The organism is Citrobacter sp. CK191, from assembly GCF_030333435.1.
GTDB lineage: Bacteria > Pseudomonadota > Gammaproteobacteria > Enterobacterales > Enterobacteriaceae > Citrobacter_B > Citrobacter_B koseri.
In genome coordinates this window covers 57,672-173,014 of the sequence record NZ_JAOWFX010000021.1, presented here as the reverse complement: position 1 = coordinate 173,014, position 115,343 = coordinate 57,672, and the positions used below count along the sequence as shown (strand labels likewise).

Genomic DNA, 115,343 nt, shown 5'->3' with positions numbered 1-115,343 from the left:
TGAAACCGCGCGCGCCGCACAGGCGCTTAACAGCCCCGCGCCGGGCGGCTTCCTGATTATCAGCGATGAAGGCAGCGATCTGGTTGATCAGCCGTGGCCGTCGATGTCCCTGTACGATTACCCCGCGCAGGAACAGTGGGGCGCATTCCAGCGCCTGGCGCAGATGTTAATGCAAACACCGTTTAGCGCCGAAGGGATCGTCACCCGTGTCTACACCGACGCCAACGGCACGCAGCACATCGGTCTGCACCGCATCCCGGATCGTTCCGGTTTATGGCGCTACCTTGGCACGACGTTGCTGATGCTCACCATGCTGGGCTGCGCCGCTTACAACGGCATTCAGGCGTTCAGACGTTATCAGCGTAACCGCACCCGTATGGCGGAAATTCAGGAATATTATGAAAACTGCCTGAATCCAAAGCTGATCGCCTCCCCGGAAAGCCTCATCTGACAGCTCACGGTATGCTACCCTGTAGCGCATATCCGGCAAAAGCCGCCAGGATTTGGCGGCAATCTCATCTGGAGAATTCCCATGCATATTGATATTGCCTGGCAGGACGTCGATACCGTTTTGCTGGACATGGACGGCACGCTGCTCGATCTGGCATTCGATAACTATTTCTGGCAGAAACTGGTGCCGGAAACCTATGGCGCACAGCAGGGAATCACAGCACAGGAAGCCCAGGACTATATTCGCCAGCAGTATCATGCCGTGCAGCATACGCTAAACTGGTACTGTCTTGATTACTGGAGCGAGCGGCTGGGTCTGGACATTTGCGCTATGACGACGGCACAGGGGCCGCGCGCCGTGCTGCGCGAAGATACCGTGCCGTTTCTGGATGCGTTAAAAGCCCGCGGTAAACGCCGCATTCTGCTGACCAACGCGCACCCGCATAACCTGGCGGTGAAGCTGGAACATACCGGTCTGGCATCACACCTTGATTTATTACTTTCCACCCACACATTTGGTTATCCCAAAGAGGATCAGCGGTTATGGCACGCAGTGGCTGAAGAAACGGGAATAAGCGCAGAGAAAACGCTGTTTATCGACGACAGCGAACCGATTCTCGACGCCGCCGCCCAATTCGGCATTCGTTACTGCCTCGGCGTGACCAATCCCGACTCCGGCATTGCAGAAAAGCAGTATGCACGCCATCCGTCGTTGAATGATTACCGCCGGCTGATCCCCTCACTGATGTGAAGGAGACGCCATGAAAGAAAAGCCCTCTATTGAGGTCCGACTGGATAAATGGCTGTGGGCCGCACGCTTTTATAAAACCCGTGCATTGGCCCGCGAAATGGTTGAAGGCGGTAAGGTGCACTATAACGGGCAGCGCAGCAAGCCGGGCAAGATTGTCGAGCTGAATGCGACGCTGACCCTGCGCCAGGGCAACGACGAGCGGACGGTAATCATTAAAGGCATTACCGAGCAGCGCCGTCCGGCGAGCGAAGCCGTTACGCTGTATGAAGAAACAGCGGAGAGCGTGGAAAAACGCGAAAAAATGGCGCAGGCACGCAAACTTAACGCATTAACCATGCCGCACCCGGACAGGCGACCGGATAAAAAAGAGCGCCGCGACCTGTTACGATTTAAACACGGCGACAGTGAGTGACTGTCACCCGCAAGAGAGATGATTATGCCGCAACATGACCAATTACATCGTTATCTGTTTGAAAACTTTGCCGTGCGCGGCGAACTGGTGACCGTATCGGAAACCCTGCAACAGATCCTCGAAAACCACGCCTATCCGCAGCCGGTCAAAACCGTGCTGGCCGAGCTGCTGGTCGCCACCAGCCTGCTGACTGCCACGCTGAAATTTGCCGGTGACATTACCGTGCAGCTACAGGGCGACGGCCCACTGAGCCTGGCGGTGATCAACGGCAATAACAACCAGCAGATGCGCGGCGTCGCTCGCGTACAGGGCGAAGTGCCGGAAAACGCGGATCTGAAAACGCTGGTGGGCAACGGCTATCTGGTGATCACCATTACGCCGGAAGAAGGCGAGCGTTATCAGGGCGTGGTCGGTCTGGAAGGCGACACGCTGGCAGCGTGTCTGGAAGATTACTTCCTGCGTTCCGAACAGCTGCCGACACGCCTGTTCATCCGCACTGGCGAGGTGGAAGGCAAACCGGCGGCGGGCGGAATGCTGCTACAGGTAATGCCCGCGCAGAACGCGCAGGCGGACGACTTCGATCACCTGGCGACGCTGACCGGAACCATCAAAACCGAAGAGTTGCTGACTCTTCCGGCTAACGATGTGTTGTGGCGTTTGTACCATGAAGAAGAGGTCACGCTCTACGACCCGCAGGACGTTGAGTTCAAGTGTACCTGTTCTCGTGAACGCTGTGCGGGCGCGCTGAAAACGCTACCGGATGAAGAAGTGGACAGCATCCTGGCGGAAGAAGGCGAGATCGATATGCACTGCGATTACTGCGGCAGCCACTATCTGTTCAACGCGATGGACATTGCGGAAATCCGCAACAACGCCTCCCCTGCCGACCCGCAGGTGCATTAATCACTAGTAAAAAGCCTGATGGCGAATCGCTCATCAGGCTTACTCATTTACAGGTCAGATAAGACGCATCCGCGTCGTCATCCGGCCTGCTCCGCAAAATTCCGCACTTTTTGTTCATTTTTTCCTTCGTGGTGAATCGATATTTTATATGTAAGAGTTTCGTAAATTTCTTACATGAATGCGATTACACTCACAACATTCCCGCAGAATACACTCATTTTTAACGTTTTAAGAACATTTTCCACAACAAAAAAGGGTTCTCTGCCATAATAAGCGCCGCTTCGTGACAGGAGTCACAGCGTTTTCGGTCAATCGTGATTTTGTCCAGATACGTAAATCTATGAGCCTCGTCGCGGTTAACAAACCCTAAAAAACCCTACAATTTCAGGTAATACATATTGGCTAAGGAGTAGTGACATGCGCGTTAACAGCTTAACCCCGCAAGATCTCAAGGCTTATGGTATCAATGACGTTCAGGATATCGTTTACAACCCCAGCTACGACCTGCTGTACCAGGAGGAACTCGATCCTACTCTGGAAGGTTACGAGCGCGGCGTATTAACGAATCTGGGCGCCGTTGCCGTTGATACTGGTATCTTTACCGGACGTTCGCCGAAGGATAAATACATTGTCCGTGACGACACCACGCGTGACACGCTCTGGTGGTCCGACAAAGGCAAAGGCAAGAACGACAACAAACCGCTGTCCCAGGAAACCTGGCAGCACCTGAAAGGGCTGGTAACTCAGCAACTCTCCGGCAAACGCCTGTTCATCGTTGACGCCTTCTGCGGCGCTAACGCGGACACCCGTCTCTCCGTTCGCTTCATCACGGAAGTCGCCTGGCAGGCGCATTTTGTCAAAAACATGTTCATCCGTCCTGCGGACGAAGAACTGGTGGATTTCAAACCAGACTTTATCGTGATGAACGGCGCGAAATGCACCAACCCGCAGTGGAAGGAACAGGGGCTGAACTCTGAAAACTTCGTAGCCTTCAACCTGACTGAACGCATTCAGTTAATTGGCGGCACCTGGTACGGCGGCGAAATGAAAAAAGGGATGTTCTCCGTCATGAACTACCTGCTGCCGCTGAAAGGCATTGCCTCCATGCACTGCTCCGCCAACGTGGGTGAGAAAGGCGACGTCGCGGTCTTCTTCGGGCTTTCCGGCACCGGGAAAACCACCCTATCCACCGACCCGAAACGCCGTCTGATCGGCGATGACGAACACGGCTGGGATGACGACGGCGTGTTTAACTTTGAAGGCGGCTGCTACGCGAAAACCATCAAGCTGTCTAAAGAAGCCGAACCGGAAATCTACAACGCTATCCGTCGCGATGCGCTGCTGGAAAACGTCACCGTTCGCGAAGATGGCTCCATCGATTTCGACGATGGTTCCAAAACCGAGAACACCCGCGTCTCCTACCCGATTTATCATATCGATAACATCGTTAAGCCGGTATCAAAAGCGGGCCATGCAACCAAAGTCATCTTCCTGACTGCCGACGCTTTCGGCGTGCTGCCGCCGGTTTCTCGCCTGACGGCTGACCAGACGCAGTACCACTTCCTGTCTGGCTTTACCGCTAAACTGGCCGGTACTGAGCGCGGCGTTACCGAACCGACGCCAACCTTCTCTGCCTGCTTCGGCGCGGCGTTCCTGTCGCTGCACCCGACGCAGTACGCTGAAGTGCTGGTCAAACGCATGCAGGCATCCGGCGCACAGGCGTATCTGGTAAACACCGGCTGGAACGGCACGGGCAAACGTATCTCCATCAAAGATACGCGCGCGATTATCGACGCCATCCTGAACGGCTCTCTGGATAATGCGGAAACCTTTAATCTGCCGATGTTTGACCTGGCGATCCCGACCGAGCTGCCGGGCGTAGAGACACGTATTCTTGACCCGCGTAACACCTACGCGTCACCGGAACAGTGGCAGGAAAAAGCCACCGCGCTGGCGAAACTGTTTGTCGAGAATTTCGAGAAATACACCGATACCCCAGCCGGTGAAGCGCTGGTCAGCGCCGGGCCGAAGCTGTAAAAAAACACGCCGGATGGCGGCTACGCCTTATCCGGCCTACGGAGCACACGCTGTTGTAGGCCCGGTAAGCGTAGCGCCACCGGGCGCTGAGAAACGAAAAGGGAGGCATTTCGCCTCCCTTTTCTTATGCGTCTTTCGTCGAACCCGGTACGCGAGTGACCGGAATCGGCAGCCAGGCGCGAATAGAAAGCCCACCGCGCTCGCTGGAGCCAATCTCCAGCATACCGTTATGGTTATCCACAATACGCTGCACAATCGCCAGACCCAACCCGGTGCCGCTGGTGCTGCGCGCGCTGTCGCCGCGCACAAACGGCTGGAACAGGTGCTTACGCTGTTCCGGCTTAATGCCCGGCCCATCGTCTTCAACCTGGAACCAGGCGCGATGCGGTTCCGTACCGCTGCTGACCTTGATCCAGCCATTGCCATAACGGGCGGCGTTGACCACCATATTGGCGATCGCGCGTTTAATCGACAACGGATGCATTTTCACCTGAATACTGCCCGGTTGTAGCGCGGTATCAATTTCCCGCTCGTAGCCGCTTTCCGCCGCAATAACCTCACCCAACACGGCATTCAGATCGGCCATCTCCATTGGCATTTCCTGACCGGTACGCAGGTAATCGATGAATTGTTCGATAATGGCGTTGCACTCTTCTATGTCCTTATTAATGGACTCCGCGAGATAGCCGTCCTCTTCACCCATCATTTCGGTAGCCAGGCGGATACGCGTCAACGGTGTGCGCAAATCGTGGCTCACGCCCGCCATCAGCAAGGTACGGTCATCAGCCAGTTGCTTCACGCCCGCCGCCATATGGTTGAAGGCGCGGGTTACAGAGCGCACCTCCGACGCGCCATACTCGCGCAGCGGCGGTGGAATCATGCCTTTCCCCACCTGCAACGCGGCATGTTCAAGATCGACCAGCGGTCGGTTCTGGATACGAATAAACAACCATGCGCCGCCTATCGCCAGCAGCATAATCGCCAGCGTATAGCGGAACAGCGGGGAGAAATCGCCCTGATGGATTTCCGTCAGCGGCACGCGCACCCAGATATTGGGCGACAGCCAGGTTTTCAGCCAGACCACCGGCGAACTTTTGTTGACCTCAACGCGCACTTCCGTCGGGCCGCCCAGCTGCTGCGCCATCTGATGGCTTAAGAATTCATAGTGTTGCGCCCAACGCAGCCCGGCCTCTTCGGCAGCCTCGTTGGAATAGAGAGAAATCCCCAGCTCACGATAGATTTCCCGGCGGAACGCAGGCGGCACCACCAGTTGCGTGCCGTCCTCCAGTTGCAGCTTATCGGTCATCAGCATACGAACTTCGTAGGCCAGAACCTTATTAAACTGCTGGAGGCTCGGCAGAATCGCAAAGTTCAGCACCACCAGATAAGTCGTCACCAGGCTGACGAACAGCAAGGTGACGATGAGCAGTAGCGTGCGGGCAAATGAACTTCGCGGAGAGAAGCGCATTCGCCTCATGCTTTAGAACCGTCCGGTACAAAGACGTAGCCCAGGCCCCAGACGGTCTGAATGTAACGCGGATGCGCCGGATCTTCTTCCACCATGCGGCGCAGACGGGAGATCTGCACATCGATGGAGCGTTCCATCGCAGAGTATTCACGACCGCGCGCCAGGTTCATCAGCTTATCGCGGGAAAGCGGTTCGCGCGGGTGGCTGACCAGCGCTTTCAGTACCGCAAATTCACCGCTGGTGAGCGGCATCGGTTCGTCTTCGCGGAACATTTCGCGGGTGCCGAGGTTCAGCTTGAACTTACCGAAAGCGATTACCGCTTCTTCCTGCGAAGGCGCGCCCGGCAGTTCGTTCGCCTGACGGCGCAGCACAGCGCGAATACGCGCCAGCAGTTCACGCGGGTTGAACGGCTTCGGAATGTAGTCGTCGGCACCGATCTCCAGACCCACAATGCGGTCCACTTCTTCACCCTTCGCCGTCACCATGATGATCGGCATAGGGTTGCTCTGGCTGCGCAGACGGCGGCAAATTGACAGGCCATCTTCGCCAGGCAGCATGAGGTCCAGTACCATAAGGTGGAAGGACTCACGGGTCAGCAGACGATCCATTTGCTCGGCGTTTGCCACGCTTCGAACCTGGAAGCCCTGCTCGGTCAGATAACGTTCCAGTAGCGCGCGCAGGCGCATATCGTCATCCACCACCAGAATCTTATAATTCTCTTGCATTGTTTTACTCCCAAAGGTTCGCAACAATTGAATGTGTGTATTCTTAAAAAAGCTTACGTTCGTCACCAGCGAATTCTGGTATAAATTCCAGGCTAAATTGTTACAAAGCATATTTAACAGCAGCTTAAGTATACAATTAATCTTGCGACACATTATTTATTCTGCTGCGGCGATCACGTAATACGTATTGTGCGCATCGCCAAATAGTCAAAGGTAAATCAACGAGATGAAAACGCCCCTGATTACCCGGGAAGGGTACGAAAAACTCAAACACGAGCTGAATTATCTCTGGCGGGAAGAACGCCCGGAAGTCACCAAAAAAGTGACCTGGGCTGCGAGTCTTGGGGACCGCAGCGAAAATGCCGACTATCAGTATAATAAAAAGCGCCTGCGTGAGATCGACCGTCGTGTTCGTTATCTGACCAAATGCTTGGAAAACCTGAAAATCGTCGATTATTCCCCGCAGCAGGAAGGCAAAGTGTTCTTCGGCGCGTGGGTGGAGATCGAAAACGATGAGGGCGATATCCGCCGCTTTCGCATCGTCGGCTACGATGAAATTTTCGGTCGTAAGGATTACATCTCCATCGACTCGCCTATGGCGCGGGCGTTGCTGAAAAAAGAAGTGGGCGATCTCGCGGTAGTACACACGCCCGCTGGCGAGGCCAGCTGGTACGTTAATGAGATCGAATACGTAAAATAGCGCCGGAACAATCCGAAGCCCCCGCTGATGACTGGCAATTTTGCCAGTCAATCCGTATAACTATCCCCTGATTTTTTACTCAGATGAAACTAAATCCATGATGAATGATTCTTTCTGCCGCATTATCGCGGGTGAAATTCAGGCACGCGCCGAACAGGTAGACGCTGCCGTTCGCCTGCTTGACGAAGGGAACACCGTGCCGTTTATCGCACGTTATCGTAAGGAGATCACCGGCGGGCTGGATGACACGCAGTTGCGTAATCTGGAGACCCGTCTGGGATATCTACGTGAACTGGAAGACAGACGTCAGGCCATTCTCAAGTCCATTTCCGAGCAAGGCAAGCTGACCGATGAGCTGGCTAACGCCATCAACGGCACGTTAAGTAAGACCGAACTCGAAGACCTCTACCTGCCCTACAAACCCAAGCGTCGCACACGCGGGCAAATCGCCATCGAAGCCGGACTTGAACCGCTGGCTGACCTGCTGTGGTCAGATCCCTCCCACACCCCGGAAACGGAAGCGGCAAAATACATCGACGCTGACAACGGCGTGGCGGATGCCAAAGCAGCCCTTGATGGCGCACGTTATATCCTGATGGAGCGTTTTGCCGAAGACGCGGCGCTGCTGGCGAAAGTGCGCGATTATCTGTGGAAGAACGCCCATCTGGTCGCGACCGTCGTGAGCGGCAAAGAGGAGGAAGGGGCGAAATTCCGAGATTACTTCGATCATCACGAACCGATCGCCACCGTCCCTTCACACCGTGCGCTGGCGATGTTCCGTGGCCGCAACGAAGGCGTGCTGCAACTGTCGCTGAATGCCGACCCGCAATTCGATGAGCCGCCCAAAGAGAGCCACTGCGAGCAGATCATCCAGGATCACCTCGGCCTGCGTCTGAACAACGCTCCGGCGGATAGCTGGCGCAAAGGCGTGGTGAGCTGGACATGGCGTATAAAAGTCCTGATGCATCTCGAAACCGAACTGATGGGCACCGTGCGTGAACGCGCGGAAGATGAAGCCATTAACGTCTTTGCCCGCAATCTCCACGATCTGCTGATGGCGGCGCCTGCTGGCCTGCGCGCGACTATGGGTCTCGATCCGGGTCTGCGTACCGGCGTGAAGGTTGCCGTAGTGGACGGCACCGGTAAACTGGTCGCCACCGACACTATTTATCCACATACCGGTCAGGCGGCTAAAGCCGCGGTGGCGGTTGCCGCACTGTGCGAAAAACACAACGTTGAGCTGGTGGCGATTGGTAACGGCACGGCATCGCGCGAAACCGAGCGCTTCTTCCTCGACGTGCAGAAACAGTTCCCGAAAGTGACGGCGCAGAAAGTGATCGTCAGCGAAGCCGGAGCATCGGTGTATTCCGCTTCCGAGCTGGCGGCGCTGGAGTTCCCGGATCTGGACGTTTCGCTGCGCGGCGCAGTCTCTATCGCCCGTCGTCTGCAAGACCCGCTGGCGGAGCTGGTGAAAATCGATCCGAAATCCATCGGCGTCGGCCAGTATCAGCACGACGTCAGCCAGACCCAGCTTGCCCGTAAGCTGGATGCCGTTGTGGAAGACTGCGTAAACGCCGTCGGCGTCGATCTCAATACCGCGTCCGTACCGTTGCTGACCCGCGTGGCAGGCTTAACGCGCATGATGGCGCAGAATATCGTCGCCTGGCGTGATGAAAACGGTCAGTTCCAGAACCGCCAGCAGTTGCTGAAAGTGAGCCGTCTGGGGCCGAAAGCCTTTGAACAGTGCGCGGGCTTCCTGCGCATCAACCACGGCGATAACCCGCTGGATGCCTCTACCGTTCACCCGGAAGCCTACCCGGTGGTCGAGCGTATTCTTGCCGCCACCCAACAGGCGCTGAAAGCGCTGATGGGCAACAGCAGCGAGCTACGCAATTTGAAAGCGGTGGATTTCACCGACGACAAATTCGGCGTGCCAACCGTTACCGACATCATCAAAGAGCTGGAAAAACCGGGCCGCGACCCGCGTCCAGAGTTCAAAACCGCGCAGTTTGCTGATGGCGTAGAAACCATGAACGATCTGCAACCGGGCATGATTCTTGAAGGCGCCGTAACCAACGTCACCAACTTTGGCGCGTTTGTGGATATCGGCGTACATCAGGACGGTCTGGTGCACATCTCTTCCCTGTCGAATAAGTTCGTCGAAGATCCACACACCGTGGTGAAAGCGGGCGACATCGTGAAGGTGAAAGTGCTGGAGGTTGACCTGCAACGTAAGCGCATCGCGCTGACCATGCGTCTGGACGAGCAGCCGGGTGAAACCAACGCCCGTCGCGGCGGCAGCAACGATCGCGCCCAGGGCAACCGCCCGGCGGCAAAAGCGGCGAAGCCGCGTGGTCGTGACGCGCAGCCTGCGGGCAACAGCGCCATGATGGACGCGCTGGCGGCCGCAATGGGTAAAAAACGCTAATCAAGCCTTATGCTTGTAGGCCGGATGAGGTATCTATACCGCCATCCGGCCGTTATATTTGAAATTAACAATTAAATCTTACGAATTAAATTGCTTAATTCATTACCCGCCTGTTGCCAGTACTGGTAATTATCAATTCATTAACAGATGAAACCTTAATTAAACATTAGCAACGCTGAATAATGTTTAAATCAACACGTTCTTTTTAAGACGAATAAATGTTGAGCCATGTCAAAACTGACTCAATTTATTATCCATTTCTACATTCCGTCACATTTTAATCATTGATGATAAAAACCATTCTCATTATCATTGTCTTGTTGATTATTTAATCTTTCTTTCGTTGGCTAATCATCTGGTCTTATGCCGCCTTCTGAGCGCGCATGAGGTATACGTCCAGTTAGCGAGAAACAAGTAGGCCCCCTATGCAATTCATTCCAGACACGGCGTGGAAAATTACCGGCTTTTCCCATGAAATCAGCCCGGCATACCGTCAGAAACTGCTTTCACTCGGCATGTTGCCAGGTTCTTCATTTAACGTAGTGCGTGTCGCCCCATTAGGCGATCCTATTCATATCGAAACTCGCCGCGTGAGCCTGGTATTACGTAAGAAAGATCTGGCGTTATTAGAAGTGGAAGCGGTTTCCTGTTAATTCGGTGAGTCTATAAAAATGAAAAAATTAACCATTGGTTTAATTGGTAATCCAAATTCCGGCAAGACAACATTATTTAACCAGCTCACCGGCGCGCGTCAGCGTGTGGGGAACTGGGCGGGTGTTACCGTTGAACGCAAAGAAGGTCAGTTCGCAACAACCGACCATCAGGTCACGCTGGTCGATTTACCCGGCACCTATTCACTGACCACCATTTCGTCAGAAACTTCCCTCGATGAACAAATCGCCTGCCATTACATTCTGAGCGGCGACGCAGACCTGCTGATCAACGTGGTGGATGCCTCTAACCTTGAGCGCAACCTCTACCTGACGCTGCAACTGCTTGAGCTGGGCATTCCCTGCATTGTGGCGCTCAACATGCTCGACATCGCGGAGAAACAGCAGGTTCGCATTGATATCGACGCGCTGTCCGCACGCCTTGGTTGCCCGGTTGTGCCGTTGGTTTCCACACGCGGCCGTGGGATTGAAGCCCTGAAACTGGCTATCGATCGCTATAAAGAAAACGAAAACGTTGAGCTGGTACATTATGCCCGGCCGTTGCTGCGCGAGGCCGAATCGCTGGCCGACGTCATGGCGGCGGATATGCCGGCGCAACAGCGCCGCTGGCTGGGCTTGCAGATGCTGGAAGGCGATATCTACAGCCGCGTTTACGCCGGTAATGCCGCGCAAAACCTTGAGGCGTCGCTCACTCGCCTGAGCAAAGAGATGGATGACCCGGCGCTACACATCGCTGATGCGCGTTATCAGTGCATCGCCGCAATTTGCGACGTGGTCAGCAACACCCTGACGGCGGAACCCAGCCGTTTCACCGCAGCGGTAGATAAGGTCATCCTGAACCGTTTCCTCGGGTTGCCGATTTTCCTGTTCGTCATGTACCTGATGTTCCTGCTCGCCATTAACATTGGCGGCGCGCTGCAACCGCTGTTCGACGTGGGTTCCGTGGCGCTCTTTATTCACGGCATCCAGTGGATCGGCTACACGCTGCACTTCCCGGACTGGCTTACCATTTTCCTCGCGCAAGGGCTGGGCGGCGGTATCAATACCGTTCTGCCGCTGGTGCCGCAGATCGGCATGATGTACCTGTTTCTCTCTTTCCTGGAGGACTCCGGCTACATGGCGCGCGCGGCGTTCGTTATGGACCGTCTGATGCAGGCACTAGGGCTGCCGGGTAAATCGTTCGTACCGCTGATTGTCGGCTTTGGCTGTAACGTCCCGTCCGTGATGGGCGCCCGTACCCTGGACGCGCCGCGTGAACGCCTGATGACTATTATGATGGCGCCGTTTATGTCCTGCGGCGCACGTCTGGCGATTTTCGCCGTGTTTGCCGCCGCGTTCTTTGGGCAAAACGGCGCGCTGGCGGTTTTCTCGCTGTATGTACTGGGTATCGTGATGGCGGTACTGACCGGCCTGATGCTTAAACACACGATTATGCGCGGCGAAGCCTCTCCGTTCGTGATGGAACTGCCGGTCTACCATGTGCCGCACATCAAAAGCCTGGTGATCCAGACCTGGCAACGCCTGAAAGGCTTTGTGCTGCGTGCCGGTAAGGTCATCATCATCGTCAGTATTTTCCTCAGCGCGTTTAACAGCTTCTCCCTGAGCGGAAAAATCGTCGATAACATCAACGACTCTGCGCTCGCGTCCATCAGCCGCGTGATTACGCCTGTCTTTAAACCGATTGGCGTTCATGAAGATAACTGGCAGGCGACCGTTGGCCTGTTCACCGGCGCAATGGCGAAAGAGGTGGTGGTAGGGACGCTGAACACCCTCTATACCGCTGAAAATATTCAGGAAGAAGAGTTTAATCCGGCTGACTTCCATCTCGGCGACGAGCTGCTGGGCGCGGTCGATGAAACCTGGCAAAGCCTGAAAGACACCTTCAGCCTTAGCGTACTGGCTAACCCAATCGAAGCCAGCAAAGGCGACGGTGAAATGGCGACCGGGGCGATGGGCGTGATGGACGCGAAGTTTGGCAGCGCCGCTGCCGCATACAGCTATCTGATTTTCGTTCTGCTGTATGTACCGTGCATCTCGGTGATGGGGGCTATCGCGCGTGAATCCAGCCGCGGCTGGATGAGCTTCTCGATTCTGTGGGGGCTGAATATCGCCTACTCGCTGTCTACCCTGTTCTATCAGGTTGCAAGCTTTAGCCAGCATCCGACCTATAGCCTGGTCTGCATTCTGGCGGTCATCCTGTTTAACATCGTGGTGCTGGGGCTGTTACGGCGCGCCCGTAGCCGGGTGGATATCGAACTGCTGGCGACGCGTAAAACGGCCAGCGCCTGCTGCGCAAGCCCTGCCGGCAACTGTCACTAAGGTTGAGAACAATGGCGTCACTTATTCAGGTTCGTGATTTACTGGCTTTGCAGGGGCGTATGGAGGCAATGCAGATTAGCCGCACGCTGCATACGCCGCAGCCGATGATCGACGCGATGCTGAATCAGCTGGAGAATATGGGCAGGGCCGTGCGGATTCAGGAAGATCCCGACGGCTGCCTGTCCGGTAGCTGCAAAAGCTGCCCGGAAGGAAAAGCCTGTCTCCGGGAGTGGTGGACGCTGCGTTAACGTTCTGCCGGATGGCGAACGGTAGCTAACATGTAGGCCGGATAAGGCATTTACGCCGCTATCCGGCACTGCATAGACAATAATTATATCTTCTGCTTTAACGCCATCAACGCCTGACAAAATTCGCCGGGATGCGAAATAAACGGCGCATGGGCGGCCTTTGCAAACACCTGCGATTCACTCTCAGGCCATGCGGCATCCAGCATCGGCACGACTTTGCGCGGCACCAGACCATCCAGATAACCATACAGACGCAGGAACGGCATGGTCAGCGATTTAAGCGGCTCGCGCAGGTCGGCCGTTTTCAATATCTCCAGCCCACCGTTCAGCACCGCAACCTCCGGCATCGGCAACGCCAGCACGGCACTTTTCAGCGTGCGGGCATCCTGACGCGCGGTTTCGGTGCCCAACGTTTGCAGCGCCAGAAAACGTTCCACCGTACGCTGGAAATCTTCGCTGAGCTGCTGTTGAAATCCCGCCAGGATATCCGGCTTAATACCCGGCCACGCTTCGCGAGCGCTGAAACAGGGCGATGACGCGACGGTCACCAGCGCCTGAACGCGTTCAGGATGAGTTAACGCCACCTGGCTCGCCACCAGCCCTCCCAGACTCCAGCCAAGCCAGACGGCTTTATCAGGCGCCTGTTTCAGCACATGCTCCGCCATCTGCTCCAGCGACATCGCGCCAAAACCCTGGCTGCGGCCAAATCCGGGTAAATCGACAAGATGCAGCGTGAAATGCGCGCTGAGTTCCTCACGAATGCAATTCCACACTTCCGCATTCAGTCCCCATCCGTGCAGCAGCACAAGATGGCAATTTCCCTGACCTTCAGTCTGCCACCAGATGTCATTCATCAGTTACTGTTCTCTTTTGGCTAACAAGGATGAACATATGCTAACAGTACCGGGATTATGCTGGCTATGCCGAATGCCGCTGGCGTTGAGTCACTGGGGGATTTGTTCGGTTTGCACGAGAGCGGCGCGTCGCCGCGTCAGCCTGTGCCCACAGTGTGGATTACCCGCTGCGCACGCCGCCATTCCCTGCGGGCGTTGTCTGCAAAAACCCCCGCCGTGGCAGCGTCTGGTGACGGTCAGCGACTACGTACCGCCGCTGAGTTTACTTATCCACCAGCTAAAATTCTCTCGCCGCAGCGACGTCGCCGCCGCCCTTTCACGCCTGCTGTTGCTGGAAGTCTTACACGCGCACCGCGCATCGACGCTTCCGCTACCGGATCGCTTAGTCAGCGTGCCGCTCTGGCAGCGCCGCCACTGGTGCAGGGGATTTAACCAAAGCGATCTGCTGTGTCGCCCCCTGGCGCGCTGGCTGGGCTGCGGCTGGGACAGCCGAAGCGTCACGCGCCTTCGCGCCACCGCCACTCAGCACCATCTCAGCGCCCGATTGCGCAAACATAACCTGAAAAATGCGTTTCGCCTTGAATTGCCGGTACAGGGACTCCATATGGTCATTGTGGATGATGTCGTCACTACCGGAAGTACCGTCGCGGAGATCGCGCAGCTGCTTTTGCGCAACGGCGCGGCGACTGTCCAGGTATGGTGCCTGTGTCGAACCTTGTAGAGCCTCGATGATGGGCGTATTATAACCAAGTAAAATAGTCAACTATTAGGCCATTACTATGATCCATATTTCCGATGCTGCACAAGCGCACTTTGCCAAACTGCTGGCAAATCAGGAAGAAGGGACACAAATCCGTGTATTTGTGATCAATCCCGGTACGCCTAACGCTGAATGCGGCGTTTCTTATTGTCCGCCGGACGCCGTGGAAGCAAGCGACACTGCCCTGAAATTTGACCTGCTGACCGCTTATGTTGATGAACTGAGCGCGCCGTATCTGGAAGATGCCGAGATCGATTTCGTCACCGATCAGCTGGGTTCTCAGCTGACGCTGAAAGCGCCAAACGCCAAAATGCGTAAGGTTGCTGATGATGCGCCGCTGATGGAACGTGTGGAGTACATGCTGCAATCGCAGATCAACCCGCAGCTTGCCGGTCACGGCGGTCGCGTCTCTCTGATGGAGATCACCGACGAAGGCTACGCCATTTTGCAGTTTGGCGGCGGCTGTAACGGTTGCTCGATGGTCGATGTGACCCTGAAAGAAGGGATCGAGAAGCAGCTGCTGAATGAATTCCCTGAGCTGAAAGGCGTTCGCGATCTGACCGAACACCAGCGCGGCGAGCACTCTTACTACTAAGATTCTGCCCGGTGGCGCGCCGCTTACCGGGCCTGCAATGCGTATCCCGTAGGCCGGATAAGGCGTTTACGCCGCCATCCGGCGTTTTGCCCGGTGGCGCGTCGCTTACCGGGCCTACAATGCATATCCCGTAGGCCGGATAAGGCGTTTACGCCGCCATCCGGCGTTTTGCCCGGTGGCGCGTCGCTTACCGGGCCTACAATGTATATCCCGTAGGCCGGATAAGGTGTTTACGCCGCCATCCGGCGTGATGATATCTTCCGCTTTTCTCCTCCGATAACATGACCTGCCTCTCATAATTTAAATTTTGCCTGCCAGGGTGATTCTCAATCGCTATATGTTACCCGTATCATTCATATGGGCACCAAACATCCCCATAACAGCTGACTAAACCAGATAGTGTTAAAGTCAATCAGTGTTGGTGCCGTTACGCTTCTGTTCCCGGTTGGGACAAGCGGAATTTTTCGTCGACACACCGACGTTACCCATAACAAATGAAAGGCCAGGTAAATCATGCCATTAGTCATCGTCGCTATCGGTGTAATTTTGTTATTACTCCTGATGATCCGCTTCAAAATGAACGGTTTCATCGCTCTCGTCCTGGTGGCACTTGCTGTTGGATTGATGCAAGGAATGCCGCTGGATAAAGTCATTGGCTCTATTAAAGCTGGTGTTGGTGGTACTCTTGGTAGCCTCGCCCTGATTATGGGTTTCGGCGCCATGCTGGGCAAAATGCTGGCAGACTGCGGCGGCGCACAGCGCATCGCGACCACGCTGATTGCCAAATTTGGTAAAAAACACATCCAGTGGGCAGTGGTATTAACCGGCTTCACGGTAGGTTTCGCACTGTTCTATGAAGTGGGCTTCGTGCTGATGCTGCCGCTGGTATTCACCATCGCAGCGGCGGCCAGCATTCCTTTGCTGTATGTCGGCGTACCGATGGCGGCAGCGCTGTCCGTTACCCACGGCTTCCTGCCTCCGCACCCGGGCCCGACCGCCATCGCCACGATCTTCCACGCCGATATGGGTAAAACCCTGCTGTTCGGTACGATTCTGGCTATCCCGACCGTAATTCTCGCAGGCCCGGTATTTGCCCGCTTCCTGAAAGGCATCGATAAGCCGATCCCGGAAGGTCTGTACAGCGCAAAAAACTTTACTGAAGAAGAGATGCCTGGCTTTGGCGTCAGCGTCTGGACTTCTCTGGTGCCGGTTATTTTAATGGCCATGCGCGCCGTTGCAGAAATGGTGCTGCCAAAAGGTCATGCCTTCCTGCCGGTTGCTGAGTTCTTTGGCGACCCGGTAATGGCAACGCTGATTGCGGTACTGATTGCGATGTTTACGTTCGGTCTGAACCGTGGCCGCTCAATGGATCAGATTAACGACACGCTGGGTTCCTCAATCAAAATCATCGCGATGATGCTGCTGATCATCGGCGGCGGCGGCGCATTCAAGCAGGTACTGGTTGATAGCGGCGTAGACAAATACATCGCGTCCATGATGAACGAAACCAACGTTTCTCCGCTGTTCATGGCATGGTCCATCGCAGCCGTACTGCGTATCGCGCTCGGTTCTGCCACCGTGGCCGCGATTACCGCGGGTGGTATCGTGGCGCCGCTGATTGCGACGACGGGCGTAAGCCCTGAGCTGATGGTTATCGCCGTCGGTTCCGGTAGCGTCATTTTCTCTCACGTAAACGATCCAGGCTTCTGGCTGTTCAAAGAGTATTTCAACCTGACCATCGGCGAAACCATCAAGTCCTGGTCAATGCTGGAAACCATTATCTCCGTCTGCGGCCTGATTGGGTGTCTGCTGCTGGGAATGGTGGTGTAACCGAGACGGCCTGTAGGCCGGATAAGGCAAAGCTGCCATCCGGCAATGTGCGCCAGAATTGTCTGATGGCGCTGCGCTTATCAGGCCTACGTGTTGTCACCATAAAAAAGCCGGGAAATTCCCGGCTTTTTTTACTTCTTCTTCGCGGTCGCTTTTCGCCGCTTGTCCAAATCCTTAAGCAGTTTATTCACCTTGTCATCGGCAAACATCTTCTCAAGCGTCGTGGACAACTTGCGCCGCCAGTTCTTGTACTGGTCGCTGGTGCCTGGAATATTGACCGGCTCCGCCATGTCCAGCCAGTCTTCCGGCTGCAACCCCAGCAATGCGCTATGGCTGTCCGCGATGTAACGCTGCATTCCACGGTTGAGGATCGGCGTCATCGACATCAGCGACGCCTTATGCCCGGCGCGTTTCGGCAGGCAACCGTATTTGTGCAACGCGTCCAGCAGACCCTGCTTCGCCAGCTCACGATCCTGATACAGCCCACGCAATATCACTTCATCCGGGTAAAGCCCCAGCGTTTTGCCGAGCGTCAGGTCGCCGCTGTCCCAGTAGCCACGCAGCGTAGGAAGGTCATGCGTCGTCGCGACTGCCATTGATTGTTCCGGGTACGCTTTCGGCGCGCGGAAGTTCTTCTCATGATCATTCTCGAAATAGAGCACTTTATACGAGTAAACGCCGCTGTCACGCAGTTTACCCACGATTTCCACCGGCACCGTCCCCAGATCTTCGCCAATCACCATGCAGCGATGACGTTTACTTTCCAGCGCCAGAATAGAGAGCAGGGCGTCCACCGGGTAATGCACATATGCCCCGTGATCCGCCGTTTCACCGTAAGGAATCCACCACAGACGCAGCATCGACATAACATGATCGATACGCAAAGCGCCGCAGTTCTGCATATTGGCGCGCAGCAGTTCAATAAACGGCTCATAGGCGCGAGCGGCGATGATGTGCGGGTCCATCGGCGGCAGTCCCCAGTTCTGCCCCAGAGGGCCGAGGATATCCGGCGGCGCGCCCACCGACGCTTTCAGGCAATACAGCTCACGGTCGCACCAGGTTTCCGCCCCACCTTCCGCAACCCCTACCGCCAGATCGCGATACAGGCCAATCGGCATATCATAACCCTGGCATACCGCCCAACAGGCGGCAAACTGGGTATACGCCAGCCACTGTAACCAGAGGTAAAAGTCCACCTCATCGCGGTGATCTTCACAGAACTGTTTCACTTCCGGCGAGTTCACTGACTGATACGCTTCCGGCCAGACCGGCCAGCCCCAGCGCAACTCATCCTCCTTCACCTGATGCGCGTGCAGCGCGTCAAATGCCGCCTGCCAGTACAGGCTGTCGCCTTCCTGGGCGACAAAGTGGCGAAACGCCGCCATCTGTTCGTCATCACGAAGCGCAAAACCTTTCCATGCCATCCGCAGGGCGGTCATTTTCAGCGCGGTAACAGCAGAATAATCAACCCATTCGGCATCCCGTGCGCGCTGCAATGTCTGCTGCGTCGCCGGCATGTTCCACCAGGCCTGCGCCTCTTTGCTCAACCGGAAATCGTCAACGGCATTCACGTCGATATAAATGACATTCAGCCAACGGCGGGATGAGGGGCTGTACGGGCTGGCGCTCTCCGGGTTTGCCGGGTAGAGGGCGTGAATCGGGTTCAGGCCAATAAATGCGCCGCCGCGTTTCGCAACATCCGTCAGCATCGACTGGAGATCGCCAAAGTCGCCAATCCCCCAGTTTTTTTCCGAACGCAGGGTATAAAGCTGAACGCACGCCCCCCACAGCTTCTGTCCGGTCAGCAGCGCCTGCGGCTCATAGCAGCGTTTCGGCGCCACGATGATCCGGCAGTGCGTGCGCTGTTCGCCCTGAGTCAGGGTCAGCGTGTGATACCCCTCCGGCAGCTTTGCCGGAAGCGTAAAGGCTTTACCACCGGTGGCGTGCCCCTTGTGCTGTACGCCCTCCTCGGTGGTCAGCAGCCAGCTAAAATCGCCGCTGCCTTCTACCGCCAGCGGCATCTTCTTGCCTGCGGTATACACCATCACATTCGGCACTGCCGTCACCGCCACCTTCGTGGCGGCGGTGGCGCGGTGCATCGCATCAAGCAAACGCCGTTTGGTTTCGGCGCCAATCGACTGCGGTTTACCGTGGGCATTGATGTAATTGGGGCTGATCCCCGCCGCCAGCGCGGCATTATCCAGACGTTTGCGTTCCATGGCGCTTCCTTAGCGTTTTGCCTGCCAGATACGAGCCTGATAATCGCGGATGGAGCGATCCGAGCTGAACATCCCGCAACGCGCGGTGTTCAGGATCGTCGCCCGGGTCCAGGCATCCTGGTCGCGATACAGCACGTCCACCTGCTTTTGTGCCGCAACGTAGGCGGCAAAGTCCGCCATCACCAGGTACGGATCGCCCCCCTGTTTGCCAATGCTGTGCAGCATCTGATCAAAAGCGTGCTTGTCGCCGTTGCTGTATTTGCCGCTTTCCAGCTCCTTCAGCACCGCATCCAGCACTTTGTCTTTCTTACGCCATTTCACCGGGTCGTAGCCCTTGGCCTTCAGCCGTTTCACCTCTTCCACGGTATGACCGAAGATAAAGATGTTCTCGTCCCCGACCTGTTCGGCGATCTCAACGTTCGCCCCATCCAGCGTACCGACCGTCAGCGCGCCGTTCAACGCCAGCTTCATATTGCCGGTGCCGGAGGCTTCTTTACCGGCAGTAGAGATCTGCTCAGAGACGTCCGCCGCCGGGATCAGCATTTCCGCCGCCGAAACGCAGTAGTCCGGCAGGAAGACCACTTTCAGCTTATCGCCGACTTTCGGGTCGTTGTTGATGGTTTCCGCCACCTTGTTAATGGCGAAGATGATGTTTTTCGCCAGATAGTAGCCCGGCGCCGCTTTTGCGCCAAACAGGAACACGCGCGGCACGCGGTCTGCTTTCGGATTTTCGCGGATCTCTTTGTACAGCGCCAGAATATGCAGCAGGTTCAGGTGCTGGCGCTTATATTCGTGCAGGCGCTTAATCTGGATATCGAAAATCGCCTGCGGGTTGATTTCAATCCCGGTGCGCATTTTCACAAATTCGGCCAGGCGGACTTTATTCGCCTGTTTAATCTCACGATACGTTTTGCGGAACGCCGCGTCGTCGGCGAATTTCTCCAGGTTGATCAGCTGATCGAGGTCGTTAGCCCACTCTTTCTTCAACGACTTATCCAGCAGCGCCGCAAGTGCCGGGTTGCACTGTTTGATCCAGCGACGCGGCGTAATGCCGTTGGTCACGTTGTGGAATTTGTTCGGCCACAGCTGGTGATATTCCGGGAACAGATCCTTCACCACCAGATCGGAGTGCAGCGCCGCAACGCCGTTGACCGCAAAGCCGCTGACCACGCACATATTGGCCATCCGCACCTGCTTGTCGTGCACTACCGCCAGCTTCGCCCACACCTGCTTATCGCCCGGCCAGGTTTTATCAACCTGTTTCTTAAAGCGGTCATTAATCTCTTTGATGATCTGCATATGGCGCGGCAGCAGCGCTTTCACCAGTTTCTCATCCCAACACTCCAGCGCCTCCGGCATCAGCGTATGGTTGGTGTAGGCGAACGTTTTACTGGTGATGGCCCAGGCGTCGTCCCAGCTTAGCTGGTGCTCATCGAGCAGCACGCGCAGCAGTTCAGGGATAGCGATGGTCGGGTGAGTATCGTTGAGTTGAATGACCTCATACTCCGCCAGCTCATGCAGTTTGCGCCCCGCCAGGTGGTGACGACGCAGAATATCCGCTACCGAGCAGGCGCACTGGAAATACTGCTGCATCAGGCGCAGCTTTTTGCCTGCGGTGTGGTTGTCGTTCGGATAGAGGACTTTCGTCAGTTTTTCCGCGTCGATACCCTGCTGCTCCGCACGCAGGAAATCACCGTCGTTGAATTTGGTCAGGTTAAACGGATGCGCATGCGCGGCCTGCCACAAACGCAGCGGCTGTGCGACGCCGTTCCGGTAGCCAAGCACCGGCAAGTCCCACGCCTGCCCGGTGATCACAAAACCCGGTTCCCAACGCCCGTCTTTCGTCACTTTACCGCCAATACCGACCTGAACATCAAGCTGTTCATTGTGACGGAACCACGGGTAGCTACCGCGATGCCAGTCATCCGGCGCTTCCATCTGTTGCCCATCGACAAAAGACTGACGGAACAGCCCATACTGGTAGTTCAGACCATAGCCCGTTGCGGACTGGCCTACCGTCGCCATAGAGTCCAGGAAACATGCCGCCAGACGTCCTAAACCACCGTTGCCCAGCGCAGGATCAACCTCTTCCTCCAGCAGGTCGGTCAGGTTGACGTCGTGCGCTTTCAGCACATCGCTCACCGCCTGATACCAGCCCAGATTCAACAGGTTGTTCCCGGTCAGGCGGCCAATCAGGAATTCCATCGAGATGTAGTTAACATGACGCTGGTTTTTAGCCGGTTTCGCCGCAGGTTGCGCGCTGAGCAATTCAGCCAGTGCGCCGCTAACGGCCTGCCACCACTGGCGAGATGTCATCTCATGAGCCGACAGTAAACCGAAACGCTGCCACTGACGCATCAGGGCAGCCTGAAAGTGATCTTTGTTGAAGGTAGGCTGTGACATAGAAATTCCGAATCCTCAGGTAATAAAACAACGTTATCGTTAGTTTGCCTGGCTCGATGTTGACCTTCCTCATCCCACCCGGGATTAGGCAGGGAGGAGTAGTGGGGATGAGCATAAAAGTGTGATCGCCGCCACTTTTTATCTTTAATACTGTCTACAGGTTGGTTAACTTCTTAGGTCCTACTTTATCCGATACTCATGATCTTTTATTAAAATATCGTAAATTTAATTTTAGGATGAAAACCCCTGTATCAGGGGGAGTTATTACAGCAATAACTAAAACCATCTCCATTAATAAAAACAAATCTATTGAAATAATAAAAACCCAAGAGCACACTGAAATAATAGCATCTCTAATACATTTACAACACAAATATTTCAAAAGAGAATAATATGTCAAATTTATCGTGGATTATACTTAAAGGCGAACTGCAAGGGGACATATCTACAAGTTGCGGCTCCAGAAACTCTATAGGAAATAAATCTCAGACGAATCATATCAATCAAATTATGATTTATGGTCTGGAGCATGAAACAACGCGTCAGCAGAACGTTAATCATCACGAACTTCAGATCATCAAACCCGTTGATCGTTCGTCCCCTTTGCTGAACAAAGCGATCAACGATAACGAAACGCTGGAGTGCGAAATATTCCTCTATCGCACCACACCTACAGGAATGCAAGAAGTCTATTATAAAATTAAATTATTCAAAGCACATATATCAAACATTAAACTAATAGTTCCTCACAATATTATTGAAAACGGAAACGAAGCACAAGAACGCGTTTCTTTTATTTATGAATCGATTAGTTGGGAACACTGCATGGCAAGTACCAACGCTTATAGTTTATGGAGTGAACGTACTTTCTGACGCCAGACATCTCTTAATAAGGAAATATCATGCGTAAACGTAATTCCATGTTAAATGGCAACTCACTCAGGTTTCGGGACGAAAGACCGCAGGCAAGTGATTTTAGTCGTTGGCATACCATGAATCCTGTGCAGCGCGATATGGCCTTTATGGACGGCTCATTTATCACACAAAGCCATCACATCTTGCTGCTCACGCTCGAAGAAGCACAGCAGGTGGCGGACGATTTAATGGGTGGAGTGGATAAATTTTTTTCTTACCGCGCAGCACCAGGTAATATCAAAGATGGCCTGGATGGCTTCCGCAGTCTCTCTAAGCTCACTACTTATTACAATTCCGCACAAAAGCTGGTCTTTAATTTCAGGGCAATCCGCATTCAAGCCATTGAATACAAAGTCGGCGGTAAAACCTATATCAAAATTACTGGATATCCTGCCCTGCGCCGGATTCTTAACGGAACCCGCTACGGGGCAAGCCATCCACAGATGCTGGAAATGGCATTGGGTAAACGTGGGCTTTATAACAATATCCGAAATGGTGTTAAATATTGCATCTACTTCTCACTTGCCTGGCGGGCAATTGAACTGATTTTTAAGTCTGATTATGATCTGGTGGATTTTTTGGTAGATATCTCAATGGATGCCGCAAAGGCGGTGGTGTCGGGGGTAGTGATTGGGGTAATTGGCGGGATAGCGATATTATTTAGTGCACCAATACTCTTTACTACTGTCTGCATCGTTATATCAGGATTCGTTCTTAATGCAAAATTAAACTCTCTTGATGAAAACGCAGGATTGTCAGATTCATTAAAAGAAAAATTGCGAAATTATATTTTTCATCACAAACATACAATTGAATATTATGATTTCAATTCACCATACTTTTACTCTTTTTAAGGAAATGATATGAATAATATCTATATGCGCTTGATAGCTATTCTTGTCATTGCTTTTTTCCTTTGGATTCTTGACACACAATTCTTTGGATACGTAATGACTGATTTTTTATCTATCATAAAAATGGGTGATATTGTTTCCTATAATCATACATTTGTACTGATAGGCGGAATACCTACGATGATTTTGATGACTATCAGTTTCGTCAGAATACTGTTCAGCAAAAGCTTAAAATATAAAAACTTTCCCAAATCGATTGAGACTTGGGTTACATGTGCCGTCATTATACCTTTTGCAATAGGTTTGATTGCTGACTGTATTGTACCTTTTTTTTTCTGGCATCGTCATACACCCGCTGCCCCCAGGAACATTTGGATGATTATCATGTCGTTGACATTTCACTCTGCGAAACCATCATAGATAACCGAAGATTTTGGTAATCGTCTCATGCAGATGCTTCTTTTGTGCATAACAATACCGATCTTTAAGTCTGATTATGATCTGGTGGATTTTTTGGTAGATATCTCAATGGATGCCGAAAAGGCGGTGGTGTCGGGGATAGTGATTGGCATATTTGCTGGAGGGCTTACGCTAGTGAGCGCGCCCATCATTGTGACTACTTTTGTCATCGTAGCCTTAGGTTTATTTCTTAATAATAGATTGAACTATATTGACGATGAAACCGGATTATCTACGGAGTTAAAAACCAGAATTCGTGATTATTTCCGCAAAATGGAAAGAAGAGGTCCTGATTATAGATTCAACTCTCAATACTTTTACTCATTCTAGCAAGAGATGGCATGAAAATAATATACGTACGAGCATGGATTTTTATTATGATAATTTCCCTAACAGCTGTGCTTTACAGCTTATTATTTGGCAGAACGATGACTGAGTTTTTATCGTTAATAAAAATTGACGATATTATACCTTATAACAAAACATGCGAACTGATAGGTTCAATACCATTAATAGGTTATACAGTAATTGCTCTCATCAGAGTTTTGCTTAGTCAAAATGTACAGTACCGTTCACTTCCCGATCCTTTTGAAAGTTTAGTACTCACTACTATCACTGTTTCCTTTGTTATTGGACTTATTGCAAACTGTATTATTCCTTTTTTTCTACTGGCATTCTCATACACATCCTGCCCCCAGAAGAAGCTTCATGATTTCTACGTTACAGATATCGAACTATGCAAAACTATCGTAGATAAACGCGGCTTGTGGTAACGGATTCATCATATTTTTATTCTTTTTAAGGAAGTGATATGAATAAAATCTATATGAGCTTGATAGATTCCATTCTCTCAACCCTAGTGATTTACATCCTAACATCTCATATCGGGTTCATTAATGAGTAATAGTTATCTCTAATAAAAATGGGTATAGAACTCTGCAAAAATTATAGTCACTAATGATTTACATTAAAAATTATCACTAACAGTAACAATTAAGATAATTCTATAAGCGCAAATCATGCCTCGTCAGAGGGTGTTCAATCACCGCCCCTGGTCAAACACTTCAACAGCAGCGCATCCTGACACCGGTTTCAGTACGTGTCTATCATCTTAAGATTTTGTGACCAAGTGCAAAATAAGACAGTCCAATGCCGGACATAACTTGCAATAAATCTTAATCTGTCCGACCTTATATCTATTAATTACGAAGCGCAAAAAAAATCGCATTTCCCCATTTCCTCACAGTGAAGTGATTACTATGTTGATTCCGTCTAAATTAAGTCGTCCGGTTCGACTCGACCATACGGTGGTTCGTGAGCGCCTGTTGGCTAAACTTTCCGGCGCGAACAATTTCAGGCTGGCCCTGGTAACAAGCCCTGCGGGCTATGGGAAAACCACGCTTGTTTCACAGTGGGCAGCCGGGAAAAACGAGTTAGGCTGGTTCTCGCTGGATGAAGGCGACAACCAGCAGGAGCGATTCGCCAGTTATTTAATTGCCGCGCTTCAGCAGGCAACGGGCGGGCATTGCTCCACCAGTGAAGTCATGGTGCAAAAACGCCAGTACGTCAGCCTGACCTCCCTTTTCGCGCAACTCTTTATTGAGTTGGCTGAGTGGCATCGCCCGCTTTATCTGGTCATTGATGATTACCATCTGATCACAAACCCGGTGATCCACGACGCGATGCGCTTTTTCCTGCGTCATCAACCCGAAAATCTCACGCTGGTCGTGCTGTCGCGTAATTTACCGCAGCTCGGCATCGCTAACCTGCGCGTTCGCGATCAGCTGCTGGAAATCGGCAGCCAGCAATTAGCCTTTAACCATCAGGAAGCAAAACAGTTCTTTGACCGCCGTCTGTCCTCGCCTATCGAAGCCGCCGAGAGCAGCCGGATGTGCGACGACGTCGCCGGTTGGGCAACCGCGCTACAGCTTATCGCCCTTTCCGCCCGCCAGAACAATAACTCCGCGCACCAGTCTGCGCGACGCCTGGCGGGAATCAACGCCAGCCATCTGTCCGATTACCTGGTCGATGAAGTGCTGGACAACGTGGACGTGAGTACCCGGCATTTTCTGCTGAAAAGCGCCATCCTGCGTTCGATGAACGATGCGCTGATCGTGCGCGTGACGGGCGAAGAGAACGGGCAGATGCGTCTGGAGGAGATTGAGCGTCAGGGGCTGTTCCTGCAACGCATGGACGATACGGGCGAATGGTTCAGCTATCACCCGCTGTTTGGCAGTTTCCTGCGTCAGCGTTGCCAGTGGGAACTGGCGACCGAGCTGCCGGATATCCACCGCGCTGCCGCCGAAAGCTGGATGGCGCAAGGTTTCCCCAGCGAAGCCATTCACCATGCCCTGGCGGCGGGCGATGCGCATATGCTGCGCGATATCCTGCTGAATCATGCGTGGGGGCTGTTTAACCACAGTGAGCTGGCGCTGCTGGAAGAGTCGTTAAAGGCCCTGCCGTGGGAAAGTTTGCTGGAAAACCCGCGGCTGGTTCTGTTGCAGGCATGGCTGATGCAAAGCCAGCACCGCTACAGCGAAGTGAATACCCTGCTGGCGCGCGCTGAGCAAGAAATTCAGGGCATGATGGACGGTACGTTGCATGCGGAATTTAACGCCCTGCGCGCTCAGGTCGCGATTAACGACGGCAACCCGGATGAAGCGGAACGGCTGGCAAAACTGGCGCTGGATGAGCTGCCGATCGCCTGGTTTTACAGCCGTATTGTCGCCACCTCCGTACACGGCGAAGTGCTGCACTGTAAAGGCGATCTCTCCCGTTCACTGTCGCTGATGCAGCAAACTGAGCAAATGTCGCGTCATCATGACGTCTGGCATTACGCCCTCTGGAGCCTGCTCCAACAAAGTGAAATTCTCTTCGCCCAGGGCTTTTTGCAGGCCGCCTGGGAAACCCAGGAGAAAGCGTTCCAGCTGATTAAAGAGCAACATCTCGAACAGCTGCCGATGCACGAGTTCCTGATGCGCATTCGCGCGCAGCTTCTGTGGGCATGGGCGCGTCTTGACGAAGCGGAAGCCTCCGCCCGCAGCGGTATTGATGTGCTTTCCGCATTCCAGCCGCAGCAGCAATTGCAGTGTCTGGCGCTGCTGGTGCAGTGCTCGCTGGCGCGCGGCGATCTGGATAATGCCCGCACGCAGTTGAACCGTCTGGAGAACCTGCTGGGCAACGGCCAGTATCACAGCGACTGGATTTCCAATGCCGATAAGGTTCGCGTGATTTACTGGCAGATGACGGGCGATAAGAAATCCGCCGCCAACTGGCTGCGTCATACGCCGAAACCAGAATTTGCCAACAACCACTTCCTACAAGGCCAGTGGCGTAATATCGCCAGGGCGCAGATCCTGCTGGGTGAGTTTGAATCCGCAGAGATTGTGCTGGAAGAGCTAAACGAGAACGCCCGTAGCCTGCGTTTAATGAGCGATCTTAACCGTAACCTGCTGTTGCTTAATCAACTGTACTGGCAGGCCGGACGTAAAAACGACGCCCAGCGGGTATTGCTTGATGCGCTGCAACTGGCGAACCGTACCGGTTTCATCAGCCACTTTGTGATTGAAGGCGAAGCGATGGCGCAGCAACTGCGTCAGTTGATTCAGTTGAATACGCTGCCGGAGCTTGAACAACATCGCGCACAGCGCATCCTGCGGGAAATTAACCAGCACCATCGACATAAGTTCGCCCATTTTGACGAAGGCTTTGTGGAGCGGCTGTTAAATCACCCGGACGTACCGGAGCTGATCCGCACCAGCCCGCTAACGCAGCGTGAGTGGCAGGTTCTGGGGCTGATCTATTCCGGCTACAGCAACGAGCAAATCGCTGGCGAGCTGGCGGTTGCGGCCACGACCATCAAAACGCACATTCGCAATTTATATCAGAAGCTCGGCGTCGCGCATCGTCAGGACGCCGTACAACATGCGCAGAGGCTTTTGAAAATGATGGGGTACGGGGTGTGATGATTGCCCGGTGGCGCTTACGCTTACCGGGCCTACAATCACGATGATCAGCACAACTCTAACTGAATATGGTGGTCGGTAAGCACCTGCAATACCCCTGCTGGCGGCGTCATATCGGTATAGACGGCATCCACCAGGCTAATGCTGCCCATATTCACCATCGCATTACGACCAAACTTAGAGTGATCCACAACCAGCATCACATGGCGTGAATTTTCAATAATCGCGCGTTTCGTGCGTACTTCGTGATAATCAAATTCCAGCAGCGACCCGTCGCTGTCGATACCGCTGATCCCCAGAATGCCAAAATCCAGGCGGAATTGAGAGATGAAATCGAGCGTCGCTTCGCCAATAATGCCGCCGTCACGGCTGCGAAGCTCACCGCCAGCGAGAATAATGCGAAAATCCTCTTTCACCATCAGCGTGTTCGCCACGTTGAGATTGTTGGTCACAATGCGCAGGTTACTGTGATCCAACAAGGCATGCGCCACCGCTTCCGGCGTCGTGCCGATATCGATAAACAGCGTTGAACCGTTGGGGATTTGCGTGGCGACTTTCCGCGCAATACGTTCCTTCTCCGCCGTTTGCGTCGCTTTACGATCGTGCCACGGCGTGTTTACCGAGCTGGAAGGCAACGCCGCGCCGCCGTGGTGGCGCAGGATCATATTCTGCTCCGCCAGGTCGTTGAGATCCCGACGAATGGTTTGTGGGCTGACGGAGAAATGTTCCACCAGTTCTTCAGTGCTGACGTATCCCTGCTTTTTTACCAGTTCGATGATAGCGTCATGACGTTGTGTCTGTTTCATTGTTATTCCCTGGAATTTTGCCGGATGGCGACGCCTGGCGTTTTATCCGGCCTACCGACCGTGCATTTTTAGTAGGCCGGATAAGGCGTTTCGCCGCCATCCGGCGCAACCCCAATCATGTTCGTTTTCGCGCATTCACCGTGTCAGCAAATGCCATCGCCAGCCCCACGGCCAGCCCGGCGATGTGCGCACCGTTCGCCATCGACATGCCAAACACATCAAACCACCCGGCAACAATCCAGATCAACGCAAAAGCAATAAGCCCACGCTGTAGATATATGCCGCTTTGCGGATCGCGTTCACCACGTAGCCAGGCGTAGCCCATCAGCGCGTAAACCACGCCGGAAAGCCCACCAAACCACGGGCCGCTGAACTTCTGCTGTACATAACCGCTCAGCAATGCGCTGATGACGGTAATAACGATCAGTTTTCCGCTGCCCAGACGTTTTTCCACCGCCCCGCCGATATACCACCACCACAACAGGTTGAAGAGGATATGCATTAACGAGAAGTGCATAAACGCATGGGTGAAATAGCGCCAGAACTCAAATTTCAGTGACGGATCAAACGGCCACGCCAGCCACACCATGACGCTCTGCGCGCCGACGATGCTCATCACAACGAACACCAGGATACAGGCGATCATAATAAGCCAAGTGACCGGGCCCGCCCTCTCGCGCAATGTGGCGATAAACGGGAAACGGCGATAGTGCAGCCCACTGCCGGTATGACCGGACTGCCAGCTTGCCGCCAGATAACGCGGATCGGCGGGATTTTCCAGAAAGCGCGCCAGCTCCGCCCGCACGCGCTCGGCCTGAGATTCGTCCGCCAGCCAGACATCGCTTTGATGATGTTGTTGAATCGTCAGGATAACGCCCTGCGTCGCCATGTAATCAACAAATGCCTGCGCCACGCGGGGGTTAGCAAAAGAGGTAATCATCAACATTGTTGCTATCGCTTAGTCCACACAAAAGAGGACAGTATATAGGCCCTTCCGGCTTCAGGCTGCATCTTTGTGGGCTTAAGCGCCAAATGCCACCTCTGAGGGGAAATGGCGGTGCCAGGCATCAAACCCGCCATCAATACTGTAAACCGCGTCATAACCCTGTTGTAGCAGGTACTGTGCCGCGCCTTTGCTGCTATTGCCGTGATAGCACATCACCATCACCACGGTATCGAAATCATGGTCGCGCATAAACGCGCCCAGCGTATCGTTGGTCAGATGGAACGCCTGCGGCGTGTGGCCCATCGCATAGCTTTGCGGATCGCGGATATCCACCAGCACCGCCGTTCCCTGGTGCAGTTTCTGGTGAGCTTCTTCGACATTAATACATTCAAACTGATCCATGAGTCTCTCTTTCTTTTATATGCAGGCTTTATATGCAGATGGCTATTTTACCGTTCAGTGTACGTCGCCGGGGTAAGTAAACGCCATAATGTTATATGTATCACTCTAAAATGTTTTTTCGATGTTACCACCAGCTCGTTTTTTTGCTATTATGCTCGATAACGAACATTTTTGAGCTTTAACGAAAGTGCAAGAGGGTAGCATGGAAACCAAAGATCTGATTGTGATAGGCGGGGGCATTAACGGTGCGGGTATCGCGGCAGACGCCGCCGGACGTGGTTTATCCGTGCTCATGCTGGAAGCGCAGGATTTGGCCTGTGCAACCTCTTCCGCCAGCTCTAAATTAATTCACGGTGGCTTGCGCTACCTTGAACACTACGAATTCCGCCTGGTCAGCGAAGCGCTGGCCGAACGTGAAGTGCTGCTGAAAATGGCGCCGCACATCGCCTTCCCGATGCGCTTCCGCCTGCCTCACCGCCCGCACCTGCGCCCGGCATGGATGATCCGAATTGGTCTGTTTATGTACGATCATCTGGGCAAACGCACCAGTCTGCCCGGTTCAACCGGTTTGCGTTTTGGCGCAGATTCGGTGCTGAAACCGGAGATCGTGCGCGGTTTCGAATATTCTGACTGCTGGGTAGACGATGCGCGTCTGGTTCTGGCAAACGCCCAAATGGTGGTGCGTAAAGGCGGGGAAGTGTTAACCCGTACCCGAGCGACCTCTGCCCGCCGTGAAAACGGTCTGTGGATCGTAGAAGCGGAAGATATCGATACCGGTAAAAAGCACACCTGGCAGGCGCGTGGTCTGGTCAACGCCACGGGGCCGTGGGTAAAACAGTTCTTCGACGACGGTATGCACCTGCCTTCACCCTACGGCATTCGTCTGATCAAAGGCAGCCACATTGTGGTGCCGCGCGTGCATACGCAGAAACAGGCTTATATCCTGCAAAACGAAGATAAGCGTATCGTATTTGTGATTCCGTGGATGGATGAGTTCTCAATCATCGGCACCACTGACGTTGAGTACAAAGGCGATCCGAAGGCAGTGAAAATTGATGAAAGCGAAATCAATTACCTGTTGAAGGTCTATAACGCGCACTTCAAGAAACAACTGGGCCGCGACGATATCGTCTGGACCTACTCCGGCGTGCGTCCGCTGTGCGATGACGAGTCCGATTCTCCGCAGGCGATCACCCGTGACTACACGCTGGATATCCACGATGAAAACGGCAAAGCGCCGCTGCTGTCGGTATTCGGCGGTAAGCTGACCACTTATCGTAAGCTGGCCGAACACGCGATGGAAAAACTGTCGTCCTATTACCAGGGCATTGGCCCGGCCTGGACTAAAGAGTGCGTGCTTCCTGGCGGGGATATCGGCGGCGATCGTGAAGATTACGCGGCCAAACTGCGCCGCCGCTATCCGTTCCTGACGGAGTCGCTGGCGCGTCATTATTCCCGCACCTACGGCAGCAATACCGAGTGGATCCTCGGCGAAGCCACCTCCGTTGCCGAGTTAGGTGAAGATTTCGGTCACGAACTTTACGAAGCGGAGCTGAAGTATCTGGTGGATCACGAATGGGTACGTCGTGCGGACGACGCGTTGTGGCGCCGCACCAAAGAAGGGATGTGGCTCAACGCCGAACAGCAGTCCCGCGTGAGCCAGTGGCTGGCGGAATATATTGGCAAACGTCAGTTGTCGCTGGCGTCATAATGACAATGCCGGATGGCGGCTACGCCTTATCCGGCCTACAAAACAGTCCACAGGCCCGGTAAGCGTCAGCGCCACCGGGCCTTTTGCCGGATGGCGACTAACGCCTTATCCGTCCTACAGGTAGTCCTGTCCCTTGTTACAACCTTACCGAATCAATGTGCCAGATATTTTCGGCATACTCCTTGATCGTCCTGTCGGAGGAGAAATACCCCATATTGGCGATATTGAGCATCGCTTTCGCGGTCCACTCTTCGGGATGACGATACAATTCATCCACCTTATCCTGACAATCAACATAGCTACGATAATCCGCCAGCACCTGATAGTGGTCGCCAAAGTTAATCAACGAATCCACCAGATCACGGTAGCGCCCCGGCTCTTCCGGGCTGAACACGCCGCTGCCGATCTGCGTCAGCACCTGGTGCAGCTCCGTATCTTTTTCGTAATACTCGCGCGGTTTATAGCCCTGCTTGCGCAGTTCTTCCACTTCTTCCGCCGTATTACCAAAGATAAAGATATTCTCCGCCCCCACATGCTCCAGCATCTCGACGTTTGCGCCGTCCAGCGTACCGATGGTCAGCGCGCCGTTAAGCGCAAACTTCATGTTACTGGTGCCGGACGCCTCCGTACCCGCCAGCGAAATCTGCTCAGACAGGTCGGCGGCAGGAATAATGACCTGCGCCAGGCTCACGCTGTAGTTCGGGATAAACACCACTTTCAGCTTATCGCCAATCTGCGGATCGTTGTTGATCACCTTAGCAACGTCATTGATCAGGTGAATAATGTGCTTCGCCATGTAATAGGCCGAAGCCGCCTTACCGGCAAAGATATTCACGCGCGGCACCCATTCCGCCTCAGGATCTTCCTTGATGCGGTTATAACGCGTAATCACATGCAGCACATTCATCAACTGACGTTTGTACTCGTGAATACGTTTAATCTGCACATCAAACAACGCCTTCGGATTGACCACCACGTTCAACTGCTGAGCGATGAGTATTGCCAGCCGTTTTTTGTTTTCCAGCTTCGCCTGGCGCACCGCGTGATTCACCAGCGGGAAATCGCAATGCTGCTGTAGTTCGCTTAGCTGGCTGAGATCCGTACGCCAGGTGCGCCCGATATTTTCGTCCAGCACCTCAGAAAGCGACGGGTTCGCCAGCGCCAGCCAGCGGCGCGGCGTCACGCCGTTGGTCACGTTGCAGAAGCGGGTCGGGAAGATACTCGCAAAATCAGCAAACAACGACTGTACCATCAGGTTAGAGTGCAGCTCCGACACGCCATTCACTTTATGGCTCACCACCACCGCCAGCCACGCCATACGGACGCGACGACCGTTGGACTCATCGATAATCGACGCCCGCCCCAGCAGAGCGGTATCGTTGGGATACTGCTCCTGCAACGTTTTCAGGAAGTAGTCGTTAATCTCAAAGATGATCTGCAAATGACGCGGCAGGATTTTACCCAGCATATCCACCGGCCAGGTTTCCAGCGCTTCGCTCATCAGCGTGTGGTTGGTGTAGGAGAAGACCTGGCAGCACACCTCAAACGCATCGTCCCAGCTGAATTTGTGCTCATCAATCAACAAGCGCATCAGTTCCGGGATCGACAGCACCGGGTGGGTATCATTGAGGTGAATGGCGATTTTATCCGCCAGGTTGTCATAGGTTTTATGCAGTTGGTAGTGACGGCTCAGAATGTCCTGTACCGTTGAGGAAACCAGGAAGTACTCCTGGCGCAGGCGCAGTTCGCGTCCCGAATAGGTGGAGTCATCCGGGTAAAGCACGCGGGATACGTTTTCAGAGTGGTTTTTGTCCTCTACCGCCGCGAAATAGTCGCCCTGGTTAAATTTACCAAGGTTGATTTCGCTACTGGCCTGAGCGCTCCACAGGCGCAGCGTGTTGGTGGCGTCGGTATCATAACCCGGGATAATCTGGTCATAGGCCACCGCCAGAATCTCTTCGGTTTCAATCCAGCGGGCTTTCTTGCCTTCCTGCTGAATTCGCCCGCCGAAACGCACTTTGTAGCGCGTATTATGGCGTTTGAACTCCCACGGATTGCCGTATTCCAGCCAGTAGTCCGGGGACTCTTTCTGCCGCCCCTCGACAATGTTCTGCTTGAACATGCCGTAGTCGTAGCGAATTCCATAGCCGCGCCCCGGCAGGCCCAGGGTCGCCAGCGAATCAAGGAAGCACGCCGCCAGACGGCCAAGACCGCCGTTGCCAAGACCGGGGTCGTTCTCTTCATCAATCAGTTCTTCGAGATCCAGCCCCATCGCTTCCAGCGCCCCTTTAACATCGTCGTAAATACCCAACGATAACAAGGCATTGGAGAGGGTCCGGCCAATCAAAAATTCCATCGACAGGTAATAGACCTGACGGGTTTCCTGCGACAGTTGAGCACGGTTAGAACGCAGCCAGCGTTCCACGAGGCGATCGCGCACCGCGAACAGCGTGGCGTTCAGCCATTCATGTTTATTGGCAATGACCGGATCTTTACCAATCGTGAACATCAGTTTGTAGGCAATAGAATGCTTAAGTGCTTCTACGCTAAGAGTGGGCGATGCATAAGTAAATGGAGCATTCATATAGGTGATTCCTGGATAACTATTTCAAGCGATAGTAAAGCTCGCGGTAAGACTTCGCCGCGACTTGCCAGCTAAAATCCATGGCCATAGCCTGCCGTTGCACAAACCGCCAGAGCGAAGGTCGGGACCACAACACGAAAGCACGCCGGATCGCCCGTAACAGAGACCAGGCATTACTATCTTCAAATACAAACCCACTGGCGATGCCGTCCGCCAGGTTTTCCAGCGAACTGTCCGACACCGTATCAGCAAGCCCACCGGTACGCCGCACCAGCGGCAGCGTGCCGTACTTCAGTCCGTATAACTGCGTTAAGCCGCACGGCTCAAAGCGGCTGGGCACCAGAATGACATCCGCCCCGCCCATAATGCGGTGAGAGAAGGCTTCGTGATAGCCGATCTGCACACCTACCTGGCCTGGGTGTTCCGCCGCCGCCGCTAAAAATCCTTCCTGCAATACCGGATCGCCCGCGCCCAGCAGCGCCAGTTGCCCGCCCTGCTCCAGCAATCCCGGCAACGCCTCCAGCACCAGATCCAGCCCTTTCTGGCTGGTCAGACGGCTGACCACGGCGAACAGCGGCGCTTTGTCATCCACTTTCAGCCCCATCGCAATCTGTAGCTGGCGCTTGTTCTCCGCTTTCTCCTCCAGCGAATCACGCGTATAGCGCGCCGCCAGCAGCAGATCCGTTTCCGGGCTCCAGATTTTCTCATCCACGCCATTCAGCACGCCGGACAGACGCCCTTCCTGATGACGCTGACGCAGCAGGCCTTCCATCCCGTACGCGAACTGCGGCTCGGTAATTTCACGCGCATAGGTCGGGCTCACCGCCGTAATATGGTCGGCGTAATACAACCCCGCCTTCAGGAATGAAATCTGCCCGTTAAACTCCAGACCATGCATGTTATAGAACGACCATGGCAGTTGGATGTCATCCATGTGATGTGCATAAAACATGCCTTGATAGGCCAGGTTGTGTACGGTAAACACCGATTTCGCCGGACGCCCGCGCGCAGCCAGATACGCAGGCGCCAGGCCTGCATGCCAGTCGTGCGCATGCACCACATCCGGGCGCCAGAATGGATCAAGCCCGCAGGCCATTTCACATCCCACCCATCCCAACAGCGCAAACCGCAGGACGTTATCGGTATAGGCGAATAAATTTGTATCGTGATAAGGGCTTCCCGGACGGTCATACAGATGCGGCGCATCAATCAGGTAGATTCCCACGCCGTTATAATGCCCGAACAGGAGCGTAATTCTTCCCGCAAAGGTATCGCGCCGGGTCACTACCTGCGCATCCGGGATGCCCCGACGAATATCAGGAAATGCAGGAAGCAGCACACGAGCATCCACACCATCCGCAATCTGTGCCGCAGGCAACGCGCCAATCACATCCGCCAGACCACCTGTTTTTAGCAGGGGGAACATCTCTGAACATACATGTAAAACCTGCATTATCGCTCCTGTTTGACCTGCAATTTGCGCAGCATTTCACGCGTGACCAGCACAATGCCTTCCTCTGAGCGGTAGAAACGACGGGCATCTTCTTCCGCGTTTTCGCCAATCACCATACCTTCCGGGATTACGCAGGCGCGATCGATGATGCAACGACGCAAGCGGCATGAGCGTCCAACCCAGACCTCTGGCAGCAGGACTGCCGAATCGATGTTACAGAATGAGTTCACCCTCACGCGCGGGAACAGGACGGACTGCACCACCACCGAACCGGATATAATGCACCCGCCGGAGACCAGCGAGTTGAGCGTCATGCCGTGGCTGCCGGAGCGATCCTGAACAAATTTCGCAGGCGGCAGAGACTCCATGTGCGTGCGGATCGGCCAGTCTTGATCATACATGTCGAGTTCCGGCGTCACCGAGGCCAGGTCGAGATTGGCTTTCCAGTAGGCTTCCAGCGTTCCCACATCGCGCCAGTAAGGTTCAGATTCGGGATCGGACTGCACGCAGGACAGCGGGAATGGATGCGCATATGCCATACCGGCTTTGGTGATTTTTGGGATGATATCTTTACCGAAATCGTGGCTGGAGGTGTCGTCTTTGTCGTCCTCCTCCAGCAACTCATACAGATAATCGGCGTTGAAAATGTAGATCCCCATGCTGGCGAGAGATTTCGTCGCATCACCAGGCATGGCTGGCGGATTCGCCGGTTTTTCAACAAACTCGATGATCTTGTCGCTCTCGTCCACTGCCATTACGCCAAACGCGGTGGCCTCTTCAATCGGCACCGGCATACACGCCACGGTGCAGCGCGCTCCTTTTTCGAAGTGGTCGATCAGCATGCGCGAGTAGTCCTGCTTGTAGATATGATCGCCCGCGAGGATCACCACATATTCCGCTTTATAGCGACGAATGATGTCCAGGTTCTGGGTCACGGCATCCGCCGTTCCACGATACCAGTTTTCACCCTGCATCCTTTGCTGGGCGGGAAGCAGGTCGACGAATTCGTTCATCTCTTCGCTGAAGAATGACCAGCCGCGCTGAATATGCTGTACCAGAGTATGAGACTGGTATTGCGTAATCACGCCAATACGGCGGATCCCGGAGTTAATACAGTTGGATAAGGCAAAATCGATGATGCGGAACTTACCGCCAAAGTGCACGGCAGGTTTGGCACGTTTGTTGGTTAAATCTTTCAGGCGTGTACCACGGCCACCGGCCAGGATCAGGGCAACAGATTTTAATGGCAGCTGGCGCGCCAACATTACACGATCGTTCTTCTCTAAACTCACCATGACTAACTCCTTTTTTATCATCTCTGGAACACACACAGTCCGTGCGCAGGTCCCTGCCAGACAGCCGTAATCACCGGATTATCCTCTCCAGCGAATGGGGGAATAGCGTGCCACTCCCCTTCAGGTAAAACGATATCTGTCACCTCAAGCGTGGCGTTTATCGCGATAAGGAAGCGGTCTGAAAGCAGGATCTGCATCTGTTTCGGCCCGTTTTCCCACTCGCCCGCGCTTAAGGGCTCTGCATTTTTATTCAGCCAACGAACATTGCCGTCATTTTCTTCCCACCAGCGATTTCCCACTAATGCCGGTATCTGCTGGCGAAGATGAATCAATGCAGCGGTAAAGGTGGTTAGCCCACTGTTTGCCTGCTGCCAGTCCAGCCAGGTTAATGCGTTATCCTGGCAGTAAGCGTTATTGTTGCCGTGCTGGCTATGGCCGTGTTCATCGCCCGCCAGCAGCATCGGCGTTCCCTGAGAGAGCAACAACGTGGTCAGCAGGGCGTGAATGCTGTCGCGCCGCCGTTCAATCAGATCCAGTGTGCCGCCTAATCCCTCTTTACCATGATTATCACTGTAATTGTTGTTGGTGCCGTCCCGATTTTCCTCACCGTTCGCCTCATTGTGTTTCTGATTGAAACAAACACAGTCGCGCAGCGTAAAACCGTCATGCGCGGTGATCAGATTGACGGACGCATTGGGCAGGCGATCGTGGCGTTTAAACACATCGCTGGAACCGGCGAAACGTCCGGCAAACTCACCGAGGGGCAGATTGCGTTGCAACCAGAAGCGGCGGGCCGCGTCACGGAAATGGTCGTTCCACTCGGCAAACGGCGGCGGGAAATTCCCTACCTGATAGCCGCCTTCGCCGATATCCCAGGGCTCAGCAATGAGCTTCACGCTCGACAATACCGGGCAATTGTTGATGGCGGTAAACAGCGGCGCATCCTGACGGAACGCCGGGGTGCGCCCCATCACGGAGGCCAGATCAAAACGAAAACCGTCCACATGGCATGTTTCAACCCAGTAGCGCAGGCACTCGCACGCAAACTCCACCACACCGGGATGGCTCAGATTGAGGGTGTTGCCGCAGCCGGTCCAGTTGTGATAGTCGCCATCCTCCTTGATCCAATAATAGCTACGGTTGTCGATTCCGCGCAGGGAGAAGAGCGGCCCGTCGAGATCCAGCTCCGCGCTATGGTTCAGCACAATATCAAGAATGACTTCAATACCGGCTTTATGCAGCGCTTTGATGGCATCACGAAACTCATCCAGCGCAGTTTCCGGGGAGCAGGCATAAGCCGGATGCAGCGCGAACATCGCCACTGGGTTATAGCCCCAGTAATTCGACAGCCCCAGGCGTTGTAAGCGCGGTTCACTGGCAAAATGCGCCACCGGCAACAGCTCCAGCGCGGTAATGCCCAACTGCTTGAAATACGCGATCATCACCGGATGGCCCAGCGCCTTCCAGGTGCCGCGAATCTCTGACGGGATCGCCGGATGCAGGTACGTCAGCCCCTTCACATGCGCTTCGTAGATGACCGTGTTGCCCCACGGCGTGCGCGGCGGGGCGTCATCTTCCCAGTCATAGCGGTCGGCGGTGACAACGCACTTCAGGGCAACGGCGGCATTATCACGATGATCCGGCTCGTCGTACCCGCCGTGCAGCAGCGGGTTATCCTTCAGCTCTCCTTCAACGCGGCGAGCGCAGGGATCGATAAGCAGTTTTGCCGGGTTAAAGCGGTGCCCTTGCGCGGGTTGCCACGGGCCGTGTACGCGATACCCGTAGCGCAGGCCGGGCCTGGCGTCGGCAAGGTAGCCGTGCCAGACATCGCCGCTACGCCCCGGCAGGTCATACCGCTGCTCATTGCCGAGCGCATCAAACACGCACAGTTCAACGCGCTCCGCATGCGCCGAAAAAAGCGTGAAGTTGACGCCATGACCGTCATACGTCGCGCCATGCGGTGTCGCTTTGCCGGTTGCCAGTTGCGTCATTCACCCTCCCGCACAAGCCAGATGGTGGCCAGCGGCGGCAGCGTCAGACTCAATGAATGCTGGCGGCCGTGGCTGGCGATCTCGTCGCTGTGCACCACCCCGCCGTTGCCGGTATTGCTGCCGTGGTAGTGCATGGAGTCGGTATTCACAATCTCCCGCCATTTCCCTGGCTGATTGATGCCAAAACGATAGTCATGGCGCGGCACCGGGGTAAAGTTGCTGGCGACGATGATTTCATTGCCGACTCTATCGCGGCGGACAAAAATCAGCACCGAACGTTCGTTATCATCCACCACCAGCCATTCAAAACCGTAAGCATCAAAATCAAGTTCATGCAGCGCCTTATGGTGGCGATAGGTATGGTTGAGATCGCGCACCAGCCGCTGTACGCCGTGGTGCCAGTTGTCGCCGCCTTCCAGCAGATGCCAGTCAAGGCTGGCGTCGTGGTTCCACTCGCGCCCCTGGGCGAACTCGTTGCCCATAAACAGCAGTTTCTTACCGGGGAACGCCCACATCCAGCCGTAATAGGCGCGCAGGTTGGCGAATTTCTGCCAGGCGTCGCCAGGCATACGGTCGAGAATCGATTTTTTGCCATGCACCACTTCGTCATGCGACAGCGGCAGGACAAAGTTTTCGGTGTAGTTGTAGAGCATGCCGAAGGTCAGCTTATCGTGATGATACTGGCGATGAATCGGGTCCAGCTTCATGTAGTCCAGCGTGTCATGCATCCAGCCCAGGTTCCATTTGTACCAGAAACCCAGTCCGCCCATATCCTGTGGTCGGGACACGCCAGCGAAGTCAGTGGACTCCTCGGCCATGCTCACCGCGCCAGGCACCTGCTCTCCCAGAATACGGTTGGTATTGCGTAAGAACTCAATGGCTTCCAGGTTCTCACGCCCGCCGAACTCGTTGGGGATCCACTCGCCTTCTTTGCGGCTGTAGTCGCGGTAAATCATCGACGCCACGGCGTCTACACGCAGCGCATCAATGCCGAAACGCTCAATCCAGTAAAGCGCGTTCCCGACCAGATAGTTGCTGACTTCACGGCGCCCGTAGTTATAGATAAGCGTGTTCCAGTCCTGGTGATACCCTTCACGCGGGTCGCTGTGCTCATACAGTTTGGTGCCATCGAAATCCGCCAGACCAAAATCATCCGACGGGAAGTGGCCCGGCACCCAGTCAAGAATGACGTTCAGACCCGCCTGATGAGCGGCATTGATGAAATAGCGGAAGTCATCGCGCGTGCCGAAACGGCGGGTCGGCGCATACAGCCCGGTCGGCTGGTAGCCCCAGCTGCCATCAAAGGGATGTTCATTAACAGGAAGCAGTTCGAGGTGGGTAAAGCCCATCCATTTTACGTATGGAATAAGCTGATCCGCCAGTTCGCGGTAGCTCAGCCAGAAATTGTTATCGGTATGACGACGCCACGAGCCCAGATGCACTTCATAGATGGAGACAGGCGCATCGAACCGGTTGGCTTGTTTGCGTTCTTCCGTCTGCACCACTTTTTCCGGTAGACCGCAGATCAGTGAGGCCGTTTCCGGGCGCATTTGCGCTTCAAACGCATACGGGTCGGCTTTGATTCTCAGCTTGCCATGCGCATCGATCATCTCGAACTTGTACAACTGACCGTGTTGCGCGCCGGGAATAAACAGCTCCCAGATACCGCTCTCTTTGCGCAGGCGCATCGGGTGGCGACGGCCATCCCAGTAGTTGAATTGCCCAACGACGGAGACGCGCTGGGCATTCGGCGCCCAGACGGAAAAACGGGTTCCAGTAACGCCGTCCATTGTGTCGGCATGTGCGCCCAGCGTTTCATACGGGCGTAAATGCGTGCCTTCAGACAGTAACCAGGCATCCATTTCCTGGATCAGCGGGCCAAAACGGTAAGGATCGTCAATCAGATTCTGCTGTCCATGCCAGACAACAGCGAGCTGATAACGAAAGAAATTTTTGCGTCGGGGGAGCACTCCGCTAAAAAAACCGCGTGAGTCGATACATTCCAGTTTGCCGACTTTACGTCCGGTTTTCGGTTCAATCACCCACACTTCGGTGGCATCAGGCAATAGGGCGCGGACTTCCAGTCCCGCGGTGGTTTGGTGCATACCAAGTACGGAAAAAGGGTCCGCAAAATGGCCCGCAATTAGCGCGTTAATCACGTCTCTATCGATACGATCGGACATGGCTGTCTTCCTGTTTTATGGTGTCACCCCTTCCAACTGATCTTCGACATCAGGTTGTGACACTTCTTTGACCTGAACGGCGCAGCACCAATGTGCATCCTCTCTGCCCCGTCCCACCTTCAGGCTAAGGCTTAATACCTCCGGTATTAAGACACCCTTAAAGAATAGCCAATGCTTTATCTTACTCCTGGTAAATATTGGAACATCTGCGCTTACTCCTGTATTACGCAAAAAAAAGGGTGACTCAGCACCCAACATTTAAACTCTGTTTTGTTTGCCGGATGGCGGCGATGCGTTATCCGGCCTGATGATTCACGTTATTGGTGGGCCTGATAAGCGTCGTCGCGCTACCAGGCCATCCACAATTACGCCAGCTGACGCAGCATACGACGCAGCGGTTCTGCCGCGCCCCAAAGCAGCTGATCGCCAACGGTAAAGGCGGAGAGGAACTCCGGCCCCATGTTCAGCTTACGCAGGCGGCCAACCGGCGTGGTGAGCGTGCCGGTAACGGCTGCCGGGGTTAACTCACGCAGGGTAATGTCACGATCGTTGGGCACCACTTTCGCCCACGGGTTGTGCGCGGCCAGCAGTTCTTCTACGGTCGGAACAGACACGTCTTTTTTCAGTTTAATGGTGAACGCCTGGCTGTGGCAGCGCAGCGCGCCGACGCGCACGCACAGACCATCCACCGGGATCACGGAAGAGGTGTTGAGAATTTTGTTGGTTTCCGCCTGGCCTTTCCACTCTTCGCGGCTCTGGCCGTTATCGAGCTGTTTGTCGATCCACGGAATCAGGCTGCCCGCCAGCGGTACGCCAAAGTTATCAACCGGCAGGTCGCCGCTGCGGGTCAGGGTCGTCACTTTGCGCTCAATGTCGAGGATCGCGGAAGAAGGCGTCGCCAGCTCATCGGCTACGTGACCGTACAAGTGGCCCATCTGCGCCAGCAGTTCGCGCATATGACGCGCGCCGCCGCCAGACGCCGCCTGGTAAGTCGCAACAGAAACCCAGTCCACCAGGTCATTAGCAAACAGACCGCCCAGCGACATCAGCATCAGGCTGACGGTACAGTTACCGCCGACGAAGGTTTTAATGCCGTTGTTCAGGCCGTCGGTAATGACATCCTGGTTAACCGGATCAAGAATAATGATGGCGTCGTCTTTCATGCGCAGCGAGGATGCTGCGTCAATCCAGTAGCCCTGCCAGCCGCTTTCACGGAGCTTTGGATAGATTTCGTTGGTATAATCGCCGCCCTGACAGGTCACAATGATATCAAGCGCCTTCAGCGCGTCGAGATCAAAGGCATCCTGAAGTGTGCCGCCGGGCGTACCGCCGAACGTCGGCGCTGCCTGCCCAAGCTGGGAAGTAGAAAAGAAAACAGGGCGAATGGCATCGAAGTCGCGCTCTTCAACCATGCGTTGCATGAGTACAGAGCCGACCATACCGCGCCAGCCGATAAAACCAACATTTTTCATAGCGTTTTTTTCCTGCAAAGATGTGTGCTGTGTATGCAAACCAGTGTCCTACTGGTTCTTCCTTCACCATACAAAAAGCAGCCAAAGTCGCAAGTGAAATTAATCAATGATAGCGAAGCCATCAGTAATGCGACTTATCCCGCTTCCTAAGCAAGCAGAAAGTCCGCAGTAATTATCAGGGAATTTGAGTTATGAATGAAATCATTTCAGCGGCAGTTTTATTGATCCTGATTATGGATCCACTCGGAAACCTGCCCATTTTCATGTCCGTACTGAAACATACCGAACCAAAGCGCCGCCGGGCGATTATGGTTCGCGAGCTGTTTATTGCGCTTTTACTGATGCTCATTTTCCTGTTTGCGGGCGAGAAAATTTTGGCCTTTCTCAACCTGCGGGCGGAAACCGTGTCGATCTCCGGGGGGATTATTCTGTTCCTGATCGCCATTAAGATGATTTTCCCCAGCGCATCAGGCAACAGCGCCGGACTCCCGGCGGGCGAAGAACCGTTTATCGTACCGCTGGCTATCCCTCTGGTGGCGGGCCCGACCATCCTGGCGACGCTGATGCTGTTATCGCATCAGTATCCGAACCAGATGGGGCATCTGGTCATCGCTCTGCTGATCGCCTGGGGCGGCACGTTTGTGATTCTGCTGCAATCGTCGCTGTTCCTGCGTCTGCTGGGCGAGAAAGGGGTTAACGCGCTGGAACGTCTGATGGGGTTGATTCTGGTAATGATGGCGACCCAGATGTTCCTGGACGGCATTCGGATGTGGATGAAAGGCTAGCCGGGTGGCGCTTACCCGGCCTACGGTGTGGATATGTGCTCACTTGTAGGCCCGGTAAGCGGCGCGCCACCGGGCAACAAGACTCAGCTCAGAAGCTGGAACGCAATCATACCGACAATCGCGCCGACGGTGCCGAGGATGGTTTCCATCATCGTCCAGGTCTTCAGCGTTTGCGCTTCGGTCGCGCCAGTGAATTTACCGAACAGCCAGAAACCGGCGTCGTTTACGTGGCTGACCACGATAGAACCACCTGCGATACAGATAGACAATGCCGCCATCTGCGCGCCGGAGAAGTTCAGTTGTTCCACCACCGGCATCACCAGCCCCACCGCCGTTAAGCACGCGACGGTCGCGGAACCCTGAATGATACGCACCGCTGCCGCCAGCACGAAGCAGGTGATAGCAATCGGCAAGCCCATGCCGGTTAACGCTTCGCCCAGCGCCGGGCCAACGCCGGAATCCACCAGAACCTGCTTGAACACGCCGCCTGCGCCAATCACCAACAGAATAATGCCCGCCGGTTGCAGCGCCTGACCGCAGATCGCCATGACTTTATCTTTCGCCATCCCCTGACGCACCGCCAGGCCATAGATTGCCACCAGGCACGCCACCAGAATCGCGGTGAACGGGTGGCCGATAAACTCAAACCATTCGTAAGCGCTGGAACCTTCCGCGACAAAGCGCGCGGCGATCGTTTTCAGCCCTACCAGCACCAGCGGCAGCAGGATCAGCGAGAGACTGAAGCCAAACGACGGCATTTTACCTTCGCCCAGATGCGGTTCGGTAATGTCGTCCGGGACGTGCAGTTCCACATAGCGGCCAATGAAATTACCAAACAGCGGCCCGGCGATGATCATGCCAGGGATTGCCGCGCACAGACCAATCAGGATCATCCAGCCAAAATCAGCGTGCATTTGGGACGCCAGCAGCATCGGTGCAGGCCCGGGCAGCAGAAACGCCGCAGCCGCCGCCACGCCCGCAAACAGCGGAATGACCAGCTTCACAAGGTTTGTCCCGGTATGGCGCGCCATAGAGAATGCGACGCTGATCAGCAGCACAATGGCGACTTCAAAGAACAGCGGCAGCGCGCAAATCAGCCCCGCCAGACCAATCGCGTAATGCGCGCGGCTGTGGCCGAAAGATTTGAGCATTTTGACGGCAATCTGATCGACTGCGCCCGTCTCATGCAAAATTTTGCCGAACATGGCGCCCAGTGCGACGACAATCGCCAGGAAGCCAAGCGTACCGCCCATCCCTTTTTCCATCGTCGCCGCGATTTTATCGAGCGGCATACCGGAAAAGAGACCTGCGCCAATAGACACCACCATCAAAGCAACGAAGGCGTGCATACGCGCCTTCATCACTAAAAACAGCAGCAGTAAAACAGAACCTACTGCTGTTAAAACAAGCGTTAATGTACTCACTACTTACTGCCTTTGTTAATGACCTCAATGGTGCTTGCCACGACACCTTCCAGCGGCTGATCGATATTCACCACCAGTACATCGCTCTCGTCAGCGCCCGGCTCTTCCAGCGTGTCAAACTGAGTTACCAGCATCTGCGTTTTAAAGAAGTGGCCTTTACGTGCCTTCAGGCGGCTTTCGATAACGTCAAAATCCCCTTTCAGGTAGATGAAAGACAGGTTTGGGTTACCATCGCGCAGCAGGTCGCGATAGTGTTTTTTCAGTGCGGAACAGACAATCAGCGATACCTTATTGGTTCGCTGCATCGCAAACGCCGCATCGTTCAGCGCCTGTAACCACGGCGTGCGGTCGTCGTCATTCAACGGCTCGCCGGAGGCCATTTTCATGATGTTGCAACGCGGATGGAGAAAATCGCCATCAAGAAACGCGGCATGCAGCTGATGCGCCACTTCGCTGGCGACAGCGGATTTGCCACTGCCTGATACGCCCATCAGAACGTAAATGTGGTGATCATGGTTAGTCGTGCTCAAAGTGGTGCCCCCACAGTACAAGGATCAGGAATTGTTACGGGTAACTGTTATCGGTAACATTGTCCGGCCGGACCAGAATAGAAGCAATATCCATTCGTGGCAGAAGTGAATAAGTGTGAGCTACTTCAAATTTGTTGGACTAAATAGATCCACCCGGTGACAAGGTGAAACCTAAATCTAACATTTTAGGCGTCACCGCTTCACCGCGTATGCGCGCCAGCAGGCGCTCTGCGCCGATACTGCCCATCCGCTCACGCGGCGTGAGTACGCTGGCCAGACGCGGTTCCATCACCTGACCAATGTCGTGGCCGTGGAAACCGGCAATCGCCATATCATCAGGAATTTTGAGCCCTAAACGCTGGCATTCGAACGCCGCCCCGACGGCAAGGTCGTCGTTGGTACAGAAAATACCGTCCAGCTGCGGGTATTCGCGTCTTGCCTGGCGGATCAGCTCAATCCCGGAAGAGTAAGACGACGATTGCTCCACCATCACGCTGTAGGGCACCAGCCCGGCGTCCAGCATGGCCTGTTCATAGCCCTTCTGTTTGATGATAGTACGTTCGTCGAGGCGCGCCCCCAGATAGGCGATATGACGATGGCCGCGCGCGATAATCGCGGCGGTCATCTGACGCGCGGCTTCAAAGTTGTCAAAACCGACGGCGATATCGAGGCATGGCGATTTGCTGTCCATCAGCTCCACCACCGGAATGCCCGCGACTTCAATCATTTTGAGCGTGCGCGGCGTATGGGTACGTTCAGTGAGGATTAACCCGTCAATGTTCCATGACAGCATCGACTCCAGACGTTCCTGTTCCATTTCCGGCTTATAGCCGTAGTGCGCCAGCATCGTCTGGTAGCCGTGGGCATCGGTGACGGTCTCAATTCCGCGTAACACCTCGGCGAAAACCTGGTTGGTTAACGACGGCAGCAGAACGCCCACCGCACGGCTGGTCGCGTTAGAAAGAATATCGGGAGCACGATTGGGAATGTAACCCAGTTCATCAAGTGCAGCAGCGATCTTGCCCCGCAGCGCGACGGAGACCTGCTCCGGGTTACGCAGAAAACGGCTGACCGTCATTTTGGTCACGCCTACGCGGTCAGCCACATCCTGAAGTACGGGTCTTTTCTTTTTCATCGTCCTGAAAGGCATAAAAGGGATAGATTTCCCCAGTTTACCACGGACGTGCATGAACCTTCGCAGAGAAAACTAAGGTTGTTTTTGTATTGTGAGAAATACACTAAATCATTCGAGTTGCATCAAGGCGGCGACGCAGTGAATCCCCGGAAGCGTACATAAAGTACGCGACCGGGGTAAGCCAGGAAGCCAACAAAGATGCGGATTGAAGGATGACGTGTATTTTTAAACTGGCGGCAGGTCGAACAACAACACTTCGCTATCGCTGTCGGCATGGATGGAGATCGCCTGCTCATCCCAAATCGCCAGACCGTCGCTGGTAGACGCTTTGGTGCCGTTAATGGTGACGTTACCTTTCACCACCTGAATCCAGATGCGGCGTTCGGCGGAGATCTGGTGTACCGACTGTTCGTCTTTCAGCAGCGCCCAACGGTACAGTTCCATGTCCTGATTCACTTTCAGCGAACCGTCGCGCGCATCCGGCGACAGCACCAGCTGTTTGCCCTGTACGGCGTCAAAACGACGCTGCTCGTAACGCGGTGTAATCCCGTTTTCCTGCGGCATGATCCAAATCTGATACAAACGCAGGCGGTCGGTATTGCTCGGGTTGTATTCCGAGTGACGAATGCCCGTCCCGGCGCTCATTATCTGGAACTCACCGGCAGGAACCTGCTCTTTGTTACCCATGCTGTCCTGGTGTTCCACTGCGCCTTCCAGCACATAGGTCAGGATTTCCATGTCTTTATGCGGGTGCGTCCCAAAGCCCTGGCCTGCTTCAATAACGTCATCGTTAATCACGCGCAGTGCCGAGAAGCCCATAAAGTTAGGGTCATAGTAGTTTGCAAAAGAGAAAGTATGCCAGGAATCCAGCCAGCCATGATTCGCATGACCACGGTCGTTTGCTTTGCGTAAGTAGATCATTGTATTCACCCCCCAGATGTTTTCGATGGAGTAAGTGTGAACCCAATCCAGACGGGATCATAGAGGGTGAAAATTGACTCCTCTGTTCAAAAATTATGAACAAGCCCAGAGGCGTTGATTTTGTTTATTTCGCAAGGGTTACTGTGGCCGGAGACGCCTGTTCAAACGCCCGCTCAAGGATCTCAAGGTTGGTGAGAACGTCAGATTCCTTGACGTAATTCGGCACGCCATGCGTAATGGTCTCGAACAGGGCGTCATAAACGCGGCCATAGTCGCCGACCTCCGGTTTCATCTCTTCTTTCACCGTCACGCCTTCGTCATTAACGTATTCCAGCAGGCCGACAGAATCATCCGCCGCAAACCCCGGTTCGCCGGGCATGATATTGGCCTTCAGACTGGTTTCCTGCTGGTCGATGCCGTACTTCACAAACGAGCCTCTGGTGCCGTGAACGATAAATTTCGGGTAATCGATCTTCACTAAATGGCTGGTTTTAACGATGGCTTTCAGATCGCCGTAAAACAACTGCGCTTCGAACGTATCATCCGGGTTGGCTTTATTGCGCAGGCTGCGGATGTCATAGGCCACATGGTCCGGGCGTCCGAACAGCGAAATAATTTGATCCATCGTATGCACGCCGAGGCCATAAAACGCGCCGTCCTGCGGCAGGCCAGGTTTGGTTTCCGCAACCGGTCGGTAGTAATCAAAGTGGCTTTCAACTTCAACAATCTCGCCCAGTTTGCCGCTCTCAATCGCTTTTTTGGCAGTCAGGAAACAGGAGTCAAAGCGGCGGTTCTGGTACGGCGTGACGGTCAGCCCTTTGCTCCGCGCCAGTTCGAACAACACTTTCGCCTCGACAAGCGTTGGCGTAAACGGTTTTTCCACCAGCACGTTTTTTCCCGCCTCCAGCGCACGCCGGGCGTAGTCAAAATGGCTGTCCGCATGGGTACAGACGATCACCAGTTTTACCTGCGGATCGTTCAGCACTTCATCAAGATCGCTGGTAAAGTGAATATGCGAGTAGATCGGCGCCTGCTCCTCCGGCTTCGCGTGACGGCGGAAGATATGCGCAACATGCCAGCTGCCTTTACGGTTAAGAACATACGGCAGATGGTAGCGGGTGGTGCTTTTACCAAAGCCAATAAATGCGCAGTGTAAGGTCATGGGAGTGTCCTTTTTGAAAGGTGATTGCATACACCATAGCGCAAACAACATGTGGGAAATAGCGGTGAAACGATCGTAGGCTGGATAAGGCAAAGCCGTCATCCGGTAATGGCTCTTGTGATGCCGGATGGCGCTTATGCTTATCCGGCCTACAGCCTCAAGATCGGTCGTCGGCGTCGCGGTCAGTTTGTTCACGGCAAGCGCGCAGGGCCCGGAGCGTACTAAATGTACGTGAGGAGCACGAGCACTTCCCGGGGACAAAATGACAAGTAAGCCAGGCCGAACACCCAGCTCAAAAAAAAAGCCAGCACCCGGCTGGCTAAAGTAATACTGGAAGCAATGTGAGCAATGTCGTGCTTTCAGGTTCTCCGCAAGGGTCTCCCTGAACGCAGAGCAATAATAATCATTCTCATTCGCACTTGTCCAATACTTTTTGCAAAAAAATGCAGTTGACTCCGTTTTTAAAGTCAATGATGTTTAAAAGGACTTTTAACCTGCTAAGGGTGCAGAAATGAGCGAGATAGTGATACGCCACGCGGAACCAAAAGATTACGACGCAATTCGTCAGATCCATGCCCAGCCGGAGGTGTATCACAACACGCTACAGGTTCCTCACCCTTCCAGTGCGATGTGGCAGGAGCGGCTAGCCGACCAGCCCGGCATCAAACAGCTGGTCGCCTGTATTGACGATACTGTCGTTGGACATCTCACCATTGCGGTCATCCAGCGTCCGCGCCGCAGCCATGTCGCCGATTTTGGCATCAGCGTTGATGCGCAGTGGCAAAACCGTGGGGTCGCCAGCGCGCTGCTCCGTACCATGATCGACATGTGCGATAACTGGCTGCGCGTGGAGCGTATCGAGCTAACGGTATTTGTCGATAATGAACCCGCCGTGGCGGTCTACAAGAAGCATGGTTTTGAGATTGAAGGCACCGGCAAGAAGTACGCACTGCGTAACGGCGAGTATGTAGACGCATACTTTATGGCGCGGATGAAGTAATTTTCGCCTCCCCTCTCTCCAGGAGAGGGGAATATCCCGTAATTAAAAGTAGCCCTGCCCAATTAAGAATATCCTCAATAATATTTGGCTAAAGTGAAAACATTTATTAACTCTGTATACGAATCTGAGAATAGAGCGTAAACAGATAATAAAGAAAGGATTCACGGCTAATACATTTAGCATGCCGTTATTAAAGGATAAGGTAATAATGGGAAATATTGTCTACCTGACAATTGCAGGGGAGCTGCAAGGTGCTATTTCCGATGGATGTGGAACGATAGCCTCAGTGGGCAACCGCTGGCAAACCGGACACGAGGATGAAATTTTCGTATTTTCACTCTCGAATAGCATAACCAGTACTGGTAAAGGTTCTCAACTGCATGGACTGCGATTTTGTAAACTGATCGATAAAAGCACACCGTTGTTTGTTAATGCTATTAACAACAACGAGCAGTTGTATATGGAGTTTTATTTCTACCGCATCAATAGATTCGGTAGATGGGAGAAGTATTATTATATTCAACTGCGGGGAGCATTTCTATCAGGTATTCAACACCAATTCAGCGAAAATAATTTAGATACAGAAACAATAACCATCAGCTATGAATATATCCTCTGCAAACACCTTATTGCCAACACTGAGTTTAGCTACCTGGCGTTGCCCGAGAACTACAACCGCCTGTTTATCCCCCCGGTCAATCCGGGATTGAAAACCCTTAACAGTAAAGCTGTCGGCCGACTGCTTGCCGCAGGCGGCGTTTACAACGGGAATATAGAGGCGTTCAGGGCCACTGCGGATAAATTAGGTGGCGATGCACCTGCTGGTTACGAGCAGGTGCTTAATGAAAAAACAATTGGACTGGGTATTGCTGCTGCATCTATACTCTTTGCAAGAAAACAACCCAACCTAAGGCAGTTAGAGGAATTAAAAAAGGTTAAATGGGTTGATGAAAATGCAGGAATGAGTCAAAGAGCAAGAAATTATAACGATTCAGCTACTGGTGCTCGTTCAAACATTAATACTCAAAAAGGTCAAGCACCAACCATAGATAGAACCGATACAAAAAATAATAGCAGGCCGGTTCGCTTTGATGGAGTTGATGGAAATGTAATGATAGACAGGAAGATATCTGTAGTTACGACTCAAAAAGCTAAAGATCAAGCAATAAGACAGTCCGAGGCATTGAACAATAACAAAATGACAGGACGTTGGGAAGTACCAAATCAAACTCAAGCAAGTCGCGCACAAAAGATGTTTGATGAATTGGGAATCAAAAATATAGAGGTGAAAATTGTTAAAGAACAGTGAAGTGAAACTTGCAAAAATCATTGTCGATCTGGCTATATTTTTGGAGTTTACCAGCCCTGATTTGCTTGATCCTGACTGCGCTGTAGAAGCAATGGAAGGTATTTCAGCTGAACTGCAATCCTTAAACCATGAAGATAGAGACAACATGGCTAATATATTTAAAAATTTATCAAAAAAATATACAAGTGATAAAGCAGAATATGTTAGAAACCTTCCAGAATCATTGGGAATTATCTAATGCATCACAAAAAAACACCTTTAAAAAGGTAAAGAGCAATAAATAAAAATCAAATAGTTATATATGACAATAACTATAATTGAGTTTAACGTATTGAAAGTTATGGCAGAAAAAGACATTAACTGAAACTGGATGGTTCTGGATCGTACCCTTGCTACCAGAAACATTCCTGGATTTAGTAACGTTGCTAATATCGTAACTATTCTGGTTAATCACGGATTAGTTGATGTCGTATACGGTAAGGACAAATCAAGACCACGCTACAGAGTTTCCCAAAATGGTTTTGACTTCCTTAAAAACCAACAACAACTTCTTTAGCCTTGAATTTTATAATCCTTCCCAAAATTATGTCTAATAAGTCAAGCCCCCTTCCACCGAAGAGGGCCACTTACCTCAATATCCCGCCGTTAAATCATCGACTGAGCGCGGGTCAGACGCGCCGTACAGCGAACCATCCGGTCCAACCATGATGCTCTGGGTGCTGCCCATCGCTTCTTTCAGCGCGACTTTTTGCCCACGCTGTTCCAGGAGTTTCAGCGTATCCGGGCTAAAGCCCTTTTCCACGCGCAGCTCATCCGGCAGCCACTGATGATGGAAACGCGGTGCGTTGGTCGCCTCAGCGACGTTCATCCCGAAATCGATGCTGTTGACCACTATTTGCAGCACGGTGGTAATAATCCGGCTACCGCCAGGGCTACCTGTCACCAGCCAGGTTTTGCCGTCTTTCACCACAATGGTCGGCGACATTGACGACAGCGGACGTTTCTTCGGCCCTACGGCGTTAGCATCGCCGCCCACCAGACCGTAAACGTTTGGTACGCCAGGTTTCGCGGAGAAGTCATCCATCTCATTGTTGAGCAGAATTCCGGTGTTTCCCGCCACAATCCCGGTGCCAAACGTGGTGTTCAGGGTGTAGGTGACGGCCACCGCGTTGCCGTCTTTATCCACCACCGAGAAATGGGTGGTCTGATTGCTTTCATACGGCGCCAGTTTACCGGGGCGAATCTCGCTGGACGGTTTGGCTTTATTGATATCTATCTGATCGGCGATGGATTTCGCATACGCTTTACTGGTCAGCGCCTGCCACGGCACCTTCACAAAATCCGGGTCGCCGAGATACTCCGACCGATCGGCATAGGCATATTTCTCCGCTTCAGCCATTATCTGCATGGCATCGGCGCTGCCAAACCCGTATTTCTTCATGTCGAAGTTTTCAAGGATATTGAGGATCTGCACGATATGAATGCCGCCGGAGGACGGAGGCGGCATCGAAAAGACCTGATACCCGCGATAGTCGCCGCTAATCGGCGTGCGTTCTACCGCTTTGTAAGCCGCCAGATCCTCTTTGGTGATAAGCCCCCCGTTCTTCTGCATCTCCTGTGCGATCTGGTCGGCTATTGCCCCTTTGTAGAAGGCATCCGGGCCATTCTCAGCAATCATCTCCAGACTTTTCGCCAGGTTTTTCTGCACCAGCTTGTCGCCCTTCTTCAGCGGTTCGCCGTCTTTCCAGAAAATAGCCTTGCTGTTTTCATAATTCGGCAGCACCTCACTACCGTAGGTTTTCAGGTCATCCGCCAGCGCATCGTTGACGACGAATCCCTCATCCGCAAGTTTCATCGCCGGGCGTATCACTTTGTTGAGCGGCAGGGTGCCGTATTTCTCCAGCGCCAGCGAGAATCCGGCCACGGTGCCCGGCGTACCGGTCGCCAGGTGCGACGTCAGCGATTTTTTACTGTCAGGATTGCCCTGATCGTCCAGGAACATATCGCGGGTGGCATTGGCTGGCGCCATTTCGCGGAAGTCGATCGCCGTGGTGTTCCCGTCTTTGGTGCGCAGCAGCATAAAACCCCCGCCGCCGAGGTTCCCTGCCTGCGGATGCGTCACCGCCAGCGCATAGCCAACGGCAACCGCCGCATCGACGGCATTTCCCCCTTGCTTAAGGATATCGACGCCGACCTGGGTCGCCATCGCATCCACGGATGCCACCATCCCCTGCTTCGCACGAACAGGGTGGAAAACATCCTCTTCAACACCGTATGACACCGGAGGTGGCGCAGGCGGCGCGGCAACAACACTAAAACAACTTCCTGAGAGCAGAGCAGCAATGGCTACCCGGCGCAAAAACGTCGGTTTCATCATCGTTATTCTCCAGAGATACGGGGTCAGCCCCCCACTAAGCCTGGTGCATAACTCTGAAATAATCATCGTTGCGGCGGGAAAGGAGTAAACTTAATAGATCCCCCCAAAGGAGGAAAGACGATGAAACGACTCTTAATTTTAACGGCGCTACTGCCGTTTTCCGGCTTTGCGCAGCCCATCAACACCATGAATAACCCGAATCAGCCGGGGTATCAGATCCCGAGTCAACAGCGGATGCAAACCCAAATGCAGACGCAGCAGACCCAGCAGAAAGGGATGCTTAACCAGCAGTTAAAAACGCAGACCCAGCTTCAGCAACAGCATCTGCAAACGCAGATGAACAATAACGCGCAGCGGGTCCAGCAGGGCCAGGTGCGTGAGCAGGTTTTACCAAACAACAATGGCGGTATGTTAAGCGGTGGAACCCGCCAGAGCAGCGGTCAGCAACATCTGCTGCCCCAGCGACAGAGTGGCGATATGCTCAATAACTCGCCGCAGTAAAATCCGGCCCAATCACATCAATGGCATCGGTACAGATGCAGTCCACGCCCCAGCGCAACAGTTCCGCCGCGCGCTGGGGTTTGTTGACGGTGTAAACCAGAATGCGCAGTCCCGCCGCCTTGAGCGTTTTTACCCGCGCTTCATCGAGCAATTTATGGTTGAGATGAACAGAGACGCAGCCCAGTCGGGTCGTCAGCGCATGCCAGTCGTCACGCCAGTCATCCAGCAGTAAACCGCGCGGTAGCTCCGGCGCCGCCTGTTGCGCCGCTTCCAGCGCATCAATTTCAAACGATGAAAGTAAAGGTGCGGTCATTCCAGACCACAGCTCCCGCGCCGCCAGCGCCACCACTCTCCCCGTCAATGGCCCGGTGCCGGTCGTCGGTTTAATTTCAATATTCGCCATCATGCCGTGCTCGCGGCAGCGTTCCGCTACCTGAGACAACAGCGGCAACGGCTCGCCTTTAAACTTGCCGCTAAACCAGCTCCCGGCATCAACACGCAGCAGATCCTGCCAGTTGACTTCCCCCGCCACGCCCCAGCCGTTACTGGTGCGCTCCAGGTTGTCGTCATGCAGCAGAAAGATCTCGCCGTCTTTCGACAGCTTCACGTCAAACTCAATCATCGTGTGTCCGCACCGCGCCCCCACGTCAATCGCCGCCAGCGTGTTTTCCGGTGCGAGTTTTCCGCCACCGCGATGCGCGACGATGTGGGGATAAGGCCAGTTACTCATACTCGTTGTCCTGTTTCGCCATCGAAAAGATGCAGATGATTTTCCGGCAAATGCAGCCATAGCGTGCCGCCTGCCGTCGGGCGTTGCTGATGCGCCAGCCGCACGACCATTTTTTGATCGCCCCAGCGTCCGTGCGCCAGGTTATCCGCCCCCAGCATCTCCAGCGTGTCCATCACCAGCGGTACGCCGCCTTCCGCCTGTGAGCTTAGCGCAATATGCTCAGGACGGATACCCAGCGTCATTTTCCGCCCGGCATAGCGACGATAGTTCCAGTTAACGGGCAGCGCCATCCCGCTCTCCAGCTCAAAATGGGTGCCTGCGGCGCTGATGCGCCCCTCCAGCAGATTCATCGCCGGGCTGCCGATAAAGCTCGCCACAAAGCGGCTGGCGGGCTTCTCATACACCTCTACCGGCGTACCGATTTGCTCCGCCACGCCTTTGTTCATCACCATCACCCGCTGGGCGAGCGTCATCGCTTCGACCTGATCGTGCGTCACGTACAGCGAGGTGGTTTTCAGGCGGCGATGCAGATGTTGTAACTCAAGGCGCATCTGGACGCGCAATTTAGCGTCAAGGTTGGACAACGGCTCATCAAACAGGAAGACGGCCGGATCGCGCACAATCGCACGCCCCATTGCCACACGCTGGCGCTGGCCGCCGGAAAGCTCGCGTGGACGGCGTTTGAGCAAACCGTCCAGCTCCAGAATCCGCGCCGCCTCTTTCACCCGTTCGGCAATATGCCCTTTGCCCATGCCGCGAATCTTCAGCCCCCACGCCATGTTCTCCTCTACGCTCATGTGTGGGTAGAGCGCGTAGTTCTGGAACACCATCGCAATGCCCCTGTCTTTCGGCTCCATCTCCGTAACGCGCTGGCGGTCAATCCAGATATCGCCGCTCGTTACCCGCTCAAGCCCGGCCACCATACGCAGCAGCGTCGATTTACCGCAGCCGGACGGCCCAACCATCACAATAAACTCGCCATCCGCCACATCCAGCGTTAACGGCTGTATGACCTGGGTTTTGCCGTCCCAGCTTTTGGTTACTGCCTGTAATTTCAAACCAGCCATAAAATTTCCTACTTCTCACTGTCCACCAGGCCGCGTACAAACGCGCGCTGCATGGCTAAAACGATAACGACGGGGGGAATCAGGGTCAGCAGCATCGCCGCCATCACCTGATTCCACTGAGTGGTGCCTTCCCCGGTGGCGATCATGCCTTTAATCCCCGCAACGGCAGTGCCGAGATCAACGTCGGTAATAATCAGCAACGGCCACAGGTACTGGTTCCAGCCGTAGATGAAAGTGATGACGAACAGCGCCGCGAGATTGGTTTTTGACAGCGGTAGCACGATGTCGCGGAAAAAGCGCATCGGTGAAGCGCCGTCGATGCGCGCCGCTTCAATCAGCTCGTCCGGCAGCGTCATAAAGAACTGGCGAAACAGAAAGGTGGCGGTCGCTGAGGCCATCAGCGGCAGGGTCAGACCCGCGTAGCTGTCGAGCATTTTCAGATTGGCGATCACTTCCACCGTCGGGAAAATACGCACCTCAACCGGCAGCATCAGGGTGATAAAGATCATCCAGAAAAACAGATTACGCAGCGGAAAACGAAACCAGACAATGGCAAACGCCGACAGCATAGAAACGGTGATTTTCCCCACCGTAATGCCAAAAGCCATGATGAAACTGTTAAGCATCATCAGCCAGAACGGCGCGCTGTTCACGCCCACGCCGTTAACCCAGATCGTTGCCATGTTTTCCAGCAGATGCGTTCCGGGGATGAGCGTCATCGGCGTATCGAACACCGCGCTGTTGTCCAGCGTCGCCGCCACAAAGGCGACGTACAAGGGAAACAGGATCACCACAATCCCCAGAATCAACATAGTGTGGCTGAATATCGTCAGCCCGCGACGGTTCTCAATCATTGGTAACGCACCTTACTTTCCACATAGCGGAACTGGATAACCGTCAGAATGATGACGAGGAACATCAGCACCACCGACTGTGCGGCAGAGGCGGAGAGATCCAGCCCGGCAAAGCCTTCGCGGTAAATCTTATAAATCAGCGTGGTCGTCGCCTGTACCGGTCCGCCTGCGGTAGCGGCGTCAATCACCGGGAAGGTGTCGAAGAAGGCATACACCAGATTGACCACCAGCAGGAAGAAACTCACCGGCGCAATCAGCGGTAGCGAAAGTTTAAAGAAGCGCCGAACCGGACCCGCCCCATCAATCGCTGCCGCTTCCGTCAGCGAGCGGGGAATGGATTGCAACGCGGCAAAAAAGAATAGGAAGTTGTAACTAATCTGCTTCCAGACTGAAGCGAACACCACCAGAAACATGGCCTGGCCGCTGTGTTGCGCATGGTTCCAGTCATAGCCGAACCCGGCAAGAAAATGGGTGATTAGCCCGCGCCCGGGGTTGAACAGGAAGATCCACAGTACGGCGGCCACCGCTGGCGCAACGGCGTAAGGCAGCAGCATCAGCGTTTGATACAGGCGGCTTGCGCGTACCACGTAATCCACCAGCGCGGCGAAAAACAGCGAGACCAACAGGCCGCTTACCGTCACCAGCGCACTGAATTTCATCGTCGTCCAGAAGGAGTCGAGGTAGTAGCTGTCATGGAATAAGGCGACAAAGTTATCCAGACCGACAAACTGGCTAGACAGCCCAAACGGATCGACGCTTTGCAGCGAATACCACAGCGCTTCGCCCGCAGGCCAGATAAAGAAAATGACGGTGATCGCCAGTTGCGGCGCAACCAGCAAATACGGCAGCCAACGCGAGCGAAACACCGGACGGGATGATGACATGAAGATTTGATTCCTGAACAGTGCCGGGTGGCGGCTTCGCCTTACCCGGCCTACGGTCTTGTAGGCCCGGTAAGCGCAGCGCCTCCGGGCATATCATGCGTTACGATTTCGTTGACTGCTCAAAGCGACGCAGCAGCTGATTACCACGCTCAACGGCGGCATCCAGCGCCTGCTGCGGGGATTTCTTCCCGGTCCACACGCTTTCCAGCTCCTCATCCACAATGGTGCGGATCTGCGGCATGTTGCCCAGACGCAGACCTTTGGTGAACGGCAACGGCGGCTTGTTCAGCATCTGGCGCGTGGCAATATCCGCACCAGGGTTCTTGTCATAGAATCCCTGCTCGCGGGTCAGATCGTAAGCCGCTTTGGTGATCGGCAGATAGCCGGTTTTCTGATGCCATTCAGCGGCATTTTCCGGCTTCGCCAGGAAGTCGAGGAATTTCGCCACGCCGGTGTAGGTCTCTTTGTCTTTACCCTGCATCACCCACAGGCTCGCCCCGCCGATAATGGCGTTTTGCGGCGCATCTTTGGCGTCTGCGTCATAAGGCATCATGCCTACGCCGTAATTAAATTTGGCATAGTGGCGGATATCCGCCAGAGAACCGGAAGAGGCGGTGGTGATGGCGCAATCGCCGTTGTAGAACTTCTCAGTGGATTCGTCTTTACGCCCGAAGTAGCTGAAATCGCCCTTCTTATTCAGTTCTTCCAGCAGCGCAATATGTTTCACCTGCTCCGGCTTGTTAAATTCCAGCACCGCGTCAGTACCGTCAAAGCCGTTATTTTGGGTGGCGACCGGCAGACCATGCCAGGCGCTGAAGTTTTCAATCTGAATCCAGCCCTGCCAGCCGCTGGCGTAGCCGCACTTCATTCCCGCCGCCTTCAGCTTCTCGGTGTACTCCGCCAGATCCTGCCAGGTTTTCGGCGGCTGCTCTGGATCTAAACCGGCCTTTTTGAAAGCGTCTTTGTTGTAGTACAGCACCGGCGTGGAGCTGTTAAACGGCTGGGACAACAGATGTCCGCTTTTGGAATCGGTGTAGTAACCGGACACCGTCGGTACAAACTGCGACTCATCGAAACTGATGCCCGCGTCGCTGAACACTTCATAGACCGGTTTAATCGCTTTCGACGCCATCATAGTCGCGGTGCCGACTTCATAAACCTGCAACAGCGCCGGAGCGTTGCCGGTACGAAACGCGGCGATACCCGCGCTCAGGCTCTGTTCATAGTTGCCCTTATACACCGGCACAATCTTGTAATCAGGATTGGCCGCATTGAAACGTTGCGCCAGAGAATCAACCTCTTTCCCCAGCTCGCCTTCCATAGAATGCCAGAATGGAATGGTGGTAACGGCCATGGCGTTTCCCACGAATGCCAGGCTTAACGCCAGTCCTAACGCTGTATGTCGTAACGATGTCATTCGCTTATCTCTCTTGTTGTGCCGGATGCGCGATATCACGCGTTTTATGCTCGCGAGGTAACATGACATGCGCGAATGACAGAAAAATAACTTTTTAGTTACAAATAAATGACAGCCAAACGTCAGCAGGATGATAAGAAGATGATGGAATGGTGAAGATAATATGTAGGCCCGGTAAGCGTAGCGCCACCGGGCGGCGGCTACCGACGCAAACGCTGTACAATTTCCTCTAGCGACAGACGTCCTGCGGCAGCTTCGACTGTCATATCAACATAATCGGGATTAGCAGCCAGAAAGATACCGTTACGTTTGAGAAACAGCAATGTGATGAATAATGCTGTTCTCTTATTACCATCGTTAAAAATATGTCCACGAGAAATAGCGAGTAGATGCATCGCCGCAAGGATCCAGACATCGGTAATACTTTCGTATTCGTATTTATTTAAAACACGGTACAACAGCGCTTCAGCCCGCCCAGGGTCCGGCATTCCCGGAACGCCGGGCGTTACGCTCAATAATTTGTCATGAAAACGGATTATCTCTTCCGCTGAGATAAATTGAAGTGTCATTTATCGGCCAGTTCCCTTAATTCGTCGCCGTGAACGCCCATGATGGCATCAAATTCAGCATCCAGTTTTGCTGTCTGATAACGTTCAAATTCTTCTGCGCTGATGATAACCGCAGATTTATGCCCCCGACGCGTAATCGTCACCGGCGTACCCGTGGCAGCAGAATCAAGCACAGAGGCAAGGTTCTGCCGTACCTCACTATAGTTCATTGTACGCATATAGCCTCCTTTTAAGTACGCATAAATTGTACAACTAAAACGTACAAAAAACAAAAAGCCGGGTGGCGGCTTCGCCTTACCCGGCCTACAGGATCGAGTAGGCCCGGTAAGCGTAGCGCCACCGGGCACACAGACGGTTCAGCCTCCGAGGTATGCGCTGCGCACCGCTTCGTTGGCCAGCAACGCATCGCCGGTATCTTCCAGCACCACATGACCGTTTTCCAGCACGTAGCCGCGATCCGCCAGCTTCAGCGCCTGATTCGCGTTCTGCTCGACGAGGAAGATGGTCATTCCCTGCTCGCGCAGCTGTTCGATGGTATCGAAAATCTGCTGGATAATGATCGGCGCCAGACCCAGGGACGGCTCATCCAACAGCAGCAAACGCGGCTGGCTCATCAATGCACGGCCAATCGCCAGCATCTGCTGTTCACCGCCGGACATGGTGCCTGCACGCTGGATACGACGCTCATGCAAACGCGGGAACAGCGCGTAAACCCACTTAATGCGCTCCTGAAACTGGTCGCGCTCGGCGAAAAAACCGCCCATTGCCAGGTTCTCTTCTACCGTCATACGGGAAAAGACGCGACGCCCTTCCGGGACAATCGCCACCGCTTCACGCATGATTTTCGCCGTCTGCCAGTCGGTAATGTCTTTACCATCAAACACAATCCGACCACTGGTGGCGCGCGGATCGCCGCATAACGTGCCGAGCAGCGTGGTTTTACCCGCGCCGTTGGCGCCAATCAGGGTGACGATTTCTCCCTGACGAATATGCAGGCTCACCTCGTGCAGCGCCTGGATTTTGCCGTAGTGGGCACTGACTTTGTCAAAGGACAACATGACTTTTTCCATCTTATGCGTCACCACCATTATGCTTCACCTAAATAGGCGCGGATCACGTCCGGGTTGTTGCGAACTTCTTCCGGCGTCCCGTTCGCCAGCGGCGTTCCCTGGTTCACCACGTAAATGCGATCGGAAATCCCCATCACCAGCTTCATATCATGCTCAATCAGCAGAATGGTGGTGTTGTGATGATTACGCAGCTCCGCAATTAATTCGTCCAGCTCTTTGGTCTCTTTCGGGTTCAGACCCGCCGCCGGTTCATCCAGCATCAGGATCTCCGGCTGCGTCACCATGCAGCGGGCGATCTCCAGACGACGCTGGTCGCCGTAAGCCAGGTTGCTGGCCTGGCGGTTGGCGTGCTCCAGCAGGCCGATACGCTCCAGCCAGGTGGCGGCGCGATCGAGCGCTTCACTCTGCGCCCGACGGAACGCCGGAGTCTTCAACAGGCCCGAAAAGACGCCGGTTTTCAACTGCTGATGTTGCGCAACCAGCAGGTTTTCAATCACCGTCATCTCACGGAACAGGCGGACGTGCTGGAAGGTACGCACCACGCCCATACGGGCAATCTGCTGACCCGGCAGCCCTTCCAGATGCTGATCGCGCAGCATAATGGTGCCGCCGGTCGGTTTATAGAAACCGGTCAGGCAGTTAAAGACCGTGGTTTTCCCGGCGCCGTTTGGCCCGATCAATGAGACGATTTCGCGTGGATGCAACTCCAGTTCAACGTTGTTTACCGCCAGCAGACCGCCAAAGCGCATCATCAGGCCGTTAACGGATAATAATGGCTGACTCATGCCTGCTCTCCTTTCGCTTCCCCGTTTTTCAGTTTCAACTGCGGACGGGTCATCGGCAGCAAGCCCTGCGGACGCCAGATCATCATCAGTACCATCAAACCACCAAGCATCAACATGCTGTATTCGTTGAAGTCACGCATCAGCTCGCGCGATACCACCAGCAGGATAGCGGCGAGAATAACGGCGAACTGCGAACCCATGCCGCCAAGCACCACAATCGCCAGTACAAAAGCGGATTCGGCGAAGGTGAACGACTCCGGGCTGACAAAGCCCTGGCGCGCGGCAAACAGCGTTCCGGCGAACCCCGCAAACGCGGCGCTGATGGTAAACGCCGTCAGCTTAATGCGCGTCGGGCTTAAGCCTAATGAACGGCAGGCAATTTCATCTTCACGCAGCGCTTCCCATGCCCGCCCCAGCGGCATACGCAGCAGACGGTTGATCACAAACAGCGAGAAGACGACCAGCAGCAACGCCACCAGGTAGAGCCAAATCACGCGGTCGGATGGATCGTATTTCACGCCGAAGAAGTTACTAAAGGTATCCCAACCGCCTTCACGGGCGGTACGGCTGAACTCCAGACCAAAGAATGTCGGTTTCGGGATCTGGCTGATACCGTTCGGCCCGCCGGTCACTTCAGTGTTATTGAGCAGCAGGATGCGCACAATCTCGCCAAAGCCTAAGGTCACAATCGCCAGGTAGTCGCCGCGCAGGCGCAATACCGGGAAGCCGAGCAGGAATCCCGCCGCCGCTGCAACCAGCCCCGCCAGCGGCAGGCAGGTCCAGAACCCCAGACCGTAATAGTGGTTCAGCAACGCGAAGGTATACGCGCCAATGGCGTAGAAACCGCCGTAGCCCAGCACCAGCAGACCAGACAACCCCACCACCACGTTCAGCCCAAGACCGAGGATGATGTAAATCATGGTCAGCGTGGCGATATCAACGGTGCCGCGCGACACCATAAACGGCCACACGACGGCGATGACCAGCAGCGCAATCAGGAATAGCTTCTGCTTCACGGTTGAGCCATCAATCGCTGGCAGAACAAATTTAGGCCCGGAAATGCCCTTCAGGCTTTTCTGGAAAATCGGTCGCAGCAACTGGAAGAAAAAGACCACGGCAGTACCGATAAACACCCACTGCCAGCGAATATCCGCAGCAGTCCCCACCACCAGTTTGGTGCCATCGAGTTCCAGTTGAACGCCCATAAAGACGCCCGCCAGTACGAAGAACATGGCGGCAGAGAGCAGCGCCATCGCAAAATGCATCGGTTTCATACTTTCTCTACCTCCGGGCGGCCCAGGATACCGGTCGGCATGACCAGCAGCACCAGAATCAGCAGCGCAAACGACACCACATCTTTATATTCGGTACTCAGGTACGCAGAGGAGAGCGCTTCGGCGACGCCCAGAATCAGGCCGCCAATCATCGCGCCAGGAATGCTGCCGATGCCGCCAAGCACCGCGGCGGTGAAGGCCTTCATCCCGGCCATAAAGCCAATATACGGGTTGATAACGCCATAGAACTGACCGAGCAGCACGCCCGCCACCGCCGCCATCGCCGCGCCAATCACAAAGGTCAGCGCAATCACGCGGTCGGTATTAATGCCCAGCAGACTCGCCATTTTCAGGTCTTCCGCACAGGCGCGGCAGGCGCGTCCCATACGGGAGTAACGGATGAACAGCGTCAGCGCCAGCATCGCCAGGAAAGTGACAATCCAGATGACCAACTGCATGGTGGTAATGCTGGCGGCGAAGTTCTCGCTGCTGCCGATAATCCACTGGCCGTTAAACAAACTGGGGAGCGCCACGTCACGCGAACCTTCGGTAAGACTGACGTAGTTTTGCAGGAAAATAGACATCCCGATCGCGGAGATGAGCGCAATCAGTCGCTTGGAACTGCGCACTGGCCGATAGGCCACCCGTTCAATACTCCAGCCATAGGCGCTGGCGATAATGATAGCCCCGACGAACCCGGCGGCGACCAGCAGCCAGCTGGTATCAATGCCCATCATCATCAGCGCGGCGATGATCATGAAAGAGACATAGCTGCCGATCATATAGACCTCGCCGTGGGCGAAGTTGATCATGCCGATAATGCCGTAAACCATCGTATAGCCGATAGCGATCAGCGCATAGGTGCTTCCCAGCGTGACGCCGTTAAACATCTGCTGCAAGAAATAGAGAAACTGCTCGGACATAAGGTAACCTTTCTCAACCCGCCCGTTTTGCGCGGGCGGAGGGATAACTTGTCTTCAGGCGTTATTTGGCAACGGTCGATGAGCCGTCGGCATGCCACTGGAAGACACCAAACTCAAATCCCTTCAGATCGCCTTTTTCATCCCAGTTCAGCGGCCCAATCACGGTATCAGCCCCGTGTGCTTTCAGATCTTTCACCAGATCGAGCGGCGCTTTGCTGCCGGTACGATCCATTGCGGTTGCCAGCGACTGCACCGCAGCGTAGGTGATCCACACGTAAGGGCCGGTAGGATCTTTTTTGTCGGCTTTAAGGGCATCGACAATGCCTTTGTTCGCCGGGTCCTGGTCATAGCGTTTTGGCATCGTCACCAGCATGCCTTCTGCCGCCGCGCCAGCGATGTTGGACAGTGAGGCATTGCCCACGCCCTCTGGTCCCATAAACTGGGTTTTCAGGCCGATAGCGCGCGCCTGGCGCAGCATCTGGCCCATTTCCGGGTAGTAACCGCCGTAATAAACGAAGTCGATATTCTCTTTTTGCAGGCGGGCAATCAGCGCGGAAAAGTCTTTCTCGCCAGCGGTAATCCCGTCAAAGAACACGATATTGGCGTTGCCCGCTTTCAGGCTGTCCTGTACGGAACGCGCCAGACCTTCACCGTACTGCTGCTTATCGTGAATAATGGCGATACGCTGCGGCTTCACTTTCTCAAGAATGTATTTCGCCGCCGTTGGCCCCTGGGAGGAGTCCAGGCCCGCCGTACGCATGATGTGTTCGTAGCCGCGCTGCGTCAGTTCCGGGTTTGTGGCACCCGGGGAGATCATCAGGATGCCTTCATCTTCATAGATATCAGACGCGGGCTGTGTGGAAGAGGAGCACAGGTGGCCGATAACGTACTGAATGCCGTCGTTGACGATTTTGTTCGCCACCGCGACAGCCTGTTTCGGGTCACAGGCGTCGTCATACTCAACGCCCACCAGCTTATCGCCTTTGATGCCGCCTTTGGCGTTGATGTCTTTAATGGCCTGACGAGCGCCGTTAAATTCCATATCGCCCCACTGCGCTACCGGGCCGGACATCGCCCCGACAACGGCGACTTTAATATCGTCCGCCATTGCCGTATGCGACATCGCCAGTGCAACCACTCCTGCGATGATCGTTTTCGCATTCCGTTTCATTTACTGAATCCCCATTCGTGACGTTATTACACTTCATCCTTCAAGCTGCCCCGGTGTTGGCTACGTGCGTTCACCCCAGTCACTAACTTATGTAAGCACCTGGGGATTCACGCTCTTGCCGCCTTGATGCACCTTGAATGATTTTGTGTATATATTTTGTATTTATGTGGTTAAAAAGCAGACTGTGCTTTTTTTGAACTATGCTATTTTTACCTGTTGCATTAATGGTTTAGCACAGCTTTTTATGCAAAATCAGAGCAAACACTCTATTTTTCAGTCGATTAAGAAAAGATAATATTCTGATTTCAGCTATAGATAAACAAAAAAAAGCGCACTTGTCAGCATAAAATAACGGTACAAAGGGCGGAATAAAACGCTGCCTTCCAGGGGATTATCCTGCCTGTTTTTCATTCTCTGATGTTTCAAACTGTACTTATCGTTGCCAAAAAACTAATCGCCTGGTAAATGAAATAAAAAAGAGAAAGTGTCGGAACACATTATTTCGGTACACTGGTTCTCTCTTTGGTGATTTGGACATGCTGTCGATGAAGCTGACCATCGTTCGTTTAGAAAACTTTAGCGCCCAGGATCTCATCGATCTGGGTAAAATCTGGCCGGAATACTCCGCCTCGTCTTTAAGCGTAGATGATACTCACCGGATCTACGCAGCGCGTTTCAATGAGCGTCTGTTGGGCGCTGTGCGGGTAACGCTAAGCGGTACGCAAGGCGCGCTGGATTCATTGCGGGTTCGCGAGATCACGCGTCGTCGCGGCGTGGGGCAGTATCTGGTGGAAGAGGTGATCCGCAATAATCCGGGCGTTTCAGCCTGGTGGATGGCAGATGTCGGCGTCGAAGAGCGAGGCGTAATGGCGGCGTTTATGCAGGCATTAGGGTTTACGGCGCAGGCGGACGGCTGGGAAAAACGGTAATAAAAAAGCCGGATGGCGCTAACGCTTATCCGGCCTACGTGTTTCGCAACTCTCACGCAATTTTCCAGGCATGCGGGCCGGGTAAGGCGAAGCCGCCACCCGGCGGCACTCAATTATCTGGCGTCGGTTGCCGTACCGTCGGCATGCCAGGTAAAGACGCCGAACTCAAAGCCTTTCAGATCGCCCTTCTCATCCCAGGACAACGGCCCCATAACGGTTTCCACGGTATTCGCTTTCAGGTATTTGGCGATTTCAGCCGGATCGTCGGACTGATTCAGAGCCGCCTGCAATGACTGCAACGCCGCGTAAGTGGTCCACACAAACGCGCCGCTTGGGTCCTGTTTCTTCGCTTTGATCGCGTCTACAATCGGTTTGTTTGCCGGAACCTGATCGTAGTTCTTCGGCTTGGTGACCAGCATCCCCTCGGCAGACTCACCGGCAATGTTAGACAGCGACACGTTCGCTACCCCTTCCGGCCCCATAAACTTCGTTTTCAGGCCAGCAGCGCGAGCCTGGCGCAGGATCTGCCCCATCTCAGGGTGGTAGCCGCCGTAATACACAAAGTCGATGTTCTCTTTCTTCAGGCGCGCCACCAGGGTGGAGAAATCTTTCTCGCCGGCGGTAATCCCGTCGAAGAACACCACGTTGGCGTTGCCTTTTTTCAGGCCATCCTGCACCGCGCGCGCCAGGCCTTCACCGTACTGCTGCTTATCGTGAATAATGGCGATGCGCTGCGGCTTCACGCTTTCCAGAATATATTTCGCCGCCGTCGGCCCCTGATCGGAGTCCAGACCGGTGGTGCGCAGGATCAGCTGATAACCGCGCGCGGTCAGTTCCGGTGCGGTCGCAGCCGGAGTAATCATCAGAATGCCTTCGTCTTCATAGATATCGGACGCAGGCTGCGTGGATGAGGAGCACAGGTGGCCGATAACATATTTAATGCCGTCGTTGACCACTTTGTTGGCTACGGCTACCGCTTGTTTCGGGTCGCAGGCATCATCATATTTCACGGCAACCAGCTTATCGCCCTTGATGCCGCCTTTCGCGTTGATATCGGCAATCGCCTGCTCCGCGCCGGTAAATTCCTGATCGCCGTACTGCGCTACCGGGCCGGACATCGCGCCGACAACGGCCACTTTGATATCCTTAGCAAACGCCATATTGCTCAAAGACAGGGCGATACATCCTGCCAATAACGCTTTACCCTTCATATTCATCCTGAGAATCCCCATTATTGTGGTTATTACGTATGTTGTGATGTTGTTGTTCAGCACTTTATTTCAATTAATGGTAAGCCACCCGTGCTTTAGCAGCATACTCTGCTAAAACATACCCGATTTTTATGATTTTGGAATAGCTAATTTGACAGTCAGATAACAAGTTGATGACAAAACGGGGCGCCGCCGCAACGGGCGGCGTCGGTTTATCGTGTCAGCGAACGCGTAATGATCTCCAGCGCTTTACGGAACTGCGCATCGGGGATCGTCAGCGGATAGAGGAAGCGGATCACGTTGCCGTAAACACCGCAGCTGAGCAGCAGCAGACCCTCCTGCAATGCGCGATCCTGCACCTGTCGGGTAAATTCCGGGGACGGCTGGCCGGTTTGCGGATCGGTAAACTCTACCGCCACCATCGAGCCCTGCGCGCGGATCTCGGCAATGGACAGGCAGGCGGCTTTCGCTTTGTTCAACACCTCAACCAGATGCTGACCAAGCTGCGTGGCGCGAGTGCAGAGATCGTCTTCTTCAATCACATCAAGCACCGCATGCGCGGCGGCCACCGCCAGCGGGTTTCCGGCGTAGGTGCCGCCAAGACCGCCCGGCGCTGGCGCATCCATCACCTCGGCGCGACCGGATACCGCCGACAGCGGCATACCGCCAGCCAGACTTTTGGCCATCGTGATGAGATCCGGCTGAACGCCGTGGTGCTCCATCGCAAACAGTTTGCCTGTACGGGCAAAACCGGTCTGCACTTCATCGGCGATCAGCAAGATGCCGTGGGTATCGCATAACGTACGCAGCGCCTGCATGAAATCCGTTGGCGCGACGTTAAAGCCCCCTTCCCCCTGCACCGGTTCCAGGATAATGGCCGCCACCTGATCCGGCGCAATATCGGCTTTAAAAATCCGCTCGAGGCTGTTCAGCGCATCCGCCGTGGTAACGCCATGCAAAGGATTCGGATATTGCGCGTGATAGACCGATCCCGGGAACGGCCCAAAGCCAGTTTTGTAGGGTGCGACCTTACCGGTGAGCGCCATCGTCATAAAGGTTCGCCCGTGAAACGCGCCGCCAAAGGTAATCAGCCCCGGTCGCCGGGTACAGGCGCGCGCAATTTTCACCGCGTTTTCGACCGCCTCCGCGCCGGTAGAGAAGAAAGCCGTTTTCGCCGGGCCGTTGATCGGCACGCGCTTGTTAATACGCTCGGCAAGCGTAACGTAGCTTGCATAAGGCACGATTTGATACGCGGTATGGGTAAATGACTGGAGCTGTTTTTCAATTGCCGCGATGACTTTTGGATGACGGTGCCCGGTGTTCAACACGGCAATTCCGGCGGCGAAATCAATCACCTCATTGCCTTCAATATCCCACAGCGTGGCGTTTTCCGCTCTGTCGGCATAGAAACCGCACATCACCCCGATGCCGCGCGGCGTCGCCTGCAACCGTCTTTCATTCAGTTCGTTATTTTTCACCTTCTCCCCCTAAGATGCGCACAACCCATCGGTAAGTGTTTGCCAGGGGGGAAGAATTCGCCAGAGCGGGGGAGAAAAAAAGCGTTATCCCCGTAGCCCGATAAGCGAAGCGCCATCGGGCATTTATGTTTGCCTGTTTGCCGGATGGCGGCGGTGCCTTATCCGGCCTGGAAAACAAAAAACCCCGGATTCTCATCCAGGATTTTTCGGGCACTTCGCGGAAATTACGCTTCGATAGCGGCGCGCAGTTTCTTCATCGCGTTCTTTTCAAGCTGGCGTACACGTTCAGCAGAAACGCCATAGCGATCGGCCAGTTCCTGTAGCGTGGACTTATTATCTTCGTCCAGCCAACGGGCGCGAATGATGTCCTGGCTACGCTCGTCCAGACCTTCCATTGCGTGGGTCAGTTTGTTTGCCGCCTGATCTTCCCAGTTATCCTCTTCAATGCCGTCGGCAAAGTTAGAGGTTTTATCCTGCAAATACAGCACTGGCGCCATCGGCTGGCTGTCAGACTCGTCGTCCGAAGACATGTCAAACGTCATGTCCTGCGCCGCCATACGGGATTCCATCTCGCGAACGTCTTTGCTGGTTACGCCCAGTTCGCGCGCCACCATTTCCACTTCATCCTGATTAAACCAGCCCAGACGCTGCTTGGTTTTACGCAGGTTAAAGAACAGCTTACGCTGTGCTTTAGTGGTTGCGACTTTAACGATACGCCAGTTACGCAATACGTATTCGTGGATCTCCGCTTTGATCCAGTGCACGGCGAAAGAAACCAGGCGCACACCCACTTCCGGGTTAAAACGGCGCACGGCTTTCATCAGGCCGATGTTACCTTCCTGAATCAGATCCGCCTGCGGCAGGCCATAGCCCGCATAGTTACGAGCAACATGAACAACAAAGCGCAGGTGAGACAGAATCAGCGTCTTAGCTGCTTCCAGATCGCCCTGGTAATGCAGCTTTTCAGCCAGTGCCCGTTCTTCGTCAGCCGATAACATCGGCCACGCGTTTGCAGCCCGGATGTAAGATTCCAGGTTACCAACAGGGGCTAAAGCTAAATTTTGCATTTCTTTGGTCATTCAAATCCTCTCAATTTATATCGTCTGGCACTGCAAATGAGCAACAAACGTGCCAGCGTTTATGAGCAACGAGAATAGCACTCACTCTTTTATCAGACAGTGATTTTATCCACAAGTTCAATGCAACGTTGTGAATAAATTACGCACAAAATGTGACACCGCTATGAAAAAACACTGTGGGCAGGGGATGAGATGTTTTGATGCTCTTTCCCTGCGAACGGGAACTCATTGCAGGGAAAGAGTATACCACGCTTTTATTAATCGGGAGTAAAGTGACGTAAATGTTGCACAGTGGCAAGCCACGCCGCAACCCAGCCGATCATCGAGCACACCAGCAGCAGCAACAGGCACTCATCGAACGATAAGCCATTGATATCAAACTTCGTTCCGAAAACCTGCGCCACTTCCGTCACCGCTGACGACAAGCGCATCACCAAAATTTCTGACAAAATCAGTGAAAGAAATGCCCCTGAAAAACCGAGCAGCGCGCCGCCGTACAGGAATGGTCGCAGGATAAATCCATCCGTCGCGCCAATCAGTTTCTGCACGTTGATGGTGTCACGGCGGGCGAAAATGCTCAGGCGCACGCTGTTGCCGATGACGAGGAACACCGCCGCCACCATCAGCACGCCGATCATCGCGGAAACGCGCCCTACCAGCCCGGTCAGCGCCGCCAGACGGGCAAACCAGCTGTCATCCATACGCACTTCATCAATGCCGTTAATCTGCGAGATGCGATCGCGTAGCGTATTCAGCGACTCCGTTCCCTGGAAATCCAGTTTCGGGATCACCACCGCCACTGCCGGAAGCGGATTCTCTTCCAGCATGTCCAGCGCGCCGCCAAAGCCGGACCAGTTGCGGAACTCGCCCAACGCATCGTCGCGGGAGAGATAGTTGACCTTCTCCACCCCCTGCTCGGCCTGGAGCTGTGCGACCACCCCGGCGGCCGCGTCGTCATCCAGCGTCTTTTGCAGGTAAACGGTGATCTGCGGGGACGGATAGTACTGCGTCGCCGCCTGGTTGACGTTCTTATAGACCATGTAGCAGACGCTTGGCAGCGTCAGAGAGATGGCAATCACCATCACCGTCAGAAACGTCGCCAGCGGCTTGCTTTTCAGATCCTGTAACGCGCCCTGGAACGCATAGCGCACCTGCTCGTTAAAGACGTTGGTTTTACGCGAGTTCGGCTTTGGCGAGGGTTTTGCGCGTCTCGGCGCATTGCGGCCGCCGTCGCCGGACGAACCGCCAGATTTACGAAAACGGTCCAGTCTGCCGCCAAACTGCCTGATTTGGTTGATAGCGTCACGCTTATTCACTGACCAGGCCTCCATGCAAATGACCTTCGCTCAGGGTGAGCATACGGTACGAACGACGGGAGATAAGCCCGATGTCGTGCGTCGCCATCAATACCGTCACCCCAACGCGGTTAAACTCTTCAAACAGACGTAAAATCCCTTCCGATAAGGCATCATCCAGGTTCCCGGTCGGTTCATCCGCCAGCAGCACCGCAGGCTTGTTCACCACCGCACGGGCAATCCCCACGCGCTGCTGCTCACCGCCAGAGAGTTGAATGGGAAAATTCCTCGCTTTGTCCAGCAGCCCGACTTTATCCAGCGCCGCCGACACACGACGACGGATGTCGTCCCCGCTGGCGCCAGCGATAATCAACGGGATCGCCACGTTGTCATAGACCGTACGATCCATCAGCAGGTGGTGATCCTGGAAAATCATTCCGATCTGACGACGCAGAAACGGCACTTCACGGTTTTTCAGGCGCGTAATGTCATGCCCGCTGAAGAAGATTTTCCCGGCGCTCGGCCGTTCAATCCCACAGATAAGCTTCAGCAGGGTACTTTTCCCCGCGCCTGAGTGGCCGGTCAGAAACGCCATCTCGCCTGGCTGCATGTGGAATGTGACTCCTTGCAGCGCTTGTCTCCCACCGAGATAGGCCTTGCTGACATGTTCAAAGCGAATCATTGTTAATCCTCTCGGGCAAAAAGTGCCTCTATAAAATCGTCCGCCTTAAACGGACGTAAATCCTCGATACGTTCGCCCACACCAATATAGCGGATAGGAATGCCAAACTGATCGGCAACCGAGAAGATAACCCCACCCTTCGCCGTGCCATCCAGCTTGGTCAGGGTGATACCGGTCAGGCCAACCGCTTCATGGAACAGTTTGGCCTGGCTTATCGCATTCTGCCCGGTGCTGGCGTCGATGGTCAGCATCACTTCATGCGGCGCATCTTCGTCGAGTTTCTTCATCACGCGAACGATTTTTTTCAGTTCTTCCATCAGGTGCGCTTTGTTCTGCAAGCGACCCGCGGTATCGGCAATCAGCACATCCACATTACGCGCTTTCGCCGCCTGGATGGCGTCAAAGATAACGGAAGCGGAATCCGCGCCGGTATGCTGGGCGATAACCGGAATGTTGTTACGCTGGCCCCAGACCTGCAACTGCTCTACCGCCGCCGCACGGAAGGTATCCCCCGCCGCCAGCATCACGGATTTGCCCTGCTGCTCGAACTGACGCGCCAGCTTACCGATCGTGGTGGTTTTCCCCACGCCGTTAACGCCAACCATCAGAATAACAAATGGCGTTTTGCCTTCAATATTAAGCGGTTCGTCAACTTTTGCGAGGATATCGCCCATCTCGTCTTTCAGCAGGCCATACAGCGCTTCGGCGTCATGCAGCTGTTTGCGGCTGGCGCCCTCTGTCAGGTTAGCGATGATCTTGCGAGTGGTTTCCACGCCCACATCGGCAATCAGCAACTGCTCTTCCAGTTCTTCAAACAGATCATCGTCGATTTTCTTACCACGGAACAGACTGATAAATCCTGAACCGAGATTTTCTTTTGTTTTCAGAAGACTACGTTTCAGGCGCGCAAAGAAACCCTCTTTTGTCGGCTTCTCTTGCTCCTGAATCACCTCCTCAACCGGCGTCTCTTCTTCTGCCGCCGGCACGACAACCACCGCGTCTTCCGCCGCTTCCACCGCCAGCGCCTGCGCTTCCCGTTCTTCGTCGGTCAGTTGCGGTTCGTTTTGCGCCTCTTCTTCTTCTACCGCCTCCACGATCTCTACCGTTTCCGCTTCGGCCTGCCACTCTTCAGGCGACGTCTCTTCGACGTTCACCTCCTCCGGCAGCGGCAGTTCTTCATGTTCCACCACCGCCTGCGGCTCAACGATGTCTTCTTCAACCACGGGGTCAACAACAGGCTCTACGACAGGCTCTGGCTCAACCGGCTGCGGTTTTTCGCTTTCCTGAACCTGTTCGGTGACGTTCACCACGGCTTCGGCGAAAGCGTCGGTCTCCGCCTTGCCGTGGGCGTGCGTTTCCGCGTCGGCGTCTGCCGCCGTCTCAACCGGCGTCTCTGGCGCTAACTGTTCTTCAACACGCTGTTGTTCTTCGGTTTTTTGTTCCTGTTCCTGCTCTTTTTCACCAAAGCCCAGCCAGGAAAAGAAGCCACGTTTTTTCTGTTTTGCCATCTGCGACTGTACTCCTCGCGGTTAATATCTGGCGCTATATACATGGAAGCTAAAAAAATGATGAAATAGTCTACCACTTAACTTAATTCACATCACCGCCTGGAATGACACGTCAGCAGCGGATTGAGCAATAGAAATGAAAAAACCGAATCACTCTGGCAGCGGTCAAATCCGCATTATTGGCGGACAATGGCGGGGCCGTAAACTTCCGGTTCCCGACAGCCCAGGGCTGCGCCCGACAACCGACCGGGTTCGCGAGACGCTGTTTAACTGGCTGGCGCCGGTCATGGTAGACGCCCACTGTCTGGATTGTTTCGCCGGAAGCGGCGCGCTGGGGCTGGAAGCGCTTTCCCGCTATGCGGCGGGCGCGACGTTGCTGGAGATGGATCGCGCCGTGTCACAGCAGTTACAAAAGAATCTTGCTACGCTAAAGGCAGGCAACGCCCGCGTGGTCAACGCCAATACGCTGGCCTTTCTGGCGCAGACCGGTACGCCGCACAACGTGGTGTTTGTCGATCCCCCGTTTCGCAAAGGGCTGCTGGAAGAGACGTTAAGCCTGCTGGAAACGCACGGCTGGCTGGCTGATGACGCGTATATTTACGTTGAAAGCGAAGTCGAAAACGGTCTGCCGCCCGTCCCGGCAAACTGGTCGTTGTATCGTGAAAAAGTGGCCGGGCAGGTCGCATACCGCCTGTATCAACGGGAAGCACAAGGAGAAAGCGATGCTGATTAATCTGGGTCGATTACTGATGCTGTGCGTCTGGGCATTTTTAATTCTTAATATTTTCCAACCCTTTCCACGCCCGCTCAACATCTTCGTTAACGTCGCACTGGTCTTTATGGTGCTGATGCACGGTATGCAGCTGGCGCTGTTAAAAAGCACCATGCCTAAAGATGGCCCGCAGATGACCACCGGCGAGAAAATCCGCATTTTCCTGTTCGGCGTGTTTGAGCTGCTGGTGTGGCAGAAGAAGATTAAAGATCAGTTGAAGAAGTAACCGTGATCTTTTGGCCCGGCGGCGCGTGGCGAGCCGGGCCAAAAAACGCTATTGCTGCTTTGGTTTGCCGTCCAGTGTGTCGTTCAGTTTTTCAATATCGCTGTATTTTGTTTTGAGCAGATATTTCACCTGCTCGCAAATCTCTTCGGTCCTGGTGTAATAGGTGCCAGACGTCGGGCCTGAGCGCTCACATAAGACATAATTAGTGCCGAGGGGATAAAAAAGAACAATAAAAGAGAGGATATTACCAACAACAAACCCTACCCCCGCGACGTGGAAAACAATGGTAAATGTCCTGTCGAAGAATTTGAGCGGCTGCATGCTTTTCGCAAAGGCCAGGTAGGCAATACCTAAAGCAAGGCAACCCATCACCGGAACCATGAATAACATGCAAAATGAACCCCAGAAAAAATAGACGATGCTTCTTGATTCAACCAGATCGGTGAGATCCGGTACGCTGGCAATATAAAAACCCCAGGTCATCCCCCCAAAAAAGAACATACAAAGAAACAGGCAGCACCTTTTCTTAAGATTCTCCAGATTAATATTAACATTCATATCAATAAATTCCGCCGTAAAGGGAGCTTCTGTACCCCAGGCGCTGGGCGTTCCACTCTTCAATTCTTTGCCGTTCTTTAAATCCCTGACGAATACACGCTATAAGTTTGTCTGAGAGCTCATATTTTTTGTCCACCTCATTCAAAGTCCAGGCAATGAAAAAACCTAATGCAACGACAACGACGATTTCTCCCCAAACCGGAACGGCCCCGCTAGAGAACAATAGCGGTACGGCTAACCTAAGAGCATTACCCGCTGATTGCGAGACAAAAATACTCACAATCACCTTCGCCACATCCATCGTCACGTTCCCCAGCAGTGCGGCGACGTCATGGTCGGATTTAAAGACCAACTCAATCAACCGCCAGCATGCGGAAAACCAGATGCAGAATCTGGCCCCTGACATTATGCCATTTCGAAATCCGGCGCGGCCAATGCCCACTTCAAGTACCTTAGGATGATTAATCCGGTAACGGGTTCCATTAAGGATGCGTCGCAAAGAAGGGTAACCTGTAATCTTCACATACAGCTTTCCCTGATAAGCATACTGCGTTGCTTTAATCCCAAGGCCTTTTAAGGTGAAGACAATCTTCCCGGCTTGCTGATAAGAAAAAAGCTTTGACAGGTTTTTAGTAGCAGAAACCGTATCTTTAATGTTACCGGCATAATTCGTCGAAAAACTGACGGGTTTACTGCCCAGCAAATCGTCAATTACGCCCTGAGCCTCCTCAGGCGTCAGCAGCATGATGTGTTGAGGATTGTTGTTCAGGTTATTTTTTAGCGTTCTGATTTCATTCTCGACACGCTGATTACGTTGCCAGTTATTTCCTCTAAGAATATCTTCACGGTGATTTCCTATCCAGTCATAATACTTTTCCATCATTATCCCTTAATAAATTCGCTCATCCCAAAGGCTGTATGCGCTGGTTCCCGTCATAATGTGCTCCCAGGTAATTGACTCATACGACAGCTCAATGACTTCTTCTGGCTGACCCGCACTGTCATCGATAGTATGAGGCACCTGTAAATGGATGCTGGATATTCTGGCATTGATAAGTTTTATCGCGTAATAACACTCATTTAAACCCGCCGGACTCGTGCGATAGAAACTAAATTCACAGTTCAATGTTTCATTGTCAGTTATGGCTTTCCCTAATAACGGCGAGGATTTATCTACTGGCTTAATAAACGTCAAACATTGATGGTTCACATTTTGTGCCCGACTCATGCCATGATTAACTGTCATTACCATTATCTGATCACGATGGGCGGATTGTGATTTATTTCCTATCGAATTTACCGAGGCACATCCAGCAGAAATCAACCCCTGCGCCTGCCCATTCAAGGCCAACCACATTGTATTCGCCATATAAATCCCTTAGCTTTTTAAATTATATTCATATATATCTGCGATAGCGTTGCAATAGTAGGATAGTGAAAAGCGGATAGCAGAATAGTGATATGACCGATATTTTAGTCACACAAAAAATATAACACCAAAGGTATTACCACAGAAAAATAAATAGCAGCCATATTTGAAAGGCATTATATATTTCAGTTGAATTTATTGTCGGCACTGGCGCTATAAACACAGTGCCGATCGGCGTTATTGCCCAGGCTTAAAGCCCTCAAACCGCGAACCTTTGTAGCTCAGCGTGCCTTTATCCCCGACCGTTAACGCATGGTACTGTTGGGCATCCAGACGAAACGTCTGCTCAAGCCCGCCGTGTTGCGGTTTAAAGCTAACCTCATAGCGCATACTGGTGCCCGCTGGCGTCACCTGCTGCTGACGCGAGCGCCGATCGTTGATCGGCTTTTCGCGCTTATTGCTCACCACTACCTGCTTTTGCTGCAATGGCGCGGCATCGTTATCGGCTTTTTCTCGCCGCTGCGAAACAAAGCGAAACGACGCGGCGATAACAATCAAGCCAATGATAACAATGAAAAAAAGTGGTGGTTTACTCATCATTTTAACCCATCAGAAAATGCGGAAATAAGCATACCCTGCCCGTTATGGTGTTGTCATCTGCCTGCGCCGACCTCTACACTGGACAACAGGGCCGTGAGCATACCGCTCGCGAAAAAATAACGAATTCAAGGAACTAAGATGCTTTGGTCGTTTATCGCTGTCTGTCTTTCCGCATGGCTATTTGTGGACGCATCGTATCGTGGGCCAGCGTGGCAGCGCTGGGTCTTTAAACCTCTCACCCTGATTCTCCTTCTGTTACTCGCCTGGCAAGCGCCGATGTTCGACGCGATCAGCTACCTTGTGCTGGCGGGCCTGTGCGCCTCGTTGCTGGGCGATGCGTTGACGCTGTTGCCGCGCCAACGTCTGCTGTACGCCATTGGCGCATTCTTCCTGTCACACCTGCTGTACACCCTCTATTTCGCCAGCCAGATGACGCTGTCGTTCTTCTGGCCCTTGCCGTTAGTGCTGCTGGTGTTGGGCGGGTTGCTGATTGCGGTGATCTGGACGCGTCTGGAAGAGTTGCGCTGGCCGATATGCACCTTTATCGCCATGACGCTCATGATGGTCTGGCTGGCCGGTGAACTGTGGTTCTTCCGCCCGACCGCCCCGGCGCTTTCTGCTTTTATGGGCACATCGTTGTTATTCCTCGGCAACATCGTCTGGCTGGGCAGCCATTACCGCTGCCGCTTCCGCGCGGATAACGCTATTTCCGCCGCCTGCTACTTTGCCGGGCACTTCCTGATTGTCCGCTCACTTTATCTTTAATAACGCTTGACTCTGGAGTCGACTCCAGAGTGTATCCTCCGGTTAATGAGAAAATTATCATCAACCGGAGGATGCCATGTTGACACCCGATACTGATGGCAAAAAAGTCCCACAATTTTCATCCTTCAAACTGGCGCCAGCCCCCCGGAAGGTAGATGACTGCTGCTGTGAGGGCGCCTGCGCAACGGAGGCTCTCGTCCCCGACACCATCGAAGGGACGCGTTACACCTGGAAAGTCGCCGGTATGGACTGCGCCGCCTGCGCCCGTAAAGTCGAAAACGCCGTGCGCCAGGTCGGGGGCGTCAATCAGGTACAGGTGCTGTTCGCCACCGAGAAACTGGTGGTGGATGCGAATGCCGATATCCGCCAACACGTTGAACGCGCCGTACAAAAGGCGGGCTATACCCTGCGTGATGAACAGGCCACAGCAGAGGCGCGCGAATCCCGGCTGCAAGAAAACCTGCCGCTGATCACGCTCATCATTATGATGGCGATTAGCTGGGGGCTGGAGCAATTCAACCATCCGTTCGGCCAACTGGCGTTTATCGCCACCACGCTGGTCGGCCTGTATCCCATTGCCCGTCAGGCGCTGCGCCTGATGAAAACCGGTAGCTGGTTCGCCATCGAAACGCTGATGAGCGTGGCGGCAATTGGCGCGCTGTTTATTGGCGCGACGGCGGAAGCGGCGATGGTGCTGCTGTTATTTCTGATCGGCGAACGCCTCGAAGGGTGGGCTGCCAGCCGCGCCCGCAAAGGGGTCAGCGCGCTGATGGCCCTCAAACCGGAAACCGCCACGCGCCTGCGCGATGGCGTGCGCGAAGAGGTGGCGATCAACACCCTGCAACCCGGCGACATTATCGAAGTGGCGGCAGGCGGGCGCTTACCCGCCGACGGCAGGCTGGTCTCCGGTTTCGCCAGTTTTGATGAGAGCGCGCTCACCGGCGAGTCGATTCCGGTCGAGCGCTCAACGGGTGAGAAAGTCCCTGCCGGCGCCACCAGCGTGGATCGGCTCGTCACGCTGGAGGTGCTGTCAGAACCGGGCGCCAGCGCGATTGACCGTATCCTGAAGCTGATTGAAGAAGCCGAAGAACGCCGTGCGCCCATTGAGCGTTTTATTGACCGCTTCAGCCGGATTTACACCCCGGTGATTATGGCCGTCGCGCTGCTGGTCACGCTGGTGCCGCCGCTGCTGTTTGCCGCGTCCTGGCAAGAGTGGATTTATAAGGGACTCACGCTGTTACTGATTGGCTGCCCGTGTGCGCTGGTCATTTCCACTCCGGCGGCCATCACCTCCGGGCTGGCGGCGGCGGCACGTCGCGGGGCGCTGATTAAAGGCGGCGCAGCGCTGGAGCAGCTGGGCAGAGTCACTCAGGTGGCGTTCGATAAAACCGGCACCCTGACCGTAGGGAAACCGCGCGTCACCGCCATCCATCCGGCAAGCGGGATCGGCGAAGCAGAGCTGCTGGCGCTGGCGGCGGCGGTGGAACAAGGCGCGACGCACCCACTGGCGCAGGCCATTGTGCGTGAAGCGCAGACGCGTGAACTGACCATTCCGCCAGCGCTGGAGCAGCGCGCGCTGGTCGGTTCGGGTATCGAAGCTCAGGTTAATGGCGAGCGCATCCTGATTTGCGCCGCAGGCAAACGCCCGGCGGAAGCCTTTGCCGGGCAAATCAGCGAACTGGAAAGCGCCGGACAGACGGTCGTGCTGGTGCTGCGCAACGACGACGTACTCGGCGTGCTCGCCCTACAGGATACGCTGCGCGATGACGCCCGCACCGCGATCGGCGAACTTAATCAGTTAGGGGTGAAAGGCGTGATCCTGACCGGCGATAACCCACGCGCGGCTGCGGCCATTGCCGGAGAGCTGGGCCTGACGTTTAAAGCGGGCCTGCTGCCGGAAGATAAAGTCCGGGCGGTGACGGCGCTCAATCAGCACGCCCCGCTGGCGATGGTGGGTGACGGCATTAACGACGCCCCCGCAATGAAAGCCGCCGCGATAGGTATTGCGATGGGAAGCGGAACGGATGTCGCGCTGGAAACGGCAGACGCCGCCCTGACGCATAACCGCCTGCGCGGACTGGTACAGATGATCCAGCTGGCGCGCGCCACCCACGCCAATATTCGTCAGAACATCGCGATTGCCCTGGGGCTGAAAGGGATCTTCCTCATCACCACGCTGCTCGGCATAACCGGCCTGTGGCTGGCCGTGCTGGCGGATACCGGGGCGACGGTGCTGGTGACCGCCAACGCGCTGCGGCTGTTGCGTAAAGGGTAGATTGTCGCCTGATGGCGCCAGGCTTATCAGGCCTACGGGGATCATGGCACGAACCCACGCAGGCCTGCTCATCCGGCGAAGCGAAGGCGCTTACTGCACGTCGGCAATCGCCTTCATCAACGCCTGGTGTTTTTCGCCATACTGCGCGCGGACCGGTTCGGTGGCCTTCACGAAATACGCTTTATCAATTTCGTGGAACTGCACGCCGCCAGCCTTCATCTTCGCTAATGCCTCCTGGTTGTAGGCATCCCACAATTTACGCTGCTCAAACTGCGCTTCGCGCGCCAGCGTCAGGATCTTCTGCTGCTCATCCGCAGTCAGCTTGTCCCACTTCACTTTGGAATAGAGCAGCATTTCCGGGGTGATAAAGTGCCCGCTGAGGGTGTAATTCTTCGCAACCGGCATGTAGTTATGCGCGACAAAAGTCGGCGGGTTGTTTTCCGCACCGTCAATCACGCCGGTCTGCATACCGCTAAACACCTCGCTCACCCCCATCGCCACCGAGTTCGCCCCCATGTCTTTCAGCGTATCCAGCGCCACCGGGCTTCCCTGCACGCGAATCTTCATACCGTGGAGATCTTCCGGCTTTTCCACCGGGTTTTTGGTAATCAGGTTGCGCGTCCCGGAGTCCATCCAGCCAAGAAACACCAGACGTGATTTCGGGTTGTTCGTCAGCTTATCGCCAATGCTTTTCCCGATATCGCCATCAATAATTTTGTGCATGTGGTCTTCGTCGCGGAACACATAGGGCAGCGTAAAGACTTCGATATCCGGCAGAATAGCCGCCACCGGCGCCATCGATACGCGAATCATATCAATCGCGCCGATTTGCGCCTGTTCAATCATCTGTTTCTCATCGCCCAGCACGCCGCCCGGGAACACTTTAATTTCCAACTTACCGTCGGTTTGTTGTTTGAGTTTTTCGCCCATTTTCTGCACGGCGACGACATTCGGATAGCCCTGCGGATGGACATCCGCCGCTTTAATAACCTGCGCGAAAACGGAATGGGAAAACAGTATTGACGCGGTAGCCAGGCACAGGGAAGCCGCGAGCGGCTTGAGAGTCACTTTCATCGGGTCAGCTCCAGAGGTTGAGAGGGTAGCGTTAAAACATTGTTTTAGTTTTTACGCTTAAACCGTAGCCGATGCCCTGAAAGATGAAGGTGAAGTGCTTCACAAAAAAGCAGGAAAAATTGAAACGATGGTTTAAAAATGTCGCAGCGGTCACGCCGGTTTTATCCGGCTGAGACTCAATGCTTTTTACGCAGCAAATAACGATACGGCAGCGAATCCGTCTCTTTCGCCATCAGCTCATGTTCCATAAACGTACAAAAGCCAGGAATATCGCGGGTTGTCGCCGGATCGTCGGCAATAATCAGCAGCGTTTCGCCCGTTTGCATGTTACGCACGGTTTTACGCACCATCATTACCGGTTCCGGGCAGCGTAGCCCCTGGGCATCAAGCGTATGGTCGGGGGAGGAAAACAGATCGGTCATCTTCGTCTCATTCACTAAAAAAACGGCTGTAGTTTACGCCCTGTTTGCCCGTAAGCAAATCAAGTTAACGATTGCGTGAAAAACAACCATTGCAATACGTTTTCAAAGCAGTATGATGCGGCGGTTTTATTGGGTTCCCTCACCCCAAATATCTATCAAAAAGGTACAATATGAACTCCTTTACTCAAATACAGCGCGTAAAAGCGTTGTTCTGGCTATCGCTATTCCACTTACTGGTGATCACCTCCAGTAACTATCTGGTACAGCTTCCGATTTCTGTTTTCGGGTTCCACACGACGTGGGGCGCCTTTAGCTTTCCCTTTATTTTTCTCGCGACCGACCTGACCGTGCGCATTTTTGGCGCGCCGCTGGCACGACGGATAATCTTTGCGGTGATGATCCCGGCGCTGCTCATCTCCTATGTCATCTCATCGCTGTTTTATATGGGTTCCTGGCAGGGATTTGGCGCGCTGCTGCACTTCAACCTGTTTGTCGCGCGTATCGCCACCGCCAGCTTTATGGCGTATGCGCTGGGCCAGATTCTGGATGTACACGTCTTTAACCGCCTGCGCCAGAACCGCCGCTGGTGGATGGCTCCTACGGCCTCCACGCTGTTTGGCAACGTCAGCGATACCCTCGCCTTCTTCTTCATCGCTTTCTGGCGCAGCCCCGATGCCTTTATGGCCGAGCACTGGATGGAAATCGCCCTAGTCGATTACTGCTTCAAGGTGCTCATCAGCATTATTTTCTTCCTGCCGATGTATGGCGTATTGCTGAATATGTTGCTGAAAAGGCTGGCAGATAAATCTGAAATCTCGGCATTGCAGACGAGTTAAAGGTTCATTTTCCGAGTTGTGATAAGATGGATGAATGAGCCGTTATGGCCGTTTATCGAAAGGAAGAAGTCAATGCGCAATCTGGTTAAATATGTCGGTATTGGCCTGCTGGTTATGGGGCTTGCGGCCTGTGATAACAACGATACCAATGCTCCGGCAGAGGGAACCTCTACGGAAAGCAACGCAACCGGACAACCTGTCAGCCTGCTGGACGGTAAGCTGACGTTCTCACTGCCAGCGGATATGACCGACCAGAGCGGCAAGCTGGGCACTCAGGCCAATAATATGCACGTCTACTCTGACGCGACAGGCCAGAAAGCGGTGATCGTGATTGTTGGCGATAACACCAATGAAGACCTCGCCGTGCTGGCGAAACGTCTGGAAGACCAACAGCGCAGCCGCGACCCGCAGTTGCAGGTCGTGACCAATAAAGCCATCGAGCTGAAAGGCCACACGCTGCAACAGCTGGACAGCATTATCTCTGCGAAAGGCCAGACCGCGTACTCTTCCGTACTGCTGGGCAAAGTGGATAACCAACTGCTGACCCTGCAAATCACGCTGCCAGCAGACGATCAACAGAAGGCGCAAACCGCCGCTGAAAACATCATTAACACGCTGGTTATCCAGTAACGGTTAAGACGATGACACGGCCTCCTGCGATACCGCCGGAGGCCGTTTTTTTAACCGCCAGGTCAGCAACAGCGCGATCGCCACCAGACCCGCCGCCGCCAGATAGATAACCGGCACGCCCGCCCAGGTCATCAGCAGCCCCGCCAGCGGCCCGGTCACGCCCAACGATAAATCCATAAACACCGTATAGGTCGCCAGCGCCGCCCCTTGATTCTGCTGCGGCACCGCCTTTACCGCTACCACGCCCAGCGCCGGGAAGACCAGCGAGAACCCTGCCCCCGCCAGTAACACGCCAATTTTCGCCATCCACGGCATCAGCGCAACGCCCACCAGCAGCAACCCGATAATCTCCACGCTAAAGCAGATCATCGCCACGTTTAAGCCGCCTAACCGATTGATGCCATTGGGGAACAATAAACGGGCGCCCACAAACGCACAGCTAAACAGCGTGAGCGCGAAGGCGGCGCCATCCCACCCTTTCGCGTCATAAAACAGCGTGATGAAGGTGGCGATAACGCCGAATCCCGCGGATGCCAGCGCCAGTGCCATTCCATACAGCCAGACGCGCCCAAGCACGGCGCGAAACGGCAGCGGTTTGCCCTTACTGGCTTTCACCGCCGGGCGCGGGAGCGCAAACAGCACGGCCAGCAGCGCCACGCCCATGATCGTCAACGCCAGCCCCTGTAACCCGCCCCAGGCGTAAAACAACACGCCAAGCGGGGCGCCCATCGCCATCGCGCCATACGTGACAATACCGTTCCACGAAATCACCCGGCCAATATGCAGCGACCCCACCACGCCTACGCCCCAGAGCGTTGATCCGGTTCCGGCGAAGCTTTGTCCAATGCCCAGAATGACACGCCCCAGGCATAACAGCAGCAGGCTTGCAATCGGCCAGCCGCTGGCGAATCCCGCCAGGAGATAGCTCAGGCCGCTCAGAAAGCAGCCGCACAAACCAAAGACGACAACCTTTTTCGGCCCCAGCAGGTCAGCGTAGCGCCCCGCATGAGGGCGGCTCACGAGCGTCGCAAAATATTGTAAGCTTATGACCAGCCCCGCCCAGAAGGCGCTAAACCCCATCACATCATGGACATAGCCCGGCAGGACTGCGAGCGGCAAACCGATCGTCAGATAACTGGCGAAGTTAAAAATCACAACAGAAACAATACGTAGATTGAGGCGCAATCCGCTAAGCGCCGGTTCAGCGACGGGTTCGGGCATGGGAGGTCACCACGTTTTTACAACAGTGTTTCATTTTTATCATGCTGAGTCGCGAAAATCAGTAGCAAGATTAAGAATATTGGTCTCAGGCCAGGCGCTACACTTAGAAAAAATGCAAAAAGGAAGATGACATGACAACCCCTCAACCCGACAAAACGGGGATGCATATTCTGCTCAAACTGGCGTCGTTGGTCGTCATACTGGCAGGGCTTCATGCCGCAGCAGATATTATTGTACAGCTCTTACTGGCGCTCTTTTTCGCCATTGTCCTCAACCCGCTGGTAACCTGGTTTATTCGTCGCGGCGTTAACCGCCCGGTGGCGATTACCCTCGTGGTGGTCGTGATGCTTATCGTGCTGACGGCGCTGATCGGCGTACTGGCTGCGTCAATCAATGAATTCGTCGCCATGCTGCCGAAATACAACAAGGAGCTGACGCGTAAGGTTCTGCATTTGCAGGAGATGCTGCCCTTCCTCAACCTGCACATGTCGCCGGAACGCCTGCTGCAACGCATCGACTCCGATAAACTGATGACCTTCACCACCACACTGATGACTGGCCTTTCCGGGGCGATGGCAAGCGTAGTCCTGCTGGTGATGACGGTGGTGTTTATGCTGTTCGAAGTCCGCCACGTTCCCTACAAACTGCGTTTCGCGCTGAACAACCCGCAAATTCACATTGCGGGTTTACACCGGGCGCTCAAAGGCGTGTCGCACTATCTGGCGCTGAAAACGCTGCTGAGCCTGTGGACCGGCGTGATTGTCTGGCTGGGGCTGGCGCTGATGGACATCCAGTTTGCGCTGATGTGGGGCGTGCTGGCGTTTTTACTCAACTATGTCCCTAATATTGGTTCGGTCATTTCAGCAGTGCCGCCGATGATTCAGGCACTGCTGTTCAACGGTTTCTACGAATGCGTTCTGGTCGGCGCGCTCTTTCTGGTGGTGCATATGATCATCGGCAATATCCTGGAACCACGCATGATGGGCCACCGCCTGGGAATGTCCACGCTGGTGGTGTTCCTCTCTTTACTGGTGTGGGGATGGTTATTAGGCCCGGTAGGGATGCTGCTTTCCGTTCCGCTTACCAGCGTCTGTAAGATCTGGATGGAGACCACCAAAGGCGGCAGCAAGCTGGCGATTTTGCTGGGGCCGGGTCGCCCGAAAAGTCGGTTGCCCGGATAATTAATTTACCTACCAACCAGGGTAGTTTTTATCTACGCACCTGCCCGGTAAACTGTCATGCGTTTTAAATATATGTGGCAGTTTACCTTAAATGAAATATGTCCTGCCGCCCGTTATTTAATAAATAAGAAACAGCATTCACCGGAATAAAGCGACTTAACTCAAACAGATATAACAATACCGCATTCAGTCGGTTTTCGCGTGAAATGAAAAATGCATAAAATAAAAACCGACGCCATTATGGCTGGCGTTCGTTATTAATAAATTAATAAGCACATTATTAGTCAACTAGTTAATTGATAGGGAGTTTTCATGAAACAATTCATTAAATGGTTTGCCGCTATTGCGGTTGTGGGTGCTCTGGCGGGTTGCGCGCGTACTGCGCCTATCGATCAGGTTCACTCCAGCGTGAGCGCGGGCCATACTCAGGAGCAGGTCAAAAACGCCATTCTGAAGGCCGGCGTTCAACGTCAATGGATCATGTCTGAAGTCGGGCCAGGCGTTATCAAAGGACGTCAGCAGACGCGCAACCACGTCGCTGAAGTGCGCATTACCTACTCCGCCACCGGCTACGACATCAAATACGACAGCAGCCTCAATTTGCAGGCTTCCGGCGGCAAAATTCACAAAAACTACAACCGCTGGGTACATAACCTGGACAAAGACATCCAGGTTAACTTGTCCGCAGGCGCGGGTCTGTAATTCAGGCGGTACGCACTTTCATTCAGGTGGCATTGAGCTGAACGTTCACGCGTCAAAAGCGGCGGCCTGAAAGATGACGCGGATTATTAAAGTCGGGTCGAAGACGGCCCGATAACTCGCTTTTACCCCCTCTTAACAGGTTGTCCCCATTATGTACGAACAGGACTCGCTCAGCGCACTGGATGCCATCACGGAAGCACAACGTATCGCCTTCGCCCCCATGCTTTTCCAGGCCGCATTGTGTCTGCGTAACGCGGGTGTGCTGACATATCTGGATCGGCAGGGTAAACGCGGCGCAACGCTCGACGATATCACTGAAAACAGCAGCATCAATGAATATGCCGCCAGCGTACTGCTGGATATGGGATTAAGCGGACGTATTATTACTCACAAAGAGGGGCATTATTATCTCGCGAAGGTGGGGCATTTTCTTCTGCATGACGCCATGACCCGTATAAATATGGATTTCACCCAGGATGTTTGCTATCAGGGGCTGTTTTATCTGGAAAATGCGCTAAAGGAAGGCAAACCGTCAGGACTGAAAATATTCGGCGACTGGCCAACGATTTATCCCGCGCTGTCGCAATTACCGCAGGCGGCGCGTGACAGCTGGTTCGCCTTCGATCATTACTATTCCGACGGCGCATTTGACGCCGCGCTGCCTTATGTATTCGCCAGTCGCCCGGCAACCCTGTACGATGTGGGCGGAAATACCGGGAAATGGGCATTACGCTGCTGCCAGTACGATGAAAATATCGCGGTCACTTTATTAGATTTGCCACAACAAATTGCACTTGCCCGTAAAAATATCGAAAATGCAGGATTATCTCATCGCATAGATTTCCATGCAGTGGATATGCTGGGTGATACGCCTTTACCTGGAGAGGCCGATATCTGGTGGATGAGCCAATTTCTGGACTGCTTTTCACCGGAACAGATTATCACCATGCTCAGTAACGTTGCCCGCGTGATGAAACCCGGCGCAAGGCTGTGCATTATGGAGCTGTTCTGGGATGCGCAGAAATTTGAAGCGGCCTCTTTTAGCCTGAATGCGTCTTCGCTTTATTTTACCTGTATGGCAAATGGCAACAGCCGTTTCTACAGCGTAGAGAAGTTTTATCACTATCTGGACATGGCAGGGTTCCAGGTGGATGAACGCCATGACAACCTGGGCGTTGGGCATACTTTATTGATATGCCAAAAGAAAAAATAACAAAGTGACGTTAAAAAAACGTCACTGGTATCACCGGATTACCGCGGACGCGCGTTGATGAAATTTGCACTAAACATAACAGACTGGCAGGCCAGAGCCCCAGGACTTAGCGAAGCGACCCACTGGCAGCAGTGGTCGCGGGAGCCGTACGCCATCGATCCCGCTGCGCCGCAGGCAAAACTGCACGAACTCCCGATGATGACCGCCCGGCGGCTCAGTTCCGGCAGCAAACTGGCGGTGGAGTGCGGGCTGGCCATGCTGCGTCGCCACGATATCGACGCGGTGCTCTATACCAGCCGCCACGGCGAACTGGAGCGTAACTACCGCATCCTGCACGCGCTGGCGATGGAACAGGCGCTCTCTCCCACCGATTTCGCCCTGTCAGTACACAATTCCGCGGTCGGTAATCTGACCATTGCCGCAAAACAGCCGGTTGTCTCATCCTCGCTTTCCGCCGGGAGAGACACCTTCCAGCAAGGGTTGTGCGAAGTGATGTGCCTGCTTCAGGCGGGTTATCAGCGGGTATTGATGGTCGATTTCGACGGCTTCCTGCCCGAGTTTTACCATCCGCGATTACCGCCGCAGATGCCGACCTGGCCTTACGCCGTCGCCTTTGTCATTGAAACGGGGAATTCGCTGTCCTGCGCCACGCGTCCCGGCGCGCCTCAGGATGAAACGCCGCTTCCGCAAAGCCTGCTGTTTTTACAGCGTTACTTACAAAACGCCGACGCCTTTACGCTGCCGGGCGAGCGGGTAGAGTGGCAGTGGAGCCGCGCGTGAATACGCTTCTGGCGCGCCTGGATTGGGCATGGAGACTGGTGATGACCGGTTTTTGTTTTGCCCTGTTCGGCATCGGCGGGCTGTTGCTTTCTGTCGTGTGGTTCAACTTATTGTTACTATTGGTATGGAACCCCGTCAGACGCCGCCGCCTGGCCCGTCGCAGCATTGCGGCCAGTTTTCGCGCCTTTTTAACGGTAGCGAAAACGCTTGGCGTTCTGGACTACCGCATCGAGGGGAGCGACGTGCTGCGACAGGAGAAAGGGTGTCTGGTGGTGGCGAACCATCCCACGCTTATCGATTACGTGCTGCTGGCCTCCGTCATGCCCGAAACCGACTGCCTGGTGAAGAGCGCACTGCTGAAAAACCCGTTCGTCAGCGGCGTTATTCGCGCGGCGGATTACCTGATCAACAGCCAGGCCGACGCGCTGTTACCGGCCTGCCAGCAGCGTCTGGATCAGGGCGACACAATATTGATTTTCCCCGAAGGGACGCGAACGCGACCCGGTGAAAAAATGACGCTGCAACGCGGCGCGGCCAATATCGCCGTGCGCTGCGACAGCGATTTACGCGTAGTGACTATCCACTGTAGCGAGCATCTGCTGGATAAGCAGAGCAAATGGTATGACGTGCCTCCCGCGAAACCTCTGTTTACCGTAGAGGTGCGCGAGCGGATCGCGATCGACCCGTTTAACGATGCAAATTTACAAGAACCGGCGCTGGCGGCAAGGCAGTTGAACCGGCATCTTTTGCTTCAATTACAACCAGGTGCTACACCTCTTTCAGGAATTAATGATGCAAGCGCTCTACCTTGAAATTAAAAATCTCATAATAAATACGCTGAATCTGGACGAGCTGTCCGCTGACGATATCGATACCGAGGCGGCGCTCTTTGGTGATGGTTTAGGACTGGATTCGATCGATGCCCTTGAGCTGGGGCTGGCGGTGAAAAACCAGTATGGCGTGGTGCTCTCCGCAGAGAGCGAAGAGATGCGTCAGCACTTCTTTTCCGTCGCCACGCTGGCATCTTTCATTCACGCTCAACGTGCCTGAGGCGAGTCCGTTATGACAGAACAACATGCCATTTATGAAGAAGTCTCCGCGCTTCTGGTCAAACTGTTTGAAATCGACCCTCAGGACATCAAACCTGAGGCGCGCCTGTATGAAGATCTGGAGCTGGACAGCATCGACGCCGTCGACATGATCGTGCATCTGCAAAAGAAAACCGGTAAGAAAATCAAGCCGGAAGAGTTCAAAGCGGTGCGTACCGTGCAGGATGTCGTCGACGCCGTAGAACGCCTGCTGAAAGAAGCGTAATACGCCATGTCAGGCGCTCACGCGCGTATGGGTATTCAGTTGCTGACCGGCCTGATGCTGCTGGCCTGGCCATTTTTGATCTGGTTTGGGCTGACGCATAACAGCCTCCACTGGCTGCTGCCGCTGATGGCGTTGCTGCTCTTTTTACGCTTTCGTCAGACCCGGCGACAGGCGGGGCCGCTGCGCGTCGTCACTCAGGTGGCGGCGGTGGCGGGCATAGCGCTTTGCGTCGCCAGCTATCTGCTTAAAACACATCAACTGCTGCTGTTTTACCCGGTCGTTGTTAACGGCGTCATGCTTGCCGTTTTTGGCGGCTCGCTGTGGACATCCATGCCGATTGTCGAACGTCTGGCGCGACTGCGTGAACCTGCGCTGCCGGAAGCCGCAGTGCGCTACACCCGTCGCGTAACACAAATCTGGTGCGCCTTTTTCATCGGCAACGGCGGTATTGCGCTCTTTACCGCGCTACACGGCGACATGGCGCTATGGACCGCCTGGAACGGCATGATTGCCTATCTGCTGATGGGCGCGTTGATGGCGGGCGAGTGGCTGGTGCGCCGCCAGGTGATTAAACGAGAAACACAATGAAGCAGACCCTTCCGCTCTCCCGCTGGCTCACCGCGCCACGCCCGGATGAAACGCCTGTTGCCTGGCTGGGTGAGGACACCTGGACGCTGGGCCACCTGCGCCATGACGTCGCGCAGTTGGTGAAACACCTGCAACAGCAGGAGGGCGAGCGCTGGGCGCTGTGTTTTGAGAACAGCTATCTGTTTATTGTTGCGCTGCTGGCAACGCTGCATAGCGGAAAAACGCCCGTTATTCCGGGGCATAACCGCGTCTCTCTGCTGGATGAGCAGCGCGCGCTGTTCAACGGCGTGCTCAGCGATAAGACGTCTGGCTGGCACGGCCCGCTGCTGGTAGTCAATACATCACGACAGTTCAGCGCAGAAGCCTTCACATTCGACGATATTGCCGCCGATGCCTTCGTTGAATTGTTTACCTCTGGCTCCACCGGTCAACCCAAGCGCATCATCAAACCCATCGCGCGGCTGGATTGCGAGGCCGAACTGCTGGCGATGCGTTTTGCCGACCGCCTGGCAGGCTGTCGCGTCGTGGCGTCAGTCGTTCCTCAGCATCTGTACGGTCTGACTTTCCGTATTTTCCTGCCGATGGCGCTCGGCCTGCCGCTTCATGCCGCAATGCTCTACTACGCAGAGCAGCTTGCCGCGCTAAGCCACGACCACCGCTATGCGTTTATCAGCAGTCCGGCGTTCCTGAAACGCCTCGACCATCGGCTCACGCCGCCGCCGGTCAGCATGATCCTTTCCGCAGGCGGTATGCTGCCCTGGGGCGATGTCACGCAAACCGCCGCCTGGCTCAATATCTGGCCGGATGAAATCTACGGCAGCACCGAAACCGGCATTCTCGCCTGGCGCTACCGCCAGCAGGAGGAGATCGCCTGGCTCCCCTTCCCCGGCGTACATTTTCAGCCGGAGGGCGAAGCATTTCGCGCCTTTTCGCCGCTGATCGTGCAGCAGGACGGCCTGTTACTCGACGATATCCTCCAGTTTGATGAGAACGGCCAGTTCCGCCTGATGGGACGCCGGGGGCGCGTCGTCAAAATTGAAGAGAAACGGATCTCGCTCAGCGAAGTTGAACAGCGGCTGCTGGAGCTGAAGGGCATCCGCGAGGCGGTCGCGCTGCCTGTTTCACGCGGCGGTCGTCAGGGCATTGGCGTTCTGCTGGTGCTGGATGACGAAACCCGCCAACAATGGCAGCGCTGCGGCGGCAAAGCCCAGGAGCTGACCTGGCGTCGCTCGCTGCTGCCGTGGCTGGAGCCGGTTGCCGTACCTCGCTACTGGCGCGTGATCGACGAGATCCCGGTCAACAGTATGAACAAGCGTGTCTATGCGCAATTACAGGAGTTATTTCATGATACCCCATGAAATTAAGCGCCATCAGGCACAACCCCAACAGCTTGAGATCGTCCTGCATCTCGACCCTTCCCTGTTCTGGTTCAGCGGCCACTTTACCGTGCAGCCGCTGTTGCCTGGCGTCGCGCAGCTGGACTGGGTGATGCATTACGCCACCACGCTGCTCACGCCCGGCTGGCGTTTTCACAGCATCCAGAACGTCAAATTCCAGGCGCCGCTGCTGCCTGAAACCACGGTGACGCTGACCCTGAGCTGGCAGGAAACCCGCCAGCTCCTGACGTTTAGCTATCAGCGCCACGATGGCGACGCGCGGCATACCGCCAGCAGCGGGAAGATCCGGTTATGCCGTTGACCTTCACTCCCTGCGTGCTCATCCCCTGCTACAACCACGGCGCGATGATGGCGCGGGTGCTGGCGCGGCTACAGCCGTTTAATCTGCCCTGCATTGTGGTGGATGACGGCAGTGACGAAACAACACGTCGGGAATTAGCACAGCTGGCGGCTCAGGAACCGAACCTGACGCTGATCCGCCTGCCGGAAAACGCGGGCAAAGGCGCTGCGGTGATTCGTGGGCTACAGGCAGCCTCAGACGCGGGATTTACCCACGCGGTGCAGGTGGACGCCGACGGCCAGCATGCCATTGAAGATATTCCGAAGCTGCTCGACCTGGCGCAGGAAAACCCAGCTGCGCTGATCTCCGGGCAGCCGATCTATGACGATTCCATTCCCCGTTCGCGCCTGTACGGTCGCTGGATAACCCACGTCTGGGTATGGATTGAAACGCTTTCGTTCCAGCTGAAAGACAGCATGTGCGGGTTTCGCGTGTACCCAGTCGCCCCTGTGCTGCAACTGGCGCAGCGCGTCACGCTCGGCAAACGGATGGACTTCGACACCGAAGTCATGGTGCGCCTCTACTGGCAGGGCAACACCAGCTATTTTGTCCCGACCCGCGTTACCTATCCGCTGGATGGACTGTCCCATTTTGACGCGCTAAAAGACAACTGCCGAATTTCACTGATGCACACCCGCTTGTTCTTCGGCATGCTGCCGCGCATCCCGTCTTTGCTGTTTCGCCGCTCGTCGCCGCACTGGGCGCGCCAGCAGGAAGTTAAAGGGCTGTGGGGAATGCGTCTGATGCTGCTGGTCTGGCGTCTGCTTGGGCGTAAGGCGTTCTCGCTGCTGCTTTATCCGGTGGTCGGCGTCTACTGGCTGACGGCAGCGCACGCCCGCAACGCGTCGCAACACTGGCTGGCCCGCGTACGAACGCAGCTGACGTCACGCCAGCGCCCCGTTCCGTCCCGGCTGACCAGCTTCCACCACTTTCTGCGTTTTGGCGAGGCGATGCTGGATAAAATCGCCAGCTGGCGCGGGGAGCTACAGTTTGGCCGCGATGTGGTCTTTGCGCCGGGCGCAGAAGAGACGCTCAACATCACGGCGCCGACGGGCAAACTGCTGCTGGCCTCGCATCTGGGCGATGTCGAAGCCTGCCGCGCGCTGGCGCAATTGCAGGGCAGCAAAACCATCAACGCTCTGGTGTTCAGCGACAATGCCCAACGTTTTAAACAGATTATGGACGAGATGGCGCCGCAGGCCGGGCTGAACCTGATGCCCGTCACCGACATCGGCCCGGACACCGCCATCCTGCTGAAAGAGAAGCTGGAACGCGGCGAGTGGATCGCCATTGTTGGCGACCGTATTGCGGTTAACCCACAGCGTGGCGGCGAGTGGCGCGTCTGCTGGAGCCGTTTTATGGGTCAGCCCGCGCCGTTTCCGCAGGGGCCATTTATTCTGGCCTCCATCCTGCGCTGCCCGGTTCAGCTTATTTTCGCTCTGCGCCAGAACGGGAAACGGCATATCCACTGTGAACCGTTCGCCGACCCGCTGCTGTTGCCGCGCGCCGAACGCCAGCAGGCATTACAGCAGGCCATCGACCGCTACGCCGAACGCCTTGAGCACTACGCGCTACAGTCGCCGCTCGACTGGTTTAATTTTTTCGATTTCTGGCAACTGCCGGATGCCAAAAACAAGGAGTAAAGGGTGCTTAACGATCCCCGTTTTACTGCTGAAGTAGAGCTGACCATTCCGTTCCACGACGTCGATATGATGGGCGTCGCGTGGCACGGCAACTATTTCCGCTACTTCGAGATTGCCCGTGAGGCACTGCTCAACCAGTTCGACTACGGCTACCGCCAGATGAAAGCGTCCGGCTACCTGTGGCCCGTGGTCGATACCCGCGTGAAGTACCGCAACGCGCTGACATTCGAACAACGCATTCGGGTGCGCGCCCGTCTTGAAGAGTACGAAAACCGCCTGCGCATCGGCTACGAAATTTTTGATGCGCAGACGGGAAAACGCGCCACGACGGGTTACACCATCCAGGTGGCGGTAGAAGAGAAAAGCCGCGAGATGTGCTTCGTCAGCCCGGATATTTTGTTTGAACGTATGGGAGTAACGCCATGAGATTCCTGCCGCTGCTGGCGCTGATCATCAGCCCGTTCGTGAGCGCTCTGACGCTCGACGATCTGCAACAGCGCTTTACCGAACAGCCGGTTGTCCGCGCCCACTTCGATCAAACCCGGACGATTAAGGATCTGCCGCAGCCGCTGCGATCCCAGGGCAGGATGCTGATCGCTCGCGACCAGGGGCTACTGTGGGATCAAACCGCCCCGTTTCCGATGCAACTGCTGCTGGACGACAAACGGATGGTACAGGTGATCAACGGCCAGCCGCCGCAGGTCATCACCGCCGAAAACAACCCGCAGATGTTCCAGTTTAATCACCTGCTGCGCGCGCTGTTCCAGGCTGACCGCAGCGTGCTGGAGCAGAACTTCCGCGTTGATTTCGCCGATAAAGGCGAGGGACGCTGGGCGCTGCGACTGACGCCGATCACCACGCCGCTGGACAAGATTTTCGCCACGATTGACCTGGCCGGACAAACGTATCTGGAGTCAATCCAACTGAATGATAAACAAGGCGATCGCACGGATATCGCACTCACTCAACACCAACTGACGCCCGCTCAACTGACCGATGACGAACGCCAACGTTTTACCGCGCAATAACCGTAAAAGCCTCGCGCTGCTATGGGGTGTCGCCTGCCTGATTATGTTGGGCGCATTGCTGACGCTGCTGCCCCAGTCACGGCTGAACAGCAGCGTGCTGGCAATGCTGCCAAAACAGGCTTTAGGGAACATTCCGCCTGGCCTGAACGACGGTTTCATGCAGCGCCTCGACCAACAGCTGGTCTGGCTGGTAAGCCCGGGTAAACAGGCCGATCCGCAGGTGGCGCGCGACTGGCTCGCGCTGTTGCAAAAATCCCACGCGCTGGCGGACGTCAAAGGCCCGATGGACGCCGACAGCCAGCAGGCATGGGGCGCCTTTTTCTGGCAGCATCGCAACGGCCTGATCGATGAGGCCACCCGCGCTCGCCTGCAAAACGGCGACGACGCGCAGGCGCAGTGGATTCTGTCTCAGCTGTATTCCGCCTTCTCCGGGGTGAGCGGTAAAGAGCTGCAAAACGATCCGCTGATGCTGATGCGCGGTTCGCAGCTGGCGATGGCGAAAAACGGCCAGCGTCTGCGGCTGATGGACGGCTGGCTGGTCACTCAGGATGAGCAGGGGCACTACTGGTATCTGCTGCACGGCGAGCTGGCCGGTTCGTCGTTTGATATGCAGCAAACGCACCAGCTCGTCACCACGCTCAGCGCGCTGGAAGGTGAACTAAAAACGCGTTATCCGCAGGCGCAGCTGCTGTCGCGCGGTACGGTTTTTTACAGTGATTACGCCAGCCAGCAGGCGAAACAGGATATCTCCACCCTTGGCGTGGCGACGGTTCTGGGCGTGATTCTGCTGATCGTGGCGGTCTTTCGCTCGCTTCGCCCGCTGCTGCTGTGCCTGATATCAATTGGCGTCGGCGCGCTGGCCGGAACCGTCGTCACCCTGCTGATTTTCGGCGAGCTGCACCTGATGACGCTGGTGATGAGCATGAGCATCATCGGTATTTCGGCCGACTATACGCTTTATTACCTGACCGAGCGCATGGTGCACGGCAACGACGCGTCGCCGTGGCAGAGCCTCGCCAAAGTGCGTAACGCCCTGCTGCTGGCGCTGCTGACCACCGTCGCGGCGTATCTGATCATGATGCTCGCCCCTTTCCCCGGCATTCGCCAGATGGCGGTATTTGCCGCCGTGGGATTAAGCGCCTCCTGCCTGACGGTCATTTTCTGGCATCCGTGGCTGTGTCGCGGGCTGCCTGTGCGCCCCGTTCCGGCAATGGTGCTGATGTTGCGCTGGCTGGCGGCGTGGCGGCGCAATAAAAAACTGTCCATCGGCCTGCCTGTGGCGCTGGCGATCTTCTCGCTGGCGGGCATCGCAACGCTGCATGTGGATGACGATATTTCACAGCTACAGGCGCTGCCGCAGCAGATTCTGGCGCAGGAAAAAGCGATCACCGCCCTGACCGGGCAGAGCGTCGATCAGAAATGGTTTGTGGTTTATGGTCAGTCCGCACAGCAAACGCTGGAGCGGCTGGAAGCCTTTACCCCAGCGCTGGAACAGGCAAAACGTGACGGGCTGTTCAGCGGCTATCGCACGCTTCCGATCAACTCGCTCGCCCGTCAGCAGCAGGATCTGAGGCTACTGAAAAACGCCGCTCCGGCGGTGAGCCGCGCGCTACAGAATGCCGGGCTTTCCACGGTTAACCCGGATCTGAACGCCATGCCGGTAACGGTGGACGCCTGGCTTGCCAGCCCGGCCAGCGAAGGCTGGCGGCTGCTGTGGCTGACGCGGGAGAATGGCGAAAGCGGCGTGCTGGTGCCGGTAGACGGCGTGAAGCGAAACGCCGCGCTGAACGCCCTCGCCACGCAATATTCCGGCGTGGCGTGGGTTGACCGAAAAAGCACCTTCGACACACTGTTCGCCCTCTATCGCAATGTGCTGACGGGACTGCTGTTTGTGGCGCTGGCGGTCATTGCCTGCGGCGCGATGATCAGGCTTGGCTGGCGCAAAGGGCTGGTAAGCCTGGTGCCGTCAGTGCTGTCGCTGGGCTGCGGTCTGGCGGCGCTGACATTGAGCGGCCATGCGGTCAATCTGTTCTCGCTGTTAGCGCTGGTGCTGGTGCTGGGGATTGGCATCAACTATACGCTGTTTTTCAGCAACCCACGCGGAACGCCGTTGACCTCGCTGCTGGCGATTACGCTGGCGATGATGACCACGCTGCTGACCCTCGGCATGCTGGTCTTTAGCGCCACCCAGGCCATCAGCAGTTTCGGTATCGTACTGGTCAGCGGGATTTTCACCGCATTTCTGTTATCGCCTCTGGCAATGCCCGGTAAAAAAGAGAAAAAAAGAAGATGATCAAACAAACAGCGCACTGGTTGAGACACCTTTTGCCGGATGGCGGCTTTGCCTTATCCGGCCTGCGCCAGCGCACAAACCGCAGGCCGGATAAGCGTAGTGCCATCCGGCAGTTTCTGCTGATGACCGCAGCGCTCATTCTGACCGGATGCAGCCACTCGCAGAAAGCGCCGGAAGGCCGCCCGCAGGCGTGGCTGGAACCCGGCGCGCGCGTCACGCTGCCTGCACCGGGCATCTCTCCGGCGGTCAGTTCGCAACAACTGCTCACCGGCAGCTTTAACGGCAAAACCCAGTCGCTGCTGGTGATGCTCAATGCCGACGAGCAAAAAATCACCCTTGCCGGACTGTCGTCGGTTGGCATCCGCCTGTTCCTTGTCACCTATGATGAGAAAGGGCTGCACACCGAGCAGTCCATCGTGGTGCCGCAGCTACCGCCCGCCAGCCAGGTTCTGGCCGACGTAATGCTCAGCCACTGGCCGATTAGCGCCTGGCAGCCGCAGTTGCCGACGGGATGGACGCTCACCGACAACGGCGACAAACGCGAGCTGCGCAATGCCAGCGGTAAGCTGGTGACGGAAATTATCTATCTGAACCGCAAAGGCAAACGCGAGCCGATCAGCATTGAGCAGCATGTGTTCAAATACCACATCACCATTCAATATCTGGGTGACTGATATGATCTATATTTCTGCGGTCGGTATGATCAACGCGCTGGGCAACGATACGGATGAGATCGCCACAAACCTGACGCGCGGCGTGGCGCCTGGCATGCGCCCTCGCTCCGGCTGGCTACAGGGGCATCCACAGGCGGTGCTCGCCGGTGTTGACGGCGAACTGCCCGCCATCCCCGATGACTTTGCCGCTCACCGTTCGCGCAACAATCAGCTGCTGCTGGCCGCGCTCGCGCAGATCCAGCCCCGGGTGGATGAAGCCATCGCGCAGTATGGCCGCGATCGCGTCGCCGTGGTGCTCGGCACCAGCACCTCCGGCCTCGACGAAGGTGATGCCCATGTCAACCTGACGCTAAACGGCCAGGAAAGCCTCTCCTGGCAGTACCCGCAGCAGGAGCTGGGCGATCCGTCGCGCTTTCTCAGCCGCTGGCTGGCGCTTGATGGCCCGGCGTTTACCCTTTCCACCGCCTGTTCCTCCAGCGCCAGAGCGATCATCAGCGGACGCCGACTGATCGAAGCCGGTCTGGCGGACGTGGCGATTGTCGGCGGCGCGGACACCTTAAGCCGGATGCCGATTAACGGCTTCCACAGCCTGGAGTCGCTCTCTCCAACGCGATGCCTGCCGTTCGGCCGGGATCGCAGCGGCATTACCATCGGCGAAGGGGCCGCGCTGATGCTGCTGACCCGCGAACCGCAGCCTGTCGCGCTGCTGGGCGTCGGCGAGTCCAGCGACGCGTACCATATTTCCGCGCCGCATCCGCAAGGTGAAGGCGCGATTCGCGCGATTACCCAGGCGCTCAATGACGCAGGCATCACGCCGACGCAGGTGGGTTATATCAACCTGCACGGCACCGCCACGCCGCTCAACGACCAGATCGAATCGAAAGTCGTGAGTGAACTGTTTGGCGAGAATGTGCCCTGTAGCTCCACCAAACATCTGACCGGGCACACGCTGGGCGCAGCAGGAATCACCGAAGCCGCCCTCAGCATGTTGATTCTGCAACGCGACTTGCCGCTGCCGCCGCAGGATTTCAGCGATTCGCCGCGTGACCCGGCGTTGCCGCGCTGCGGCATCATCGAACAACCGCGCGCGCTTGAACGCCCGGTGATCTTATCTAACTCGTTCGCCTTTGGCGGCAACAACGCCAGCATTCTGCTCGGGAGGGTTTCATGAGTCGCTATTTATCACCCGGCGAGTATCTGCCGCATGACGCCCCCATGTTGCTGCTCGAAGACGTCGAGTGCGTCACGGACGAGTCCGCCGCCTGCCGCGTCACCGTGGCGCCAGGCGGCGTGCTGGCCCCGTTTCTTGATCCGCAGGGCAATCTGCCCGGCTGGTTCGCGCTGGAACTGATGGCGCAAACCGTCGGCGTCTGGTCAGGCTGGCATCGTCATCAACAGGGTCAGAGCGCCATCTCTTTGGGCATGGTGCTCGGCGCGCGTGAACTCGTCTGCGCCGCAGGCGCCCTCCCCGCCGAGGAAACGCTGACCATCAGGGCCACATTACTCATGCAGGATGAGCGTTTCGGCAGCTTTGAATGCACAATCGATGCGGGGGATGACACGCTGGCGACAGGCCGCGTAAATACGTTCCAGCCCACGCAGGAAGAACTCACCACGCTATTTCAACAGGGAGCTGCAACATGAGTCGTTCCGTTCTGGTTACCGGGGCCAGCAAAGGCATCGGTCGCGCCATCGCCCGTCAACTGGCGGCTGACGGCTTTGTTGTCGGGGTTCACTATCACCGTGACGCGCAGGGCGCGCAAGAAACGCTGGATGCCATTCTCGCCGTCGGCGGCGCAGGCCGTCTGCTCAGTTTTGACGTCGCCAGTCGCGAGCAATGCCGCGAGGTGCTGGAGCAGGATATCGACGCGCATGGCCCGTGGTATGGCGTGGTCAGCAACGCCGGGATCACCCGCGACGCCGCCTTTCCGGCGCTGAGCGACGACGACTGGGATGCCGTGATCCACACCAATCTCGACAGCTTTTACAATGTGATTCAGCCGTGCATCATGCCGATGATTAGCGCACGTCAGGGTGGACGGATCATTACCCTGTCATCCGTTTCCGGCGTGATGGGCAACCGTGGTCAGGTTAACTACAGCGCCGCAAAAGCGGGCATTATCGGTGCGACAAAAGCGCTGGCGATTGAGCTGGCAAAACGTAAAATCACCGTCAACTGCATCGCGCCGGGGCTGATTGACACCGGCATGATCGCAATGGAAGAGGCCGCGCTGAAAGAGGCGATGTCCATCATCCCAATGAAACGTATGGGCCAGGCAGATGAAGTGGCAGGGCTGGCCAGTTATTTAATGTCGGATATTGCGGGTTACGTTACCCGCCAGGTCATATCCATCAATGGAGGGATGTTATGACGCGTCGCGTTGTGATTACAGGCATGGGCGGCGTCACCGCGTTTGGCGAGAACTGGCAGGACGTTTCCACCAGACTGAACGCTTACGAAAACGCCGTGCGCCAGATGCCGGAATGGCAGGTTTATGACGGACTGCATACGCTGCTTGGCGCGCCAGTCGATGATTTCACCCTACCGGCACACTATACCCGCAAGCGTATTCGGGCGATGGGCCGCGTGTCACTCATGTCCACCCGCGCCACCGAACTGGCGCTAGAGCAGGCAGGGCTTATCGACGATGCGGTGCTGACCAACGGCGAAACCGGAATTGCCTATGGTTCTTCTACCGGCAGTACCGGCCCGGTGAGCGAATTCGCCACCATGCTGACGGAAAAACACACCAACAACATCACCGGCACCACTTACGTGCAGATGATGCCACACACCACCGCCGTCAACACCGGGCTGTTCTTTGGCCTGCGGGGCCGCGTGATCCCGACGTCCAGCGCCTGCACCTCCGGCAGTCAGGCGATTGGTTATGCCTGGGAAGCGATTCGTCACGGCTACCAGACGGTGATGGTCGCAGGCGGCGCAGAAGAGTTATGCCCGTCTGAAGCGGCGGTTTTTGACACGCTGTTCGCCACCAGCCAGCGCAATGACGAACCGAAAACGACGCCTTCGCCGTTCGATGAAAAGCGCGACGGTCTGGTAATTGGCGAAGGCGCAGGGACGCTGATTCTCGAAGAGCTGGAACATGCCAAAGCCCGAGGGGCGACCATTTACGGCGAAATCATCGGCTTTGCCACTAACTGCGACGCCGCGCATATCACCCAGCCACAGCGTGAAACCATGCAGATTTGCATGGAACAATCGCTGAAAATAGCAGGCTTAAGCGCACGGGATATAGGGTACATTTCTGCCCACGGCACGGCGACCGATCGGGGCGATATCGCAGAAAGTCAGGCAACGGCCGCAATTTATAGCGATAATGTGCCGATCTCCTCGCTAAAAAGCTACTTTGGGCATACCCTTGGCGCCTGCGGGGCACTGGAAGCCTGGATGAGTCTGCAAATGATGCGTGAAGGTTGGTTTGCACCTACGCTAAACTTGAGTCAGCCGGATACCCAATGCGGCGCGCTGGATTACATCATGGGTGAAGCCCGCAAGATTGATTGTGAATTTTTGCAAAGCAACAACTTTGCGTTTGGCGGCATCAATACTTCTATCATTATTAAACGTTGGCCCTGATATGTACCGGATTGTTCTGGGAAAAGTTTCGACACTGAGCACAGGCACGCTGCCGTCGCCACTGTACGCACAGGCGCCGCAGGGCGCTCGCCGCGCGCGCTGGCTGGCCGGTCGCGTGCTGCTTTCCCACGCCCTTTCGCCATTGCCGGAGATTGTGTATGGCGAACAGGGAAAACCTGCTTTTTCTCCTGACACCCGGCTCTGGTTTAACCTGAGTCATAGCGGGGACGATATCGCCCTGCTGCTGAGCGACGAGGGCGAAGTCGGCTGCGACATTGAAGTGATCCGCCCGCGAGATAACTGGCGGTCGCTGGCCAACGCGGTGTTCAGCCTTGGCGAACATGCGGAAGTAGAAGCCGAACATCCCGAACAACAGCTGACGGCGTTCTGGCGCATCTGGACGCGCAAAGAGGCTATCGTAAAACAGCGCGGCGGCAGCGCCTGGCAAATCGTCAGCGTGGACAGCACGCTCAACTCGGCGTTGTCGGTCAGCCAGTGCCAGCTCGATACCCTGAGTCTGGCGGTCTGCACGCCGACACCGTTCACGCTGACCGCCGATTGCGTGCAGCGCCTGGAATCCATCGCGTAAATTTGTATGTCATGCCTGCCGTTAAATCTTTACGGAGAACATTTCATTCTGACGCGTGATTCCGTTCACTTTAGGTTCAGCATTTCTCTGGAATTTCATCACCCGTGAACGCGTTAAGGGGGCTATCGCTGCCCCCTTAACAATCCCCGCTCCCGGCAGACCATTTCTGCGGTTTGTTTTTTAACAGCAAAACCGGTGCGGCTGAAAATCAGAGCATTGCAGCAATGCCCCTGTTCCGGCTGAAAATCGATGAGACGTTGACGGCTGACCGGGTCCGCCCGCAGGGACGCGGGCGGAGGGGACGGCCTGCCGGGACGCAGGCTCGACCCCGACCCGAAAGGCAGACGGAATAAGGCGAATAAACCGCGCAGCGGCGATTTTCCTTGCCGGAGAGCCAGGGTTGCAAGGGAGGCGGCGGTGAGCCTCCCTTGCACGTTCACGGGTAGTGAGTCTTCAGAGAAATGCGGGACATAAAGTGAACGGAACAATATTTCAGAGTGAAATAATCTCCTCATAGAAAACATCCGCTACCATATGATTTTCGTATACCTTCCCCCTTTGACCGCCCAACTATTGATCCAGAACACGTCAAAAGTATGATGAATCTTTAGAATCGTCATACTCATTTAGTCGTACCTCTTTTTAATCGGGGCCACCATTTTGTCCAGACTACGCCGCACACTTTTTGCGCTGCTGGCCTGTGCGTCATTCCTCGCGCATGCCGCCGCACCTGACGAGATCACCACCGCATGGCCGGTAAACGTAGGGCCGCTAAACCCGCACCTTTATACGCCTAACCAGATGTTCGCCCAGAGCATGGTGTATGAACCGCTGGTGAAGTATCAGGCGGATGGTTCAGTAAAACCCTGGCTGGCAAAAAGCTGGACCCACTCGGCAGATGGCAAAACCTGGGTGTTTACGCTGCGCGATGACGTAACCTTCTCTAACGGCGAAGCATTTGACGCCCAGGCCGCAGCAGAGAACTTCCGCGCGGTGCTTGATAACCGCCAGCGCCATGCCTGGCTGGAGCTGACGAACCAAATCACCGACGTCAAAGCGCTGAGTAAAACCGAACTGCAAATCACCCTGAAAAGCGCCTATTATCCTTTCCTGCAAGAACTCGCCCTGCCGCGCCCTTTCCGCTTTATCGCCCCGTCCCAGTTTAAAAACAACGAAACGATGAACGGCATTAAAGCGCCTGTCGGAACCGGGCCGTGGGTTCTGAAAGCGTCGAAGCTCAACCAGTACGACGTGCTGGTACGCAATGACCACTACTGGGGCGAAAAACCTGCGATCCGCCAGATAACGATTAAAGTGATCCCGGACCCGACGACCCGCGCGGTGGCCTTTGAGACCGGCGACATTGACCTGCTGTATGGCAATGAAGGACTGCTGCCGCTCGATACCTTCGCCCGTTTCAGCCAGACGCCGGAATACCGTACCCAGCTTTCCGCGCCGGTTGAGACCGTCATGCTGGCGCTGAACTCCGCCAAAGCGCCAACCAACGAGCTGGCGGTGCGTGAAGCGCTGAACTATGCGGTAAATAAAAAATCGCTGATCGATAATGCTCTGTACGGCACCCAGCAGATCGCCGATACGCTGTTTGCCCCCTCCGTGCCTTACGCCGACATTGGCCTGAAACCACGCCAGTACGATCCCCAACAGGCTAATGCGCTGCTGGAAAAAGCGGGCTGGACATTGCCTGCCGGGAAAACCATTCGTGAAAAAGCCGGTCAGCCGCTGCACGTTGAGCTGGCCTATATCGGCACCGACGCGCTGAGCAAATCAATGGCGGAAATCATCCAGGCCGATATGCGCAAAGTGGGCGTCGATGTGTCGCTGGTAGGCGAGGAAGAGAGCAGTATTTATGCCCGTATGCGCGATGGCCGTTTCGGGATGATTTTCTCCCGCACCTGGGGCGCGCCGTACGATCCGCATGCGTTTATGAGCTCAATGCGCGTACCGTCCCACGCCGATTATCAGGCGCAGCTCGGGCTGCCGGACAAAGCGCAAATTGATAAAGAAATTGGCGAGGTGCTCACCACCACCGATGAGGCGCAGCGTAAGTCTCTGTATCGCGACATCCTGACGCGTCTGCATAACGATGCGGTGTATCTGCCCATCAGCTATATGTCGATGATGGTGGTGGCGAAACCCGAGCTGGGGAAAATTCCTTATGCGCCCATCACCTCCGAGATCCCATTTGAACAGATCAACCCGGTGAAACCCTGATGCTGCGTTATATTGTGCGGCGCATTTTGCTGCTGATCCCGATGATTTTCGCCGCGTCGGTGATTATCTTTTTGATGCTGCGCATGGGCACCGGCGACCCGGCGCTCGACTATCTGCGGCTCTCTAACTTACCGCCAACGCCAGAGATGGTCGCCTCCACGCGGGTTATGCTGGGGTTGGATCAACCGCTGGTCGTACAGTACGGCTCCTGGCTGTGGAAAGCGCTGCATCTGGATTTTGGCATCTCTTTCGCTACTCAGCGCCCGGTGCTGGAGGACGTACTGAACTTTCTGCCCGCCACGCTACAGCTGGCGGGTGCGGCGCTGGTGCTGATCCTGCTCACGTCTGTACCGCTGGGGATCTGGGCGGCGCGCCATCGTGACCGTCTGCCGGACTTCATCGTGCGGCTGATCGCGTTTCTCGGCGTATCAATGCCCAACTTCTGGCTCGCCTTCCTGCTGGTGATGTTCTTCTCGGTGTATTTAAAGTGGCTACCGGCAATGGGCTACGGCGGCTGGCAGCACATCATTCTGCCTGCGGTGTCGATTGCGTTTATGTCGCTGGCGATTAACGCCCGCCTGCTGCGCGCCAGCATGCTGGAAGTCGCCGGTCAGCGCCACGTCACATGGGCGCGTCTGCGCGGCCTGAACGCGAAACAAACCGAGCGCCGCCATATTCTGCGTAACGCGTCGCTACCCATGATTACCGCCGTCGGGATGCACATTGGCGAACTGATTGGCGGCACGATGATTATCGAAAACATCTTCGCCTGGCCGGGCGTCGGGCGCTATGCGGTGTCAGCCATTTTTAACCGCGACTACCCGGTCATTCAGTGCTTTACGCTCATTATGGTGGTGGTTTTCGTGGTCTGTAACCTGATTGTTGACCTGCTGAACGCCGCGCTGGACCCGCGCATTCGTCGCCATGAAGGAGCGCATTCGTGAATTTTTTTCTCTCTGCACGCTGGCCGGTGCGCCTGGCGCTCCTCATTATCGCTTTGCTGGCGATCATCGCGCTCACCAGCCAGTGGTGGTTGCCGTACGATCCGCAGGCGATTGATTTACCGTCACGTTTACTGTCGCCGGACAGCCAGCACTGGCTGGGCACCGACCATCTGGGGCGCGATATTTTCTCCCGTCTGCTGGCGGCAACCCGCGTCTCGCTCGGTTCCGTAATCGCCTGTTTGTTGCTGGTGTTAGCGCTGGGGCTGATCGTCGGCGGCAGCGCCGGGCTGATGGGCGGTCGCGTCGATCAGTTCACCATGCGCGTCGCGGATATCTTTATGACGTTCCCGACCTCCATCCTCTCTTTTTTCCTCGTGGGCGTGTTGGGGACGGGGCTGACCAACGTCATCATCGCAATCGCCCTGTCGCACTGGGCCTGGTATGCGCGGATGGTGCGCAGCCTGGTGATATCCCTGCGCCAGCGTGAATTTGTGCTCGCCTCGCGCCTTTCCGGCGCCGGGCATGTGCGCGTGTTTATCGACCACCTGGCCGGGGCGGTGATCCCCTCCCTGCTCGTGCTGGCGACGCTGGATATCGGCCATATGATGCTGCACGTCGCCGGGATGTCATTCCTCGGCCTCGGCGTCACTGCGCCAACGCCGGAATGGGGCGTAATGATTAACGATGCGCGCCAGTATATCTGGACTCAGCCGCTACAGATGTTCTGGCCGGGACTGGCGCTGTTTATCAGCGTGATGGCCTTTAACATGGTGGGTGACGCCCTGCGCGATCACCTCGACCCTCATCTGGTGACGGAGCATGCCCACTGATGCCACAACAAATTGAATTACAAAACATTGTGTTGCAAGCAGACAGACCGTTGGTGCACGGCGTGTCGTTAGCGCTCAGGCGCGGGCGCGTACTGGCGCTGGTAGGCGGCAGCGGCAGCGGTAAATCGCTGACCTGCGCGGCGACGCTGGGCATCCTGCCCGCAGGCGTGCGTCAGACAGCGGGCGCCATTCTGGCCGATGGTCAGCCGATTTCCCCCTGCAAGCTGCGTGGAATTAAGGTCGCGACCATCATGCAGAACCCGCGCAGCGCCTTTAATCCGCTGCACACGATGGCGGCCCACGCAAAAGAAACCTGCCTGGCGGCAGGTAAACCGGCGGATGACGCCACGCTTATCGCGGCGCTGGAGGCGGTAGGTCTGGAAAATGCCGCGCGGGTACTGAAGCTTTACCCGTTCGAGATGAGCGGCGGCATGCTGCAACGCATGATGATTGCGATGGCGCTGCTGTGTGACGCGCCGTTCATCATCGCGGACGAACCAACAACCGACCTGGACGTGGTCGCCCAGGCACGAATCCTCGATCTCCTGGAAAGCATTATGCGTAGCCGCGCGCCCGGTATGCTGCTGGTCACTCATGATATGGGCGTCGTCGCGCGACTGGCGGACGATGTGGCAGTAATGGACAACGGCAAGATCGTAGAACTGGGTGACGTTGAAACGTTATTCCGCACCCCGCAGCATAGCGTGACGCGTAATCTGGTTTCGGCGCATCTCGCGCTGTACGGTATGGAGTTAGCCTCATGACGTTACTGACGGTAAGCGGTATTTCCCATCAATACGCGCACGCTAACCTCAGCGGCAAACATCAGCATCACACGGTGCTGAAAGAAGTGTCATTAAGCCTGAAAAGCGGCGAAACCGTGGCGTTATTGGGGCGTAGCGGCTGCGGGAAAAGCACGCTTGCCCGCCTGCTGGTCGGGCTGGAATCGCCGACGCAGGGCCGCGTCTGCTGGCAGGGCGAGCCGCTCTCCACGCTTAACCGGGCCAGACAAAAAGCGTTTCGCCGTGATATCCAGATGGTGTTTCAGGACTCAATCAGCGCGGTAAACCCGCGTAAAACCGTACGCGAGATCCTGCGTGAACCGATGCGCCATTTGCTGTCGCTTTCCAGAGCCGAGCAAATCGCGCGCGCCAGCGAGATGCTGCGGGCGGTGGATCTGGACGACACGCTTCTGGATAAACGTCCGCCACAGCTGAGCGGCGGGCAATTACAGCGCGTCTGCCTGGCGCGGGCGCTGGCGGTCGAACCCAAATTACTGATTCTGGATGAAGCGGTCTCCAACCTCGATCTGGTATTGCAGGCGGGCGTCATTCGTCTGCTCAAAAAGCTGCAACAGCAGTTCGGCACCGCCTGTCTGTTTATCACCCACGATTTACGTCTGGTGGAACGTTTTTGCCACCGGGTAATGGTGATGGATGAAGGGCAGATTGTTGAGACGCGAACCGTAGGTGACACATTAACCTTTTCCTCTGACGCCGGGCGTGTGTTACAAAATGCGGTACTTCCCGCATTTCCCGTGCGCCATCGCGCGACAGAAAAGGTTTAATTCAGATGCAACGTGTCACTATTACTCTCGATGACGATTTACTCGAAACGCTGGATAGCCTGAGCCAGCGCCGGGGCTACAACAACCGCTCCGAAGCGATTCGTGACATTCTGCGCGGCGCGCTGGCGCAGGAGGCCACGCAGGAGCACGGCACCCAGGGCTTCGCGGTGCTCTCGTATGTTTATGAGCATGAGAAACGCGATTTAGCCAGCCGCATCGTTTCCACTCAGCATCATCACCATGATTTGTCGGTGGCGACGCTGCATGTACACATTAATCACGACGACTGTCTGGAGATCGCCGTACTGAAAGGCGATATGGGCGACGTTCAGCATTTTGCCGATGACGTCATCGCCCAGCGCGGCGTGCGCCACGGTCATTTGCAGTGTTTGCCGAAGGAAGAGTGATTGCCCGTTTCGTTGCCAGGGGCGCTTCGCTTGCCCGGCCTACGTCCATTTCCGTTGGTAGTTCACAGGCCGGATAAGGCGTAGCCGCCATCCGGCAATAATGTTTACGCCATCGTGCCAATCGTCTTTCTGAAACGCAGTAGCGCTATCAGGAAGAAAGCGCTGCCGATCGCCAGCAGCGTCAGAAACTGCGGCCAGACGATGCCAAACCCGGCGCCGCGATAAAGTATCGCCTGCGCGAGGCTGACAAAGTGAGTGGTCGGCATCGTCAGCATGATGTCCTGCACCACCTGCGGCATACTTTCACGCGGCGTGGAACCGCCGGAGAGCATCTGCAACGGCAGCAGCACCAGAATCATCAGCAGCCCCAGTTGCGGCATCGAACGCGCCAGAGTGCCCATAAAAATCCCGATAGACGTGGTGGCGAACAGGCTTAACGCGACCCCCAGCATAAACAGCGGAATGGAGCCCTCAATCGGCACGCCGAGTACCCCCTTCACCATCAGCATCAGCGACAGCCCGGAAACCACCAGCACCACCAGCCCCATCGACCAGACCTTCGCCATCATGATCTCAAACGGGGTGATCGGCATCACCAGCAGGTGTTCAATCGTCCCGTGCTCCCGCTCGCGGATCAGCGCCGAGCCGGTCAGCACAATCGCCAGCATGGTGATGTTATTAATAATCGCCATTACGCCGCCGAACCATGCCGGATCCAGATTCGGGTTGAAGCGCATCCGGGTTTCCAGCGAGACCAGCGGCTCGCTATTGTCGCGGTAACGCGCCACAAAGCTGTTCACCTCGCCGCTGATGATGTTCTGGATATAGCTGTTGCCGGTAAACGCCTGACTCATGCGCGTCGCATCGACGTTCACCTGAATATCCGGCTGCCGCCCCGCCAGCACATCCCGTTGGAAATTGGGCGGAATATTGACGGCAAAGGTGTAACGTCCGGCATCCAGTCCGGCGTCCATCTCATCGGCGGTGATCATCTCCGGCGGCAGGAACCACGGGCGATAGAAGCTGTTCACAATGCGATTCGACAGCTGAGACTGGTCCATATCGGCAATCGCGATTGGCGCAAGGTGCAGCGAGCCCGGCAGAACGGTGGCGGAGGAGTACACCGAAATCGTGAAGGCAAAGACAATCAGCGTCAGCATTGCCTTATCCCCCAGCAGGCTGCGTAACTCTTTGATGCCGAGGTTATAAATATTGCGTAATCGGCGCATCACCCCTCCTGTTTTTTCAGCAGCAATACGCTCAGGCCAATCACCAGCGGAATGGCGATCGCCAACGGCACGAACAGCGGCCAGAGATCCATCAGATCCAGCGCTTTCGAGAACGTACCGCGCGCGATCGTCAGAAAATGGCTGGTCGGGTAGATCTCGCCGATCCATCTCCCCGGCCCTTCCAGCGACGCCACCGGGTCGATCATCCCGGAGAACTGCGTCGCCGGGATCAGCGTAATGATCGAGGTGCCGAAAATCGCGGCGATCTGGCTTTTCATAAACGTCGAAATCAGCAGCCCCATTCCGGTGGCGATGGTGACGTAGAGCAGCGCCGCCAGGGTGAGCGTCAGGAAGCTGCCCTTATGCGGCACGCCAAAAACAAACACCGACAGCGCGCAGAGCAACAGGAAGTTCAGCATCCCCAGCGCGATGTACGGCAACTGTTTACCGAGTAAAAATTCGCTGCGGGTGGTCGGCGTCACATACAAGTTGATAATCGATCCCAGCTCTTTTTCACGCACCACGCTCAGGGCGCTGAGCATCGACGGGATCATCATCAACAGCAGCGGAATCACCGCCGGCACAATCGCTGGCAGGCTTTTCACATCCGGGTTGTAGCGATAGCGCGTTTCAATGGTCATCAGCCCGCCCTGGCTGCTGGCATTCGGCTGACGGCTCGCCACATCCTGTAGCCAGCTCTGGTGCATCGCCTGTACGTATCCCCTTACCGTTTCCGCGCGACTGGGCATTGCGCCATCCACCCACACGCCAATCTGCACCGGCGTGCCGCGGGCGATATCCCGTCCAAAATTGGGCGGAAGTTCTATCGCGACCGCCACCTCGCCCGAGCGCATACGCCGGTCAAGATCGTCATAGCTGGTGAGCGGCGGCTGCTCGATAAAATAGCGAGACCCCGCCAGGTTCAACGACCAGGCCTGGCTGCTGACGGTCCGATCGCGATCGAGCACGGCAAAGCGCAGGTTTTCCACATCCATGCTGATACCGTAGCCCATGATCAGCATCAAAATGACCGTCCCCAGCAAGGCCAGCGTTGATCGCACCGGATCGCGGCGCAGCTCCAGCGCTTCACGGCGGCTATAGCTGAACAGACGTCGCAGACTAAAGCCCTGGCGCGGCGGTTTACTCGTTTTATGAGCGTCTGGCGCGTCCGCTGGCGGCAGCGGTGATACTGGCGCTGGCCCTGCGGCTTCCTGTAACCAGGAGATAAACGCCTCTTCAAGACTGGCAGCGCCCCGCCGCTCTACCAGTTCCTGCGGCGTGCCGCTGGCAAGCACCTTTCCGGCGTGCATCAGCGACATGCGGTCACAGCGTTCCGCTTCGTTCATAAAGTGGGTGGAGATAAAAATGGTCACCTTATCCTGGCGCGACAGATCCACCATCAACTGCCAGAACATATCCCTGGCGACCGGGTCCACGCCGGAGGTCGGCTCATCCAGAATCAGCATTTCCGGGCGATGGATCACCGCCACCGCCAGCGACAAGCGCTGGCGAATACCGAGCGGCAGCGCTTCCGGCAGCATATCTTCGACGTCAGAGAGCATAAAACGCTCGCTCATCTGCGCTACGCGCTGCGGAATCTCTGCGTCCGGGATGTGGAACAGGCGGGCATGTAGCTCCAGGTTTTGCCGCACGGTCAGCTCGCTGTAGAGTGAAAACGCCTGCGACATGTAACCCACCCGGCGGCGGGTTTCGATATCCTTCGGGTCAACCGACTGTCCGAACAGCCAGGCTTCCCCTTCGCTGGCAGGCAGCAGCCCGGTGAGCATTTTCATGGTGGTGGACTTGCCGCAGCCGTTCGATCCCAGAAAACCAAAAATCTCTCCGCGCGGGATGCGGAAATTGACGTGATCGACGGCGACGAAATTGCCAAACCGCATGGTCAGATCTTTCGCCTCAATAGCGATCTCTTCCTGCGTCGCATCATAAGGCGGGATAACAACGGGTTTGTGCGCCTGGCGCTGCGCCTCTGGCAACAGGGCGATAAACGCCTGCTCCAGCGTGGCGCTGCCGGTTTTGTCCCGCAGTTCTTGCGCACTGCCCGTCGCCATCACTTCACCTGCGTTCATTGCCACCAGCCAGTCGAAACGCTCGGCTTCTTCCATATAGGCCGTGGCGACCAGCACGCTCATGTTAGTCTGGCGCTGACGAATGCTGTCGATCAACGCCCAGAACTGGGCGCGGGAAAGCGGGTCAACCCCGGTGGTAGGCTCGTCAAGAATCAGCAGTTCCGGGTCATGGATCAGCGCGCAGCACAGCCCCAGTTTTTGTTTCATGCCGCCCGAGAGCTTCCCCGCCGGGCGATCGCGAAACGGCGCCAGCCCGGTGCTGTTCAGCAGATCGGTAATTCGCGCTTCACGCTCCGCTTTATCATGCCCGAAGAGACGCGCGAAGAAATCGACGTTCTCATACACCGACAGCGTATGGTAGAGGTTCTTTCCCAGCCCCTGCGGCATCCAGGCTATCCGTGGGCAGACATCGCGGCGGTGCGTCGCGTCGCGCATGTCGCCGCCCAGCACCCGCACATTGCCCTGCTCGATAACGCGCGCGCCGGAGATAAGCGACAGCAGGCTCGACTTACCGACGCCATCCGGGCCAATCAGCCCCACCATACAGCGAGCGGGGATATCCAGCGTGATGTTGTTCAGCGCCACCGTTGCCCCGTAATGCTGACTCACGCCGTCAAGGTGCGCCACGGTAGGAATGGGAAGACGCGCCAGGTTCGTCATTGCGGCAGCCTCACCGCCAGATCGTCAGGCCAGGGGCGCTGTTCATCCAGCCGCACCCATGCCATACCCGGCAAACCGGTTTTAACGTATTCCAGATGCTGCTGTAACAGCGCTGGCGGGATACGCGCCTTCACGCGGAACATCAGCTTCAGCCGTTCATCGCTGGTTTCGACGGTTTTCGGCGTGAACTGCGCAACACTGGCGACAAAACTGATGGTGGCCGGAATGCGCAGGCTGGGCGCGGCATCCAGCACCAGGCGCGCTTCTCCGCCAATTTTCAGCAGGCCGGCCTGCTCGGTCGGCAGGAAGAAGGTCATGTAGACATCGCTGAGATCGACCATATTCAGCACCCGGCCGCCCGCAGACAGCACCTCTCCCGGTTCGGCAACGCGGTACTGGACGCGGCCATCTCGCGGCGCTTTTAATTCACTGTCATCGATGTCCGCCACAATGCGTCGTTCGGTAGCCTGCGCCGCGTCTACGCGGGTCTGCGCCTGAATAATGCTGGTGCGGGCCGCTTCAATCGCCGCTTTCGTCGCAGAGACCTGGGCTTTGGCGGATTCCAGCGCGGCGCGAGCGCTTTCGGCAGCGGCGCGATCGTCATCCAGCTGTTGAGCGGAAACCGCACCGCGCTGCGACAGCGAACGGGAACGCACATGACGTTTGGAGACCGAATCCAGCTCGGCTTCACGCTGCTTCACCACCGACTGGGCGGCGCGCGTTTCGCTCTGGCGTTGCTCCAGCAGGGCGCGCGCGGCGGCAACCGCGCTTTCAGCCTCTTTGATTTGCGCGATGGCTTCCAGCCGCTGTTCCTGCAACACGCGGGTGTCCATCTTCGCCAGCACCTCGCCCTGGCGTACAAACTGCCCTTCCGACACCAGAATGGTGTCAATTCGACCGGCGATTTTGGTGGCAATATCGACTTCTGTTGCCTCAATTCTGCCGTTGCTGGCGGCAAAGCCATCCGGTACGCCAGCAGGACGTAGCATCCACCACGCTACGGCTGCTATTGCCACCAGGATGCCAACACTCCACCACACCAGATGACGCTTTATTTTGTCCATATCCGACCCGCCGTGATCCCTGTTAGCCAACAATGCGTGTCACAACACCCCCGAACACATGTTCAGCGGGATATTCCATCCGGGATAAGAAGGAAAAAAAGAAAATGGCCAGACGGCATGCAGGCGTCAGCGCGGCGCTCGCCGTAAAGGAAAGTGAATGACGGAAATGCTCGAAAAACGGGTACTAATGTTGTCATCATCAGCGTTCCTGGCCGTAAATGAAACACGCATACTCATATGTACTATCAATGAAATACTAACACCAATACCCGTGATGTCTATTCACTTCATTCTTTAATGGGTTTCGCTGGCTTTTATTGGCAGAGAGACGATGTGGTATATCAACCGTTGATAAACCATCTAAATTATAAACATTGTGAATGGTTAACATTCTCTATACTGGCGGCTCATTTTATCGATCTCGTTATGGCGAGGCTCCTGCACAAATATAAGTTACCGCCCTGCTGGTATCGAGAGAGACCACTCAGGGAAATACAGGCATCCATCGAATCAAGGTGTTGCCAAGGTAACTTCTGACGATATCACTATCGGACAGATACGTTGTGCAGTGCTAAAACCAGGACGTAGGGATCTGCCTGTGCTCATCCTGTCTTGTTCGCCCCTATGAGAGCTTTTTATAGGGAATTACTCAATGTCATCCATCCACGTTTGCAACGCACATCACCCGGCTCCGGCTTTTGACGGCGATGCTATCGCGCAATATATGCGTACCGATTTTATTACGCTGCCGGATCATCTCAGCGTTCACGAGGCGCGTGAATTCTTTGTGTCGCAACTCACCTCAGATGATATTCCCGGCCAGGTGTTTGTGGTTGCGGAAAAACAGCTGCGCGGGGTTTTATCCATCAAGAAACTTTTACAGGCAAGCGACACGGCGCAATCTATCCACGCCTTAATGGACAGTTGCCTGTTTCGCGTCAAACCCGACGACGAACGTCCACACATCATTGCCGAGCTGACCGAACGCCAGCTCGATCTGGTGCCGGTCGTCGATAAAGGCGAGTTGGTCGGCTGCCTGATGGAAAAAGAGATTGCCCATCTTCTGGAAGATGACGTCACTGAAGACGTGCAGCGCCAGGGGGCGACGCTGCCGCTGGAGAAACCGTATCTGGACATCAGCCCGTGGACGCTGTGGAAGAAACGTTCTGTGTGGCTGCTGTTGCTGTTTGTGGCGGAAGCCTATACCAGTAGCGTACTGCAACATTTCGAAGAGGCGCTGGAGTCAGCGATTGCGCTGGCCTTCTTCATTCCCCTGCTGATTGGCACCGGCGGCAACAGCGGCACGCAAATAACCTCTACGCTGGTGCGCGCAATGGCGCTGGGCGAAGTGCGGCTGCGCGACATAGGGCGGGTCATTCGCAAAGAGGCATCGACCTCGCTGCTGATCGCCATAACGCTGGGCCTGGCGGGTTGTCTGCGCGCCTGGATGATGGGTATCGGCGTGGAAATCACGCTGATCGTCAGCCTGACGCTGGTATGCATTACGCTGTGGAGCGCGGTGGTGTCATCAGTGATCCCGATGGTGCTCAAGCGCATCGGCATCGACCCTGCGGTGGTCTCTGCGCCGTTTATCGCCACGCTGATCGACGGCACCGGACTGATTATCTACTTTAAAATCGCCCAGTATTTTCTTGGCCTGAACTGACAACTGCGCCCGACCGCTCTCTGGTCGGGCAAACCCGTTATCCTTCGCTCAGCGCCTGCGCGCATGCCCACGCGCTCGACCAGGCCCACTGGAAGTTATAGCCCCCCAGCCAACCGGTGACATCCATCACCTCGCCGATAAAATAAAGTCCCGGCACTTTTCGGGCCTCCATCGTGCGCGAAGAAAGTTCATCGGTGTTCACGCCGCCAAGCGTCACTTCCGCCGTGCGATAGCCTTCCGTACCGTTAGGCTGTACGCGCCATTCGGTCAGCGTTTCAATCAGCGCCTGCTGCTCGCGTGCGTTCAACTGTTTCAGGGAAACATCCGGGATCTGCCCAAGCTGCTGTAAACATTCCACCAGGCGCTTCGGCAACTGCATCGCCAGCGTATTTTTCAGGCTTTGATTCGGGTGCGCGCAACGTTGTTCATTGAGGAAATCATCAGGATCGACCTCCGGCAGCAAATTGATGCTGACAAATTCGCCAGGCTGCCAGAAACTCGAAATCTGTAAAACCGCCGGGCCTGACAGCCCACGGTGGGTAAAGAGCAGATTTTCACGGAATACCGTACCGTCCTGCGCCGCGATCACCGCAGGCACCGAAACGCCGGATAACACCTGAAGCTGCTCCAGCAGCGGTTTATGCAACGTGAAGGGCACCAGCCCGGCGCGGGTCGGCAGGACATCCAGACCAAACTGTTCAGCAATTTTATAACCCAACGGCGACGCGCCCAGACCCGGCATGGAGAGACCGCCCGTGGCGATCACCACTTTTTTCGCCGCGACCGTCATGCCGTTCAGTTCCAGGGTAAACCCTTCGTCATCACGCGCAATGCTGAGCACTTCGCTGCGCAGGCGCATCGTCACGTTGCCCTTTGCGCATTCCGCCACCAGCATATCGACAATTTGCTGCGCAGAGTCGTCGCAGAACAGCTGGCCGAGCGTTTTTTCATGCCAGGCGATGCCGTGTTTGCCCACCAGATCGATAAAGTCCCACTGGGTGTAACGCGCCAGCGCCGATTTGCAGAAATGGGGGTTCTGGCTCAGATAGGCAGCAGGTTCGACATACAGATTCGTGAAGTTGCAGCGCCCGCCGCCGGACATCAGGATCTTACGCCCCGGTTTTTTACCATTATCGATGAGCAGCACGCGGCGACCCGCCTGACCGGCCTGCGCCGCACAGAACATACCCGCCGCGCCAGCGCCTATAATAACGGCATCAAACCTTTCCACTTTGCGATCCTCTCTGAAAACAGGGCGTGAATTGTAAAGATTCCTCAGTGGTCGCACCAGCGACAAAATCAATGGATATGAGTATTTAATTGAATTCTATAAGATAATTCTTTAGTGGCATGACATTAAGCAGGCGTTATATCAAAAAAAGTCTATATTTCACTTTGCCCGCGCCGCGAAAGTCACTGATAATGCGCCGCGTTCATGTCCTCAAAATGGCGTAACGTCCTATGCTACATTTGTTTGCTGGCCTGGATTTACATACCGGGCTTTTATTATTGCTTGCTCTGGCTTTTGTGCTGTTCTACGAAGCGATTAACGGCTTCCATGATACAGCCAACGCAGTGGCAACCGTGATTTATACCCGTGCGATGCGTTCGCAACTGGCGGTTGTTATGGCTGCGGTCTTTAACTTCTTTGGCGTTCTACTGGGCGGTCTGAGTGTAGCCTATGCCATCG

Annotated in this window: 109 protein-coding genes and 1 riboswitch (2 of these 110 cut by a window edge); of the genes, 60 read left to right on the top strand and 49 right to left on the bottom strand. The window is 55.4% G+C overall.

The window, feature by feature from the left end:
• From igaA to pckA, 5 genes are all read left to right on the top strand, one after another.
• Positions 1–451: the 3' end of an intracellular growth attenuator protein IgaA gene (gene igaA, locus OGV82_RS05210; RefSeq protein ID WP_101744198.1), read on the top strand. It extends 1,682 nt beyond the left edge of the window; the window shows 451 of its 2,133 coding nt (coding positions 1,683–2,133); the start codon falls outside the window, past its left edge; its stop codon occupies positions 449–451.
• Between the two features lie 81 nt (positions 452–532).
• Complete coding sequence (yrfG, locus tag OGV82_RS05205) at positions 533–1,201, top strand: GMP/IMP nucleotidase (RefSeq protein WP_012135508.1); 669 nt, start codon at positions 533–535, stop codon at positions 1,199–1,201.
• Between the two features lie 10 nt (positions 1,202–1,211).
• Positions 1,212–1,613, top strand: coding sequence for a ribosome-associated heat shock protein Hsp15 (hslR, locus tag OGV82_RS05200; protein ID WP_047460684.1), 402 nt, complete (start codon positions 1,212–1,214; stop codon positions 1,611–1,613).
• Positions 1,614–1,637: 24 nt separating this feature from the next.
• The gene (hslO, locus tag OGV82_RS05195; protein ID WP_024131015.1) at positions 1,638–2,516 is read left to right on the top strand and encodes an Hsp33 family molecular chaperone HslO; all 879 of its coding nucleotides are present in this window, start codon (positions 1,638–1,640) and stop codon (positions 2,514–2,516) included.
• 417 nt (positions 2,517–2,933) lie between these two features.
• Positions 2,934–4,553, top strand: coding sequence for a phosphoenolpyruvate carboxykinase (ATP) (gene pckA, locus OGV82_RS05190; RefSeq protein WP_012135511.1), 1,620 nt, complete (start codon positions 2,934–2,936; stop codon positions 4,551–4,553).
• 124 nt (positions 4,554–4,677) lie between these two features.
• Here the strand turns inward: pckA and envZ are convergent, their stop codons facing one another.
• Positions 4,678–6,030, bottom strand: coding sequence for a two-component system sensor histidine kinase EnvZ (envZ, locus tag OGV82_RS05185; protein ID WP_101744197.1), 1,353 nt, complete (start codon positions 6,028–6,030; stop codon positions 4,678–4,680).
• Complete coding sequence (gene ompR / locus OGV82_RS05180; RefSeq protein WP_001157751.1) at positions 6,027–6,746, bottom strand: osmolarity response regulator transcription factor OmpR; 720 nt, start codon at positions 6,744–6,746, stop codon at positions 6,027–6,029. Before ompR ends, envZ begins: the two co-directional genes overlap by 4 nt.
• A 226-nt stretch (positions 6,747–6,972) precedes the next feature.
• On the opposite strand from ompR, the gene greB reads away from it, so the two are divergent.
• The 5 genes from greB to feoC all read left to right on the top strand — a co-directional run bounded on the left by greB (position 6,973) and on the right by feoC (position 13,112).
• On the top strand, positions 6,973–7,446 hold the full coding sequence (greB, locus tag OGV82_RS05175; RefSeq protein ID WP_101744196.1) for a transcription elongation factor GreB: 474 nt from the start codon (positions 6,973–6,975) through the stop codon (positions 7,444–7,446).
• Positions 7,447–7,543: 97 nt separating this feature from the next.
• Positions 7,544–9,874 (top strand): Tex family protein, encoded by a 2,331-nt coding sequence (locus OGV82_RS05170; protein ID WP_101744195.1) that lies wholly within the window; start codon positions 7,544–7,546, stop codon positions 9,872–9,874.
• A gap of 425 nt (positions 9,875–10,299) precedes the next feature.
• Entirely contained in the window at positions 10,300–10,527 is a 228-nt protein-coding gene (gene feoA, locus OGV82_RS05165; protein ID WP_012135516.1) for a ferrous iron transporter A, read from the top strand.
• Between the two features lie 18 nt (positions 10,528–10,545).
• A complete protein-coding gene (feoB, locus tag OGV82_RS05160; protein WP_101744194.1) occupies positions 10,546–12,864 on the top strand; it encodes a Fe(2+) transporter permease subunit FeoB in 2,319 nt (772 codons plus the stop codon).
• An 11-nt stretch (positions 12,865–12,875) separates the two neighbouring features.
• The gene (feoC, locus tag OGV82_RS05155; RefSeq protein WP_012135518.1) at positions 12,876–13,112 is read left to right on the top strand and encodes a [Fe-S]-dependent transcriptional repressor FeoC; all 237 of its coding nucleotides are present in this window, start codon (positions 12,876–12,878) and stop codon (positions 13,110–13,112) included.
• 83 nt (positions 13,113–13,195) lie between these two features.
• Here feoC and bioH read toward each other — a convergent pair whose 3' ends face one another.
• Positions 13,196–13,966: a pimeloyl-ACP methyl ester esterase BioH gene (bioH, locus tag OGV82_RS05150; protein WP_047460677.1), complete on the bottom strand. Its 771-nt coding sequence runs from the start codon at positions 13,964–13,966 to the stop codon at positions 13,196–13,198.
• Between the two features lie 37 nt (positions 13,967–14,003).
• Here bioH and gntX point away from each other — a divergent pair, with 37 nt between their 5' ends.
• The 3 genes from gntX to gntT all read left to right on the top strand — a co-directional run bounded on the left by gntX (position 14,004) and on the right by gntT (position 17,151).
• Positions 14,004–14,687 carry a DNA utilization protein GntX gene (gene gntX / locus OGV82_RS05145; protein ID WP_101744193.1) on the top strand — a complete coding sequence of 228 codons (684 nt, stop codon included), beginning with the start codon at positions 14,004–14,006 and terminating at the stop codon, positions 14,685–14,687.
• Between the two features lie 58 nt (positions 14,688–14,745).
• Entirely contained in the window at positions 14,746–15,321 is a 576-nt protein-coding gene (gene nfuA, locus OGV82_RS05140; protein ID WP_012135521.1) for a Fe-S biogenesis protein NfuA, read from the top strand.
• A 513-nt stretch (positions 15,322–15,834) separates the two neighbouring features.
• Positions 15,835–17,151 carry a gluconate transporter gene (gene gntT / locus OGV82_RS05135; protein WP_012135522.1) on the top strand — a complete coding sequence of 439 codons (1,317 nt, stop codon included), beginning with the start codon at positions 15,835–15,837 and terminating at the stop codon, positions 17,149–17,151.
• A gap of 131 nt (positions 17,152–17,282) precedes the next feature.
• Here gntT and malQ read toward each other — a convergent pair whose 3' ends face one another.
• Both malQ and malP read right to left on the bottom strand, forming a co-directional pair.
• On the bottom strand, positions 17,283–19,370 hold the full coding sequence (gene malQ, locus OGV82_RS05130; RefSeq protein WP_101744192.1) for a 4-alpha-glucanotransferase: 2,088 nt from the start codon (positions 19,368–19,370) through the stop codon (positions 17,283–17,285).
• A gap of 9 nt (positions 19,371–19,379) precedes the next feature.
• Positions 19,380–21,773 carry a maltodextrin phosphorylase gene (malP, locus tag OGV82_RS05125; RefSeq protein WP_047460666.1) on the bottom strand — a complete coding sequence of 798 codons (2,394 nt, stop codon included), beginning with the start codon at positions 21,771–21,773 and terminating at the stop codon, positions 19,380–19,382.
• A gap of 393 nt (positions 21,774–22,166) precedes the next feature.
• Between malP and OGV82_RS05120 the strand changes: the two genes are divergently transcribed.
• The 5 genes from OGV82_RS05120 to malT all read left to right on the top strand — a co-directional run bounded on the left by OGV82_RS05120 (position 22,167) and on the right by malT (position 27,966).
• Positions 22,167–22,646, top strand: coding sequence for an Hcp family type VI secretion system effector (locus OGV82_RS05120; RefSeq protein WP_047460663.1), 480 nt, complete (start codon positions 22,167–22,169; stop codon positions 22,644–22,646).
• 29 nt (positions 22,647–22,675) lie between these two features.
• Complete coding sequence (locus OGV82_RS05115) at positions 22,676–23,542, top strand: hypothetical protein (RefSeq protein WP_101744191.1); 867 nt, start codon at positions 22,676–22,678, stop codon at positions 23,540–23,542.
• A 9-nt stretch (positions 23,543–23,551) separates the two neighbouring features.
• Positions 23,552–23,962 (top strand): hypothetical protein, encoded by a 411-nt coding sequence (locus OGV82_RS05110; protein ID WP_047460657.1) that lies wholly within the window; start codon positions 23,552–23,554, stop codon positions 23,960–23,962.
• Positions 23,963–24,342: 380 nt separating this feature from the next.
• Positions 24,343–24,774, top strand: coding sequence for a DUF1240 domain-containing protein (locus tag OGV82_RS22935; RefSeq protein ID WP_047460653.1), 432 nt, complete (start codon positions 24,343–24,345; stop codon positions 24,772–24,774).
• 486 nt (positions 24,775–25,260) lie between these two features.
• Positions 25,261–27,966, top strand: coding sequence for an HTH-type transcriptional regulator MalT (malT, locus tag OGV82_RS05105; RefSeq protein ID WP_012135526.1), 2,706 nt, complete (start codon positions 25,261–25,263; stop codon positions 27,964–27,966).
• Positions 27,967–28,013: 47 nt separating this feature from the next.
• Here malT and OGV82_RS05100 read toward each other — a convergent pair whose 3' ends face one another.
• From OGV82_RS05100 to glpE, 3 genes are all read right to left on the bottom strand, one after another.
• Positions 28,014–28,772, bottom strand: a complete 759-nt coding sequence (locus OGV82_RS05100) for a DeoR/GlpR family transcriptional regulator (RefSeq protein WP_012135527.1) — start codon at positions 28,770–28,772, stop codon at positions 28,014–28,016.
• 115 nt (positions 28,773–28,887) lie between these two features.
• Positions 28,888–29,718, bottom strand: a complete 831-nt coding sequence (gene glpG / locus OGV82_RS05095; protein ID WP_012135528.1) for a rhomboid family intramembrane serine protease GlpG — start codon at positions 29,716–29,718, stop codon at positions 28,888–28,890.
• 75 nt (positions 29,719–29,793) lie between these two features.
• Positions 29,794–30,120 (bottom strand): thiosulfate sulfurtransferase GlpE, encoded by a 327-nt coding sequence (gene glpE, locus OGV82_RS05090; protein ID WP_012135529.1) that lies wholly within the window; start codon positions 30,118–30,120, stop codon positions 29,794–29,796.
• A 202-nt stretch (positions 30,121–30,322) separates the two neighbouring features.
• Between glpE and glpD the strand changes: the two genes are divergently transcribed.
• Positions 30,323–31,831 (top strand): glycerol-3-phosphate dehydrogenase, encoded by a 1,509-nt coding sequence (gene glpD, locus OGV82_RS05085; protein WP_012135531.1) that lies wholly within the window; start codon positions 30,323–30,325, stop codon positions 31,829–31,831.
• A 136-nt stretch (positions 31,832–31,967) separates the two neighbouring features.
• On the opposite strand, the gene glgP is transcribed toward glpD, so the two are convergent.
• The 6 genes from glgP to asd form a co-directional block, all read right to left on the bottom strand.
• Positions 31,968–34,415 (bottom strand): glycogen phosphorylase, encoded by a 2,448-nt coding sequence (gene glgP / locus OGV82_RS05080; protein WP_012135533.1) that lies wholly within the window; start codon positions 34,413–34,415, stop codon positions 31,968–31,970.
• A 19-nt stretch (positions 34,416–34,434) separates the two neighbouring features.
• Positions 34,435–35,868, bottom strand: a complete 1,434-nt coding sequence (gene glgA, locus OGV82_RS05075) for a glycogen synthase GlgA (protein ID WP_012135534.1) — start codon at positions 35,866–35,868, stop codon at positions 34,435–34,437.
• Entirely contained in the window at positions 35,868–37,163 is a 1,296-nt protein-coding gene (gene glgC / locus OGV82_RS05070; RefSeq protein ID WP_024131017.1) for a glucose-1-phosphate adenylyltransferase, read from the bottom strand. Before glgC ends, glgA begins: the two co-directional genes overlap by 1 nt.
• A gap of 17 nt (positions 37,164–37,180) precedes the next feature.
• A complete protein-coding gene (gene glgX, locus OGV82_RS05065) occupies positions 37,181–39,154 on the bottom strand; it encodes a glycogen debranching protein GlgX (RefSeq protein WP_047460642.1) in 1,974 nt (657 codons plus the stop codon).
• Positions 39,151–41,337, bottom strand: coding sequence for a 1,4-alpha-glucan branching enzyme (gene glgB, locus OGV82_RS05060; RefSeq protein ID WP_047460639.1), 2,187 nt, complete (start codon positions 41,335–41,337; stop codon positions 39,151–39,153). Before glgB ends, glgX begins: the two co-directional genes overlap by 4 nt.
• Before the next feature lie 365 nt (positions 41,338–41,702).
• Positions 41,703–42,809, bottom strand: coding sequence for an aspartate-semialdehyde dehydrogenase (gene asd, locus OGV82_RS05055; protein WP_012135538.1), 1,107 nt, complete (start codon positions 42,807–42,809; stop codon positions 41,703–41,705).
• Between the two features lie 191 nt (positions 42,810–43,000).
• On the opposite strand from asd, the gene yhgN reads away from it, so the two are divergent.
• Positions 43,001–43,594 (top strand): NAAT family transporter YhgN, encoded by a 594-nt coding sequence (gene yhgN / locus OGV82_RS05050; RefSeq protein WP_012135540.1) that lies wholly within the window; start codon positions 43,001–43,003, stop codon positions 43,592–43,594.
• Positions 43,595–43,677: 83 nt separating this feature from the next.
• Here the strand turns inward: yhgN and gntU are convergent, their stop codons facing one another.
• The 5 genes from gntU to OGV82_RS05025 form a co-directional block, all read right to left on the bottom strand.
• Positions 43,678–45,018, bottom strand: a complete 1,341-nt coding sequence (gene gntU, locus OGV82_RS05045; RefSeq protein WP_047460635.1) for a gluconate transporter — start codon at positions 45,016–45,018, stop codon at positions 43,678–43,680.
• Positions 45,018–45,548, bottom strand: a complete 531-nt coding sequence (gene gntK / locus OGV82_RS05040; protein WP_047460632.1) for a gluconokinase — start codon at positions 45,546–45,548, stop codon at positions 45,018–45,020. Before gntK ends, gntU begins: the two co-directional genes overlap by 1 nt.
• Before the next feature lie 139 nt (positions 45,549–45,687).
• Positions 45,688–46,683 carry a gluconate operon transcriptional repressor GntR gene (gene gntR / locus OGV82_RS05035; protein WP_024131020.1) on the bottom strand — a complete coding sequence of 332 codons (996 nt, stop codon included), beginning with the start codon at positions 46,681–46,683 and terminating at the stop codon, positions 45,688–45,690.
• A gap of 225 nt (positions 46,684–46,908) precedes the next feature.
• Positions 46,909–47,604 carry a quercetin 2,3-dioxygenase gene (yhhW, locus tag OGV82_RS05030; RefSeq protein ID WP_012135544.1) on the bottom strand — a complete coding sequence of 232 codons (696 nt, stop codon included), beginning with the start codon at positions 47,602–47,604 and terminating at the stop codon, positions 46,909–46,911.
• Between the two features lie 124 nt (positions 47,605–47,728).
• Positions 47,729–48,766, bottom strand: a complete 1,038-nt coding sequence (locus OGV82_RS05025; protein WP_047460626.1) for an oxidoreductase — start codon at positions 48,764–48,766, stop codon at positions 47,729–47,731.
• A 511-nt stretch (positions 48,767–49,277) separates the two neighbouring features.
• Here OGV82_RS05025 and yhhY point away from each other — a divergent pair.
• The 4 genes from yhhY to OGV82_RS05005 all read left to right on the top strand — a co-directional run bounded on the left by yhhY (position 49,278) and on the right by OGV82_RS05005 (position 51,631).
• Positions 49,278–49,766 (top strand): N-acetyltransferase, encoded by a 489-nt coding sequence (yhhY, locus tag OGV82_RS05020; RefSeq protein ID WP_047460623.1) that lies wholly within the window; start codon positions 49,278–49,280, stop codon positions 49,764–49,766.
• 208 nt (positions 49,767–49,974) lie between these two features.
• Positions 49,975–51,075, top strand: a complete 1,101-nt coding sequence (gene tssD, locus OGV82_RS05015) for a type VI secretion system tube protein TssD (RefSeq protein WP_227657974.1) — start codon at positions 49,975–49,977, stop codon at positions 51,073–51,075.
• Position 51,076: 1 nt separating this feature from the next.
• A complete protein-coding gene (locus OGV82_RS05010; RefSeq protein ID WP_223849110.1) occupies positions 51,077–51,313 on the top strand; it encodes a hypothetical protein in 237 nt (78 codons plus the stop codon).
• Between the two features lie 132 nt (positions 51,314–51,445).
• Complete coding sequence (locus tag OGV82_RS05005; RefSeq protein ID WP_072025303.1) at positions 51,446–51,631, top strand: hypothetical protein; 186 nt, start codon at positions 51,446–51,448, stop codon at positions 51,629–51,631.
• Between the two features lie 75 nt (positions 51,632–51,706).
• Here OGV82_RS05005 and ggt read toward each other — a convergent pair whose 3' ends face one another.
• Positions 51,707–53,452: a gamma-glutamyltransferase gene (gene ggt, locus OGV82_RS05000; protein ID WP_047460616.1), complete on the bottom strand. Its 1,746-nt coding sequence runs from the start codon at positions 53,450–53,452 to the stop codon at positions 51,707–51,709.
• Positions 53,453–53,572: 120 nt separating this feature from the next.
• On the opposite strand from ggt, the gene OGV82_RS04995 reads away from it, so the two are divergent.
• On the top strand, positions 53,573–53,953 hold the full coding sequence (locus tag OGV82_RS04995) for a DUF2756 family protein (protein WP_047460614.1): 381 nt from the start codon (positions 53,573–53,575) through the stop codon (positions 53,951–53,953).
• Here OGV82_RS04995 and ugpQ read toward each other — a convergent pair.
• The 12 genes from ugpQ to livK form a co-directional block, all read right to left on the bottom strand.
• The gene (ugpQ, locus tag OGV82_RS04990) at positions 53,934–54,683 is read right to left on the bottom strand and encodes a glycerophosphodiester phosphodiesterase (protein WP_047460612.1); all 750 of its coding nucleotides are present in this window, start codon (positions 54,681–54,683) and stop codon (positions 53,934–53,936) included. The genes OGV82_RS04995 and ugpQ overlap by 20 nt on opposite strands.
• Positions 54,680–55,750: a sn-glycerol-3-phosphate import ATP-binding protein UgpC gene (locus tag OGV82_RS04985; protein WP_012135556.1), complete on the bottom strand. Its 1,071-nt coding sequence runs from the start codon at positions 55,748–55,750 to the stop codon at positions 54,680–54,682. The genes ugpQ and OGV82_RS04985 overlap by 4 nt, the downstream gene beginning before the upstream one ends.
• An 8-nt stretch (positions 55,751–55,758) precedes the next feature.
• Positions 55,759–56,604: a sn-glycerol-3-phosphate ABC transporter permease UgpE gene (gene ugpE / locus OGV82_RS04980; protein WP_047460601.1), complete on the bottom strand. Its 846-nt coding sequence runs from the start codon at positions 56,602–56,604 to the stop codon at positions 55,759–55,761.
• Positions 56,601–57,488, bottom strand: a complete 888-nt coding sequence (gene ugpA, locus OGV82_RS04975) for a sn-glycerol-3-phosphate ABC transporter permease UgpA (RefSeq protein WP_024131024.1) — start codon at positions 57,486–57,488, stop codon at positions 56,601–56,603. Before ugpA ends, ugpE begins: the two co-directional genes overlap by 4 nt.
• 100 nt (positions 57,489–57,588) lie before the next feature.
• The gene (gene ugpB, locus OGV82_RS04970) at positions 57,589–58,905 is read right to left on the bottom strand and encodes a sn-glycerol-3-phosphate ABC transporter substrate-binding protein UgpB (protein ID WP_047460598.1); all 1,317 of its coding nucleotides are present in this window, start codon (positions 58,903–58,905) and stop codon (positions 57,589–57,591) included.
• Positions 58,906–59,105: 200 nt separating this feature from the next.
• A complete protein-coding gene (locus OGV82_RS04965) occupies positions 59,106–59,474 on the bottom strand; it encodes a type II toxin-antitoxin system death-on-curing family toxin (protein ID WP_047460595.1) in 369 nt (122 codons plus the stop codon).
• Complete coding sequence (locus OGV82_RS04960; protein ID WP_047460592.1) at positions 59,471–59,692, bottom strand: type II toxin-antitoxin system Phd/YefM family antitoxin; 222 nt, start codon at positions 59,690–59,692, stop codon at positions 59,471–59,473. The genes OGV82_RS04965 and OGV82_RS04960 overlap by 4 nt, the downstream gene beginning before the upstream one ends.
• Before the next feature lie 138 nt (positions 59,693–59,830).
• Positions 59,831–60,544, bottom strand: a complete 714-nt coding sequence (gene livF / locus OGV82_RS04955) for a high-affinity branched-chain amino acid ABC transporter ATP-binding protein LivF (protein WP_047463875.1) — start codon at positions 60,542–60,544, stop codon at positions 59,831–59,833.
• A gap of 17 nt (positions 60,545–60,561) precedes the next feature.
• Positions 60,562–61,329, bottom strand: a complete 768-nt coding sequence (gene livG, locus OGV82_RS04950) for a high-affinity branched-chain amino acid ABC transporter ATP-binding protein LivG (protein ID WP_047460588.1) — start codon at positions 61,327–61,329, stop codon at positions 60,562–60,564.
• On the bottom strand, positions 61,326–62,603 hold the full coding sequence (gene livM / locus OGV82_RS04945; RefSeq protein WP_012135563.1) for a branched chain amino acid ABC transporter permease LivM: 1,278 nt from the start codon (positions 62,601–62,603) through the stop codon (positions 61,326–61,328). Before livM ends, livG begins: the two co-directional genes overlap by 4 nt.
• Entirely contained in the window at positions 62,600–63,526 is a 927-nt protein-coding gene (gene livH / locus OGV82_RS04940; protein WP_012135564.1) for a high-affinity branched-chain amino acid ABC transporter permease LivH, read from the bottom strand. Before livH ends, livM begins: the two co-directional genes overlap by 4 nt.
• Before the next feature lie 61 nt (positions 63,527–63,587).
• A complete protein-coding gene (gene livK / locus OGV82_RS04935) occupies positions 63,588–64,697 on the bottom strand; it encodes a high-affinity branched-chain amino acid ABC transporter substrate-binding protein LivK (RefSeq protein WP_012135565.1) in 1,110 nt (369 codons plus the stop codon).
• Between the two features lie 545 nt (positions 64,698–65,242).
• Here livK and panM point away from each other — a divergent pair.
• Positions 65,243–65,626: an aspartate 1-decarboxylase autocleavage activator PanM gene (panM, locus tag OGV82_RS04930; RefSeq protein WP_024131029.1), complete on the top strand. Its 384-nt coding sequence runs from the start codon at positions 65,243–65,245 to the stop codon at positions 65,624–65,626.
• Between the two features lie 113 nt (positions 65,627–65,739).
• Here the strand turns inward: panM and livJ are convergent, their stop codons facing one another.
• The 6 genes from livJ to ftsY form a co-directional block, all read right to left on the bottom strand.
• Complete coding sequence (livJ, locus tag OGV82_RS04925) at positions 65,740–66,843, bottom strand: branched chain amino acid ABC transporter substrate-binding protein LivJ (protein ID WP_145991256.1); 1,104 nt, start codon at positions 66,841–66,843, stop codon at positions 65,740–65,742.
• 206 nt (positions 66,844–67,049) lie between these two features.
• On the bottom strand, positions 67,050–68,315 hold the full coding sequence (locus OGV82_RS04920) for a 4-aminobutyrate--2-oxoglutarate transaminase (RefSeq protein ID WP_047460582.1): 1,266 nt from the start codon (positions 68,313–68,315) through the stop codon (positions 67,050–67,052).
• A 224-nt stretch (positions 68,316–68,539) separates the two neighbouring features.
• Positions 68,540–69,394, bottom strand: coding sequence for an RNA polymerase sigma factor RpoH (gene rpoH, locus OGV82_RS04915; RefSeq protein ID WP_012135571.1), 855 nt, complete (start codon positions 69,392–69,394; stop codon positions 68,540–68,542).
• A 257-nt stretch (positions 69,395–69,651) separates the two neighbouring features.
• Entirely contained in the window at positions 69,652–70,710 is a 1,059-nt protein-coding gene (gene ftsX, locus OGV82_RS04910; RefSeq protein WP_024131031.1) for a permease-like cell division protein FtsX, read from the bottom strand.
• Entirely contained in the window at positions 70,703–71,371 is a 669-nt protein-coding gene (gene ftsE, locus OGV82_RS04905; RefSeq protein ID WP_012135575.1) for a cell division ATP-binding protein FtsE, read from the bottom strand. The genes ftsX and ftsE overlap by 8 nt, the downstream gene beginning before the upstream one ends.
• Positions 71,372–71,373: 2 nt before the next feature.
• Positions 71,374–72,879, bottom strand: a complete 1,506-nt coding sequence (gene ftsY / locus OGV82_RS04900; RefSeq protein WP_047460576.1) for a signal recognition particle-docking protein FtsY — start codon at positions 72,877–72,879, stop codon at positions 71,374–71,376.
• Positions 72,880–73,015: 136 nt separating this feature from the next.
• Here ftsY and rsmD point away from each other — a divergent pair, with 136 nt between their 5' ends.
• Together rsmD and OGV82_RS04890 are read left to right on the top strand one after the other, a co-directional pair.
• Entirely contained in the window at positions 73,016–73,612 is a 597-nt protein-coding gene (gene rsmD / locus OGV82_RS04895) for a 16S rRNA (guanine(966)-N(2))-methyltransferase (RefSeq protein ID WP_012135578.1), read from the top strand.
• Positions 73,602–73,877 (top strand): DUF1145 family protein, encoded by a 276-nt coding sequence (locus tag OGV82_RS04890; protein WP_047460570.1) that lies wholly within the window; start codon positions 73,602–73,604, stop codon positions 73,875–73,877. Before rsmD ends, OGV82_RS04890 begins: the two co-directional genes overlap by 11 nt.
• A 48-nt stretch (positions 73,878–73,925) precedes the next feature.
• Here OGV82_RS04890 and OGV82_RS04885 read toward each other — a convergent pair whose 3' ends face one another.
• The 4 genes from OGV82_RS04885 to OGV82_RS04870 form a co-directional block, all read right to left on the bottom strand.
• On the bottom strand, positions 73,926–74,435 hold the full coding sequence (locus OGV82_RS04885) for a DUF1240 domain-containing protein (RefSeq protein WP_047460567.1): 510 nt from the start codon (positions 74,433–74,435) through the stop codon (positions 73,926–73,928).
• Position 74,436: 1 nt separating this feature from the next.
• Positions 74,437–75,315 carry a hypothetical protein gene (locus OGV82_RS04880; protein ID WP_047460565.1) on the bottom strand — a complete coding sequence of 293 codons (879 nt, stop codon included), beginning with the start codon at positions 75,313–75,315 and terminating at the stop codon, positions 74,437–74,439.
• Positions 75,316–75,324: 9 nt separating this feature from the next.
• Positions 75,325–75,804, bottom strand: a complete 480-nt coding sequence (locus OGV82_RS04875) for an Hcp family type VI secretion system effector (protein WP_047460562.1) — start codon at positions 75,802–75,804, stop codon at positions 75,325–75,327.
• A gap of 237 nt (positions 75,805–76,041) precedes the next feature.
• Positions 76,042–76,401 (bottom strand): DUF2500 domain-containing protein, encoded by a 360-nt coding sequence (locus tag OGV82_RS04870; protein ID WP_047460559.1) that lies wholly within the window; start codon positions 76,399–76,401, stop codon positions 76,042–76,044.
• Between the two features lie 141 nt (positions 76,402–76,542).
• Here OGV82_RS04870 and OGV82_RS04865 point away from each other — a divergent pair, with 141 nt between their 5' ends.
• Together OGV82_RS04865 and zntA are read left to right on the top strand one after the other, a co-directional pair.
• Positions 76,543–77,169 (top strand): lysoplasmalogenase, encoded by a 627-nt coding sequence (locus OGV82_RS04865; RefSeq protein WP_047460556.1) that lies wholly within the window; start codon positions 76,543–76,545, stop codon positions 77,167–77,169.
• 76 nt (positions 77,170–77,245) lie between these two features.
• Positions 77,246–79,444 carry a Zn(II)/Cd(II)/Pb(II) translocating P-type ATPase ZntA gene (gene zntA, locus OGV82_RS04860; RefSeq protein WP_047460553.1) on the top strand — a complete coding sequence of 733 codons (2,199 nt, stop codon included), beginning with the start codon at positions 77,246–77,248 and terminating at the stop codon, positions 79,442–79,444.
• Between the two features lie 90 nt (positions 79,445–79,534).
• Here the strand turns inward: zntA and OGV82_RS04855 are convergent, their stop codons facing one another.
• On the bottom strand, positions 79,535–80,518 hold the full coding sequence (locus OGV82_RS04855) for a TRAP transporter substrate-binding protein (RefSeq protein WP_012135584.1): 984 nt from the start codon (positions 80,516–80,518) through the stop codon (positions 79,535–79,537).
• A 176-nt stretch (positions 80,519–80,694) separates the two neighbouring features.
• Complete coding sequence (gene tusA / locus OGV82_RS04850; protein ID WP_012135585.1) at positions 80,695–80,940, bottom strand: sulfurtransferase TusA; 246 nt, start codon at positions 80,938–80,940, stop codon at positions 80,695–80,697.
• Between the two features lie 170 nt (positions 80,941–81,110).
• On the opposite strand from tusA, the gene OGV82_RS04845 reads away from it, so the two are divergent.
• On the top strand, positions 81,111–81,776 hold the full coding sequence (locus tag OGV82_RS04845) for a 7-cyano-7-deazaguanine/7-aminomethyl-7-deazaguanine transporter (protein ID WP_012135586.1): 666 nt from the start codon (positions 81,111–81,113) through the stop codon (positions 81,774–81,776).
• Positions 81,777–81,848: 72 nt separating this feature from the next.
• A complete protein-coding gene (locus OGV82_RS04840; protein WP_024131033.1) occupies positions 81,849–82,406 on the top strand; it encodes a DcrB family lipoprotein in 558 nt (185 codons plus the stop codon).
• A gap of 3 nt (positions 82,407–82,409) precedes the next feature.
• Here OGV82_RS04840 and OGV82_RS04835 read toward each other — a convergent pair whose 3' ends face one another.
• The gene (locus OGV82_RS04835) at positions 82,410–83,627 is read right to left on the bottom strand and encodes an MFS transporter (protein ID WP_012135588.1); all 1,218 of its coding nucleotides are present in this window, start codon (positions 83,625–83,627) and stop codon (positions 82,410–82,412) included.
• 131 nt (positions 83,628–83,758) lie between these two features.
• On the opposite strand from OGV82_RS04835, the gene OGV82_RS04830 reads away from it, so the two are divergent.
• From OGV82_RS04830 to nikR, 26 genes are all read left to right on the top strand, one after another.
• Positions 83,759–84,808 carry an AI-2E family transporter gene (locus tag OGV82_RS04830; RefSeq protein ID WP_047460519.1) on the top strand — a complete coding sequence of 350 codons (1,050 nt, stop codon included), beginning with the start codon at positions 83,759–83,761 and terminating at the stop codon, positions 84,806–84,808.
• A 324-nt stretch (positions 84,809–85,132) separates the two neighbouring features.
• On the top strand, positions 85,133–85,510 hold the full coding sequence (locus OGV82_RS04825) for a hypothetical protein (RefSeq protein WP_125337100.1): 378 nt from the start codon (positions 85,133–85,135) through the stop codon (positions 85,508–85,510).
• 151 nt (positions 85,511–85,661) lie between these two features.
• The gene (locus OGV82_RS04820) at positions 85,662–86,723 is read left to right on the top strand and encodes a class I SAM-dependent methyltransferase (RefSeq protein ID WP_012135593.1); all 1,062 of its coding nucleotides are present in this window, start codon (positions 85,662–85,664) and stop codon (positions 86,721–86,723) included.
• Positions 86,724–86,780: 57 nt separating this feature from the next.
• Positions 86,781–87,503, top strand: a complete 723-nt coding sequence (locus OGV82_RS04815) for a beta-ketoacyl synthase chain length factor (RefSeq protein ID WP_047460514.1) — start codon at positions 86,781–86,783, stop codon at positions 87,501–87,503.
• A gap of 41 nt (positions 87,504–87,544) precedes the next feature.
• Positions 87,545–88,315 carry a lysophospholipid acyltransferase family protein gene (locus tag OGV82_RS04810; RefSeq protein ID WP_233591155.1) on the top strand — a complete coding sequence of 257 codons (771 nt, stop codon included), beginning with the start codon at positions 87,545–87,547 and terminating at the stop codon, positions 88,313–88,315.
• Entirely contained in the window at positions 88,296–88,553 is a 258-nt protein-coding gene (locus OGV82_RS04805; RefSeq protein ID WP_024131035.1) for a phosphopantetheine-binding protein, read from the top strand. The genes OGV82_RS04810 and OGV82_RS04805 overlap by 20 nt, the downstream gene beginning before the upstream one ends.
• A gap of 12 nt (positions 88,554–88,565) precedes the next feature.
• Positions 88,566–88,817 carry an acyl carrier protein gene (locus OGV82_RS04800; RefSeq protein WP_012135597.1) on the top strand — a complete coding sequence of 84 codons (252 nt, stop codon included), beginning with the start codon at positions 88,566–88,568 and terminating at the stop codon, positions 88,815–88,817.
• Between the two features lie 6 nt (positions 88,818–88,823).
• Complete coding sequence (locus OGV82_RS04795) at positions 88,824–89,405, top strand: COG4648 family protein (RefSeq protein ID WP_024131036.1); 582 nt, start codon at positions 88,824–88,826, stop codon at positions 89,403–89,405.
• On the top strand, positions 89,402–90,763 hold the full coding sequence (locus OGV82_RS04790; RefSeq protein WP_047460508.1) for a class I adenylate-forming enzyme family protein: 1,362 nt from the start codon (positions 89,402–89,404) through the stop codon (positions 90,761–90,763). Before OGV82_RS04795 ends, OGV82_RS04790 begins: the two co-directional genes overlap by 4 nt.
• Positions 90,750–91,103 carry an ApeI family dehydratase gene (locus OGV82_RS04785; RefSeq protein ID WP_047460506.1) on the top strand — a complete coding sequence of 118 codons (354 nt, stop codon included), beginning with the start codon at positions 90,750–90,752 and terminating at the stop codon, positions 91,101–91,103. The genes OGV82_RS04790 and OGV82_RS04785 overlap by 14 nt, the downstream gene beginning before the upstream one ends.
• Positions 91,094–92,785, top strand: coding sequence for a glycosyltransferase family 2 protein (locus OGV82_RS04780; RefSeq protein ID WP_047460503.1), 1,692 nt, complete (start codon positions 91,094–91,096; stop codon positions 92,783–92,785). Before OGV82_RS04785 ends, OGV82_RS04780 begins: the two co-directional genes overlap by 10 nt.
• A 3-nt stretch (positions 92,786–92,788) precedes the next feature.
• Entirely contained in the window at positions 92,789–93,211 is a 423-nt protein-coding gene (locus tag OGV82_RS04775) for an acyl-CoA thioesterase (RefSeq protein WP_012135602.1), read from the top strand.
• Entirely contained in the window at positions 93,208–93,813 is a 606-nt protein-coding gene (locus OGV82_RS04770; RefSeq protein WP_047460500.1) for a LolA family protein, read from the top strand. Before OGV82_RS04775 ends, OGV82_RS04770 begins: the two co-directional genes overlap by 4 nt.
• Positions 93,782–96,106: an MMPL family transporter gene (locus tag OGV82_RS04765; protein ID WP_047460495.1), complete on the top strand. Its 2,325-nt coding sequence runs from the start codon at positions 93,782–93,784 to the stop codon at positions 96,104–96,106. Before OGV82_RS04770 ends, OGV82_RS04765 begins: the two co-directional genes overlap by 32 nt.
• Positions 96,107–96,228: 122 nt before the next feature.
• Positions 96,229–96,780 (top strand): DUF3261 domain-containing protein, encoded by a 552-nt coding sequence (locus tag OGV82_RS04760; RefSeq protein WP_096753934.1) that lies wholly within the window; start codon positions 96,229–96,231, stop codon positions 96,778–96,780.
• 1 nt (position 96,781) lies between these two features.
• Positions 96,782–97,951 carry a beta-ketoacyl-[acyl-carrier-protein] synthase family protein gene (locus OGV82_RS04755; protein WP_047460491.1) on the top strand — a complete coding sequence of 390 codons (1,170 nt, stop codon included), beginning with the start codon at positions 96,782–96,784 and terminating at the stop codon, positions 97,949–97,951.
• The gene (locus OGV82_RS04750; RefSeq protein WP_047460488.1) at positions 97,948–98,424 is read left to right on the top strand and encodes a hotdog family protein; all 477 of its coding nucleotides are present in this window, start codon (positions 97,948–97,950) and stop codon (positions 98,422–98,424) included. The genes OGV82_RS04755 and OGV82_RS04750 overlap by 4 nt, the downstream gene beginning before the upstream one ends.
• The gene (locus tag OGV82_RS04745) at positions 98,421–99,152 is read left to right on the top strand and encodes a 3-ketoacyl-ACP reductase FabG2 (RefSeq protein WP_012135608.1); all 732 of its coding nucleotides are present in this window, start codon (positions 98,421–98,423) and stop codon (positions 99,150–99,152) included. Before OGV82_RS04750 ends, OGV82_RS04745 begins: the two co-directional genes overlap by 4 nt.
• Positions 99,149–100,378: a beta-ketoacyl-ACP synthase gene (locus OGV82_RS04740; RefSeq protein ID WP_047460483.1), complete on the top strand. Its 1,230-nt coding sequence runs from the start codon at positions 99,149–99,151 to the stop codon at positions 100,376–100,378. The genes OGV82_RS04745 and OGV82_RS04740 overlap by 4 nt, the downstream gene beginning before the upstream one ends.
• Position 100,379: 1 nt before the next feature.
• On the top strand, positions 100,380–100,967 hold the full coding sequence (gene acpT, locus OGV82_RS04735; RefSeq protein WP_047460480.1) for a 4'-phosphopantetheinyl transferase AcpT: 588 nt from the start codon (positions 100,380–100,382) through the stop codon (positions 100,965–100,967).
• Between the two features lie 657 nt (positions 100,968–101,624).
• The gene (nikA, locus tag OGV82_RS04730) at positions 101,625–103,199 is read left to right on the top strand and encodes a nickel ABC transporter substrate-binding protein (protein WP_047460476.1); all 1,575 of its coding nucleotides are present in this window, start codon (positions 101,625–101,627) and stop codon (positions 103,197–103,199) included.
• Entirely contained in the window at positions 103,199–104,143 is a 945-nt protein-coding gene (nikB, locus tag OGV82_RS04725) for a nickel ABC transporter permease subunit NikB (protein WP_012135612.1), read from the top strand. Before nikA ends, nikB begins: the two co-directional genes overlap by 1 nt.
• Positions 104,140–104,973, top strand: a complete 834-nt coding sequence (gene nikC, locus OGV82_RS04720) for a nickel ABC transporter permease subunit NikC (protein ID WP_012135613.1) — start codon at positions 104,140–104,142, stop codon at positions 104,971–104,973. Before nikB ends, nikC begins: the two co-directional genes overlap by 4 nt.
• Positions 104,973–105,737, top strand: coding sequence for a nickel import ATP-binding protein NikD (nikD, locus tag OGV82_RS04715; RefSeq protein ID WP_047460472.1), 765 nt, complete (start codon positions 104,973–104,975; stop codon positions 105,735–105,737). The genes nikC and nikD overlap by 1 nt, the downstream gene beginning before the upstream one ends.
• Entirely contained in the window at positions 105,734–106,540 is an 807-nt protein-coding gene (nikE, locus tag OGV82_RS04710; RefSeq protein ID WP_047460469.1) for a nickel import ATP-binding protein NikE, read from the top strand. Before nikD ends, nikE begins: the two co-directional genes overlap by 4 nt.
• Before the next feature lie 5 nt (positions 106,541–106,545).
• On the top strand, positions 106,546–106,947 hold the full coding sequence (gene nikR / locus OGV82_RS04705) for a nickel-responsive transcriptional regulator NikR (protein WP_012135616.1): 402 nt from the start codon (positions 106,546–106,548) through the stop codon (positions 106,945–106,947).
• Between the two features lie 104 nt (positions 106,948–107,051).
• Here the strand turns inward: nikR and OGV82_RS04700 are convergent, their stop codons facing one another.
• Genes OGV82_RS04700 through OGV82_RS04690 form a run of 3 tightly spaced genes read right to left on the bottom strand, consistent with a single transcriptional unit; the run spans position 107,052 to position 111,987 of the window.
• Positions 107,052–108,176, bottom strand: a complete 1,125-nt coding sequence (locus tag OGV82_RS04700; protein ID WP_047460465.1) for an ABC transporter permease — start codon at positions 108,174–108,176, stop codon at positions 107,052–107,054.
• A complete protein-coding gene (rbbA, locus tag OGV82_RS04695) occupies positions 108,176–110,923 on the bottom strand; it encodes a ribosome-associated ATPase/putative transporter RbbA (protein ID WP_047460461.1) in 2,748 nt (915 codons plus the stop codon). Before rbbA ends, OGV82_RS04700 begins: the two co-directional genes overlap by 1 nt.
• Positions 110,920–111,987 carry an HlyD family secretion protein gene (locus tag OGV82_RS04690; protein ID WP_012135621.1) on the bottom strand — a complete coding sequence of 356 codons (1,068 nt, stop codon included), beginning with the start codon at positions 111,985–111,987 and terminating at the stop codon, positions 110,920–110,922. Before OGV82_RS04690 ends, rbbA begins: the two co-directional genes overlap by 4 nt.
• A 413-nt stretch (positions 111,988–112,400) precedes the next feature.
• Positions 112,401–112,584: riboswitch (M-box (ykoK) riboswitch) on the top strand.
• A 55-nt stretch (positions 112,585–112,639) separates the two neighbouring features.
• Between OGV82_RS04690 and OGV82_RS04685 the strand changes: the two genes are divergently transcribed.
• Entirely contained in the window at positions 112,640–113,653 is a 1,014-nt protein-coding gene (locus OGV82_RS04685; RefSeq protein WP_047460458.1) for a magnesium transporter, read from the top strand.
• A gap of 37 nt (positions 113,654–113,690) precedes the next feature.
• On the opposite strand, the gene OGV82_RS04680 is transcribed toward OGV82_RS04685, so the two are convergent.
• The gene (locus OGV82_RS04680) at positions 113,691–114,884 is read right to left on the bottom strand and encodes a BaiN/RdsA family NAD(P)/FAD-dependent oxidoreductase (protein WP_047460455.1); all 1,194 of its coding nucleotides are present in this window, start codon (positions 114,882–114,884) and stop codon (positions 113,691–113,693) included.
• Positions 114,885–115,114: 230 nt separating this feature from the next.
• On the opposite strand from OGV82_RS04680, the gene pitA reads away from it, so the two are divergent.
• On the top strand, positions 115,115–115,343 hold the 5' portion of the coding sequence (gene pitA / locus OGV82_RS04675; RefSeq protein WP_012135626.1) for an inorganic phosphate transporter PitA. 1,268 nt of this gene lie beyond the right edge of the window; 229 of the gene's 1,497 nt are visible here — the first part of the coding sequence; its start codon is at positions 115,115–115,117; its stop codon lies off the right edge, out of view.

What these genes read in the sequence shown, in the direction of transcription:
- glpG (WP_012135528.1), bottom strand. Translation starts at nt 29,718, where the DNA reads ATGTTGATGATTACCTCTTTTGCTAACCCCCGCGTGGCGCAGGCATTT.
- ftsE (WP_012135575.1), bottom strand. Translation starts at nt 71,371, where the DNA reads ATGATTCGCTTTGAACATGTCAGCAAGGCCTATCTCGGTGGGAGACAA.
- OGV82_RS04845 (WP_012135586.1), top strand. Translation starts at nt 81,111, where the DNA reads ATGAACTCCTTTACTCAAATACAGCGCGTAAAAGCGTTGTTCTGGCTA.
- glgB (WP_047460639.1), bottom strand. Translation starts at nt 41,337, where the DNA reads ATGTCCGATCGTATCGATAGAGACGTGATTAACGCGCTAATTGCGGGC.
- ftsY (WP_047460576.1), bottom strand. Translation starts at nt 72,879, where the DNA reads ATGGCAAAACAGAAAAAACGTGGCTTCTTTTCCTGGCTGGGCTTTGGT.
- livG (WP_047460588.1), bottom strand. Translation starts at nt 61,329, where the DNA reads ATGAGTCAGCCATTATTATCCGTTAACGGCCTGATGATGCGCTTTGGC.
- livH (WP_012135564.1), bottom strand. Translation starts at nt 63,526, where the DNA reads ATGTCCGAGCAGTTTCTCTATTTCTTGCAGCAGATGTTTAACGGCGTC.
- zntA (WP_047460553.1), top strand. Translation starts at nt 77,246, where the DNA reads ATGTTGACACCCGATACTGATGGCAAAAAAGTCCCACAATTTTCATCC.
- OGV82_RS04800 (WP_012135597.1), top strand. Translation starts at nt 88,566, where the DNA reads ATGACAGAACAACATGCCATTTATGAAGAAGTCTCCGCGCTTCTGGTC.
- glgA (WP_012135534.1), bottom strand. Translation starts at nt 35,868, where the DNA reads ATGCAGGTTTTACATGTATGTTCAGAGATGTTCCCCCTGCTAAAAACA.
- ggt (WP_047460616.1), bottom strand. Translation starts at nt 53,452, where the DNA reads ATGATGAAACCGACGTTTTTGCGCCGGGTAGCCATTGCTGCTCTGCTC.
- OGV82_RS04830 (WP_047460519.1), top strand. Translation starts at nt 83,759, where the DNA reads ATGACAACCCCTCAACCCGACAAAACGGGGATGCATATTCTGCTCAAA.
- rbbA (WP_047460461.1), bottom strand. Translation starts at nt 110,923, where the DNA reads ATGACGAACCTGGCGCGTCTTCCCATTCCTACCGTGGCGCACCTTGAC.
- feoC (WP_012135518.1), top strand. Translation starts at nt 12,876, where the DNA reads ATGGCGTCACTTATTCAGGTTCGTGATTTACTGGCTTTGCAGGGGCGT.
- OGV82_RS04985 (WP_012135556.1), bottom strand. Translation starts at nt 55,750, where the DNA reads ATGGCTGGTTTGAAATTACAGGCAGTAACCAAAAGCTGGGACGGCAAA.
- malT (WP_012135526.1), top strand. Translation starts at nt 25,261, where the DNA reads ATGTTGATTCCGTCTAAATTAAGTCGTCCGGTTCGACTCGACCATACG.
- OGV82_RS05115 (WP_101744191.1), top strand. Translation starts at nt 22,676, where the DNA reads ATGCGTAAACGTAATTCCATGTTAAATGGCAACTCACTCAGGTTTCGG.
- OGV82_RS04750 (WP_047460488.1), top strand. Translation starts at nt 97,948, where the DNA reads ATGAGTCGCTATTTATCACCCGGCGAGTATCTGCCGCATGACGCCCCC.
- OGV82_RS04885 (WP_047460567.1), bottom strand. Translation starts at nt 74,435, where the DNA reads ATGAATGTTAATATTAATCTGGAGAATCTTAAGAAAAGGTGCTGCCTG.
- malP (WP_047460666.1), bottom strand. Translation starts at nt 21,773, where the DNA reads ATGTCACAGCCTACCTTCAACAAAGATCACTTTCAGGCTGCCCTGATG.
- OGV82_RS04740 (WP_047460483.1), top strand. Translation starts at nt 99,149, where the DNA reads ATGACGCGTCGCGTTGTGATTACAGGCATGGGCGGCGTCACCGCGTTT.
- OGV82_RS04840 (WP_024131033.1), top strand. Translation starts at nt 81,849, where the DNA reads ATGCGCAATCTGGTTAAATATGTCGGTATTGGCCTGCTGGTTATGGGG.
- gntR (WP_024131020.1), bottom strand. Translation starts at nt 46,683, where the DNA reads ATGAAAAAGAAAAGACCCGTACTTCAGGATGTGGCTGACCGCGTAGGC.
- OGV82_RS22935 (WP_047460653.1), top strand. Translation starts at nt 24,343, where the DNA reads ATGAAAATAATATACGTACGAGCATGGATTTTTATTATGATAATTTCC.
- OGV82_RS05120 (WP_047460663.1), top strand. Translation starts at nt 22,167, where the DNA reads ATGTCAAATTTATCGTGGATTATACTTAAAGGCGAACTGCAAGGGGAC.
- OGV82_RS04780 (WP_047460503.1), top strand. Translation starts at nt 91,094, where the DNA reads ATGCCGTTGACCTTCACTCCCTGCGTGCTCATCCCCTGCTACAACCAC.
- feoA (WP_012135516.1), top strand. Translation starts at nt 10,300, where the DNA reads ATGCAATTCATTCCAGACACGGCGTGGAAAATTACCGGCTTTTCCCAT.
- glgC (WP_024131017.1), bottom strand. Translation starts at nt 37,163, where the DNA reads ATGGTGAGTTTAGAGAAGAACGATCGTGTAATGTTGGCGCGCCAGCTG.
- OGV82_RS04820 (WP_012135593.1), top strand. Translation starts at nt 85,662, where the DNA reads ATGTACGAACAGGACTCGCTCAGCGCACTGGATGCCATCACGGAAGCA.
- greB (WP_101744196.1), top strand. Translation starts at nt 6,973, where the DNA reads ATGAAAACGCCCCTGATTACCCGGGAAGGGTACGAAAAACTCAAACAC.
- OGV82_RS04745 (WP_012135608.1), top strand. Translation starts at nt 98,421, where the DNA reads ATGAGTCGTTCCGTTCTGGTTACCGGGGCCAGCAAAGGCATCGGTCGC.
- ugpE (WP_047460601.1), bottom strand. Translation starts at nt 56,604, where the DNA reads ATGATTGAGAACCGTCGCGGGCTGACGATATTCAGCCACACTATGTTG.
- ugpB (WP_047460598.1), bottom strand. Translation starts at nt 58,905, where the DNA reads ATGACATCGTTACGACATACAGCGTTAGGACTGGCGTTAAGCCTGGCA.
- yhgN (WP_012135540.1), top strand. Translation starts at nt 43,001, where the DNA reads ATGAATGAAATCATTTCAGCGGCAGTTTTATTGATCCTGATTATGGAT.
- OGV82_RS04790 (WP_047460508.1), top strand. Translation starts at nt 89,402, where the DNA reads ATGAAGCAGACCCTTCCGCTCTCCCGCTGGCTCACCGCGCCACGCCCG.
- livM (WP_012135563.1), bottom strand. Translation starts at nt 62,603, where the DNA reads ATGAAACCGATGCATTTTGCGATGGCGCTGCTCTCTGCCGCCATGTTC.
- OGV82_RS04810 (WP_233591155.1), top strand. Translation starts at nt 87,545, where the DNA reads ATGACCGGTTTTTGTTTTGCCCTGTTCGGCATCGGCGGGCTGTTGCTT.
- OGV82_RS05005 (WP_072025303.1), top strand. Translation starts at nt 51,446, where the DNA reads ATGGTTCTGGATCGTACCCTTGCTACCAGAAACATTCCTGGATTTAGT.
- OGV82_RS04835 (WP_012135588.1), bottom strand. Translation starts at nt 83,627, where the DNA reads ATGCCCGAACCCGTCGCTGAACCGGCGCTTAGCGGATTGCGCCTCAAT.
- glgX (WP_047460642.1), bottom strand. Translation starts at nt 39,154, where the DNA reads ATGACGCAACTGGCAACCGGCAAAGCGACACCGCATGGCGCGACGTAT.
- rpoH (WP_012135571.1), bottom strand. Translation starts at nt 69,394, where the DNA reads ATGACCAAAGAAATGCAAAATTTAGCTTTAGCCCCTGTTGGTAACCTG.
- nikD (WP_047460472.1), top strand. Translation starts at nt 104,973, where the DNA reads ATGCCACAACAAATTGAATTACAAAACATTGTGTTGCAAGCAGACAGA.
- OGV82_RS04865 (WP_047460556.1), top strand. Translation starts at nt 76,543, where the DNA reads ATGCTTTGGTCGTTTATCGCTGTCTGTCTTTCCGCATGGCTATTTGTG.
- OGV82_RS04960 (WP_047460592.1), bottom strand. Translation starts at nt 59,692, where the DNA reads ATGCGTACAATGAACTATAGTGAGGTACGGCAGAACCTTGCCTCTGTG.
- yhhW (WP_012135544.1), bottom strand. Translation starts at nt 47,604, where the DNA reads ATGATCTACTTACGCAAAGCAAACGACCGTGGTCATGCGAATCATGGC.
- OGV82_RS04785 (WP_047460506.1), top strand. Translation starts at nt 90,750, where the DNA reads ATGATACCCCATGAAATTAAGCGCCATCAGGCACAACCCCAACAGCTT.
- tusA (WP_012135585.1), bottom strand. Translation starts at nt 80,940, where the DNA reads ATGACCGATCTGTTTTCCTCCCCCGACCATACGCTTGATGCCCAGGGG.
- nikB (WP_012135612.1), top strand. Translation starts at nt 103,199, where the DNA reads ATGCTGCGTTATATTGTGCGGCGCATTTTGCTGCTGATCCCGATGATT.
- nikR (WP_012135616.1), top strand. Translation starts at nt 106,546, where the DNA reads ATGCAACGTGTCACTATTACTCTCGATGACGATTTACTCGAAACGCTG.
- OGV82_RS04760 (WP_096753934.1), top strand. Translation starts at nt 96,229, where the DNA reads ATGACCGCAGCGCTCATTCTGACCGGATGCAGCCACTCGCAGAAAGCG.
- OGV82_RS04685 (WP_047460458.1), top strand. Translation starts at nt 112,640, where the DNA reads ATGTCATCCATCCACGTTTGCAACGCACATCACCCGGCTCCGGCTTTT.
- OGV82_RS04815 (WP_047460514.1), top strand. Translation starts at nt 86,781, where the DNA reads ATGAAATTTGCACTAAACATAACAGACTGGCAGGCCAGAGCCCCAGGA.
- hslO (WP_024131015.1), top strand. Translation starts at nt 1,638, where the DNA reads ATGCCGCAACATGACCAATTACATCGTTATCTGTTTGAAAACTTTGCC.
- OGV82_RS04755 (WP_047460491.1), top strand. Translation starts at nt 96,782, where the DNA reads ATGATCTATATTTCTGCGGTCGGTATGATCAACGCGCTGGGCAACGAT.
- glpD (WP_012135531.1), top strand. Translation starts at nt 30,323, where the DNA reads ATGGAAACCAAAGATCTGATTGTGATAGGCGGGGGCATTAACGGTGCG.
- nfuA (WP_012135521.1), top strand. Translation starts at nt 14,746, where the DNA reads ATGATCCATATTTCCGATGCTGCACAAGCGCACTTTGCCAAACTGCTG.
- ugpA (WP_024131024.1), bottom strand. Translation starts at nt 57,488, where the DNA reads ATGTCATCATCCCGTCCGGTGTTTCGCTCGCGTTGGCTGCCGTATTTG.
- OGV82_RS04690 (WP_012135621.1), bottom strand. Translation starts at nt 111,987, where the DNA reads ATGGACAAAATAAAGCGTCATCTGGTGTGGTGGAGTGTTGGCATCCTG.
- OGV82_RS04855 (WP_012135584.1), bottom strand. Translation starts at nt 80,518, where the DNA reads ATGAAAGTGACTCTCAAGCCGCTCGCGGCTTCCCTGTGCCTGGCTACC.
- OGV82_RS05100 (WP_012135527.1), bottom strand. Translation starts at nt 28,772, where the DNA reads ATGAAACAGACACAACGTCATGACGCTATCATCGAACTGGTAAAAAAG.
- livF (WP_047463875.1), bottom strand. Translation starts at nt 60,544, where the DNA reads ATGGAAAAAGTCATGTTGTCCTTTGACAAAGTCAGTGCCCACTACGGC.
- OGV82_RS05110 (WP_047460657.1), top strand. Translation starts at nt 23,552, where the DNA reads ATGAATAATATCTATATGCGCTTGATAGCTATTCTTGTCATTGCTTTT.
- OGV82_RS04700 (WP_047460465.1), bottom strand. Translation starts at nt 108,176, where the DNA reads ATGCGCCGATTACGCAATATTTATAACCTCGGCATCAAAGAGTTACGC.
- feoB (WP_101744194.1), top strand. Translation starts at nt 10,546, where the DNA reads ATGAAAAAATTAACCATTGGTTTAATTGGTAATCCAAATTCCGGCAAG.
- nikE (WP_047460469.1), top strand. Translation starts at nt 105,734, where the DNA reads ATGACGTTACTGACGGTAAGCGGTATTTCCCATCAATACGCGCACGCT.
- OGV82_RS05025 (WP_047460626.1), bottom strand. Translation starts at nt 48,766, where the DNA reads ATGACCTTACACTGCGCATTTATTGGCTTTGGTAAAAGCACCACCCGC.
- ompR (WP_001157751.1), bottom strand. Translation starts at nt 6,746, where the DNA reads ATGCAAGAGAATTATAAGATTCTGGTGGTGGATGACGATATGCGCCTG.
- OGV82_RS04765 (WP_047460495.1), top strand. Translation starts at nt 93,782, where the DNA reads ATGACGAACGCCAACGTTTTACCGCGCAATAACCGTAAAAGCCTCGCG.
- gntX (WP_101744193.1), top strand. Translation starts at nt 14,004, where the DNA reads ATGCTAACAGTACCGGGATTATGCTGGCTATGCCGAATGCCGCTGGCG.
- OGV82_RS04770 (WP_047460500.1), top strand. Translation starts at nt 93,208, where the DNA reads ATGAGATTCCTGCCGCTGCTGGCGCTGATCATCAGCCCGTTCGTGAGC.
- OGV82_RS04875 (WP_047460562.1), bottom strand. Translation starts at nt 75,804, where the DNA reads ATGGCGAATACAATGTGGTTGGCCTTGAATGGGCAGGCGCAGGGGTTG.
- acpT (WP_047460480.1), top strand. Translation starts at nt 100,380, where the DNA reads ATGTACCGGATTGTTCTGGGAAAAGTTTCGACACTGAGCACAGGCACG.
- OGV82_RS04890 (WP_047460570.1), top strand. Translation starts at nt 73,602, where the DNA reads ATGCTGATTAATCTGGGTCGATTACTGATGCTGTGCGTCTGGGCATTT.
- OGV82_RS04880 (WP_047460565.1), bottom strand. Translation starts at nt 75,315, where the DNA reads ATGGAAAAGTATTATGACTGGATAGGAAATCACCGTGAAGATATTCTT.
- malQ (WP_101744192.1), bottom strand. Translation starts at nt 19,370, where the DNA reads ATGGAACGCAAACGTCTGGATAATGCCGCGCTGGCGGCGGGGATCAGC.
- glgP (WP_012135533.1), bottom strand. Translation starts at nt 34,415, where the DNA reads ATGAATGCTCCATTTACTTATGCATCGCCCACTCTTAGCGTAGAAGCA.
- pckA (WP_012135511.1), top strand. Translation starts at nt 2,934, where the DNA reads ATGCGCGTTAACAGCTTAACCCCGCAAGATCTCAAGGCTTATGGTATC.
- bioH (WP_047460677.1), bottom strand. Translation starts at nt 13,966, where the DNA reads ATGAATGACATCTGGTGGCAGACTGAAGGTCAGGGAAATTGCCATCTT.
- rsmD (WP_012135578.1), top strand. Translation starts at nt 73,016, where the DNA reads ATGAAAAAACCGAATCACTCTGGCAGCGGTCAAATCCGCATTATTGGC.
- ugpQ (WP_047460612.1), bottom strand. Translation starts at nt 54,683, where the DNA reads ATGAGTAACTGGCCTTATCCCCACATCGTCGCGCATCGCGGTGGCGGA.
- panM (WP_024131029.1), top strand. Translation starts at nt 65,243, where the DNA reads ATGAAGCTGACCATCGTTCGTTTAGAAAACTTTAGCGCCCAGGATCTC.
- yrfG (WP_012135508.1), top strand. Translation starts at nt 533, where the DNA reads ATGCATATTGATATTGCCTGGCAGGACGTCGATACCGTTTTGCTGGAC.
- OGV82_RS04965 (WP_047460595.1), bottom strand. Translation starts at nt 59,474, where the DNA reads ATGACACTTCAATTTATCTCAGCGGAAGAGATAATCCGTTTTCATGAC.
- envZ (WP_101744197.1), bottom strand. Translation starts at nt 6,030, where the DNA reads ATGAGGCGAATGCGCTTCTCTCCGCGAAGTTCATTTGCCCGCACGCTA.
- yhhY (WP_047460623.1), top strand. Translation starts at nt 49,278, where the DNA reads ATGAGCGAGATAGTGATACGCCACGCGGAACCAAAAGATTACGACGCA.
- tssD (WP_227657974.1), top strand. Translation starts at nt 49,975, where the DNA reads ATGGGAAATATTGTCTACCTGACAATTGCAGGGGAGCTGCAAGGTGCT.
- OGV82_RS05170 (WP_101744195.1), top strand. Translation starts at nt 7,544, where the DNA reads ATGATGAATGATTCTTTCTGCCGCATTATCGCGGGTGAAATTCAGGCA.
- OGV82_RS04795 (WP_024131036.1), top strand. Translation starts at nt 88,824, where the DNA reads ATGTCAGGCGCTCACGCGCGTATGGGTATTCAGTTGCTGACCGGCCTG.
- glpE (WP_012135529.1), bottom strand. Translation starts at nt 30,120, where the DNA reads ATGGATCAGTTTGAATGTATTAATGTCGAAGAAGCTCACCAGAAACTG.
- livK (WP_012135565.1), bottom strand. Translation starts at nt 64,697, where the DNA reads ATGAAACGGAATGCGAAAACGATCATCGCAGGAGTGGTTGCACTGGCG.
- gntT (WP_012135522.1), top strand. Translation starts at nt 15,835, where the DNA reads ATGCCATTAGTCATCGTCGCTATCGGTGTAATTTTGTTATTACTCCTG.
- OGV82_RS04995 (WP_047460614.1), top strand. Translation starts at nt 53,573, where the DNA reads ATGAAACGACTCTTAATTTTAACGGCGCTACTGCCGTTTTCCGGCTTT.
- OGV82_RS04870 (WP_047460559.1), bottom strand. Translation starts at nt 76,401, where the DNA reads ATGAGTAAACCACCACTTTTTTTCATTGTTATCATTGGCTTGATTGTT.
- asd (WP_012135538.1), bottom strand. Translation starts at nt 42,809, where the DNA reads ATGAAAAATGTTGGTTTTATCGGCTGGCGCGGTATGGTCGGCTCTGTA.
- livJ (WP_145991256.1), bottom strand. Translation starts at nt 66,843, where the DNA reads ATGAATATGAAGGGTAAAGCGTTATTGGCAGGATGTATCGCCCTGTCT.
- hslR (WP_047460684.1), top strand. Translation starts at nt 1,212, where the DNA reads ATGAAAGAAAAGCCCTCTATTGAGGTCCGACTGGATAAATGGCTGTGG.
- OGV82_RS04805 (WP_024131035.1), top strand. Translation starts at nt 88,296, where the DNA reads ATGCAAGCGCTCTACCTTGAAATTAAAAATCTCATAATAAATACGCTG.